The sequence below is a fragment of the Oceanidesulfovibrio marinus genome (assembly GCF_013085545.1).
GTDB lineage: Bacteria > Desulfobacterota > Desulfovibrionia > Desulfovibrionales > Desulfovibrionaceae > Oceanidesulfovibrio > Oceanidesulfovibrio marinus.
Genome location: NZ_CP039543.1, coordinates 2,979,921 through 3,095,263, shown reverse-complemented (window position 1 = coordinate 3,095,263; position 115,343 = coordinate 2,979,921). Strand labels below are relative to the sequence as shown.

At 61.4% G+C, this 115,343-nt stretch carries 101 protein-coding genes and 1 pseudogene (2 of these 102 cut by a window edge); 49 read left to right on the top strand and 53 right to left on the bottom strand.

Features of this window, described 5'->3' with window-relative positions; genetic code table 11:
* The 3 genes in view from E8L03_RS13635 to E8L03_RS13625 are tightly spaced (each overlapping or abutting the next) and all read left to right on the top strand, a layout consistent with a single transcriptional unit that may run on beyond the window.
* Window positions 1-737, top strand: the 3' portion of a protein-coding gene (locus E8L03_RS13635; RefSeq protein ID WP_235896521.1) for an ABC transporter substrate-binding protein. Its footprint begins 631 nt before the window's first position; the window shows 737 of its 1,368 coding nt (coding positions 632-1,368); its start codon lies beyond the left edge, outside the window; its stop codon occupies window positions 735-737.
* Window positions 734-2,602 (top strand): ATP-binding protein, encoded by a 1,869-nt coding sequence (locus tag E8L03_RS13630; RefSeq protein ID WP_235896522.1) that lies wholly within the window; start codon window positions 734-736, stop codon window positions 2,600-2,602. Before E8L03_RS13635 ends, E8L03_RS13630 begins: the two co-directional genes overlap by 4 nt.
* On the top strand, window positions 2,599-3,318 hold the full coding sequence (locus E8L03_RS13625; protein WP_144234316.1) for a response regulator: 720 nt from the start codon (window positions 2,599-2,601) through the stop codon (window positions 3,316-3,318). The genes E8L03_RS13630 and E8L03_RS13625 overlap by 4 nt, the downstream gene beginning before the upstream one ends.
* Before the next feature lie 185 nt (window positions 3,319-3,503).
* Here the strand turns inward: E8L03_RS13625 and fabF are convergent, their stop codons facing one another.
* Together fabF and E8L03_RS13615 are read right to left on the bottom strand one after the other, a co-directional pair.
* Window positions 3,504-4,751 carry a beta-ketoacyl-ACP synthase II gene (gene fabF / locus E8L03_RS13620; protein WP_144234317.1) on the bottom strand — a complete coding sequence of 416 codons (1,248 nt, stop codon included), beginning with the start codon at window positions 4,749-4,751 and terminating at the stop codon, window positions 3,504-3,506.
* A 130-nt stretch (window positions 4,752-4,881) separates the two neighbouring features.
* A complete protein-coding gene (locus E8L03_RS13615; RefSeq protein ID WP_235896523.1) occupies window positions 4,882-5,256 on the bottom strand; it encodes a winged helix-turn-helix domain-containing protein in 375 nt (124 codons plus the stop codon).
* A gap of 179 nt (window positions 5,257-5,435) precedes the next feature.
* On the opposite strand from E8L03_RS13615, the gene E8L03_RS13610 reads away from it, so the two are divergent.
* From E8L03_RS13610 to E8L03_RS13590, 5 genes are all read left to right on the top strand, one after another.
* Window positions 5,436-6,275 carry an ABC transporter substrate-binding protein gene (locus tag E8L03_RS13610; protein ID WP_235896524.1) on the top strand — a complete coding sequence of 280 codons (840 nt, stop codon included), beginning with the start codon at window positions 5,436-5,438 and terminating at the stop codon, window positions 6,273-6,275.
* A gap of 81 nt (window positions 6,276-6,356) precedes the next feature.
* Complete coding sequence (locus E8L03_RS13605; RefSeq protein WP_144234318.1) at window positions 6,357-7,052, top strand: ABC transporter permease; 696 nt, start codon at window positions 6,357-6,359, stop codon at window positions 7,050-7,052.
* Window position 7,053: 1 nt separating this feature from the next.
* On the top strand, window positions 7,054-7,704 hold the full coding sequence (locus E8L03_RS13600; RefSeq protein ID WP_171267643.1) for an energy-coupling factor ABC transporter ATP-binding protein: 651 nt from the start codon (window positions 7,054-7,056) through the stop codon (window positions 7,702-7,704).
* Between the two features lie 352 nt (window positions 7,705-8,056).
* Window positions 8,057-8,392, top strand: coding sequence for an STAS domain-containing protein (locus E8L03_RS13595; protein WP_144234320.1), 336 nt, complete (start codon window positions 8,057-8,059; stop codon window positions 8,390-8,392).
* A 25-nt stretch (window positions 8,393-8,417) separates the two neighbouring features.
* Entirely contained in the window at window positions 8,418-8,939 is a 522-nt protein-coding gene (locus tag E8L03_RS13590; protein WP_144234321.1) for an ATP-binding protein, read from the top strand.
* 6 nt (window positions 8,940-8,945) lie between these two features.
* Here E8L03_RS13590 and E8L03_RS13585 read toward each other — a convergent pair whose 3' ends face one another.
* From E8L03_RS13585 to E8L03_RS13575, 3 genes are read right to left on the bottom strand one after another with little or no spacing between them, the layout of a single operon-like run.
* A complete protein-coding gene (locus tag E8L03_RS13585) occupies window positions 8,946-9,281 on the bottom strand; it encodes an STAS domain-containing protein (RefSeq protein ID WP_144234322.1) in 336 nt (111 codons plus the stop codon).
* Window positions 9,282-9,311: 30 nt separating this feature from the next.
* Window positions 9,312-9,818 (bottom strand): cyclic nucleotide-binding domain-containing protein, encoded by a 507-nt coding sequence (locus E8L03_RS13580; protein ID WP_167512348.1) that lies wholly within the window; start codon window positions 9,816-9,818, stop codon window positions 9,312-9,314.
* On the bottom strand, window positions 9,787-12,312 hold the full coding sequence (locus E8L03_RS13575) for an ABC transporter ATP-binding protein/permease (protein WP_144234324.1): 2,526 nt from the start codon (window positions 12,310-12,312) through the stop codon (window positions 9,787-9,789). The genes E8L03_RS13580 and E8L03_RS13575 overlap by 32 nt, the downstream gene beginning before the upstream one ends.
* A gap of 172 nt (window positions 12,313-12,484) precedes the next feature.
* On the opposite strand from E8L03_RS13575, the gene E8L03_RS13570 reads away from it, so the two are divergent.
* A complete protein-coding gene (locus E8L03_RS13570; RefSeq protein ID WP_268966469.1) occupies window positions 12,485-13,408 on the top strand; it encodes a DMT family transporter in 924 nt (307 codons plus the stop codon).
* Between the two features lie 153 nt (window positions 13,409-13,561).
* Here the strand turns inward: E8L03_RS13570 and E8L03_RS13565 are convergent, their stop codons facing one another.
* From E8L03_RS13565 to E8L03_RS13540, 6 genes are all read right to left on the bottom strand, one after another.
* The gene (locus E8L03_RS13565) at window positions 13,562-14,299 is read right to left on the bottom strand and encodes an ABC transporter ATP-binding protein (protein ID WP_171267642.1); all 738 of its coding nucleotides are present in this window, start codon (window positions 14,297-14,299) and stop codon (window positions 13,562-13,564) included.
* 4 nt (window positions 14,300-14,303) lie between these two features.
* Entirely contained in the window at window positions 14,304-15,527 is a 1,224-nt protein-coding gene (gene livM, locus E8L03_RS13560) for a high-affinity branched-chain amino acid ABC transporter permease LivM (protein ID WP_144234327.1), read from the bottom strand.
* Window positions 15,511-16,428: a branched-chain amino acid ABC transporter permease gene (locus E8L03_RS13555; RefSeq protein ID WP_144234328.1), complete on the bottom strand. Its 918-nt coding sequence runs from the start codon at window positions 16,426-16,428 to the stop codon at window positions 15,511-15,513. Before E8L03_RS13555 ends, livM begins: the two co-directional genes overlap by 17 nt.
* A gap of 70 nt (window positions 16,429-16,498) precedes the next feature.
* The gene (locus tag E8L03_RS13550; RefSeq protein WP_412973797.1) at window positions 16,499-17,626 is read right to left on the bottom strand and encodes a branched-chain amino acid ABC transporter substrate-binding protein; all 1,128 of its coding nucleotides are present in this window, start codon (window positions 17,624-17,626) and stop codon (window positions 16,499-16,501) included.
* Between the two features lie 21 nt (window positions 17,627-17,647).
* Complete coding sequence (locus E8L03_RS13545; protein ID WP_171267641.1) at window positions 17,648-18,418, bottom strand: ABC transporter ATP-binding protein; 771 nt, start codon at window positions 18,416-18,418, stop codon at window positions 17,648-17,650.
* Between the two features lie 113 nt (window positions 18,419-18,531).
* Entirely contained in the window at window positions 18,532-19,422 is an 891-nt protein-coding gene (locus E8L03_RS13540; protein ID WP_171267640.1) for a DMT family transporter, read from the bottom strand.
* A 330-nt stretch (window positions 19,423-19,752) separates the two neighbouring features.
* On the opposite strand from E8L03_RS13540, the gene E8L03_RS13535 reads away from it, so the two are divergent.
* The 6 genes from E8L03_RS13535 (at window position 19,753) to E8L03_RS13510 (ending at window position 28,990) form a co-directional block, all read left to right on the top strand.
* A complete protein-coding gene (locus tag E8L03_RS13535) occupies window positions 19,753-19,983 on the top strand; it encodes a hypothetical protein (protein WP_144234332.1) in 231 nt (76 codons plus the stop codon).
* A 386-nt stretch (window positions 19,984-20,369) separates the two neighbouring features.
* The gene (gene hypD / locus E8L03_RS13530) at window positions 20,370-21,461 is read left to right on the top strand and encodes a hydrogenase formation protein HypD (RefSeq protein ID WP_171267639.1); all 1,092 of its coding nucleotides are present in this window, start codon (window positions 20,370-20,372) and stop codon (window positions 21,459-21,461) included.
* A gap of 3 nt (window positions 21,462-21,464) precedes the next feature.
* Entirely contained in the window at window positions 21,465-22,493 is a 1,029-nt protein-coding gene (hypE, locus tag E8L03_RS13525; protein ID WP_171267638.1) for a hydrogenase expression/formation protein HypE, read from the top strand.
* Between the two features lie 296 nt (window positions 22,494-22,789).
* Window positions 22,790-24,097, top strand: coding sequence for a cyclic di-GMP phosphodiesterase (locus tag E8L03_RS13520; RefSeq protein ID WP_171267637.1), 1,308 nt, complete (start codon window positions 22,790-22,792; stop codon window positions 24,095-24,097).
* Between the two features lie 2 nt (window positions 24,098-24,099).
* Window positions 24,100-24,933: a glycosyltransferase family 2 protein gene (locus tag E8L03_RS13515; RefSeq protein WP_171267636.1), complete on the top strand. Its 834-nt coding sequence runs from the start codon at window positions 24,100-24,102 to the stop codon at window positions 24,931-24,933.
* 154 nt (window positions 24,934-25,087) lie between these two features.
* Window positions 25,088-28,990, top strand: coding sequence for a class I adenylate cyclase (locus E8L03_RS13510; RefSeq protein ID WP_171267635.1), 3,903 nt, complete (start codon window positions 25,088-25,090; stop codon window positions 28,988-28,990).
* On the opposite strand, the gene trpA is transcribed toward E8L03_RS13510, so the two are convergent.
* From trpA to E8L03_RS13445, 13 genes are all read right to left on the bottom strand, one after another.
* A complete protein-coding gene (gene trpA, locus E8L03_RS13505; protein WP_171267634.1) occupies window positions 28,971-29,738 on the bottom strand; it encodes a tryptophan synthase subunit alpha in 768 nt (255 codons plus the stop codon). The genes E8L03_RS13510 and trpA overlap by 20 nt on opposite strands.
* 2 nt (window positions 29,739-29,740) lie before the next feature.
* Window positions 29,741-30,949, bottom strand: coding sequence for a tryptophan synthase subunit beta (trpB, locus tag E8L03_RS13500; RefSeq protein WP_171267633.1), 1,209 nt, complete (start codon window positions 30,947-30,949; stop codon window positions 29,741-29,743).
* On the bottom strand, window positions 30,949-31,617 hold the full coding sequence (locus tag E8L03_RS13495) for a phosphoribosylanthranilate isomerase (protein ID WP_144234340.1): 669 nt from the start codon (window positions 31,615-31,617) through the stop codon (window positions 30,949-30,951). Before E8L03_RS13495 ends, trpB begins: the two co-directional genes overlap by 1 nt.
* A gap of 2 nt (window positions 31,618-31,619) precedes the next feature.
* Complete coding sequence (locus tag E8L03_RS13490) at window positions 31,620-32,387, bottom strand: indole-3-glycerol-phosphate synthase (protein WP_171267632.1); 768 nt, start codon at window positions 32,385-32,387, stop codon at window positions 31,620-31,622.
* Window positions 32,388-32,396: 9 nt separating this feature from the next.
* On the bottom strand, window positions 32,397-33,416 hold the full coding sequence (gene trpD, locus E8L03_RS13485; protein WP_144234342.1) for an anthranilate phosphoribosyltransferase: 1,020 nt from the start codon (window positions 33,414-33,416) through the stop codon (window positions 32,397-32,399).
* A gap of 33 nt (window positions 33,417-33,449) precedes the next feature.
* Window positions 33,450-34,022, bottom strand: coding sequence for an anthranilate synthase component II (locus E8L03_RS13480; protein WP_144234343.1), 573 nt, complete (start codon window positions 34,020-34,022; stop codon window positions 33,450-33,452).
* Entirely contained in the window at window positions 34,003-35,421 is a 1,419-nt protein-coding gene (locus E8L03_RS13475) for an anthranilate synthase component I family protein (protein WP_144234344.1), read from the bottom strand. The genes E8L03_RS13480 and E8L03_RS13475 overlap by 20 nt, the downstream gene beginning before the upstream one ends.
* Before the next feature lie 97 nt (window positions 35,422-35,518).
* Window positions 35,519-36,298: a prephenate dehydrogenase/arogenate dehydrogenase family protein gene (locus E8L03_RS13470; RefSeq protein ID WP_235896525.1), complete on the bottom strand. Its 780-nt coding sequence runs from the start codon at window positions 36,296-36,298 to the stop codon at window positions 35,519-35,521.
* A complete protein-coding gene (gene aroA, locus E8L03_RS13465; protein WP_171267631.1) occupies window positions 36,298-37,665 on the bottom strand; it encodes a 3-phosphoshikimate 1-carboxyvinyltransferase in 1,368 nt (455 codons plus the stop codon). Before aroA ends, E8L03_RS13470 begins: the two co-directional genes overlap by 1 nt.
* Window positions 37,662-38,846, bottom strand: coding sequence for a prephenate dehydratase (gene pheA / locus E8L03_RS13460; protein ID WP_171267630.1), 1,185 nt, complete (start codon window positions 38,844-38,846; stop codon window positions 37,662-37,664). The genes aroA and pheA overlap by 4 nt, the downstream gene beginning before the upstream one ends.
* A gap of 2 nt (window positions 38,847-38,848) precedes the next feature.
* Window positions 38,849-39,823, bottom strand: a complete 975-nt coding sequence (locus E8L03_RS13455) for a 3-dehydroquinate synthase II family protein (protein WP_171267629.1) — start codon at window positions 39,821-39,823, stop codon at window positions 38,849-38,851.
* Window positions 39,820-40,626: a 2-amino-3,7-dideoxy-D-threo-hept-6-ulosonate synthase gene (locus E8L03_RS13450; protein ID WP_144234348.1), complete on the bottom strand. Its 807-nt coding sequence runs from the start codon at window positions 40,624-40,626 to the stop codon at window positions 39,820-39,822. The genes E8L03_RS13455 and E8L03_RS13450 overlap by 4 nt, the downstream gene beginning before the upstream one ends.
* 10 nt (window positions 40,627-40,636) lie before the next feature.
* On the bottom strand, window positions 40,637-41,443 hold the full coding sequence (locus E8L03_RS13445; protein WP_144234349.1) for a 2-amino-3,7-dideoxy-D-threo-hept-6-ulosonate synthase: 807 nt from the start codon (window positions 41,441-41,443) through the stop codon (window positions 40,637-40,639).
* Window positions 41,444-42,050: 607 nt separating this feature from the next.
* Here E8L03_RS13445 and E8L03_RS13440 point away from each other — a divergent pair.
* Both E8L03_RS13440 and E8L03_RS13435 read left to right on the top strand, forming a co-directional pair.
* Window positions 42,051-43,382 carry an ammonium transporter gene (locus E8L03_RS13440; protein WP_235896534.1) on the top strand — a complete coding sequence of 444 codons (1,332 nt, stop codon included), beginning with the start codon at window positions 42,051-42,053 and terminating at the stop codon, window positions 43,380-43,382.
* A 27-nt stretch (window positions 43,383-43,409) separates the two neighbouring features.
* Window positions 43,410-43,742 (top strand): P-II family nitrogen regulator, encoded by a 333-nt coding sequence (locus E8L03_RS13435; RefSeq protein ID WP_144234351.1) that lies wholly within the window; start codon window positions 43,410-43,412, stop codon window positions 43,740-43,742.
* Window positions 43,743-43,838: 96 nt separating this feature from the next.
* Here E8L03_RS13435 and E8L03_RS13430 read toward each other — a convergent pair whose 3' ends face one another.
* Both E8L03_RS13430 and E8L03_RS13425 read right to left on the bottom strand, forming a co-directional pair.
* Complete coding sequence (locus tag E8L03_RS13430) at window positions 43,839-44,057, bottom strand: hypothetical protein (protein ID WP_144234352.1); 219 nt, start codon at window positions 44,055-44,057, stop codon at window positions 43,839-43,841.
* Window positions 44,058-44,144: 87 nt separating this feature from the next.
* Window positions 44,145-44,813 carry a class I SAM-dependent methyltransferase gene (locus tag E8L03_RS13425; RefSeq protein ID WP_144234353.1) on the bottom strand — a complete coding sequence of 223 codons (669 nt, stop codon included), beginning with the start codon at window positions 44,811-44,813 and terminating at the stop codon, window positions 44,145-44,147.
* Between the two features lie 270 nt (window positions 44,814-45,083).
* On the opposite strand from E8L03_RS13425, the gene E8L03_RS13420 reads away from it, so the two are divergent.
* The 4 genes from E8L03_RS13420 (at window position 45,084) to E8L03_RS13405 (ending at window position 50,837) form a co-directional block, all read left to right on the top strand.
* Window positions 45,084-46,286, top strand: a complete 1,203-nt coding sequence (locus E8L03_RS13420) for an ammonium transporter (RefSeq protein ID WP_144234354.1) — start codon at window positions 45,084-45,086, stop codon at window positions 46,284-46,286.
* A gap of 19 nt (window positions 46,287-46,305) precedes the next feature.
* Window positions 46,306-46,644 carry a P-II family nitrogen regulator gene (locus E8L03_RS13415; RefSeq protein ID WP_144234355.1) on the top strand — a complete coding sequence of 113 codons (339 nt, stop codon included), beginning with the start codon at window positions 46,306-46,308 and terminating at the stop codon, window positions 46,642-46,644.
* 9 nt (window positions 46,645-46,653) lie between these two features.
* Window positions 46,654-49,353: a [protein-PII] uridylyltransferase family protein gene (locus E8L03_RS13410; RefSeq protein WP_171267628.1), complete on the top strand. Its 2,700-nt coding sequence runs from the start codon at window positions 46,654-46,656 to the stop codon at window positions 49,351-49,353.
* A gap of 287 nt (window positions 49,354-49,640) precedes the next feature.
* Window positions 49,641-50,837, top strand: coding sequence for an MFS transporter (locus E8L03_RS13405; protein WP_171267627.1), 1,197 nt, complete (start codon window positions 49,641-49,643; stop codon window positions 50,835-50,837).
* Between the two features lie 18 nt (window positions 50,838-50,855).
* Here the strand turns inward: E8L03_RS13405 and E8L03_RS13400 are convergent, their stop codons facing one another.
* On the bottom strand, window positions 50,856-52,073 hold the full coding sequence (locus E8L03_RS13400) for an HAD family hydrolase (RefSeq protein WP_171267626.1): 1,218 nt from the start codon (window positions 52,071-52,073) through the stop codon (window positions 50,856-50,858).
* A 140-nt stretch (window positions 52,074-52,213) separates the two neighbouring features.
* Between E8L03_RS13400 and E8L03_RS13395 the strand changes: the two genes are divergently transcribed.
* The 6 genes from E8L03_RS13395 (at window position 52,214) to E8L03_RS13370 (ending at window position 58,419) form a co-directional block, all read left to right on the top strand.
* Complete coding sequence (locus tag E8L03_RS13395) at window positions 52,214-53,641, top strand: DNA integrity scanning protein DisA nucleotide-binding domain protein (RefSeq protein ID WP_144234359.1); 1,428 nt, start codon at window positions 52,214-52,216, stop codon at window positions 53,639-53,641.
* 109 nt (window positions 53,642-53,750) lie between these two features.
* Window positions 53,751-54,212: a MarR family winged helix-turn-helix transcriptional regulator gene (locus tag E8L03_RS13390; RefSeq protein WP_144234360.1), complete on the top strand. Its 462-nt coding sequence runs from the start codon at window positions 53,751-53,753 to the stop codon at window positions 54,210-54,212.
* The gene (locus tag E8L03_RS13385; protein ID WP_171267625.1) at window positions 54,212-55,366 is read left to right on the top strand and encodes an MFS transporter; all 1,155 of its coding nucleotides are present in this window, start codon (window positions 54,212-54,214) and stop codon (window positions 55,364-55,366) included. The genes E8L03_RS13390 and E8L03_RS13385 overlap by 1 nt, the downstream gene beginning before the upstream one ends.
* A gap of 29 nt (window positions 55,367-55,395) precedes the next feature.
* The gene (locus E8L03_RS13380; protein ID WP_171267624.1) at window positions 55,396-55,695 is read left to right on the top strand and encodes a hypothetical protein; all 300 of its coding nucleotides are present in this window, start codon (window positions 55,396-55,398) and stop codon (window positions 55,693-55,695) included.
* A 215-nt stretch (window positions 55,696-55,910) separates the two neighbouring features.
* Window positions 55,911-56,825, top strand: a complete 915-nt coding sequence (locus E8L03_RS13375) for a CE1 family esterase (RefSeq protein ID WP_171267623.1) — start codon at window positions 55,911-55,913, stop codon at window positions 56,823-56,825.
* Between the two features lie 157 nt (window positions 56,826-56,982).
* Window positions 56,983-58,419 (top strand): esterase-like activity of phytase family protein, encoded by a 1,437-nt coding sequence (locus E8L03_RS13370; RefSeq protein WP_216367906.1) that lies wholly within the window; start codon window positions 56,983-56,985, stop codon window positions 58,417-58,419.
* A gap of 76 nt (window positions 58,420-58,495) precedes the next feature.
* On the opposite strand, the gene E8L03_RS13365 is transcribed toward E8L03_RS13370, so the two are convergent.
* Window positions 58,496-59,290 carry an alpha/beta fold hydrolase gene (locus tag E8L03_RS13365; protein WP_171267622.1) on the bottom strand — a complete coding sequence of 265 codons (795 nt, stop codon included), beginning with the start codon at window positions 59,288-59,290 and terminating at the stop codon, window positions 58,496-58,498.
* A gap of 112 nt (window positions 59,291-59,402) precedes the next feature.
* Here E8L03_RS13365 and E8L03_RS13360 point away from each other — a divergent pair, with 112 nt between their 5' ends.
* Window positions 59,403-59,852, top strand: coding sequence for a VOC family protein (locus tag E8L03_RS13360; protein WP_171267621.1), 450 nt, complete (start codon window positions 59,403-59,405; stop codon window positions 59,850-59,852).
* 140 nt (window positions 59,853-59,992) lie between these two features.
* Here the strand turns inward: E8L03_RS13360 and E8L03_RS13355 are convergent, their stop codons facing one another.
* Window positions 59,993-60,967, bottom strand: a complete 975-nt coding sequence (locus E8L03_RS13355) for a proline dehydrogenase family protein (RefSeq protein WP_171267620.1) — start codon at window positions 60,965-60,967, stop codon at window positions 59,993-59,995.
* A gap of 304 nt (window positions 60,968-61,271) precedes the next feature.
* Between E8L03_RS13355 and E8L03_RS13350 the strand changes: the two genes are divergently transcribed.
* The 3 genes from E8L03_RS13350 (at window position 61,272) to E8L03_RS13340 (ending at window position 65,181) form a co-directional block, all read left to right on the top strand.
* Window positions 61,272-62,111, top strand: a complete 840-nt coding sequence (locus E8L03_RS13350; RefSeq protein WP_171267619.1) for an AraC family transcriptional regulator — start codon at window positions 61,272-61,274, stop codon at window positions 62,109-62,111.
* Window positions 62,112-62,403: 292 nt separating this feature from the next.
* The gene (locus E8L03_RS13345; protein ID WP_216367905.1) at window positions 62,404-64,263 is read left to right on the top strand and encodes a glycoside hydrolase family 15 protein; all 1,860 of its coding nucleotides are present in this window, start codon (window positions 62,404-62,406) and stop codon (window positions 64,261-64,263) included.
* Window positions 64,264-64,455: 192 nt separating this feature from the next.
* Complete coding sequence (locus tag E8L03_RS13340; protein ID WP_144234368.1) at window positions 64,456-65,181, top strand: N-acyl homoserine lactonase family protein; 726 nt, start codon at window positions 64,456-64,458, stop codon at window positions 65,179-65,181.
* Window positions 65,182-65,296: 115 nt separating this feature from the next.
* Here E8L03_RS13340 and E8L03_RS13335 read toward each other — a convergent pair whose 3' ends face one another.
* From E8L03_RS13335 to xsc, 11 genes are all read right to left on the bottom strand, one after another.
* The gene (locus tag E8L03_RS13335) at window positions 65,297-65,710 is read right to left on the bottom strand and encodes a PaaI family thioesterase (protein ID WP_171267618.1); all 414 of its coding nucleotides are present in this window, start codon (window positions 65,708-65,710) and stop codon (window positions 65,297-65,299) included.
* Window positions 65,711-66,005: 295 nt separating this feature from the next.
* Complete coding sequence (gltA, locus tag E8L03_RS13330) at window positions 66,006-67,403, bottom strand: NADPH-dependent glutamate synthase (protein ID WP_171267617.1); 1,398 nt, start codon at window positions 67,401-67,403, stop codon at window positions 66,006-66,008.
* A complete protein-coding gene (locus tag E8L03_RS13325) occupies window positions 67,400-68,239 on the bottom strand; it encodes a sulfide/dihydroorotate dehydrogenase-like FAD/NAD-binding protein (protein WP_171267616.1) in 840 nt (279 codons plus the stop codon). Before E8L03_RS13325 ends, gltA begins: the two co-directional genes overlap by 4 nt.
* Window positions 68,188-69,120, bottom strand: coding sequence for a phosphonoacetaldehyde hydrolase (gene phnX, locus E8L03_RS13320; protein WP_171267615.1), 933 nt, complete (start codon window positions 69,118-69,120; stop codon window positions 68,188-68,190). Before phnX ends, E8L03_RS13325 begins: the two co-directional genes overlap by 52 nt.
* A gap of 95 nt (window positions 69,121-69,215) precedes the next feature.
* Window positions 69,216-70,181, bottom strand: a complete 966-nt coding sequence (locus tag E8L03_RS13315) for a tripartite tricarboxylate transporter substrate binding protein (protein WP_144234373.1) — start codon at window positions 70,179-70,181, stop codon at window positions 69,216-69,218.
* Between the two features lie 24 nt (window positions 70,182-70,205).
* Complete coding sequence (locus E8L03_RS13310; RefSeq protein ID WP_144234374.1) at window positions 70,206-70,703, bottom strand: tripartite tricarboxylate transporter TctB family protein; 498 nt, start codon at window positions 70,701-70,703, stop codon at window positions 70,206-70,208.
* A gap of 12 nt (window positions 70,704-70,715) precedes the next feature.
* Window positions 70,716-72,260, bottom strand: coding sequence for a tripartite tricarboxylate transporter permease (locus E8L03_RS13305; RefSeq protein ID WP_144234375.1), 1,545 nt, complete (start codon window positions 72,258-72,260; stop codon window positions 70,716-70,718).
* A gap of 76 nt (window positions 72,261-72,336) precedes the next feature.
* A complete protein-coding gene (locus E8L03_RS13300) occupies window positions 72,337-73,218 on the bottom strand; it encodes a succinate--CoA ligase subunit alpha (RefSeq protein WP_144234376.1) in 882 nt (293 codons plus the stop codon).
* Window positions 73,215-74,339 carry a succinate--CoA ligase subunit beta gene (locus E8L03_RS13295; RefSeq protein WP_144234377.1) on the bottom strand — a complete coding sequence of 375 codons (1,125 nt, stop codon included), beginning with the start codon at window positions 74,337-74,339 and terminating at the stop codon, window positions 73,215-73,217. Before E8L03_RS13295 ends, E8L03_RS13300 begins: the two co-directional genes overlap by 4 nt.
* Entirely contained in the window at window positions 74,326-75,753 is a 1,428-nt protein-coding gene (locus tag E8L03_RS13290; RefSeq protein WP_144234378.1) for an aldehyde dehydrogenase family protein, read from the bottom strand. Before E8L03_RS13290 ends, E8L03_RS13295 begins: the two co-directional genes overlap by 14 nt.
* An 89-nt stretch (window positions 75,754-75,842) precedes the next feature.
* The gene (gene xsc, locus E8L03_RS13285; protein WP_171267614.1) at window positions 75,843-77,588 is read right to left on the bottom strand and encodes a sulfoacetaldehyde acetyltransferase; all 1,746 of its coding nucleotides are present in this window, start codon (window positions 77,586-77,588) and stop codon (window positions 75,843-75,845) included.
* A gap of 364 nt (window positions 77,589-77,952) precedes the next feature.
* On the opposite strand from xsc, the gene E8L03_RS13280 reads away from it, so the two are divergent.
* From E8L03_RS13280 to E8L03_RS13215, 15 genes and pseudogenes are all read left to right on the top strand, one after another.
* Complete coding sequence (locus E8L03_RS13280; RefSeq protein WP_171267613.1) at window positions 77,953-79,386, top strand: sigma-54 interaction domain-containing protein; 1,434 nt, start codon at window positions 77,953-77,955, stop codon at window positions 79,384-79,386.
* A gap of 470 nt (window positions 79,387-79,856) precedes the next feature.
* Window positions 79,857-79,943, top strand: a pseudogene (locus E8L03_RS21205) (LacI family DNA-binding transcriptional regulator); the annotation flags it as partial.
* 36 nt (window positions 79,944-79,979) lie between these two features.
* Window positions 79,980-80,873 carry a LacI family DNA-binding transcriptional regulator gene (locus tag E8L03_RS13275; RefSeq protein WP_235896526.1) on the top strand — a complete coding sequence of 298 codons (894 nt, stop codon included), beginning with the start codon at window positions 79,980-79,982 and terminating at the stop codon, window positions 80,871-80,873.
* Window positions 80,874-81,386: 513 nt separating this feature from the next.
* On the top strand, window positions 81,387-82,406 hold the full coding sequence (locus tag E8L03_RS13270; protein ID WP_144234382.1) for a type II glyceraldehyde-3-phosphate dehydrogenase: 1,020 nt from the start codon (window positions 81,387-81,389) through the stop codon (window positions 82,404-82,406).
* Between the two features lie 26 nt (window positions 82,407-82,432).
* Window positions 82,433-83,665, top strand: a complete 1,233-nt coding sequence (locus E8L03_RS13265) for a phosphoglycerate kinase (protein WP_216367904.1) — start codon at window positions 82,433-82,435, stop codon at window positions 83,663-83,665.
* A 4-nt stretch (window positions 83,666-83,669) separates the two neighbouring features.
* Entirely contained in the window at window positions 83,670-84,347 is a 678-nt protein-coding gene (locus E8L03_RS13260; RefSeq protein WP_144234383.1) for an aspartate/glutamate racemase family protein, read from the top strand.
* A gap of 110 nt (window positions 84,348-84,457) precedes the next feature.
* Entirely contained in the window at window positions 84,458-85,708 is a 1,251-nt protein-coding gene (larAH6, locus tag E8L03_RS13255; RefSeq protein WP_171267612.1) for a nickel-dependent malate racemase, LarAH6 family, read from the top strand.
* Window positions 85,709-85,758: 50 nt separating this feature from the next.
* The gene (locus E8L03_RS13250; RefSeq protein ID WP_208738200.1) at window positions 85,759-86,562 is read left to right on the top strand and encodes an SDR family NAD(P)-dependent oxidoreductase; all 804 of its coding nucleotides are present in this window, start codon (window positions 85,759-85,761) and stop codon (window positions 86,560-86,562) included.
* Window positions 86,563-86,633: 71 nt separating this feature from the next.
* The gene (locus E8L03_RS13245; RefSeq protein ID WP_167512351.1) at window positions 86,634-87,848 is read left to right on the top strand and encodes an ABC transporter substrate-binding protein; all 1,215 of its coding nucleotides are present in this window, start codon (window positions 86,634-86,636) and stop codon (window positions 87,846-87,848) included.
* 58 nt (window positions 87,849-87,906) lie between these two features.
* Entirely contained in the window at window positions 87,907-88,770 is an 864-nt protein-coding gene (locus E8L03_RS13240; protein WP_144234386.1) for a branched-chain amino acid ABC transporter permease, read from the top strand.
* A 71-nt stretch (window positions 88,771-88,841) separates the two neighbouring features.
* A complete protein-coding gene (locus E8L03_RS13235) occupies window positions 88,842-89,858 on the top strand; it encodes a branched-chain amino acid ABC transporter permease (protein WP_167512352.1) in 1,017 nt (338 codons plus the stop codon).
* Between the two features lie 50 nt (window positions 89,859-89,908).
* Window positions 89,909-90,655, top strand: coding sequence for an ABC transporter ATP-binding protein (locus E8L03_RS13230; protein ID WP_171267611.1), 747 nt, complete (start codon window positions 89,909-89,911; stop codon window positions 90,653-90,655).
* Window positions 90,655-91,374, top strand: coding sequence for an ABC transporter ATP-binding protein (locus E8L03_RS13225; protein ID WP_208738201.1), 720 nt, complete (start codon window positions 90,655-90,657; stop codon window positions 91,372-91,374). Before E8L03_RS13230 ends, E8L03_RS13225 begins: the two co-directional genes overlap by 1 nt.
* 24 nt (window positions 91,375-91,398) lie before the next feature.
* Window positions 91,399-92,358, top strand: coding sequence for a 3-hydroxyacyl-CoA dehydrogenase family protein (locus tag E8L03_RS13220; RefSeq protein ID WP_171267610.1), 960 nt, complete (start codon window positions 91,399-91,401; stop codon window positions 92,356-92,358).
* 309 nt (window positions 92,359-92,667) lie between these two features.
* Window positions 92,668-93,978 carry a malic enzyme-like NAD(P)-binding protein gene (locus tag E8L03_RS13215; protein WP_171267609.1) on the top strand — a complete coding sequence of 437 codons (1,311 nt, stop codon included), beginning with the start codon at window positions 92,668-92,670 and terminating at the stop codon, window positions 93,976-93,978.
* Window positions 93,979-94,338: 360 nt separating this feature from the next.
* On the opposite strand, the gene E8L03_RS13210 is transcribed toward E8L03_RS13215, so the two are convergent.
* The 5 genes from E8L03_RS13210 to E8L03_RS13190 form a co-directional block, all read right to left on the bottom strand.
* A complete protein-coding gene (locus tag E8L03_RS13210; RefSeq protein WP_144234392.1) occupies window positions 94,339-95,091 on the bottom strand; it encodes an SDR family NAD(P)-dependent oxidoreductase in 753 nt (250 codons plus the stop codon).
* A 66-nt stretch (window positions 95,092-95,157) separates the two neighbouring features.
* Window positions 95,158-97,038 (bottom strand): aryl-sulfate sulfotransferase, encoded by a 1,881-nt coding sequence (locus E8L03_RS13205; RefSeq protein WP_171267608.1) that lies wholly within the window; start codon window positions 97,036-97,038, stop codon window positions 95,158-95,160.
* Between the two features lie 11 nt (window positions 97,039-97,049).
* Window positions 97,050-97,361, bottom strand: coding sequence for a thioredoxin family protein (locus E8L03_RS13200; RefSeq protein WP_144234394.1), 312 nt, complete (start codon window positions 97,359-97,361; stop codon window positions 97,050-97,052).
* Window positions 97,362-97,376: 15 nt separating this feature from the next.
* Entirely contained in the window at window positions 97,377-98,312 is a 936-nt protein-coding gene (locus E8L03_RS13195) for an NAD(P)/FAD-dependent oxidoreductase (protein WP_216367903.1), read from the bottom strand.
* Between the two features lie 14 nt (window positions 98,313-98,326).
* The gene (locus E8L03_RS13190; RefSeq protein WP_171267607.1) at window positions 98,327-99,865 is read right to left on the bottom strand and encodes an SLC13 family permease; all 1,539 of its coding nucleotides are present in this window, start codon (window positions 99,863-99,865) and stop codon (window positions 98,327-98,329) included.
* A gap of 98 nt (window positions 99,866-99,963) precedes the next feature.
* Here E8L03_RS13190 and E8L03_RS13185 point away from each other — a divergent pair, with 98 nt between their 5' ends.
* The gene (locus E8L03_RS13185) at window positions 99,964-100,686 is read left to right on the top strand and encodes a Crp/Fnr family transcriptional regulator (protein WP_171267606.1); all 723 of its coding nucleotides are present in this window, start codon (window positions 99,964-99,966) and stop codon (window positions 100,684-100,686) included.
* Between the two features lie 102 nt (window positions 100,687-100,788).
* Here the strand turns inward: E8L03_RS13185 and E8L03_RS13180 are convergent, their stop codons facing one another.
* On the bottom strand, window positions 100,789-101,832 hold the full coding sequence (locus tag E8L03_RS13180) for an IS481 family transposase (protein ID WP_171266993.1): 1,044 nt from the start codon (window positions 101,830-101,832) through the stop codon (window positions 100,789-100,791).
* Window positions 101,833-102,653: 821 nt separating this feature from the next.
* Between E8L03_RS13180 and E8L03_RS13175 the strand changes: the two genes are divergently transcribed.
* The gene (locus E8L03_RS13175) at window positions 102,654-103,697 is read left to right on the top strand and encodes an IS481 family transposase (protein WP_171266993.1); all 1,044 of its coding nucleotides are present in this window, start codon (window positions 102,654-102,656) and stop codon (window positions 103,695-103,697) included.
* A gap of 230 nt (window positions 103,698-103,927) precedes the next feature.
* Here the strand turns inward: E8L03_RS13175 and E8L03_RS13170 are convergent, their stop codons facing one another.
* Together E8L03_RS13170 and E8L03_RS13165 are read right to left on the bottom strand one after the other, a co-directional pair.
* Complete coding sequence (locus E8L03_RS13170) at window positions 103,928-104,836, bottom strand: class I SAM-dependent methyltransferase (RefSeq protein ID WP_171267605.1); 909 nt, start codon at window positions 104,834-104,836, stop codon at window positions 103,928-103,930.
* 192 nt (window positions 104,837-105,028) lie between these two features.
* The gene (locus tag E8L03_RS13165) at window positions 105,029-106,510 is read right to left on the bottom strand and encodes a radical SAM protein (protein ID WP_171267604.1); all 1,482 of its coding nucleotides are present in this window, start codon (window positions 106,508-106,510) and stop codon (window positions 105,029-105,031) included.
* Window positions 106,511-107,340: 830 nt separating this feature from the next.
* Between E8L03_RS13165 and E8L03_RS13160 the strand changes: the two genes are divergently transcribed.
* Window positions 107,341-107,676, top strand: a complete 336-nt coding sequence (locus tag E8L03_RS13160; RefSeq protein ID WP_244963528.1) for a hypothetical protein — start codon at window positions 107,341-107,343, stop codon at window positions 107,674-107,676.
* Between the two features lie 79 nt (window positions 107,677-107,755).
* On the opposite strand, the gene E8L03_RS13155 is transcribed toward E8L03_RS13160, so the two are convergent.
* The 5 genes from E8L03_RS13155 to E8L03_RS13135 form a co-directional block, all read right to left on the bottom strand.
* The gene (locus E8L03_RS13155; RefSeq protein ID WP_171267603.1) at window positions 107,756-109,372 is read right to left on the bottom strand and encodes a glycosyltransferase family 2 protein; all 1,617 of its coding nucleotides are present in this window, start codon (window positions 109,370-109,372) and stop codon (window positions 107,756-107,758) included.
* Between the two features lie 12 nt (window positions 109,373-109,384).
* The gene (locus E8L03_RS13150) at window positions 109,385-110,143 is read right to left on the bottom strand and encodes a glycosyltransferase (RefSeq protein ID WP_171267602.1); all 759 of its coding nucleotides are present in this window, start codon (window positions 110,141-110,143) and stop codon (window positions 109,385-109,387) included.
* 213 nt (window positions 110,144-110,356) lie between these two features.
* The gene (locus E8L03_RS13145; RefSeq protein ID WP_171267601.1) at window positions 110,357-113,209 is read right to left on the bottom strand and encodes a glycosyltransferase; all 2,853 of its coding nucleotides are present in this window, start codon (window positions 113,207-113,209) and stop codon (window positions 110,357-110,359) included.
* Window positions 113,210-113,523: 314 nt separating this feature from the next.
* Window positions 113,524-114,300 carry a class I SAM-dependent methyltransferase gene (locus E8L03_RS13140; RefSeq protein ID WP_171267600.1) on the bottom strand — a complete coding sequence of 259 codons (777 nt, stop codon included), beginning with the start codon at window positions 114,298-114,300 and terminating at the stop codon, window positions 113,524-113,526.
* Between the two features lie 81 nt (window positions 114,301-114,381).
* On the bottom strand, window positions 114,382-115,343 hold the 3' portion of the coding sequence (locus tag E8L03_RS13135; protein WP_171267599.1) for a glycosyltransferase. The gene runs 1,351 nt beyond the window's last position; only the last 962 of its 2,313 coding nucleotides appear in the window; its start codon lies off the right edge, out of view — the gene reads right to left on this strand; the stop codon is at window positions 114,382-114,384.

Here is a 115,343-nt window from a genome sequence, read left to right as displayed (position 1 = left end):
AGTACGACGCTTATGGCCTGGACGGCCTGCGCGGGGCGGAGATCTCGCTGCTCAAGTACGGGCTCGATCCCGTGGCCAAGGGCTCGTACATCCGCGGCACCCTGGACATAGAGCAGGCCCTTGCGCGCATCATGGCGGCAAAGCCCGAGGCCGTGGTCATGGTGGGCACGTACATGCCGTGCGCCAAGTTCATCCGCATGGCCAAGAATATCCAACCGGACCTTATCTTCTACAACGTCTCCTTCGTGGGGGCCGAGGAGCTGGTGCGCATCCTGGGCGACAAGGGCGAGCGGATTATCGTCAGCCAGGTGGTGCCGCCACCAGAGCTGCCGCAGACGCAGGACCTCTTTCCCCTGGCCAGGGAGTTCCTGGAGCAGTACGCCCAGGACCATCCGGATCAGCCGATCAGCTCCGTGAGCCTGGAGGGGTATCTCAATGCGCGCGTCCTGGTGGAGGCGTTGCGCCGCGCCGGGCCGGACCCCACCCGCGAGGGCTTCATCCGGGCCGTGCAGTCCATCCATGAGATGCCCATCGGCAAGGACGCGGTCATCCGCTTCGGCCCGCACGACCACCAGGGGCTGGACCAGGTCTATTTTACGGAGATTCGCGAAGGAAAGCTGCGGCTTCTGACCGACTGGAAGGATCTGGCCAGACGCCTGGGCAGGGCTCCGGCCCAGACTGCCCAGGCTGCGCATCCTGCAAAGCCGGGCCTGGCCGGGAAGGGTATGGTTCCATGATCCGGCAGCGGTTCCGCCCCTCCCCCATGAATCTGAAGAGCAAAATTCTTTTCAGCACGCTGGGCGTCGTACTGCTGGTGAGCGTATGCATCGCCCTTGTGGCGCGCTACATCCTGATCTCCAGCCTCACGCGGGAGCTGGAGTTCCGCGGTCTGGGCATCGCCCAGTCCATAGCCGACCGCAGCGCGCCGTTCATCCTCACCCAGGACGAGCCGGCCCTGGTGAACCTCGCCTTCGAGGCCGTGCTGGTGGGCGAGCGCCAGGACCTCATCACCTACATCTACATCCTGGATACGGAGCACAAGGTACTGGCCTCCACGTTCATCGTGCCTTTCCCCGAGTTCCTGCGCGACGCCAACCCCCTGAAGCCCGGCGACAAGCAGTCCATCCAGCCCCTGGACAACGTGCTGGGCGGATCGGTCTACGACGTGGCCGTGCCGGTGAAGGAGGGCATCTACGACGTGGGCAGCGTCCATGTGGGCTTGTCGCAGCAGCACATCGGCGCCATCGTTACCAAGCTCCGCAACATCTTCGTGGGCTTCATCGCGGGCATTATCCTGTTCATTTTCTTTTTGAGCCAGGCCCTGGCGCGGAGCATCACCAAGCCCATCCATGCGCTGATGCGCGTGGCCGAGGATATCCGCCGCGACAACCTGGAGTTTTCCATCGACTTCGACGGCCGGGCCGACGACGAGGTGGTGCAGCTTGCCGACTCCTTCGCCAACATGGTCCGGCACATCAAGGAGTACCGCGCCGAGCTCAAGCGCTCGCAGCTCAAGTACCGCTCCCTGTTCCACAGCGGGCCGGACCCCATTTTTGTCCTGGATATGGGCGGGCTGACGGTGCTGGACGCCAACCCCATGGCCACGGAGGTGTTCGGCTACTCGCGCATGGAGCTGGTGAACAAGCCCATCGTGGAGCTGGCCCCGGACGTGGTGAGCCAGCTTGCCCAGGCCTTTCCCAGCAGCGACATGGACGCCCAGGCGCGCTGCGTCTCCTTTCCCAAGAGTCTGGCCTACCGCAGCAGCAACGAGCCGTTCTACGTGAACCTCCACGTCTGCTCCACCATCTACGAGGAGCAGCCCGCGCTCATCGTCTCGGCCACGGACATCACGGACATGATCGAGAAGGACGCGCAGCTCATCCAGGCCAGCAAGATGAAGAGCCTGGGCGAGATGTCTGCGGGCATTGCGCATGAGGTGAATCAGCCCCTCAACGCCATCAAGGTGGGCAGCGAGTACCTCGAACTGCTCGCCTCCAAGGGCGAGACCATTCCGCCGGAGACCTTCGCCAAGGTGACGCGGCAGATAAGCCAGCAGGTGGACCGCGCCTCGGAGATCATCCAGGCCATGCGCCAGTTCGGGCGCAAGGCGGAGCTGCTGCGGGAGCGCATGGACCTTGCCGCGCCGGTGCGCAACGTGCTGCGCATCCTGCGCCAGCAGCTCCAGTTGGACAGCGTTAAATTGGACGTGCACCTGCCGGAAGACGTGCCGTACATCATGGGGCAGGAGAACCGGCTGCAGCAGGTTATCTTCAATCTGGTGACCAACGCCCGCGACGCCGTCTGCTCCGAAGAGGCGCAGCTTCCGCCCTCGAAACGCCGCATCGAGGTGGCGGTGTATCAGAACGACGGCATCGTCTGCCTTCGTGTTGCAGATAACGGAGTCGGCATTCCTGCATCGCGACTGGATAAAATTTTCGAACCATTTTATACCACCAAAGAAACCGGTAAAGGCATGGGCCTGGGCCTGGCCATAACCTACGGCATTGTGAAAGACTGTAACGGAGAGATCACCGTGGAGAGCGAACCCGGCAAGGGCACTGCCTTCATCCTCTCTTTCCCAGCACTGGAAGAGCCCCAATGAGAATATTGGTGATCGACGACGAACGGCCGACTCTCGAGATGATGGAACTGCTTCTCGGAGCGTTCGGCCACAGCACCTTCCGCGCCGAGACAGGCGAGGAGGGGCTCGAACTGTTTGCCAGGGAAATGCCGGACGTGGTCATCACGGACGTGAAGATGCCGGGCATGGACGGCATCGAGGTGTTGCGGCGCATCAAGGAGATCAACCCCACCACCGAGGTCATCGTGGTCACCGGCCACGGCGACCTGGACCTCGCCGTCAAGGCGCTCAATCTCAACGCCACTGACTTCATCGACAAGCCCCTGCAGCGCGACGCCCTGGAGCAGGCCCTGAAGCGCGCCGAGACGCGTCTGGAAAAAAGCCGCGGCGAGGCCAACGACATCGAGGTGGAGCACCGCGGCGACATCGTGGTCATCAAGATCCACGGCAACGTCACCTCCTCCACGGCCCCGTACCTGCGCAGCGCCATAGACGACGCCGCAGCCAAGGGTTTTTCCCAGGCCATTCTCGCCTTTGACAAGCACGCCTCCATCAACGGCGGCGGCATCAGCCTGCTGGACGGCCTGCTCAAGAACGGCACCTCCCAGCGGCTGCGCATCACCCTGGCCGGCCTGGCCGATAACTTCCGCCGCGTGCTGGACATGGTGGGCGTGTCCAAACGCACATCGATTCACGACACGGTGGACGATGCGCTGTTCGTTCTGCGCAAGGCGTAGCGCGTTTTCGTCTGGAAGCAGGGCTCCCATCTGAGACAATTCACTATTGTTTCAGATAGATGTAGAAGAGCATGGAAAGCCCTTTCACGGGTAAGATACTCCAGCCGCCGCGTTCCGCGGTCCGGCCTCCCTCTCGAAATCCGAAAAAAAGTAGCGCCTGCGGATGCAGGGTGCTCTGGACGAGTCTACCCGTTCCAGCGGGAGAAGATCACGCTGGCGTTGGTGCCGCCGAAGCCGAAGGAGTTGCAAAGCACGTTGGCCACCGTGGCCTTGCGCTTGCCTTCGGTGATGTAGTCCAGGTCGCACTCCGGGTCCGGCGTCTCCAGGTTGATGGTGGGCGGCAGCACTTCCTCCGCCAGGGACATGACGCTGAACACGGACTCGACCCCGCCGGCCCCGCCCAGCAGGTGGCCCATCATGGACTTGTTGGCGGTGATGGGGATGTCGTAGGCGCGCTTGCCAAAGACCTTCTTGATGGCGCGCGTCTCCGTGACGTCGTTGAGCGGCGTGGAGGTGGCGTGGGCGTTGATGTGCTCGACCTGGTCTGGCGACATGCCGGCGGTGCGCAGCGCTCCGTTCATGGCGCGGGCCATGCCGTCGCCGTCCTCGGCCGGGGCGGTCATGTGGTAAGCGTCGGCCGTGGAGTTGCAGCCCACGATCTCGGCCAGGATGTTGGCCCCGCGGGCCTGGGCGTGCTCCAGCGATTCGAGCAGCAGCATGCCGCAGCCCTCGCCCATGACAAAGCCGTCGCGGTTCTTGTCAAAGGGCCGGGAGGCGCGCTGCGGATCGTCGTTGCGGGTGGAGAGGGCGCGCATGGCGTTGAACCCGGCGATGCCCAGCGAGGTGATGGTCGACTCCACCCCGCCCGTGACCATCATGTCCGCGCGGCCCATGGCGATGTCGGAGTAGGCGTAGATGATGGCGTGGATTCCCGAGGCGCAGGCGGATGTGGTCACCAGATTGGGTCCTTTGGCCTGCAGCTCGATGGAGGCCAGGCCAGGAGCCATGTTCGCGATGTAGACCGGGATGCAGAACGGCGACACGCGGCGGGGGCCTTCGCGCTCCAGCTTGAGCACGGTGTCTTCGAAGATCTTCAGGCCGCCCAGGCCGCAACCGATGAGACAGCCCGTGTGTTCCTGGTCTTGCTCTGGAATCTTCTCCAGGCCGGCGTGCTGGAGCAGCATCTTGGAGCAGGCAATGGAGAAGGTGCAGAAGCGCTCCAGCCGGCGCGCCTGCTTGGCGGACATGTAGAGGGTGGGGTCGAAGCCGGTCACCTGACCGGCGAACTTGGTCAGGTGCTCGGAGGTGTCGAAAGAGGTAATGGGGGAGACCCCCGACTCGCCGGCCAGGAGCCTGCCCCAGCTTGCGGCGAGATCGTTGCCCAGAGGCGTTATTGCAGAAAGACCGGTAATGACGACTCGTCTGAGTGTCATGGAAATTTCTGGCTCCCTTGTGCTGCTCCCTCCGCCGCTTTCCGTCGGCAGGCTAGGGAGTTGTGGTGGTTCGTGTGGGTAGTAGACCCGCACTCCGAATTAAGTCAATGACCGTTCGGTTTTCTGCCGGCTATTTCTCCGGCTCTTCGAACATCCGCAGGTGCCACGGCAGCAGCTCCTCGGCGCGGTCCACGGCGAAGCGCTCCACCTCGTCGAACCACTGGGCGTAGGCCGCCATGAGCCGTTCGCCCAGGGGGGAGAGGCTGTAGCCGGCGCGGTTGCCGCCGTACTTCTCCACCAGTGGCTCGCCAAGCACCTCTTCTGTTTTTTTGAGCTTGCCCCAGGCGGCCCGGTAGGAGATGCCCATGGCCTCTGCCGCTTTTTTGAGCGAGCCGTACTCCCGGATCTTCAGCAGAAGTTGAGCCCGCCCGGAACCAAAAAGCAGCTCGCCGTCGTCCTCGATCCAGATGTTCAAGCGCAGGGTCGGTTTTTTTTTATCGCCCAATCTTTTCTCCCGGGTCTTAAAATTCTCGATGACCTTCTGAGAATATTTGCACTTTAGTCCGAAATCGATCTTCACTCAAGGATTCGGAAAAAAACTATGTATGTGGACAAAAACGGCAGGTTAAACTAATAATAATCCGGCTGGCATGGTCAACATTATAAAGCCTTTTGGAGGAGAAGATGCACAAAAAAGGAATGCGCTGGGGCTCGATCGCCCTCGGCCTGGTCATGGCACTGGCCTTTACGGTCGGCGTGGCCCAGGCGGCCGAGCAGAGCCTGATGATGGCGACGACCACGTCCACGGACAACACCGGATTACTTGATTATCTGGCGCCCAAGTTCCAGGAGGCCACCGGCATCGAACTCAAGTGGAGCGCCATGGGCACGGGCAAGGCCCTGCAGTTCGGCATCGACTGCAACGCCGACATCCTGCTGGTGCACGCGCCGCCGGCAGAGAAGAAGTATGTCGAGGAAGGACACGGCATTGACCGCCGCGAGGTAATGTACAACGACTTCGTCATCATCGGCCCGCCTTCCGACCCGGCCGGCGTCAAGGGCATGGATGTGAAGGACGCATTGACCACTATCGCCAAGAAGGGCGGCGTCTTTGTTTCCCGCGGCGACGACTCCGGTACGAACAAGAAGGAGAAGTCCCTGTGGAAGGCCGCCGGCATGGAGCTGCCGGACAAGCAGGAGTGGTACGTGCAGACCGGTCAGGGCATGCTCAAGACCATCCTGGTGGCCTCCGAGCGCGACGGCTACACCATGACCGACCGCGGCACCTTCATCAAGTACGAGGCCGAGAACAACGGCAACCCGCCGCTGGTTATTCTGGTGGAAGGCGACAAGGTCCTCTTCAACCAGTACAGCGTCATCATCGTGAACCCCGAGAAGTGCCCCAGCGTGAAGCAGGATCTGGCCAAGAAGTTCAGCGACTGGATCACTTCCGAGCAGGGCCAGAAGGACATCGCGGACTTCCGTCTGCTGGGCAAGGCGCTCTTTACTCCCAACGCGAAGTAGCATAAGCACGCCCCAGCCCTATCCCCCGCCTGGCCCGATGCTGAGGCCGGGCGGGGACTTCTGACCCACGGAACTCCGCCTATGAGCTTCATTCTCGACGGTTTTACCCAGGCTCTGCACCTGCTCGCCTCCGGCGATGCGGAGACCTTCTCCGCGGTCAAGTGCACCCTTACCGTATCATCCATGTCCATGGCCGGAACTCTGGCCCTGGGCATTCCGCTGGGCTTTTTGCTGGGGTATACGCGCTTTCCAGGCCGGCGCATCGCCAAAACGGCCGTGGACACGCTGCTTTCTCTGCCCACGGTGGTCATCGGCCTGCTTGTCTACGCGCTGGTCACCCGGCGCGGGCCCCTGGGCGATTTTGAGCTGCTCTTCACCCTGCCGGGCATTGCCGTGGGGCAGATCATCCTGGGCCTGCCCATTGTGGTGGCCTTCACGGCCACGGCCGTGGAGAGCATGGATCCCCGGCTGCGGCCCACACTGCTGACCCTGGGTGCCAACCCCAGACAGGTGCTCATGAGCACACTGTGGGAGGCGCGGTACAGCTGCCTGGTGGCCGCGGTCACGGCCTACGGGCGTATCGTCTCGGAGATTGGCATTTCCATGATGATCGGCGGCAACATCAAGTGGCACACGCGGACCATCACCACGGCCATAGCCCTGGAAACGGGCAAGGGCCGCTTCGCCATGGGCATTGCCCTGGGCCTTGTGCTCATGGTTATCGCCCTGCTGGTGAACGTCTCCGTGGTGGGCCTCAGGCGCAAGGCGGTGCAGTAAGGTGGCGCTCTACACGCTCGAAGACGTGGTCCAGCGCTACGGAAACCGCGAGGTCCTCTCGGTTCCTTCCCTGGTCATCGAAGAGGGCGAGGCCCTGGGCCTGCGCGGCCACAACGGCAGCGGCAAGTCCACGCTGCTGCGCATGCTCGCCTTTCTGGAGCAGCCGGCCGAAGGGCTCCTCTCTTTTGATGGCATGGCCAGCGGCAACGTGTTCGAGCGCCGTCGCCACGTCACCCTGCTGACCCAGGAGCCGTATCTGCTGACCACCACGGTGCGCAAGAACGTGGCCTACGGCATGAAAATCCGCGGCATGGCCGACATCGACGACGGAGTGGACAACGCGCTGGATCTGGTGGGGCTCAATCCGGATAGCTTTGCCAACCGCAGCGCGCACGAGCTTTCCGGCGGCGAGCTGCAACGCGTGGCCCTGGCCGCCAGGCTGGCTCTCCGGCCGCGGGTGCTGCTGCTGGACGAGCCCACAGCGAGCCTGGACAAGAACAGCGCCCTGCGCATCAAGGACGCGGTGACCGAGGCCCGGCGGCAACAGGGCACCACCCTGGTCATCGCCAGCCACGATATGACCTGGCTGGAATCGGTCAGCGACTCCATGCTGACCCTGTACGAGGGCCGGCCAGCCGACGACCAGGACTGATCGGGACCGACCTTGCGGTGCGGGTTCCTGCGCCTCCAGCTCCAGATGACGCGCGCAAAGACAGGCCGTATCGATGTGCAGATAAGGGCTTGTCCTAGTTGATTTTAGCGCCACATAAGCGTATCGATTTGCTACAGCCCAACGTGCTGGCGTGAGCATTCCCCACGGAAAAACGGACAGAGGTCGGTGCTCTGCGCGCCGTAATCCGGAGGGCGCATCCGTTCTGACCGCGCCGTAATTTCGGCCTGCTTGCGGCCTCGTAGGGGTTTCCTTTTTTCCGTGGAATACGTATAGGATATTATCGGGTTATTGAAGGCGTCTATTAAGCGGTATTTTCCGATGGAGAACGATCATGCTGGAATTCGTGGGCGAGAATAAGCAGGGGAGCCATGTCGTGCTCATGGTGCGGGGGCGTCTGGACAACAAGACCGCTCCAGAGTTCGCCAAGAAGGTGGAGCAGCTTGTGGGCGCGGGCGACAAGCGCATCGTGGTGGACATGTCCGGTCTGGAGTACATCTCCAGCGCGGGGCTGCGCGCGCTTCTCAACGCCGGAATGCACCTGCGCGCAGCAGACGGCGGCCTGGCGATCTGCTGCCTTATGGGGATGGTCAGGGACGTGATCGACGTGGCCGGGTTCGGCCAGATGTTCCCGGTGTACGGGACAGTGGAAGAAGCCATCTCCGGCTAGAGAACTTCAATCCCGGAAGTGTTCCATGCCGCATGAACGCATCCGTATGCCCGCGACCATGGAGTCCTTCGACCCGGTGCGACGGTTTGTGCTGGCGCGTACGCCGACCCGCGTGCACAAGAAGGTGGACCTTGTGCTCGAAGAGCTCCTGCTCAACGTCATTCATTACGCCTACGCCCCGTCGCGGACTGATTGCCGGTCCGGCAGGCGAGGCGCCTGGTTGGACTCGGCCAGGATGGACGCCGCCGAGTGCCCGGATTTGCAAAAACGCGACGATCAGTGGCTGGAGGTCGAGCTGGAGTTCCTTGCGTCTGAAGGCGCCGGGAACCCTGGGACGGCCGGGGAGTTTTTGCTGCGTATTCGCGACTGGGGCCAGCCCTTCGACCCCGTGCAGCGCGCCCGGCCCGACACAAGCTGCTCGCTGGAAAAGCGCACCCTGGGCGGCCTGGGCATCCTCCTGGTTCGCAAGATGGCCGACAGCGTGAACTACCGCCGCGACGAGGACCAGAACGTCGTGGACGTGCGCTTCATCATGGGCAGCGACTGAGCCCCGCTACTTGAAAACGGCGACGGCATCGTCCACGCAGCTGTGGATGGGGATGATGGTGTCGAAGCCGGACATGTCGAAAACTTCCCGCACATAGTCCTTCAGTCCGCAGACGGCGAACTTCCCGCTTTTGGCCTTCAGCGTTTTGGCCGCCTTGAGGAACTCGCGCAGGCCCGCGCTGGAGATGTACTCCAAACCGTTCAGGTCGAGGACCAGCTTGTCGCTGCCGGCGTCGATGAGTGCGGAGATGGCCTCGCCGAACGTGGCCGCCGTGCTGGCGTCGATGCGGCCGTCCACCTCCACGATCTGGATATCTTCAATCTTCTTGTCGCGTATTTCCATGATTTTTGCCCGTGCGTTGTAGCGTTGTTCTTACAGAAGGGAGACGCCGACGTGCTGCTCGCCGGCGGCGCCCTTTTCCAGCGCCTTGCGTTCCCAGTTTCCCACGGCTTCGGACACGGCCACCAGGAACCTGGTGCCGATGCCGGGGAACTGCTCCAGCGTTTTGAAGAACCGCTCCCGAGAGATGGTGAGGAAGATGGACTCCTCCTCGGCCGTCACGGTGAACAGGTGCGGGGACTTGCCGATCAGGGCCATGAAACCGAAGTAGTTGTCGGGGCCGAACTCGACCAGCGCGCCGCCGTCGTCGTGGAAGGCGGCCAGCCTGCCCGAGATTACGTAGACGAACTGGCCTTCCTGCTCGCCCTGTTTGAACAGGCTTTCGCCGGGTTTGAGGCGTTCCCGCGTGGCCAGGTAGGCGAACACCTTGAGGGGCTCCAGATCCAGTCCCGAGAAGAAGGTGACCTGCCGCAGAATGTCCAGGTTTTTCTGGAACTCGCTCGTTTGCTTATTGGACTCTGTTTCCGTGGACGAGTTCATAGAGCATTCCCTTCTTTTGCATGAGGTCGTCATAATGGCCGGACTCCACGATCTTGCCTGCCTTCATGACTGCCACTTTGTCAAAGTTCTTGATGATGTCCAGGCGGTGCACCACGGAGATGAGCGTGGAGCGGCCCTTCCATTTGTTCTCGATGAGGTTCTGGATGCGCGACTGGGAGCGGTTGTCCAGGGCGGAGGTGGCCTCATCCATGATCAGGACCGGGGGCTCCTTGATGAAAGAGCGTCCGATGGCGAGCTTCTGCTTCTGGCCGCCGGAGAGGCGGTCGCCCTTGGTGCCCACGCGGAACTGCATGCCGATGCCGGCGATGGTCTCCAGGAGGTCTTCCTCGATGAGCAGCATGACGATGGACTGGTTGATGCGGTCCTGCACCTGATGCTGCTCGGTCTTGGCCTTGCCGAAAAGAATGTTGTCGAGAATCGATTGGGAATCGATATAGGATGACTTCTGGTAGAAGGAGAACGCTCCAGGAATCTCCTCCTCCACCAGCCTCTTGAACTGCTCTCGCGCCTCCAGGATCATGTGCTCCAGGAACTCGGGCAGGGCGACCATCTTGTGCACACCGGACTGGAAGCGGAGGCCCAGGGCCAGGAACTTTTGTTTCTCGCTGTCGGTCAGATCGTTGAGCCGGCGTTTTTTCAGCTGACCCACCAGCTCCTTGTACTCCTCCAGCTCCTCGCTGCCGATGGGGCTCTGCTCGAAGAACACGGCGTCCGGGGGCAGGGAGCCCAAGATGTCCACAGTGCTGCGCGCCAGCTCCACGCCCAGGGTCAGGAGCGGCATCTTGAGCTGGGCCGTGTCCAGGAACCTCAGGAAGAACTCGTTGGTAGGCAGGTTCTCCAGCCGGAAGCGTTCCTCGTTGGGGTTGCCGAAGGTGATGTTTGCGGCAACGCTGGAGTAGTCCAGGTACTTGTTTTCCCGGAAGAACTCCAGGTAGTCGGCCAGGTCCGGGCCGTGGTCCCGCTGGAACGTGGTACGGATGGCGATGAGCTTTTCCTTGAGCTCGTGCTTGTCGTCGGCCAGCACGGTGTTCAGGCCGAAGCGCAGCACATCCTGGAAGATGCCCACCTGCTGCAGCACCTCGATCATGCGGTCCAGGCTGGGCAGCTTGCTCTTGTCCTCCACCTCGCCGGAATCGTCGCGGGGAATGTCGGCAGGGAAGTCGCTCTCCAGGCCGTAGAGCAGGTTCTCCTTGATGGAGCCGTCGAAGATGAAGGGCTCCTGTGCCACAATGCCGATGTTGTGGATCACATCGCTCTTGGCCATATCCTCGACCTCGAGCTCGTCCAGGGTCACGTTGCCGCCCGTGTACTTGTAGAGCTGGCCGATGCACTGGGCCAGGGTGGACTTGCCGCTGCCCGAAAAGCCGACCACGGCGAGGTGCTGGCCATGGTCCAGGTGCAGGTCAATGCCGTTGAGCAGCCGGATGCCACCTTCCACTTCGAAGACCAGGTTTTTCACATCGATGACGCCCTGAAGGTCAATGGGATCGCGAACCTCGTCCGGGTCGATCTTGAACTCGGGCTCGATGTCGAAGTAGTCCATGGTCTTGCTGTAGCGGGTGATGGCGTCCTGGTAGATCTGGTAGAAGTCCATCAGCTCGCGCCAGGGATCATAGATCTTCTCGTAGGCCGAGAGGAAGGCCACGAGGGCGCCGAGGTCGAACCGGCCCTTGATCGCCAGGTAGCCGCCCACCAGGAAGAGGATGAACGGGCCCATGTTCTGGAAGAGGTTGTTCAGGACCTTCACGCCCTGGCGATAGAGGGTCCAGATGATGCGGACCCGGAAGAGGTGCTGCACAAACTTGGCGAACTTGCGGTTTTCTATCTTGTAGGAGCCGTTGCCGTGCACCTCGTGAATGCCGGTGATGGTCTCATTGATCTTGCTGGAGAGCACGCGGGTGCCGTCCACGCGCTCCTTGTTCCAGTTGTTCGTCCGGCGCTGCAGCTTGGGCAGGATGTAGATGAGCAGCGGGTAGAGCGCGAAGGAGAGGCCGGCGAGCATGGGGTTGAGCACGAAGAGGTAGCCGCCGAAAGCGAGCAGGGTGAGCACGTTGGTGACGGGGACGGCCACGGCCTGGCCCACGAACTCGCCCGCCGAGGAGAGCTCCTGCACGATGCAGGCAATGACCGTTCCCGGCGATGACTTGCGGAAGAAGGAGAGCGGCAGGGTCATCACGTGGGCGTAGAGCTCGCGCCGCATGCGCGCCAGGGCCACCTCGCCGATGTAGGTCTGGATAACGTTGATGGCGTACTTGAGCAGGCTGGCCAGCAGCACGGAGCCGATGAAGCCGGCGCAGTACATGTACAGAAGGTCGAGTCGCTTGAGGCTGATGGCCTCGTTGACGATGCGCTTCTGCATCTCCAGCGGGAAAACGCGCGCCGCGACGGTGACGAGAATGATGACGACGAGAAGGATCTGCAGCTTGATGTTGGATTGCTTGATCCAGTAGAAAAGCGAGCGTTTCGTAACCATAGGCGTTCCTTGTCGTGGAGCTGTGCGCTCAAGTGGCATACGAAAAAATATGCCCGCCTCCAAGACAGGCCGGGGGCTGGACGCATTATTCATGCCTCGCGGGCTTTTGGCAATGGCAAGTGGTTCAAAAAAAGGATTTTCACGCCCACTCTTCTGCGGTATAGCCGCCTCCGTGCAGACAGAGGCATCGAACAACTCTTCCGGGGGCATTCTCCTCGTTATGCTGGCGGGCGTGCTGTGGGGGCTCATCGGCCCCGTCGCCAAGCTCGCCATAGCCTCCGGCATGGATGTGCTGGAGGTCGGCTTCTATCGCACCATGATCGGCTGGCTGCTCTTCGGCGGCCACGCCGTCTACCTGGGGCGGACGCGTGTTGAGCTACGCGACCTGCCGTTGATCATGGCTTTCGGCGTCCTGGGCGTGGGCGGCCTCTTCGGCGGCTACGTGGTGGCCGTGGACCAGGGCGGCGCAGCCCTGGCCGCCGTGCTGCTGTACACCGCACCGGCGTGGGTGGCCCTGCTGTCGTGGCTGTTGCTGGGCGAGACCATGAGCGTGTGCAAGCTCGCCGCTGTAGGCATGACCATTCTGGGCGTGGCGCTCATCAGCCAGCTGTTCTCGTCCAACATCTCGGTGACGGCCGCGGCCATCGGCTTCGGCCTGCTGGCCGGCTTCAGCTACGCGCTGTACTACATCTTCGGCAAGCTCTTCCTTGGCCGGTACCACACCTCCACGCTTTTCCTGTACGCCCTGCCGTGCGGCGCCGCGGTGATGCTGCCGTTCTTTTCCTTCCATGCGCCCACAATGCAGGGCATGACCTCCGTGGCCACACTGGGGTTTGTCTCCACCTACGTTGCGTACTTCGTGTACTACATGGGGCTGCAGCGGGTGGAGGCCACGCGCGCGGCCGTTGCCGCCACAGTGGAGCCTTTGACCGCCTGCCTGCTGGCCTACGCCATGTTCGGCGAGGTCTTCACGACCAGCGGCTATGCCGGGGCCGGGCTCATCCTGGGCGGGGTGCTGCTCTCCATCTGGGATGGCAGCCGCATGCGCGTGGTGGGCCGCGAGGCCGTCAAAGCCTTTGACGGTGCGGTCGACTGATCCGGACGGATCTCCCCCACAAGCCTGGGCATGGCGTTCGGACCGAACGGTCTGAACCATCCCGTTCCAATCCCTCGCCGATCACAGCAAGCGCCACGAAAAAGCGGCTCCCCCGTGCCGGAGAGAGCCGCCGTGGAATCGTAGGAGTATCCGCTACTCGCCGAGGTAGGCCTTGCGGATCTCGGCGTTGTCCAGCAGCGCCTCGGCCTTGTCCTCCAGCACCACGCTGCCCGTTTCCAGCACATAGCCTCGGGTGGACATCTTCAGCGCGATGTTCGCGTTCTGCTCCACCAGCAGGATGGTCACGCCGGCTTCCCTGTTGATGGTCTTGACGATCTCGAAAATGTGCTTGGCGATGAGCGGGGCGAGGCCCAGCGAAGGCTCGTCCAGAAGCAGCAGCTTGGGCCGGGCCATGAGCGCGCGGCCGATGGCGAGCATCTGCTGCTCGCCGCCGGAAAGGGTGCCGCCGGGCTGATGGCGGCGTTCCTTGAGCCGCGGGAAGAGCTCGAAGACGTGGTCGCGGTCCTTTTTCACGCCGGCATGGTCGCGGCGGAAGAACGCGCCCATGTCCAGGTTCTCGGCCACGGAGAGCCGCGGGAAGATACGCCGGCCTTCCGGCACCTGGCACAGGCCCATCATGGGCAGCTTGTCCGCATTGATGCCGCGAATGTCTTTTCCCTGGTAGGTCAGGGTGCCGCCGGACGCCTTGACGATGTTGCAGATGGTCATCAGCGTGGTGGACTTGCCCGCGCCGTTGGCCCCGATGATGGAGACAATCTCCCCGGCGGCCACGCTGAGAGTGATGCCCTTGAGGGCCTGGATGCGCCCGTAGTGGGCGGTCACATCCTTGAGCTCAAGCAAGGGCTGGGTGGAATCTGAAGCAGAAGTCATGCGGTCAATCCTCGTCGTCGGAGCGCTTGCCCATGCGTTTGGCGGGAATCAGGCCGGCGGGCCGGAAGAGCATCATCAGGGTCATGGCGCCGCCGAAGGCGAGCATGCGATAGAGCTCGAACTCGCGGAAGAACTCGGGCAGGGCGATGAGCGCGAAGGCGCCGAGCATGATGCCCGGGATGGAGCCCATGCCGCCGAGCACGACCATGGAAAGCACAAGGGCGGATTCGATGAAGGTGAAGCTCTCCGGCGAGACAAAACGCATGCGCGCGGAGAAGAACGCGCCGGCAAGGCCGCCGAACACCGCGCCCATGGCGTAGGCCAGCAGCTTGAAGCGAAAGGTGTTCACGCCCATGAGCTCGGCGGCGGTCTCGTCCTCGCGGATGGCCTCCCACGCGCGGCCGATGCGCGAGAAGTTCAGCCGACGCACGGCGATGATGGCGACGACGGCCAGAGCCAGAGCGATGTAGTAGAGATACTGGAGCTTCTTCATGAAAAAGAGCTCCAGCGTAAAGCCGTGGGTAAAGTTCGGCACGAGCACGGCCGGAGCGTCTATGCCCAGCAGGCCGTTGGGGCCGTTGGTCAGGCTCATCCAGTTGTTCAGCACGATGCGGATGATCTCGCCGAAGCCCAGGGTGACGATGGCCAGGTAGTCGCCACGCATGCGCAGGGTGGGGTAGCCGATGATGCAGCCGGCAATGGCCGCAAAGGTGGCGGCAACGGGCAGCGAGAGCCAGAACGAGAGCCCGTAGTGCAGGGACAGCAGCGCATACGTGTATGCGCCCACGCCGTAGAAGGCGATGTAGCCCAGGTCCAGCAGGCCGCACAGGCCCACCACCACGTTGAGTCCCAGGCCCAGCGTGATGTAGATGAGCACGCTGACCGCGATGTCCTGCGCATAGCGCGAGAAGAGCCACGGGAAGGCGAAGGCAAAGGCCGCTCCCAGAATGACGTAGATCCACAGCGGCGGCGCCAGCAGCGCCTTCTGCACCTCGCCGGCCGCCTTGGCTGCCGGATGCAGCACCGGGTCGAGCCAGCCCTGCTGCTTGGCGAAGTAGATGCACGCCAGGATGATCACGGTCACGGCCACGCGAATCCACACCGCAAAGGCCGGCGCAAAGGTCAACGTGCCGTCGTCCTTGATGCCGAGCAGCGGCCAGAGCAGAAGCAGGAACCAGACCAGACCGATGACCAGCGTCAGCCAGAACTTCCTAGACTCGCGTGTCATCGACGTTCTCTCCCATGATTCCGGTGGGCATGAAGTACAGCACGAGGATGAGGATGACAAAGGCGAAGACATCCTTGTACTCGCCGCCGTGCGGTATGTACGCCGCAGCCATGATCTCCACCATGCCGATGATCAAACCGCCGATCATCGCGCCTGTGATATTGCCGATGCCGCCGAGCACGGCGGCGGCGAACGCCTTGATGCCGGGCACGAAGCCCATGTCGTAGCGCACCGAGCCGTAGTAGAGGCCCACCATGATGCCCGCTGCCGCGGCCAGGGCGGCGCCGATGGCAAAGGTGACGGCGATGACGCGGTTCGAGTTGATGCCGACCAGGGCCGACATGACCTTGTCCTGCGCCGTGGCGCGCATGGCTTTGCCGATGCGCGTCTTGTAAACCAGGGTGTTCAGCGCGAGCAGCAGCGCGGTGGTGAGGCCCAGGATGATGACCTGCATGTAGTTGATGTGCAGGGTGCCAATATCGAACCCGCCGCTGGTGAAGCCGATGGGGTAGGCTTTGTCGTACACGCCCTGGGTGAGCATCAGGCCGTTCTGCAGAAATATGGACATGCCGAGGGCCGAGAGCAGAACAGAGAGCCGGCTGGAGTGGCGCAGGGGCTTGTAGGCGATCTTTTCCACCGCCATGGCCAGCATGGCGCAGTAGCCCATGGAGAGCACCATGGAGAGCCCGAGGCAGAGCCAGGGCGAGGTCTCCATAAGGCCGTGCGCGGCAAGAAAGCTGAGCAGGATCACGCCCATGTACCCGCCGGCGGCGAAGATCTCGCCGTGCGCGAAGTTGATGAGCTGAATGATCCCGTAGACCATGGTGTAGCCCAGGGCGACAAGCGCGTAGACGCCGCCCAGGGTCAGACCGTTGATGAACTGCTGGAGAAAGTAATCCATAGGCGAATGGTGTGCGGGCAGTAGTGTTCAGGGGGCCGCCTGAGCGACCCCCTGTTGGGTGCGTATCAGTCTAGTACAGCTCGCCGGTGTTGGGATCCCAGAAGTTCACGTACTTGCCGTCCTTGATGACCCGGATCACGTAGTTGGAGCCGGAGTCGCCATTTTCCGCGAACTTGACGTGCTTGGTGGCGCCCTCGAAGTCCATCTTCATGATCTCGTCCTTGACGGCGGCGGGATCGGTGGAGCCGGCGGCCTTGATGCCGGAGAGCAGCACGTAGGCGGCGTCATAGGCATAGCCGGAGTATGCGCCGGGGTCGCCGTACTCGGCGTAGGCATCCTTGAACTTCTTGAACGCGGGCTTCTCTTCGTCGATGAAGCCGAAGGTCAGGTAGACGCCGTCGGCGGCTTCCTTGGCGTTCTCGATAAGCTGGGGATGGTACACGGCGTCCTGGGCCACGATGGCGGCGTCGATGCCGGCACGCTTGGCCTGGATCAGCATGAGCGCGCCGGACGAGGAGTTCTGCAGGCTCATGTAGAAGACGTCGGGGTTGGCTTCCTTGATCTTGGTGAGAACGGCGGAGAAGTCCTTGTCGCCCTGGTTCACGTGGTCGTGTTCGATGACCTCGATGCCCGCCTCGTTGGCCAGCTTCTCGACGTTGTCGGCCAGGCCCTGGGAGTAGGTGGTCTTGTCGTCCACGATGAAGATGGTCTTGCCCTTCAGGTAATCAGTCATGAACTTGACCGCGGCCTTGGACTGGTCGTCGTCACGGCCGCACATGCGGAACATGTAATCAAGCCCGCGCTCCGTCACTTTCTCGTTGGTGGAAGCCGGGGTAATCATGATGATGTCCTCTTCCGCCAGGGTCTCGGAAGCAGGGATGGTGGCGCTGGAGCAGTAGGCGCCGACAACGCCGGCCACTTCTTCGTTGATGAGCTTGTTGGCTGCGGCCACGGCCTGGCGAGGATCGCAGGCGCTGTCCTGGGCCAGCAGAACGATGTCGTCGTAGCCCTCGATGCCGCCCTCGTCCTTGATGACCTTGATGGCGGCGCGTGCGCCGTTGGCGATGTCATTGCCGTCGGCGGCGTAGGGCCCCGTGAGGGGGGAAAGGCTGCCGATTTTGAGTTCCTCGGCCTGGACGCCGCCAGCAAACGCGGCGAGGAGACCGAGAGCCAGGATAATGCTGAGTATCCGTTTCATGCGCATCCCTCCTATCTGATTTTATGCTGTTGATTCTTCTGTGCCCAGATATGCCTCTATGACGCGTGGATCATTTTGAATTTCTTCGGGTTTCCCCTGGCAGATGAGCTCGCCGTGGTCCAACACGGCCACGCGGTGGCTGATGCCCATGACCACGCTCATGTCGTGCTCCACCAGGAGGATGTTCTTGCCCGTCTCGCTGATGCGCAGGATCATCTCCATGAGCGCCTTGGACTCGGCCGGGTTGAGGCCGGCGGCCGGCTCGTCCAGCAGGATGGTATGCGGGTCGGACCCCAGGGCGCGGGCGATCTCCAGCCGGCGCTGCAACCCGTAGGGCAGGTTGCGGGCAACCTCGTGCGCATAGGAGCTCATGCCCACGAAGGACAGGGCGGCCATGGCCTTGTCGCGCAGGGCTGCCTCCTCGCGCTTCTGACTGGGCAGGCGAAGCACCGAGGAAAACACGCTGGCAGCGGACCGGCAGTGCCGCGCCACCATGACGTTCTCCAGGGCAGTCATGGCCGTAAACAGCCGGATGTTCTGGAAAGTCCGCGCAATACCGCGCGAGAGGATCTGATGGGGACGCAGGCCCGCAGTGGACTGGCCGTCGTACAAGACTTCTCCGCCACTGGTTTTGTACACGCCTGTAATGACGTTGAAAACCGTGGTCTTGCCGGCGCCGTTCGGGCCGATGAGGCCAAGAATTTCTCCGGGTTTCAGCTCGAAGCCGACCCGGTTCAGGGCCTGCAGTCCTCCGAACGTCACGCTTACGTCTTTGAGCTGCAGATGTGCCATAGACCGCGGAGTATGACCAAAGAGTACCCTGCCCGACAAGTCTTTTTTTACAAAGCTGTCGGCAAAGCTGTAATAAATAGTTTACAAAATTATCAAACTTCTGTTGTTGCAATTTACCGCATTCGGCTCCAGTTCTGCACGCCAAGACCAAGCAGGATAAGGCCGAGCCCCCAGTACGTGTTCGGGTGGATCGTCTCGCCGAGAACATAGTGGATGAACACGAGCGAGATGGGCGGCGAGAGGAAAATCAGCGTGGACACGGAGCCGGCGTGTGTCGCGTGCTTCAGCGCGGCCAGCCACAGGGCGAAGCTCAGGCCCATCTCCAGCGTGCCGATATAGGCTGCGCCCAGCAGGCCGGCCGCAGGCGGCGTGAATGCCACGGCGCCCTCGATAGCCCACACGGCCGCAGCCAGGACAGGCAGGCTGAGCAGGAAGTTCTGGAACAGCCCGGCCACGGGCGATCGCGTGTCCTTGGTGTTGGCGATCCAGTAGCCGGCCCAGAGCAGGGTGGAGCCCAGGGCCAGCGCCAGGCCGAGCAGGGAGATGCCGGTCTCGGCGGAAAACCCCTGGCCGCGCAAGGAGATGATGACCACTCCGGCGTACGCCAGCGCCGTGGCCAGCACGTCCAGCCGGGTGAGCCGGTGGCCCAGGAAGACCGCGGCGAGCAGAGACAGGGTGATGGCCCAGGTGTAGTTGACCGGCTGCGCCACCTGCGCCGGCAGCAGGTCGTACGCCTTGAACAGCACCAGATAGTAGATCGCCGGGTTCACCAGACCCAGGGGCAGGGCCGTGCGCCACCCGGTGCGCAGCCCGGCCAGGGCTTCGATGAGTCGTCCTTGCACGGCAAGCAGCGCGCCCAGCGCGATGGTGGAGAACACGCTGGCCCAGAACACCAGAGCGGCAGGGTGCACGTGGCGCAGGGTGAGCTTGAACGCCGTGGCCATGGTGGACCAGAGAAGGACCGTGGCAAGGCCGTAGGCAAGGGCGCGTTTTTGATCGGGCATGGGCTCTCCAGGGATAGTGATGGCAGATACGCCAAAAGAGCGGCAAGGACCAGCAGGGGGCCAGGCTGAAGCGTTGCCAACGTCCGGCACGGATGCCGTCATGTGGCTCGGAGGCAGAAAAGTTGAGACAGAAAAAAACGGGTGGATAGTAAAGGCTTTACACGAGCCAAGCTCGTATATTATCAAATATTCGTCAATTTCGTGCCTGGTTGGAACATGCTGTTCGAAATCGACCATGCGAGTGTATGCGCCCGTGCGCATTTCGGCTTGAATCTGTTGTTAGCCACGCCGCTGACTGCTGCCAAAACCTTGAAGCCAAAGGTATTGATCATGTCTTTCGATGACAACAGCGCCACTGAAGAAGTCGTGGTGCTTTGCTTCGCCGGCCCGGAGGCCAAACGTAAGGAAGCCTTAGAGGCCATGAACACACTGGGATTCATGGAGATAGGGTCCATGCTCGGCGCATCGCCGGCCTTTGTCCTGGCGCGCGAGCTCTCGCGCAACTCCAATGGCCGGCTCACCCAGGGTGAGCTCGAAGCGCTGCTGGGCATCCGGCGCTAATCCCTTCCCCTGCGGTCCGCTTCCCCGGTCTGCGGCCGCCTCATATCCGGCGCGTTTCTCGCGTGCCTTTTGCTCGAACATGGCGCTGTACATACACACTGTCGTACAGGTCTATGCTTTTGCCTGACGCTGTCTGCAGTTCGCCTTTGCCCTTCGAGCGAGCCGCTGCAGGTGCGCAGAACGCGGACAAGAATGAAACAAAATATCGATTTTGTGCATCGATGTACATATCGATATGAATAGAAATAAATTAAATCAATAGATAATAACCATATCGATTTATATCGTTACCGTCTTCGGCTGTTGCGTAGAGCACTGCCATGCCTGTACAAATCTCCTGCTCCGGCGTATTGTGCGCATCCGATCAACTCTGAGGAGGAGGGCCTGTGGATTTTCTCCAGGAATTTTCCGATCCTGAATTGTGCAGGGCGCTTGTCGCCCAACTCGTGGAGGAGTGCACCGAACCGTTCCGGTTCATGGAAGTTTGTGGCACGCATACCGTGGCCATCTTCCGTAGCGGTCTGCGCTCGCTTCTGCCGGACACCATCATCCACGTGTCCGGTCCCGGCTGCCCGGTCTGCGTCACCCACGAGTCCGAGGTGGAGCTCTACCTCGAAATGGCCTGCCGCCGCGACACCGTCACGGCCACCTTTGGCGACCTGATGAAGGTCCCCGGAGCCGGCGGCTCCTGCCTCAAGACGGCCCAGGCCGAAGGCGCCCACGTGGAGATCGTCTACTCCCCGTTCGACGCCCTGGCCCTGGCGCGCAAGTATCCGGACAAGAAGGTCGTGTTCCTCGGCATCGGCTTCGAGACCACGGCGCCCACCATCGCCGCCACGATCAAGATGGCCCGCGAACAGAAGATCGATAACTTCCTCGTCCTCAGCTTCCACAAGCTCGTGCCCCCGGCCCTCCGGGCTTTGCTCGATGATCCCGAGATCGGCGTGGACGGCTTCCTCCTGCCCGGTCATGTCTCCACCATCATCGGTCTGGAGCCGTACCGCTTCCTGGCCGATGACTACGGCATCCCCGGCGCCGTGGCCGGTTTCGATCCCCTGGACGTGCTCAAGGGGCTGCTGGCCATCGTGCGCATGAAGAACGAGGGCAAGCCGGCCGTGACCAACGAGTACCGCCGCGCCGTGTCCGACCAGGGCAACCCCACCGCCGTGGCGATCATGGAAGAGGTCTTCGAGCCGGCCGACGCCCTGTGGCGCGGCATTGGCTCCATCCCAGGCTCCGGCCTCGTGTTCCGCGAGGATTGGAAGGACTTCGACGCCGCGGCCGTTCTGGGCCTGGAGCAAAAGCCGGCCAAGCCCCTGCCGGGCTGCAAATGCGGCGACGTGCTCAAAGGCAAGATCCGCCCCGACGAATGCCCCCTGTTCAAGAAGCGCTGCACCCCGGCCACGCCGGTGGGCCCCTGCATGGTCTCTACCGAGGGGAGCTGCGCCGCCTACTTCAAATACCATATCGAGAGCTGATCCATGGACAAGCTCCTGCTGGACGCTGGCAGCGGCGGCCTGGCCTCGCACAGGCTGGTGGCCGACCTCTTCCTCAAGTATTTCGACAACCCCGTGCTCGCGGCCATGAACGACGCCGCCTTCCTGGAGGGCGACCCTCAGGGCAGGCCCATGGCCATGTCCACCGATTCCTACACCGTCGACCCGCCCGAGTTTCCCGGCGGTAACATCGGCTCCCTGGCCATCCACGGCACGGTCAACGATGTGGCCATGCTCGGGGCCGAACCGCGCTGGCTCACCTGCGCCTTCATTCTGGAGGAGGGCCTGGACATGGCCTTTCTGGAGCGCGTGGTCCAGGCCATGGGCAAGGCCGCGGCGGACGCCGGCGTGATCATCGCGGCCGGCGACACCAAGGTGGTGCCCCGCGGCGCCGTGGACAAGATCTTCATCAACACCACGGGCGTTGGCCCGATACTGGTGGACCCCGCGCCCATGGGCCACCGCGCCGCCCCAGGCGACGCCGTGCTGCTCTCCGGCTCGGTGGGCGACCACGGCCTGACGGTTCTCGGCCGGCGCGAGGGCCTCTCGTTTGAGGCCGACGTGCAAAGCGACTCCGCAGCGCTGAACCGCGTGGTCAAGGACTTGGTCACCGAGCTGCCAGAGGTCCACGTGCTGCGCGACCCCACCCGCGGCGGCCTGGCCACCACGCTCAACGAGATCGCCGGCCAGTCCTCCACCGTTGTCCGCGTGGAGGAGAAGGACATCCCCATCTCACCGGCCGTCGTGGCCGGCTGCTCGTTCCTGGGCCTCGATCCCTTGTACCTCGCCAACGAGGGCAAGCTGCTCTGCTTCCTGCCCGAGGAGCACTGCGACAAGGCGCTGGAGATCATGCGCCGGCACGAGGTGGGCCAGGGCGCTGTGCGCATAGGCAGCGTGATCGATCCCAAGGAGGCGACCTACGGCCGCGCCGGCCAGGTGGTGCTCACCACCAATCTCGGCGGGTCGCGTCTGCTCTCCATGCTCGAAGGCGAGCAGCTGCCGCGCATCTGCTAGGGCGGTTTCCGGGGGGAGACGCCGTCATATTTGCGGATGCCGCGCGGGCGGAGCCCGGCCTCGCGCCGCCGTCCCGTGGAGTCCCGATGCGTTAGCCGGCGACGCGGCAGGCCGTGATTCCACATGGGAGCGCGCCATCGCAGACGCTTTCGTTATCCTGTGCTTGCCCGTACGCGCATTGGCGCATAGAATCGGAAAACCGTCATTGCTCTGTGACGTTGCTGGTCGCAATCCTACCTTTGTGGAAGGCTACGCGGCCTCTGCGTCTGCGCCGGTAGGAGATTCGCGAGCCGATCATGACGATGTCCCACGATAGCACGGAGTACCCCATCAGCGTCGACCAGCTGTGCGTGGGGGTGTTCATCCGCCTGGAGGATTCCGATGCCACGGCGCCGCTCCTCTGGCGGCAAGGCTTCAAGATCACGAGCGAAAAGCAGATAGAGAAGCTGAAGAACATCGGCCTGACCGAGGTCATCGCCGTACTCAACAAGAGCGACCGTTTCCCTCTGCCAGCTGATCCCGGACCGCGGCCGGAGCCCCAACCCGCAAAAAAAGAAGCCTTCAAGACCCCGGTCTCCAGGGAGCTTTTCTCCCTCAAGGAAGAGACCTTGCGGCGCAACAAGGAACGGCGCGAGCGGTTCAAGCGTTGCGAGACGCAGTACGACGCCTCTGTCTCCCGCGTGGCCCAGCTCCTGCGCCAGGTCTCGGCCAAGAGCGAGGACGCGGCCAAGGAAGCATCCGGCGTGGTCAGCGCCATGGTGGACACCTTCCTGGCCGACCGCGACGTGCTCGTGAACCTCATCAACAGCCAGCCCACCGAGGAGCTGCGGCACTACCACGCGCTCAACGTCTGCGTGCTTTCCCTGATGATGGGCAAGGAGCTGCAGCTTTCCGGAGAGCACATGCACGCCCTGGGCATGGGCGCGCTGCTGCACGACGTGGGCAAGGGCCGCATGCCCGTGTCTCAGCTCTCCCGCGGCCGCGCCACGGTGATGAAGCACGCCGTGGAGAAGTACTACCAGCAGCACCCGGCCCTTGGTGCGAAGATCGCCCAGGATCTGCCGCTTTTCCCGCCGCAGGGCGTGCCGGTCATCCTGCACCACCACGAGGCCATGGACGGCAGCGGTTTTCCGCAGGGGCTGGCCGGCGACCAGATATCCTCCCTGGCGCGCGTCGTGACCATCGCCGATATCTATGACAACCTCTGCAACATCGGCATTTCGGAAGAAGACGAGTCGCCGCTGACCCCGCACGAGGCGCTCAAGCACATCTACAACAAGCGCCGCAACGCCGTGGACAGCCGGATGCTCTCGGTCTTTGTCCGCTGCATCGGCGTCTACCCGCCGGGCACGGTGGTGCAGCTCTCCAACGGCCTGGTCGGCATGGTCGTGTCCATCAACCCGCTCAAGTCCTCGCGGCCGGCGGTCATGGTCTACCACGCGGAGATTCCCAAGAAGGAAGCGCTCATCGTGGATCTGCGCATCGAGGAAGAGCTGCTCATCGACAAGACCATCCGGCCGGAAGAGCTGCCGCGCGAGATCTTCAAGTATCTGAGCCCGAGCCGGAAGATCGGCTACTACGCCGACTCCGTGGCCGCGAGCTGACCATGTCCCGGCAGCGCGTCGCCCTCAGCGTCGTCATCCCCAACCACAACTATGCCGCCTTTCTGCCCGATATCCTGGGCGATCTCTCGCGCCAGCACGGCGGCCTGAGCGAAGTGGAGATCATCGTGGCCGACGATGCGAGCAGCGATTGCTCGGCCCAGCTTGCCGCCACCTTGCTGAAGTCCATGGACGCGGCCGTGGCCGAGGTCGTCTGTCTGCCCAGAAAAGGCAGGCCCGGCCTGGTGCGCAACGCCGGCCTGGCGCGCGCTCGGGGTGATCTGCTCCTGTGCGTGGACGCCGACGACCGGCTGGAGCCCACATTTCTGTCCGCGCTGCGAAATGCCCTGGAGGGCAATCCGGAGGCCGACCTGGCCTACTGCGACTACATCCACGAGGAGCAGGACGAGCGTTGCACGGTGCGCTTTCCCGAGTATGACGAGAACCTGCTGCGCATGCAGAACATCCTGCCGCCGGCGGCGCTGATGCGGCGCAGCCTGTGGGAGCGGCTGTCCGGGTACCGCGCGGACACGGCGTATGAGGACTGGGAGCTGTGGGTGCAGTGCGCCGAGGCCGGGTTCCGGCCCGTGCGCGTGGCCGAACCATTGCTTATCCACCGCGTGCACGGGCAGAACTACTCGAACCGGGCCGTGCTGGACGACAACGCGGCCAAGGCGGCCATCGTGCTGGCCCATCCGCAGTTCTTTCCTATGGCGACGCGAACCTGGGCGCGCGGGGTGAACAATGGCGTACCCTGGGCCCTGGCCGCGCCGCGGGGCATCATCCCCGATGCGGAGCTGGTGGATAGGCTGCGTAAGGCAGCGCGCTCCACACGGTAAGCCACGGGCTCCAATGCGATGATCCATGCGGTGGCGGCTGCCGCCGCTTCCTCCCTATAAGCTGTCGGTCGTCTCCGGTCCGCGCGTCCATACGCCAAGGTTTTGCGCCCGGCTGTGGACATATCCACGGCCCTCATCCTATCTTCGGTACATCATGCCCGAATCTCTCGCCGCGATCATAGCCACTCTGCGTCTGGCAGTGCGCGAAAGCGCCGCCACGGGCAAGCGCCTGGCCGAGCAGGTCCAGCCCCTGGTGGAGCAGGCGTTCTCCCTGCTCGACGAGACGCCGGTCGGGCCGGACCGCGTCATCCTTTCCGGCGGGCTGGCCAACGCCCTGGCGGACATCGCTCTGCGCGCGCAGACCACGCGCTTCATGGGCCAGGTCATGGCGCGGCTTCTGACTTTGGGGCCTCTGGGCGAGATCCTCTGCCTGCGGGTGCTGCGCGAGTCCTCCATGACCATGGACAAGCTCGCCGCCGTGCTGGCCGAGTGCGAGGAGCACCAGAAGCTTGCCCTGGCCAACCGCTTCTTCTGCAATCCCAGGGATATGGATCGCAAGCGGCTGGAGTGGGCCGTGTCCACGGCGCGGCGCATCCAGGCCGATGACCCGGAGGAGGCCCTTGTTTTCCTTGATCGGCTGGAAGCCCGCGGCGGCGTGCTTGCAGATCCCACCCAGCGGGAGCTGATGCGCAGCCGCTTCGGCATCTGGGTCCACGAGCTGTTGCGCATGGAGCTGGACGACGAGCAGTTGGCGTACATGGCGCGCATTGTGGGCCTGCTCGGCGTTCCCAGTCTGGCGCGGGAACTGGCCCGGAAGCTCGATACGGCGCAGGCGTTCGCAACCATGGAGGCCGTGCTGACCGGCATAGGCAGGGCTGGCGCGCCCCGCTCCGAAGAGCTTGTGCAGGCCATCCGTCCCTTCCTCACCCACATCAAGGCGCCTGTGCGCAGCGCGGCTATGGAGGCGCTGCGGAATCTGCGCGCCGGCGAGGTCCTGGCCGGGGAGGATGGCCCCCTGAGCGGGCAGGACCAGGGGGCGCGGTGCCTTGCGCTGACCCATCTTTCCGCCGACGAGTTCATGGCCGCGCTCTCCCGGCTCGACCCCGGCGACAGGCAGGAGGCGCTGCTCCGGCTCACGGCGCTGGTCCGCCGGCTGGATTCGGCGTGGCTGGATGCCACGGTGGAACAGCTGGCCGATGCAAAGGGCGAGGACGACACCGCCATGGAACTGGTGCTGCGGGCATTTCGCGACTTCACGGCGGCGCAGCCTCCTTTCCGGCCGCAGCCGGCCAACCTGGGCAAGCCCGCGGTTTTGGCCGGAGCCGAGCCTGCCGTGGTCTTGGAGAGCCCGGGCCAGCCCGGACAGCAGGGCGCGGCCACATCGGCGGCCGGGTCTCCTGGTCTGGTCTCGGACCGCAAGATCAAGGATGCCAGGATAAGCGGCGTGGATCAGTTCGGGGCCAACATCGCGGCCGCTGCGTACAAGAACGCGACCATCGAGGCGAGTGTCTTTGCCCGTGCGCGGCTGGAAACCACCCGTTTCATCGGCTGCGCCTTCAAGGATGTGGACTTCACCGGAGCCAGACTGACCACCGTGAGCTTCATGGACTGCACATTCACGGGCTGCGTGTTCGACGCTGCGGCGCTGGAGGCCGTCTCGTTCCGCAACTGCCGGCTGGCGCGGACCCGTTTCTGCGAGGCCAGAGCCAAGCGGATACGGCTCGTGCAGTGCAGCGTGGCGGGCTGCGATTTCGGCGGCGCCATCCTGGATGGTCTGGAGGCGGAGAGCACGGAGCTTGCCGGCTGCCACTTCGGCGCGGCGTCGCTCCTGGCATCGGAGCTTTCCGGCGTGGAGATGACGGAGTGCGTGTTCGAGGCCGCGCTGGTGCTGGGCCTGGGGATGCGGGACGTGCGCGTGGCGGGCTGCTCCTTTGCCGACAACCGCTTCCACAACATCCGGGGCGGGGAGCCCTCCTTCCGTGAGGAAGAGGAACGCACTCGCCGCGCCGCCGTGGAGTGGACGCTGGGGATCATCACCATGGAGCAGCCGGCCCCGGCCCTTTCCAGCACGGAAGGGCAGCAGTTCCTGACCGGGCTGCTGTGGCGCTGGTTTTACGAGAAAGACGCGCGCAGGCGCCTCCTTGCCTGCCGGTCCATGAACCGCAGGCGACGGTTGTGGGCTACGGCCATGCAGCACGGCGACGCGCCGGATCTTTTGTCGCTGATCACGGCGGCGGTGGAGTCGCCCCAGGTGCCGGGCGCAGCGCTGCCGCCGTTGGCGTGCGCCATTACCAGTCATACGCCGTGCCGGAACGATCTTACGCTGGTGGAGCGGTACGGCCTGAGCCGGCCGGACCGCGGCGCGGAATCGACCCTGCGGCTGGAGGCGCTTTACGCCATCGGCTCCACCGGCACCATTGCCCAGGGCCGCTCCTCGGACCTCGATCTCTGGGTCTGTTACGACACGCAGGCATTCTCGCCGCTGCACGCGCGGGCGCTCAAGGCCAAGCTGACGGCCATCGAGAAGTGGGCGCGGCAGACATTCGGCAAGGAGGTCCACTTCTTCCTCATGGATCTGGAAGCCATCCACGCCAACGACTTCGGCTTCTCGGACGAGGAGAGCGCGGGCTCCACCCAGGCGTTGCTGCTCAAGGAAGAGTTCTACCGCACGGCCATACTCCTGGCCGGACGGCCGCCGGCGTGGTGGGCTGCGCCGCCCAGGCTGAGCCGGCAGCAGTACGCCGGGTTCCTCGCCACGTTGCGGGAGGCCGTATCCCTGCGCGGGGTGGACTTCCTGGACCTCGGTGTGATGGAGGCCATCCCGCGGGACGAATACTTTGGCGCGGCGCTCTGGCAGATCGTCAAGGCGCTGAAAAGCCCGTTCAAGTCCATCCTCAAGATCGCGCTGCTGGACAAGTACTCCACGGGTGACGCCGGGCAGACGCTGCTCTGCGAGTCCATCAAGGAGGCGCTGTTCGAAGGCCGCCGCGACCTCTGGGACGTGGACCCCTACGCCGTGATGTTCCGCGAGGTGTTCGAGCACTTCCACGGCCTGGGCAACGAGGAGGCGTGCGACCTGCTGCGTCTCGCCTTCAACAAGAAGACCGGCCTGACCCTGGCCTCGGCCGCGTCGGACGGAGCCTTTGCCATGCGCGGTTACAGCTTTATGGAGTACTTTTTCCCGTACAGCGAGGCGCAGATCGTCGGGCAGCTGGAGCGCCGCGCCAAGGAGGCGGAGGCAGAGGATGAGGAGAGCTTTGCCGCGCTGGTGGCCGTGGGCGACCGCATCCTGCGCTTCATGCTGAGCACCTACGCCGCGGTGCAGGAGCGATTGGCCGAAGCTGGCTCCGGTGTGCGCGTGAGCCCGGAGGATCTGACCAAGATGGGCCGGCGCATTGCCGCGCGGTTGACCCCTGGCCGGAACAAGATTCTGCCGCTGCCGTTCACGCAGATGCGGCCGGGCATGCTGACCGGGCTGGAGTTTGGGTGGCAGCGATCGGGCGCGAGCGGGTCCGTGTGGAGCGTGCGCGCAGAGTTCCCCATGCGGGAAGGCGCCAAGCCCGCGCCGGAGGTCTTGCGCCGCGAGGGCAGCCCGGAGGAACTGGCCGCCTGGCTGGTGGCCAACGAGATCTATGACCCTTCGGTGCCGCTCACGGCCCAGGCCCTGGAGCCGCCCTTGTCCATCCCGGACATGCAGGCCCTGCTCAAGGCCATGCGCGAGTTCTTCCCGGTGCCGGATATCTTCGACCCGCCCGTGGGCGAGGCGCTGCAGGAAGAACGGGCCACGAGAATCTTTGTCACCGTGAACCTGACCATACCGCGGGAGGTGAAGCAGGTCTCACGCATCGCCGTGGTCTGGTCCACCTCCTGGGGGCAGATGCTCTGCAAGGCGCGGCTGCCGGCCACGGAAAAGCTGCGCAGCGATCCATACACAGAGCTGGCCCGGGCCATGGGCATGCCCATGACCTCCAGGCCAGCCATTCTGTTCCATGCGCCGCACAAGTCACACTGCCCGGCCGTGCGGCTGCTGCCGGGTGTCAGCGCCAGCGCTCCATGAAGGAGGCGGCGCTTTCGCCGCCGCGGATGTGCTGGATGAGCGCCGAGCCGAAGACCACGGCGTCCAGGTGGTCGCCGAAGGCGTCGAGCTGCTCCGGGGACTTGATGCCGAAACCGAGGGCCAGGGGCAGGTCGAAAACTTCCCGCGCCTCGGCCAGCTTGCCGCGAACCTTGTCCGGCAAGGTGTCGCGTGCGCCGGTGATGCCCAGCACGCTGACCAGGTAGACAAAGCCGGAGGACACGGCCGCGTACTGCTCCATGCGCTCGCGCGGGGTGTTCAAGCCGATGAGCGCGATGAGGTCGATGCCTACCGCGTCCAGCTCGGCGCGGAACGCCGCCGCTTCCTCCAGGGGCACGTCCGGGATGATGATGCCGGCCACGCCGGCCCTGGCCGCGTCCTGGGCAAAGCGCTTCAGCCCATACTGGTAGAAGGGGTTCATGTAGCCCATGAGCACAATCTCTGCGCCGATGGCGTCGCGGTGCCTGGTGAGCTCCTGGATGATCCATTCGAGGCAGACGCCGGACTCGATGCAGGCAAGGGACGCCTGCTCCACCACCGGGCCGTCGGCCACAGGGTCGGAGAAGGGCACGCCAATCTCGATGACGTCTGCGCCGCCTTTGTCCAGCTCGGTGATCTCTTCCCAGAACCGCTCCTGGTCGGGGTAGCCGCCGGGCAGGAAGGGAATGAGGGCCTTGCGGCCCGCGTCGTTGGCCGCCTTGATGCGTTGTTGCAGTCGTGACTGAGCCATGGCTAGGCGACCTCCCCGCGTGCTGCGATGATTTCCTCGACGATTCCGAGATCCTTGTCGCCACGGCCGGACAGGTTGACCACCACGCGGCTGCCCGCCGGGATGGAGTCCCTGTTTTCAAGCACCCAGGCCAGGGCGTGGGAGGATTCCAGCGCCGGGATGATGCCTTCCTTGAGGCACAGGGTGTTGAAGGCCTCGATGGCCTGCTCGTCGTTGACCGAGGTGTAGGTGGCCCGGCCGGAGTCGTGCAGATGGGCGTGCTCCGGTCCCACGCCGGGGTAGTCCAGGCCGGGGGCCACGGAGTGGGAGGGCAGGATCTGTCCGTCTTTGGTCTGCAGCAGCAGGGTCAGCGCGCCGTGCAGCACGCCGGGCGTGCCCTTGTTGATGCTGGCCGAGTTGTAGCAGTCGGGCTCGCCGGTGCCGGCCGCCTCTACGCCCACGAGCTTCACGGACTCATCCTCGATGAAATCGTAGAACGCGCCGATGGCGTTGGAGCCGCCGCCCACGCAGGCGACCACGTAGTCCGGCAGCACGCCGGTCTGCTCCAGAGACTGCGCTTTGATCTCCTTGCCGATGACGGCCTGCAGGTCGCGCACCAGGGTGGGGAAGGGGTGCGGCCCGACCACGGAGCCCAGGCAGTAGTGCGTGGTCTCCTGCTCGGCAATCCAGTAGCGCAGGGCCGCGTTGGTGGCGTCCTTCAGGGTCTGGGTGCCGCTTTGTACGGGAATCACCTTGGCGCCCAAGAGCTCCATGCGCATCACGTTGTGGGCCTGGCGCTTTACGTCCGTTGCACCCATGAACACGAGGCACTGCAGGCCCATCATGGCCGCGGCCGTGGCCGTGGCCACGCCGTGCTGCCCGGCGCCGGTCTCGGCCAGCAGCACGGGCTTGCCCATGTACTTGGTCAGCAGGGCCTGGCCCATGGTGTTGTTCACCTTGTGCGCGCCGGTGTGGTTCAGGTCCTCGCGCTTCAGGAAGAGGTCGAAGCCGAGCTCCTGGGAGAGGTTGGGGCAGCGGTACAGGGGCGAGGGCCGGCCCACGTAGTCGCGCAGCAGCAGAGCCAGCTCGCTTTGGAACTCCTTGCTGACCATGATGGTGCGCATGGCCTCTTCCAGCTCGGTGAGCGGTGGTATGAGCAGCTCGGGAACAAACGTGCCCCCGAAGCGCCCGAAGTAGCTGGCCTTTTCAAAGGCCGTCTTCTGAATATCCATTATAATTCTCCACAACAGGATTGATTTGGGTTGCGCATCAGGCCATCCAGGGCGCTGCGCAGCGCCGTGAGCTTGGCGTGGTCCTTGATGCCGGGCGAGGCCTCCACCCCGGAGGAGAGGTCCACTCCGCAGGGGTCGCAGTTACACACAGCCTCGCAGATGTTGTGCGGCCCCAGGCCGCCGGCAAGGAACCACGTCTTCAGCGAGCACAGGCCCTTGAGCAGGCTGGCGTCGAAGGAGCGGCCGTGGCCGCCGCCGGATGCGCCGGCATCGAACAGAAAGAACCGGCTGCAGTCCTCGTACCGATGGAGATCGGTCTCCAACGCCTCGCGCGTGGGATATCGTTCCGGCCAGAAAGCACGCATGACGCGGTTTCTGCCCACCTTTTTGCAAAAGGCGGCGTCCTGGTCGCCGTGCAGCTGCGCCAGGTGCAGGCCGGCCTTGTCCATGATCCGTAATATCTCGTCCGGCGACTGGTCCACGAAGACCCCGACGCGCATGAGACGGTGGGTCTCGATGGCGCGCACCTGCTCCGGCGTCACATTGCGCCGGCTTGCCGGGTGGAAGATGAAGCCGATGAGCGACGCGCCGATGGCGCGGACCGCGTCCGCATCTTCCTGTCTCGTTACTCCGCAGACCTTGAGCATGACATCGCCGCACGTACTCATATTCAGACCTCCGAGGTGAGCGTGGCCAGGGCGCGTCCGGGGTCGCCGCCGCGCATGAGCGAGGTGCCCACGAGCACGGCGTCGAAGCCCAGGGAGCGCATCCGGGCGAGGTGTTCAGGAGCCTCCATGCCGCTTGCGCTGATCCACGTTTCGCCCGAATCCTTGCGGGATGCAAGCCGCTCGGAAATGGCGAGGTCCGTGGTCAGGCGGTCGAGATCGCGGTTGTTGACCTGAATGATGGTAGAATTAATTTCCTTGGCCATGTCCAGGTCGTTTTCGTCAAAAACTTCCACCACGCTGTCCAGGCCGTATGCGTCGGCCTGCTCTTTCATGGCGGCCAGGGCTGCGGCGTCCGGAAACATCCGCGCGATGAGCAACAGCGCGGAGGCCGGGGTGGCCGCGGTCTGGCGCACCTGGAGCGGGTGAACGAGGAAGTCCTTGCGCAAGAGCGGCAGGCCGGCCGCGGTCATGCGCTCCAGAAAGGCGATGTCGCCCTTGAAGTACTCGGTCTCCGTGAGCACGGAGATGGCCCCGGCGCCGGCTTCGGCATAGGCGCGGGCCACATCCTCGGGCTCCAGGTTCAGCGCGATGTCGCCTTTGGAAGGCGAGGCGCGCTTGTACTCGGCGATGACCGTGAGTCCGGGCGCGGTGAGCGCGTCCAGAAAGGACGGCCGGGGGCCTTCCAGCGGCGGCGGCAGCGTGCCAGCGTCGGCCATGCGGGTCAGCAGATCGACCTCGGGCTGCTTGGCGATGCGGAACTTGTCGAGCACTGGAGCCCCCTAGTCCGCGTACCGGCTTGCAACGCCCTGGCTGACGGCGGCGCGGGCCTTGTCAAAGCTCTCGGCCAGGCCGAGGTCGTCGTCCAGGATGTGCAGGGCCACGCCCAGGTTGAGCGCGACCATGTCCTGCATGGCCTGGGGACCTTTACCCGCGAGCAGGCCCTTCACGGTATCCACGGCCTCCTCCTTGCTGTGCACGGCCACGTCCTCCGGCGCGTGCTTGGGGAAGCCGAACTCGGCCGGGTCGAGCACCGTGTGCACGAGGTTGCCTCCGCCCACCCAGACTACCTCGGCCGGGCCGAAAGTAGTGAACTCGTCGAAGCGGCCCTCGGACGATCCGCCAGAGCCGCAGACCACGGCGGCGCGGGTGACGCCGGTGAGCAGCAGCACCTCGGCCATGAGGTCCAGCACCTGCGGCCGGGGCACACCGAGCAATTGGTGCGTGGGCCGGCCGGGGTTGAGCAGCGGCCCCAGCAGGTTGAACAGGGTGCGGATGGCGAGATCCTTGCGCACGGGCATGATGTACTTGAACGCCGGGTGGAAGTGCGGCGCGAAGAGGAAGGCGAACTTCTCCTTGGCCAGGGACTCGGCCACGGCCTCCGGGCTGTCGTGCATGGGCAGACCCAGGGCCTCCACGATGTCCGCGCTGCCGGAGTAGCTGGTGAGCGAGCGGTTGCCGTGCTTGACCACGGCGTAGCCCATGGCGGCCAGGTAGAAGGCCACCGTTGTGGAGCAGTTGAAGGAGTTGGAGTGGTCGCCGCCAGTGCCGCAGGTGTCGATGCGCTTGCCTTCGAGACCCTGCACCATGCGCGCCTCGGCCAGGGCGGCGTGCACCGCGGCGGCCACCTCCCGGGCGGTCTCGCCTTTGGCGCGCAGGCCCATGAGCATGGCTCCGGCCTGGGCCGGGGTCAGCTCGCCGGACAGCAGCATGGTGAAGGCCGAGGCGGCCTGGTCGTCGTCCAGGTCCTGCCCCTGGGCGAGCTGCTCCAGAATTTCGCTGAATGGATAGAGTATTGCCATGAGATTCCTCGCAAAATGGATATGAGCAGCGCTCTACAAGAGCTTGCTCGGGAAGTTGCTCAAGAGCTCGGGACCGTCCGGGGTGAGCACCGATTCCGGGTGGAACTGGACGCCGGCCCAGGGCCGGTCCTTGTAACGGATGCCCATGACCTCGCCCTCGGACGTCTCGGCCGTAACCTCCAGGAGGTCCGGCGCTTCTTCCGCCGCTACAAGCAGGGAGTGGTAGCGGCCCACGGTCATGGGGTTGGGCATGCCGTAGAACAGGCCCTCGCCATTGTGGCGGATGTCCGAGGTCTTGCCGTGCATGATGCGCGGTCCCACGTCCACGGTGGCGCCGGCAAAGTGGCCGAGCACCTGGTGGCCCAGGCAGACGCCGAGCACCGGAATCTCGTGGGGCAGCTTTTCCAGAAACTGCAGGCACAGCCCGGCATTGCGCGGGTGGGAAGGGCCGGGGGAGATGCAGACCATCTCCAGCTTCCCGGAGTTCGCGAGCTCCAGGATCTCGGGGCGGTCGTTGCGGATCACCTCGGGGTTCAGCCCTATCTTCTGGAACGCCTGCACCAGGTTGTAGGTGAAGGAGTCAAAATTATCGATGAGCAAAAACATCACGGCCTCCCTTGGCGGTGAGAATTTCGAGCAGGACACGCGCCTTGTTCTGGCATTCCTGCCATTCCTTGTCCGGGTCGGAATCGAAAACGATGCCGGCGCCGGCCTGCCAATGGACCATGCCGTCGCGCACCCACAGGGAGCGGATGAGGATGCCGGTATCCAGATCCACACGGCCCTTGTCCAGGCCGAGCCAACCGATGACGCCGGCGTAGGGGCCGCGGGAGAGGCCTTCCAGCTCTGCGATGATCTCCATGGCCCGCACCTTGGGCGCGCCGGAGAGCGTGCCGGCCGGGAAGGCCGAGGCGAGCACGTCCAGGGCGTCCTTACCCTCGGAGAGCAGCGCCTTGACGTAGGAGGTGATGTGCATGACGTGGGAGAAGCGCTCGATCTGCATGTACTTGTCCACGCGCACGGAGCCGGGCTTGGCGATGCGGCCCAGGTCGTTGCGGCCCAGGTCCACCAGCATCACGTGCTCGGCGCGCTCCTTGGGATCGGCCAGCAGCTCTTCGGCCAGGGCGTCGTCCTCGGCGTGGTCCTTGCCGCGCGGCCGCGTGCCCGCAATGGGGCAGGTGGTCAGATCGCCGTCTTCGCAGCGCACCAGCATCTCCGGGGACGAGCCCATGAGCGTGACGCCGGGCAGGCGCATGAAGAAGAGGTAGGGCGAGGGGTTCACCCGCCGGAGCTGCCTGTAGATGGAGAAGGGCTCGCCGGTGAAGGAGGCCTGGAAGCGCGTGGACAGGACGATCTGGATGGCCTCGCCCTGGGTGATGAGCTCCTTGGCGCGCATCACGCCCCTCTTGTAGGCGATCTCCTCCGGCATGTTCTGCACCGGGCCTATCTGCGGCGGATCGGCGCTACGGTACACCAGGGATGTGTCCATCTCCGCCTTCACGCCCTCCACCAGGGAGAGCAGGCAGAGCTTGCCGAAGAGGTGATCGAAAAGGATGACGTTGCCCGGCAGAACCAGAGTTGTCTCGGCCTGCTCCGGCGGCAGCATGGGTTCGAGCTTGGGCTCGAACATGCCGGCCACGCCGTAGCCGAAGTAGCCCACCAGGCCGCGGCAGATGGGCGGCAGATCGGCGAAGTCGCCTTCCGGCTGGATGTCGAGGCGATTCATCACCTCGCGCACGCCGTCCAGGTAATCCATCCCCGAAAGCTCCTTGAGGGCTTCCAGGCGATGGTCGCGCACCGCGACCTCCAGTTTTCCATTTTTGGCCGACAGACGCAGCCGGTAGTTCCAGGCGATAATGGAGTAACGGCCAAGACGGCCGTCCACCTCGGCGCTTTCCAGCAGGATGCCCTGCTTGGAGCCGACATAGCCGAGAAAGAGGCTGATAGGCGTTTCCACATCGGCTGGGAGCCATTTGCCAGTCTGCTTCAGCGTGATGGTGCTCATACAAGAGTCCTCATGCATGCATGGTTGGTGCCGGCCACAGGTTACAGTATCGGTCCGCCGCCACGGGCGGCCGGAACCGGTGGGACGGAAAAACAGATCAGATCACGTTTTCCCGCCACCACCACTGGGCGCGTTCGACGAGCAGGTCCAGATCGCCGCCGGCGGCCACGTGGAGGAAGTTGCGGTAACGACGCACCGCGTCCTGGCTGAACGGGTTCGCCTCAAAAATAGTCTCGAACAGCGATGCGTCGTGGGTCACCATCTTGTGCGCGGCGTCGAGCCGGCGGCCCAGGGAGGGCGTGATGTAGGGGGTGAGCTCCGGATCGGCCATGGCTGCAAGGTACGCAATGGTTGTGACGAAGTTGAGACCCTGGACCATGGCCATGGCCTGGTCGTGCTTCTCCGCCGTGGTGCGGAAGGTGTCGAAGCCCAGGGCGCGCATCCACGCTTCCACGCGGGCGCAGGCCGCCTCGTCATCCACACGGCCAGACGGGATCATGGCCACGCGGGCGTCCTTGGGCGGCTTGGAGCCGAACAGGGGGTGCGTGGCCACCACCGGTCCGGCGTGGGCGCGGAGCATGGCCTTGAGCGGTTTGACCTTCACGGACACGATGTCCGCGAGCACGGTTCCGGGATCGAGCAGCGGCGCGATCTCTTCGAGCACGGTCTCTATGGCGCCTAGGGGCACGCAGAGCAGCACGAGGTCGGCCCCGGGCACGGCCTCCAGAGCGGGGCCGGCCAGGGGCTTGTCGAGCTCGTGCACAGTTGCGCCCAGGGCGCGGGCGCGCTTGGCGAAAAGCGCACCCATCTGTCCTGCGGCTCCCACCACCACAATGCTGCGAAAGGCGGGGTCCGCGCTGGTAAATGAGGGTTCCACTAGACGCCACCCCCGTTTCGGAGCTTGTCCCACTCGTCCCAGAAACCGGGGAAGGACTTGTTCACCACGGTGGGGTCGTCGAAGCGCACGGGCAGGCCCACGCGCTCGAACAGCGACAGGCTCATGGCGATGCGGTGGTCGCCGTGGGAGGAGAAGTCCACTCCTTCCTGCTTGAGCTGCTGGGAGATGGGCTTGGGCGTGATCATGATGCCGTCGTCCAGCAGCATGACCGATGCGCCGACCTTGCTGATCTCCTTGGCGCAGGCTGCCAGACGGTCGCTTTCCTTGATGCGCAGGTGGGGCACGCCGGTGATCCTGGTGGGGCCGTCGGCCATGGCGGCGAGCACGGCCACGGTGGGCACGATGTCCGGCGACTCGGACATATTCCGCTCGATGCCGTTCAGGTGCCTGGGTTCCACGGTTACGGCGTCGCGCTCCCAGGTGATCTCCGCGCCCATATCCTGCAGGATGTCGATGATTGCGGAGTCGCCCTGCAGGGACTCCATGACCAGGCCGCGGACGCGCACCAGGGCCGGGCCCACGGCGCCGGCGGCCAGGAAGTACGAGGCGTTGGACCAGTCGCCCTCCACCACGTACTTGCGCGCGCGGTAGGTGGCCGGCTCCATGCGGAAGCGGACCTTGCCGGGCACGGCGGCGCGCACCAGCCTCCAGTCGTCCACAGCCTGCCAGCCGCTGCCGGGGTTGACCTCCACCACAAAGGGGATGCCGAACTCTTCGAGCATCTGCAGGGTGAGGGAGACATAGGGCCAGGATACGGTCTTCTCGCCGGCCAGGGAGATGGTCAGCGGACCGTCGGCCAGGGGCGCGGCCAGGAGCAGGCCGGAGAGGTACTGGCTGGACTCCGAGATATCCACGGACACCTCGCGGCCGCGGAGGCCCTCGGTGGTGAGCACAAAGGGCGGGCAGCCGTGCGTGCCCTCATACTTGAAGCGCACGCCGAGGGTCTCCAGGGACTGCGCCAGCGCGCCGATGGGGCGCTCGTGCATGCGGCCCTTGCCGTGCACGCGGAAGGAGCCCTGTCCGGCGGCGAGGATGGCGGTGATCAGCCGGCAGGTGGTGCCGGACTCGGCCACGTCGATCTCGGTGGGGGTGTCCTCGTCCGGCGAGCCGTCCGGGCCCTCGGGCTGGCCCAGCACGGCAAAGGCGCCGGGCTCCAGGGCCGTGAGCGGCGCAATGGAGGAGCCGGACTCGCGCAAAGCGTCGGCGGTGCGGATGAGGTCATCGGAGTCGAGCACGTTGAAGAGGTGCGACTCGCCGTCCGCCAGTGCCGCGGCCATCATGGCGCGGTGGGACATGGACTTGGAGGCCGGCGCGGTGACCGTGGCCGGGTGGGTATGCTGGCTCATGCTGCGCTCTCCTTATCGGCGGTCTGGCCGGAAACGTCGAGGTACGGGCCGCTGGGGTAGCTGCCGAGAATGCGCAGGGAGTGACAGGCGTTCTCCAGGTCGCGCAGGGTTTCGGCGTACTCGTCCTGCTCCAGGTCGCACTCCACATCCACGAAGAAGACGTACTTCCACGTTTCGCCGCGCATGGGCCGCGATTCGAGCTTTTTCATATTGATGCCGTTGCGGGCGATGGTCCCGAGGACACTGACCAGGGAGCCTGGCTTGTCCGGCACGGTAAAGAGCATGGAGGTTTTGTCCCGCGCGGCCTTGGACAGGGAGGCGTCGGACGGCGTTCCGGCGATGAGCACGAAGCGCGTCCAGTTGTCGCCCAGGTCCTCGATGCCGGAGGCCAGGACGTCCAGACCCAGCATGGAGGCCAGTCCGCCATGGCCGATGGCCGCGGCGCCTTCCTCGTTGGTCTCGGCTACGCGGGTGGCCGCGGCGGCCGTGGACTCCATGGGCACCACGTGGGCTTGCGGCAGCATGGAGCGCAGCCAGCCGGAGCACTGGGCCAGGGGCTGGGGATGCGAGTAGACCGTGCGCACCGAGGAGAGCGGGCCGGAATGGCCCAGCAGGCTGTGGCTGATGCGGCAGAAGATCTCGGACTGGATGTAGACCTTCTGCTGGAGGAAGTGGTCCAGGCTCTGGCCCACGGTGCCCTGCAGGGAGTTCTCCAGCGGGATGATGCCCAGCTCGGCGCGGCCGGAGGCCACGGCCCTGAACACATTGGGGATGTCCGACTCGGGCAGGAAGTCCACGGCGCGTCCAAGAAACTGGACGCCGGCAAAGTAGGAGAAGGTGCCTTCCGGTCCAAGATACGAGACACGCTGGGGCCGCTGCAACGCCCGCGAGCTGGAGAAGATCTCGCGGTAGATGGAGCGCAGGTGCGTCTCCGGCAGAGGGCCGGGGTTGGCAGCTGCCAGATTGGCCAGAACCTCTTTTTCGCGGAACGGCTTGAACACGAGGTCGTGCGATCCGGCCTTGATGCGTCCCACCTCCAGGGAAAGGGCGGCACGCCTGTTGAGAATATCCAGGAGATCCTTGTCCAGCGCGTCTATGGACTCGCGCAGACCGGTCATCCGTTCCGTGGACGCATCGTCCGCCGAGGGGGTTTCGGGTTCGAAATTGTACTGGGCGGCCATGGTCACGCTTCCTTGATATCCTCGCGGATGCGCATGCCGAAATGCCGGCCGGCCGCGTCCGCCTTGACGAGCACCTGATCCCCCTCCTTCAGGGTGACCACGCTCACGGGTTCTCCCGCCGCAGTGACGAGGCGGATGGTCTCCGCGTTCTGCAGAAAAATGGCTCCCTCGGTGCCGTCCTCCAGACGCGCGCGAATGAGCAGCATGGGGCGCACTTCCACCTTGGCCCTGCCAACGGTGGCAAGGGAGGTCGAGCCGTCGGCCGAGACGATAAGCACCTCGCGACCGGCCGTGACCTCCTCCAGATAGGCAGTCTTGTCGCCGGGCATGAGCGCGTAGGCGTGCACGGCGCCGGCGTTGATGCGGAAAGGCCGCGCCGCCACATAGGGGTTGGACTCGGTTTCCGCGTGCACCAGGAAGGTGAAAGCCGAGGAGTTGCCCACGAGCATGCCCTGGCCGCGCTTGAGCACGGAGAGGGTGTCCACGCAGACGCGATGGCCCAGTCCGGCGGACTCCACGGCGGTAATAGTGGCGGATTGCAGTTGGGCCATGCCCTGAGCCAGCTTGACCTGCGAGACGATGTCCTTGAGCTCGGCCGCGGCTTCCGGCAGCACCACGAGGAAGTCCACCCCGTGCTCCAGAATGCCGGCCGCGAGCAGGGCCTGGTCCAGGGAGGCAACCTCCACGCCCAGGCCTTTGGACTGCGCCAGAATGTTCTCCACCGGGATGATCTCCCAGCCGGTGGAAAGAACGACCTTCTGGCCGTCGCGCAGGCACCCAACGGCGCGTTCCTCGTCGTCCTTGGCGTTCAGGCACACGTCGGTCAGCTCCTCGGGCGAGATCACATTGGTGCGTCCCAATGCTGCCACGTCCTTTTTCTTGGTCTTGTCGACGATGATGCCGTCCACGCCGGACTCCAGCGCCAGGGTCACCAGCTCTTTGTCAAAGGGCACGGCCTTGAACCATATCTCTTTCATCGGTCGGCTCCTCTGAGGATTTCCATCCCCTCGTCCACGGTGCGTCCGTCGTGCACAATGCCGGCCAGGGCGCGGCACAGGGCGGCGGGGTTCTCGTGTTGGAAGATGTTGCGGCCCACGGAAAGGCCGGAGCCGCCGGCGGCTATGGAGTCGTGCACGATGGTCAAGAGGTCGCGGTCGGAGTCGAGCTTGGGGCCGCCGGCGATGACCACGGGCACGCAGCAGGATTCCACCACCTTGGCGAAGGAGTCGGGGTCGCCGGTGTAGACGACCTTGATGATGTCCGCGCCGAGCTCCTGGCCCACGCGGGCGCAGTGCGCCACCACGTCCGGGGCGAAGCCGTCTTTGATCTTGGGGCCGCGGCCGTAGACCATGGCCAGGAGGGGCATGCCCCAGTCCGCGGCTTCCTCGGCCGCCTCGCCCACTTCCTTGAGCATGTGCCGCTCGGTCTCGTCGCCCAGGTTGATGTGCACGCTGATGGCGTCGGCGCCCTGCTTCAGGGCTTCGCGCACGCTGGAGACCAGGGTCTTGGCGTTGGGGTAGGGGGAGACGTCCGTGGAGGCGGAGAGGTGCAGGATCAGGCCGATGTCCTTGCCGCTGGTGCGGTGGCCGCAACGGACCAGGCCCTTGTGCATGAGCACGGCGTTGGCGCCGCCCTCGGCTACGCTGTTCACGGTTTCCCGAAGGTCCACGAGACCGTGGACTGGTCCGATGGAAATGCCGTGGTCCAGAGGAACGATGATGGTCCGCTTGGTGTCGCGATTGAAGATGCGCTCGCGGCGGATTGCTTTACCGATACGCATGGCGGGCTCCCTAGCTTCCTTCCGGTTCGAGAAGTTCCATGGCCTGCTCCACATCCCAATCCTCGTGGACCACGCCGTTGAGGGCCTGGCACAGGAGGGTCGGGTTCTCGTGCTGGAACACGTTGCGGCCCACGGAGAGACCGGCACCGCCAGCCTGGATGGAGTCGTGGACCATCTGGATGAGGTCGCGGGTGGACTCCAGCTTTTCGCCGCCGGCGATGACCACGGGCACGCAGCATGCCTCCACCACAGTATGGAAGGACTCGATGTCGCCGGTGTAGGCGACCTTGACGATGTCCGCGCCGAGCTCCACGGCCACGCGGGCGCAGTGGCGCACAAGCTTGGGATCGTACTCGTTCTCCACCTTCTTGCCGCGGGCGTACATCATGGCGAGCACAGGCATGCCCCATCCTGCGGCGGTGGAGCAGATGCGGCCCAGGTCTTCGAGCATTTTGGGCTCGGTCTCATCACCCAGGTTCACATGCAGGGAAACGGCGTCGGCGCCCAGCCGGATGGCGTCTTCAACAGTGCCGACCAGGGTCTTGGCGTTGGGGAAAGGAGAAATGTTGGTGGAAGCGGAGAGGTGGACGATGAGCCCGATGTCGCGGCCGTAGCCGCGGTGGGTGCATCGCGGCAACCCCTTGTGCATGAGTACGGCGTTTGCGCCGCCGTCGGCGACCTTGTTGACGGTGCCTTTGAAGTCGACGAGGCCGTGGACAGGTCCGACAGATACGCCGTGATCCATGGGGACGATGATGGTCCTGCCGGTGTTCCGGTTGAAGATGCGTTCCTGGCGCACCCCTTTTCCGAGAAGCATGGTCTTACTCCTTGCCTTTGCGTGCCCCGGGGAGGGCCGGCGGTGAAAAAAAAGGGCCGCCGGCTTTACTGCCCGCGGCCCTGGTTCGATTCACCTTGAGAAGACTCTTAGCTCGTACCCTTCCGACCGCGGACAGTCCAGCGCCAAAAATAAAAAAAGAAAAAGTAGGAAGCCAGCGGTTTGTGGGTATTCATAGGCGACGTACTACCCGCGGCAAGACTGGAAGTCAACAAAAAAGGCAGAAAAGATGTGCGGGGGTTGCGCCAGAAGATACTGAAAGTGTCAGTAGCCATTTTTTACAACTTTGTGTAAAATACCCCGGAAACGATGTTTCAAATTTGTACAAAATAAGGCAGGAAGCGGACCGCTTTTTGTGGAGCGCCTCGATGGCTGTCAGTAATAGTTTGTAGTTTCAGATGGTTGTATGTTTTGGACTGGTATTTGCTGTAGTGGTCCGGTCACGAGATGGGGATTCCGGTAGTCAACCCGGTGTCCCAAGCGCCGGGGTTCAACTTACTATTTTAATGCTGCTGCCGGCCAATCAAAATCAAGGAGGTCTTGTATGGTTTCTCGGATTACGGTTCACAAAAGCCGTCTCGTACTGGGGATGGCTGTCTTGGGTGTCCTTATGGCGCCCGGGCTCGCTTTGGCGCAGGATGCTCCGGAAATGTTGCTCCAGAGCAACGCGAACATCCTTTGGACGCTCATCGCTGGCGTGCTGGTCATGTTCATGCAGGCCGGTTTCGCCTGTGTCGAGTGCGGCTTCACCCGCGCGAAAAACGCCGGCAACATTCTGATGAAGAACTATCTGGACTTCGGCGCCGGCGCCATCGCCTTCTTCCTGCTGGGCTTCGGCATCATGTTCGGCACCGACGTCAGCGGCGTCTTCGGCAGCTCCGGCTTCGCCCTGGGCGGCGCCAACGGCGCAACTCCGGACGGCCAGTGGACGCTGACCTTCTGGTTCTTCCAGTCCGTGTTCGCCGCGACTTCCGCAACCATCGTTTCCGGCGCCGTGGCCGAGCGCACCAAGTTCGGTTCGTACATCGTCATATCCATCATCACCACGGCTCTCATCTACCCCGTCTCGGGACACTGGTGCTGGGGCAGCCTGTGGCTGGGCGATGCCGGCGCCGGCTGGCTGGAAGGCTTCGGCTTCATCGACTTTGCCGGCTCCACCGTCGTTCACTCCGTTGGCGGCTGGGTCGGTCTGGCCGGCGCGCTGGTCCTTGGACCGCGTATCGGCAAGTATGCCTCTGACGGCACGGCCCGCGCCATTCCGGGGCACAACATTCCGCTGGCTTCCCTCGGCGTCTTCATCCTCTGGTTCGGCTGGTTCGGGTTCAACCCCGGCTCCACCACCACTGCTGACGGCACCATCGGCTACATCGCCGTGAACACCTCCCTGGCCGCCGCCGCCGGTATGCTCGGCGCCATGATCACGGTCTGGCTGAAGCACGGCAAGCCTGATCCGTCCATGACGATGAACGGCGTGCTCGCTGGCCTGGTCGCCATCACAGCCGGCTGTTACGAGCTCTCGCCTGTCGGCTCCATCGTCATCGGCGCTGTCGCCGGTATGGTCTGCGTGTTCTCCGTCGAGTTCATCGACAAGGTCCTCAAGATCGACGACCCGGTCGGTGCGGTTTCCGTGCACGGCGTGTGCGGCGCTCTGGGTACGCTGGGCGCCGGCCTGCTGGCCGCCCCTGGCTACGGCGACGCTGTCGGCCTGTTCTATGGCGGTTCCATCGACGTGTTCTTCGTCCAGGCGCTGGGCGTTGCGGTGGTCTTTGTCTGGGCCTTCGGTGTGGGCTTCATCGCCTTCTCCGTCGTCAAGGCGGTCATGGGCCTGCGCGCCAGCAAGGAAGATGAGATCAAGGGTCTGGACCTCTCCGAGCACGGCACGGAGGGCTACAACGGCTTCCAGATCTTCACCGTCGAGTAACCCGAACGTCATGCACAGGAGGAATATATGAAGCTCGTCATCGCATATATCAGGCCCGAGAGCCTGACAGACGTCAAGCAGGCGCTGTACGCCAAGCAGTTCTACGGCATGTCCGTTACCAATATCCTCGGTTCCGGCCGCCAGAAAGGCTTCACCGAGACCTATCGCGGCGTTGTCATGGAAGTGAACCTGCTCAAGAAGGTACGCCTGGAGCTCGCTGTCTCCGAGGCCAAGGTCGACGATGCGGTTCAGGCCATCATGGGCGCCGCCAAGACCGGCCGTGAAGGCGACGGCGTTATCCTGGTCCAGGATGTGGAGCAGTCCTACCGCGTCCGCACCGGCGAGGAAAACCTGAGCTAACCCAGCCTCATTCCACAACAACAAAAGGCCGTCTGTATTGCGCAGGCGGCCTTTTTCTTTGGTTCATGGACCGGTTCGTGTCCTGAAGCAGAGCCGCTACTCGGCGTCCTCCTGCTTCCTGAACTCGGTCGACATGGCCGTGCGCACGGTGCGCAGCTGGCTCACGGCGTTTTCCGGCCCGGACTGGGGCATGCCGCTCATCAGCATCACGCCGGCCATGGCGTAGACGGCCTCGGTCAGCTCCTTGAGCTGGTGCCGAATCTTTCTCAACTCGTCGGTCGCGGGATCGACAGTGTTCTTCTCGTCAGCAGACATCGCTGTCTCCTTGGGGAATAGGTTCCAAGTTTCCCATCACTTGTACAAAAGCGCGCAGGATTGGGCAACAGAATCGCGACAATATTGTTACACCTCAAGCACGGCGGCCACGAGCAGATCCTCCAGAATGAGGGGCCGTTGCCCGGCGCAGTCCGGGCCGAGAAAGTCCAGCATCGCTTGCACCAGCTCTTCGGATTGCGGCATGTCGAAGTACTCAAACTGGTAGTCGCAGAGCTCCTGGAAGTCCGCGAACTCCCAATGCGCGGTAAAGGCCCGCTCCAGAACGACTCGCATCCCGGCGGCGGCCAGAGCCTCGCTGTCGTCCAGGGCGCGGCGGCCTCGCTCCAGTCGCCAGCCTTCGTCTTCGAAAATATGGGAGAGCAGCTGCACCGTGCCGTGCGGATGGGGCTCCACGGCGATGATCGCGCCGCCATGCCGGGTCACCCGCGCCGCCTCTGCTAAAGCTTTCGCAGATTCCGCGTGGTGCAGCGACAGGGTGAAGAGCACGGTATCGAAGGCATTGTCGGCAAAAGGCAGGTGCTCGGCCGCGGCCGCCGCGACGCATGCGCCCTCGATGCGCCCGGCGATGGCCGCCTGGTCCGCGCAGGGCTCCACGCCAGCCAGCAGGGATGGCTCCGGCGCAAGCTGTCCGGTAATGCGGCCGTCGCCGCAACCGATCTCCAGCACGCGGACGCCGCGGATGGGGACAAGGGCCTCGATGGTAGCGCGTGTGATTCCTGCAATGTCTTTGTTCATGGTATCTAATAACTATCCCAGGCCGCCGGTAAAGGCCATGAGGAGAGGGCGTTAGACAAACATGTCAAAAATGCAATGTTCAAGGCTGGGCGTGTCCGGGAAAAAGGAACATGGGTGAAACCGTTACGCTCCCATAAGAAAATGTAACAATCAGCACGGTGATACATTAACTATTTAACCATATTATGAATAACATTTCAAAAATGTAGACAACTGACATACAAAATTGTACCACCACCGGAAACTTAAACCCAAGGGAGGGAGCACGCGATGAATGCAGCCGACAATGCCTTCATCCTGGTGAGCGCGGCCCTCGTCATGTTCATGACGCCAGGCCTTGCCTTGTTCTACGCCGGACTCGTTCGCAGCAAGAACGTCCTCGGAACCATCATGCAGTCTTTCATCATGCTCGGCCTGGTCTCCGTGATCTGGGCCGTGGTGGGCTACTCGCTCGCCTTTGGCACGGACATCGGCGGCGTCATCGGAGGGTTGAACTTCTCCTTCCTCAACGGCGTCGGCATGGACGTGGTCAACTCACCGGCAAGCAATCTGCCCCACATGACCTTCATGATCTTCCAGTGCATGTTCGCGGTTATCACGCCCGCGCTCATCACCGGCGCCTTTGCCGAGCGTATGAAGTTCGGCGCGTTCATGGTCTTCGCCATCCTCTGGGTCATTCTGGTATACTGCCCCATGGCGCACTGGGTCTGGGGCGGCGGCTGGATGGGCGAGATGGGCGCGCTCGACTTTGCCGGCGGCGCCGTGGTGCACATGAGCTCCGGTGCGGCGGCCCTTGCCGCGGCTCTGTGCCTTGGACCGCGGAAAGGCTACGGCAAGGAGCCCATCATTCCCCACAACCTGCCCATGACCGTCACCGGCGCGGCTATCCTCTGGTTCGGCTGGTTCGGCTTCAACGCGGGTAGCGCTCTGGCCGCCGACGGTCTGGCCGCCAGCGCCTTCGTGGCCACGCACATGGCTGCGGCAGCCGCGGCCCTGAGCTGGATCGTGGTGGAGTGGATGCACCATGGCAAGCCCACCACCCTGGGCGCCGCATCCGGCGTGCTGGCCGGCCTGGTGGCCATCACCCCGGCCGCCGGCTTCGTAGGCCCCATGAGCGCTATCATCATCGGCCTGGCCGCGGGCGTCATCTGCTACCTGGGCGTTCTGCTCAAGTCCAAATTGGGGTATGACGATTCCCTGGACGTGGTCGGCATCCACGGCATCGGCGGAACCTGGGGCGCCTTCGCCACCGGTCTGTTCGCCTCCGTGGGGGCCGAGGGCCTGTTCTTCGGCAACCCTGCCCAGCTCTGGATTCAGGTCGTGTCCATTGTGGCCACCTGGCTCTTCTGCTTCATCATGAGCTACGCGCTCTTCAAGATCGTGGATGCGATCATCGGCCTGCGCGTCGACCCCGAGTCCGAGGAATCCGGCCTTGACGTGAGCGAGCACAGCGAGACAGGATACCAGCTGTAAGCCAAGGAGCGATTACGCCATGAAAAAGATTGAGATCATCACGAGGCCGCACAAGCTCGACGAGGTGAAGGACGCGCTGACCAAGCTGGGCATCAAGGGCCTTTCGGTCAGCGAGATCAAGGGATTCGGCCGCCAGCGCGGCCACAAGGAGGTCTACCGCGGTGCCGAGTACCAGGTGGACTTCGTTCCCAAGGTGCGCATCGAGGTCGTTGTTGAGGACGATCTGGTGCGCGGCGTGCTGGAAGAAGTACAGAAGGTGGCGCGCACGGGCAAGGTCGGCGACGGCAAGATCTTTGTCTCGCCCATCGAAGAGGTGGTGCGCATCCGCACCGGCGAGACGGGCGAGTCCGCCATCTAGCAACCATCCATGACCATGGATGCGAGCCACGCCCTGGAGGCGGTGCGCCGGGAAGCCGCAGACGAACCGGGGCAAGCGGGAACCCCCTGGCTGGCGGCGGCTCGCGCCATGGATCTCTATCTTGCGCTGCGTCTTGGCGAGGCGGTCTCAGAACCGTCCGCCAAGGCGCAGCGTTCTGTTTCCGGCGGGGACGATTCCACAGAGAAGTCCAATTTTCTGGACGTTGAAGGGCCTCCGGCGCACGTGGCGGTGGTCGCCCTGGGCGGCTACGGTCGCAAAGAGCTCTGCCCGCACTCGGACGTGGACATCCTGCTGCTTGTGGATGACGAGCTCTACCGCGAGGCCGAAGAGGTGGAGCGCATCGCCGGCTACATTCTGCTGCCGCTGTGGGACGCCGGGTTCGATGTCGGCCACGGCGTGCGCACCGTGCGGCAGTGCGTGGATCTCGCACAGGAGGACCTGCCCGCGGCCATGGCCCACATGGATGCGCGGTTTATCGCCGGCGGCAGGGCGCTTTTCGACAGATTGAAGAAGGAGCTCGGCGCGGACATGGCGCGCCGCCGCGGCGGTCTGGCCGCCGCCTTGCGGGAAGCCGCGGCCATTCGTGCGGACGAGTACGGCGATGTGGCGGCGCTGCTGGAGCCGGAGCTCAAGCACGGCCGGGGCGGACTGCGCGACCTCCAGACCATGGTTTGGCTCGATTCGCTGCATGCCTGGGCCAATGGCGACTCGGTCGGAGCCGCCGTCGCGGGCACTGTCGCGGTCTCGCTGTTCAGCGACGCCGACCTGGCCGAGCTGGACGAGGCGCGAAAGGCATTGCTCCGGGCGCGCTGCGCCGTGCAGCGCCGCACCCGCGGCAAGCGCAACCGGATCATTCTGGAGGAAGCGCCCGACTATGCACGAAGCTGCGGCATCGAAACCGAAGACCAGGCCGTGGCCGGGGAAGAATTCATCCACATGGTCCATGCGGCGGCGTACGTGGTTCGGGCCGGCTGGGCGCAGTTCTGGCGCGCCTGGGATGGTGATCCACTGCCTGCGCTGCCGTCGTGCGATTCGGCCTGGGACATGCTGTCCGAGGTGGTGCGCAGCGGCGTACCCCTGGGGCTGGCGGGCCGCCGGGCAGTCCGGCGCGCGCTGGCCGCCATGCAGCCTAAAAACGCCCAGCTCTGGGATGCGGCCGAGCGGATTCCGCGCATGCTGCTGGAAAAGCACGGCCTGCTCTTTGCCCAGGAGTGTCTGGAAACCGGCTTCCTTACGGCGGTTTATCCGGAGTTCGGGTGCATGCAGAACCTCGTGCAGTACGACGGTTTTCATGTGCACACACAGGGACGCCACGCCCTGGAGACGGTGCGGACCATGCGCGATCTGCTGCGGGTCGAGGCTGATGATGAGCCTCCGGTTGAGGGCGCTTCCGGCCGGTGGCTGGCGGAGCTGTCGGCCAGGGCGCTGGAGATGTGCAGCGCCGAGGAGCTGGTCTCCGCCTCGTTGTTCCACGACGTGGGCAAGCCGCAGGCCGACCACGAGGCTGCCGGGGAACACATCGTGGCCAGGGTGCTGACGCGCCAGGGTGCGCCCTACGGCGAGATCGAACGCGTGGGCTTTCTGGTGGCCAACCATCTGCTGCTCTCGCTCACGGCGCTCAAGGAGGACCTCTCCGAAGAGTCGGTCATCGCCAAGGTCGCCGGCATCGTGGAGAGCCGCGAACGGCTCGCCGCTCTGACCCTGCTGACCATTGCCGACGCCCGGGCCACGGGCCCCACCGCCTGGAACGCCTGGCTGGCGCGCCTTTTGTGCGAGCTGGTGGAAAAGGTGGACCACATGCTGGCCGTAGGGCCGCTGGCAGCGCCGCATGCCGCCCAGGCACTGATGAACGCGCGCGACAGGGTCCGCCGGCAGGCGCGGGGCCGCTTCGAAGCGGCGGAGGTGGAGCGCTGGCTGGACAAACTGCCGCCGCGATATCTGCTCACGCGGGATGCGTCCGAGATCGTTACGCACATGGAGGAGATCGGCAGGCTCATAGCCGACCAGGAGGAAGACATCCGGCGCAAGCCCTCCGGACGCGGCGGCCTGGGCGTGAACCGCATCCTGACGCGAGCCATGGGCGCCGGGCTCTACGAGGTGACATTGTTTGCGCGGGACGCGCCCGGCCTCTTCGCCACGTTCACCGGAGCCATGGCCCTGCAGCAGCTCAGCCTGCACGCCGCAGACGTCTTCACCCTGGGAGACGGCACGGCCGTGGACATCTTCACCGTGGGGGGCCTGCCGGACGCGCTGTACCCCGAAGAGGTCTTCAAGCGTTTGTCCATGCACATCCGTGAAGCCTCGGCCGGCCGGCTTGACCTGGCCTACCGCATAGCGGAGCGCCGGGCCTCGCCCCTGGCTCCGGCCGAGCCGTCGCACATTGCGTGCTCGGCCAGGCCGCGGCGCGATCTGTCCGCAGTGTACACGGTCATCGAGGCCACGGCGCCGGCGCGGTACGGCGTGGTCTACGATATGGCCTGCGCCCTGCGCGACGCCGGGCTGGACGTATGCCAAGCCAAGATAGCCCTGCGCGGGCCGGAGCTGACCGTGACGTTCCAGGTGCGGGAGCAGGCCGGCGGGCTGCTCGGCGATGACCGGGCCGAGGCCGCGGCAGCAGCGGTGTGCGAGGCGTCCGGCGATGGGGAGGAGGACGAGGAGTCGGCCGCGAAAAGCGGCGGAACGTCCTGAGCCTCCACGAACCTGCCGCAGCAACGCACATGCCGGGAGCTGCACAGCACTCGATCCCTGCTTCATTCCTTCGACCACCTTCCCCCGGAAGCTTTGTGCCCGGCGTCGTCCCGGTTGTGACGATGTCGGTATGAAAAGGCTTTTTGCACAGGGGAGATTGCAGGTGTTGCCGACTGGGAGTAGGGTCAATCGGCACTCCGGAAAATGCCGCCCCGTTACCAAACCCAGATCTAAACCGGATGCGCGACAGGCCCCGGCCCGCCCGGCTCGGGTGTCGAGGGAATGCTATGCGGCGCAGCAGACTGCTCATCATCATTTTCGTCACGATTTCCACCTTCTCCGCCATCTACGCTCCGCAACCGCTACTGGCGCACTTGGCCAAGGCGTTCCAGGTAGACGCGGCGCACGCCTCGCTCATTACCACAGCCACGCTGCTCCCCCTGGGTGTGGCGCCGCTCTTCTACGGCCTGCTGCTGGAGTCCGTGCCGGCGGAGCGCGTGCTGGTGGTGGCCGTGGGGCTGCTCGGGTTTTCGTCGCTGGGCCTTGCGGCCGCGGAGTCCTACAGAGTGTTCATGGTCTTCCGGCTGGTGCAGGGGCTTTGCGCTCCGGCCGTGCTCACCTGCTGCATGACTCTGGTGGCCAGCGCCGGCGACACGTCGGCCGAGACGCTCCGGCGATCCATGTCCATCTACATTGCGGCGACCATTTTCGGCGGCTTCTTCGGCCGGTTCATGGCCGGAGCGGTGTCTACATTGTTGGACTGGAGGGTGGCCTTCCTGGGGCTCGGGGCTACCCTGCTGTGCGGCGCGCTGCTGGTAACGGGCCTGCGCGCCGATACAAGCGCGGCCTACACGCGCATCAAGCCGGGAACGCTGCTCCAGGTGTTGCGTTTGCCCGGTTTCCTGCGGATCTACGCCATCGTGTTCTGCGTGTTCTTCGTCTTTGCCTCGCTGCTCAACTTCCTGCCGTTCCGGCTCAGTCAGCTTGGCGGCGGCGTGTCCGAGCTGCGCATCGGCGCCATGTACGCGGGCTACCTGGTGGGCATCGTGGTCTCGCTGATGGCTCCGCGCACGGTGCGAGCCCTGGGCAACGAGATGCGCGCGGTGTTGCTGGGCCTCGCGGTCTTCCTGTGCGTCACGCCCGTGTTCGCCGTGGCCGGGGCCGGGCTCTCCTTTGCGGCCATGTTCGTGTTCTGCGGCGGCATGTTCCAGGTGCACTCCACGGCGCCGGGCCTGCTGCAGCGCATGGCCGGCAGCCACCGCGGGGTGGTGAACGGGCTGTACCTCTCCTTCTACTACGTGGGCGGCGCGCTGGGCACCTCGGCGCCGGGCCTTGTGTACGAGCACTTCGGCTGGGAGACGTTCGTGCTGATGCTGGCGGGCGTGCTGGCGTTCGCGCTGATTCTGGCCGTCAGTTTGCTGGGGCTCGGAAAAACGGCAAAGACGGCGCTGCCGGTCGCGGAGCAGGCGTCGCCGCCAGTCTAAGAAGCTGGACAGGGGCCGCTACGCCAGGTCGTGCTTTCTGACGAAGTTGAGCAGGTCGCCACCTTCGAAGCGCAGCGCTGGGATATCCCGCGCCGCCGCGGCCTCCAGGTCACGGTCGGAGTCCCCGATCAACGTACTTTTATTCAAGGCGATGGACCACTGGGCCACGGCCTGGTCGATGAGACCGGGCAACGGCTTGCGGCAATCGCACGTGGCGCGATAGGGCGGTTCGCCGTGCTCCGGGTGGTGCGGGCAGTGATAGGTGGCGTCCACGTGGGCCCCGTGCTCGGCGAGCTGTGCGTCGATCCAGCCGGTGAACTCGCGGAACTCGTCCTCGGTGAAGTAGCCGCGGGCGACGCCGGACTGGTTGGTGAGCACGATGACCAGGACGCCGCTGTCGTTGAGCGCCTTCACGGCCAGGGGCGCGTTGGTGATCCAGGCAAAATCTTCGGGAGTGTGCACGTAGCCGTGGTCCTCGTTGAGCACGCCATCGCGATCCAGGAAAACGGCTGGTTTGACGCGCCATTGCGCCAGCTGTTTTTCGGCCGTGGCCAGGTCGCCGGGCAGGCGCATGTCCAGGTGGAAGCCCTGCAGGACGACGCCCTGCAGCCTGCCGGTGGAAGAAAGCTTTCTGAGCAGCGCCGTCACGGTCTCCGGTGCATCGTCCACAACGGCGTCGCGCTCCAGCACGCAGAGGCCGGAGTCCATGGCGACCGGGCCTGGCGCGCCTTCGCCGAATATGGAAGGAATGCCGCCATCGCCCAGCAGGACCGGGTGGGACGGTGTGCTCGTGGGCAGGGCAACGACGGCGGCCGCGCAGTGCTCTTTGCGCAGGAGCTCGAGGCCGAGGTAGTTGCAGTCGAAGAGCGCGCGGCCGTCCGCAAGCACAAAGGACTTGGTGATGCGCCCCTTTGTCGCGTCCAGGGCGGCGGAAAGGCCGTCCACGGCCAGATCCACGAAATTCACATCCGGAAAGAGGTTGCCAAGATGGGCGGTAAGGTCCGCTCCCCCGCTGCCGGCCGCCAGAAAGAGCCGGCGGATGCCGTGCCTCGAAAGGTTCCAGACCGTGTCCTCCAGAAGGGTGCGGCCCTGTATGGGCGTCAGCCAGGGAGGCGAGGTCTCGTCTTCGGCCGGACCGGGAAGCAGGATGAGGGCGTCCAGGTGCATGGTTTCCTCGAACAGTGATTGCCGCCACGCTCCGGGCAGCGGGCGCGGTTGGTCTATGGTCCTATTCATACGCGGCGGCGGGGCCGCTGTCATCCCCCGGCGCTGCGGATCACGTTCGCCATGGCACGGCGCGGAAGTGGACAGGGCCGCCAAAGCTGCATACCGTGCCGGTGTCTTTGGCGATAACATCCAGACCTGGGGGTAAGGGCGTGCCCCACTCTTCCTTCGAGAACCTCATCCTCTACCACATCCTGGACGGGCTGGCGGATGGACTTTCCCACTACTCCGGCCCCAGCCGCGCCGCCGTGGTCTTCCGTGTGCGCGAGGACGATCCGCTGCGGGTGTGCGATCCCCAGTTTCTGCTCGACGGGCATGAGCCCAAGCTGGGCCAGTACTTCCTGGGCTCCGAAAAATGGCGCGGCGTGGGCAGGCCGCTGCAGCCCGGCTTTGTGGAAGAGATCAACGATCCGGACTTCGATCCCGTGGGACTCATCACCTACGCGGGCCGGTCTGAGTCCTGCGCCTTTCAGATGTGGTTTACGGAGCACCACCCGGATCTGTGTTGCGCCGGCCCCACCCGCCGCTGGCTGGAGCACGCGGTAGGGCTGGTCTCGCAGCACTTTGCCACGCGCGGCATCATGTGTCCGGACACCTCCGGCTACCTGGTGCGCGAGTACTCGGCCCACGCCGTGCGCGATTTCATCGTGGACGAACGCAACCGTATCATGGGCTGGGACACGCGGCTGCGCATCTACCCCGCGCTCGATGCGGTCCTTGGCATCTCCAAAACAATGGAGGAAGGGCAATGGCCACGCGGCCGGCTGGTGTTCGTGGAGCCCTCCCTGGTGCGCACCACGCACTTCATGGCGCGCTTTCCCAGCATGGAGCAGCCGCGGATGTCCAACTTCAAGCACGTGCGCAAGCTGCTGCAGGTGACGGAAGACCTCTCCTGCCACCTGGTCTCGGACGGGGTCAACGTGGTGGGCGTCTCCAACGGACGCATCCCACGCGCTGCCCTGGTGGCGGACTACCACGGCGGGTACGGCTATCTGCACATGGACGGCACGCTGGTCTGCAGCTTTGCCGACGGCCGGTTCTCCTCCTCCACGCGGCGGGCCAAGCTGGTGCATCTGGAGGAAATTCTGCTGGAGTCCCGCCTGGACCAGAGCTCGCGCTACATGCTGTTCCAGATCGTGCAGAGCATCGTGCACGACGCGCAGGACACCAAGCACGGCTGCACCATCGTCATCGATCTGGGGGTGGAGCCCCTGACCCTGGCCGGGCAGCACATGGATGTGCCCCTGGACCTGGTGAAGGACTACAACCTGGACCTTGCCAAGTCCCTGGCGCGGGTGGACGGCGCGTTGCACATCGGCGCGGACCTCAAGCTGCACGGCTTCGGCTGCCTGCTGGATGGTCACACCGTGCCTGGCGAGAACCGTGCACGGGGAGCGCGGTTCAACTCCTCCCTGCGCTTCACGGCCGAGAACCCGGACATGGTGGCCGTGGTGGTCTCCTCGGACCGGCCGACCTCCATCATGCAGCACGGGGTGGAGCTCACCGCCGTGTGCGAGTGGCGTCCCTTGGCCGGGCAGCTTATGAAGCCCCCGCTGCTGGAAGACTGGGTGGCAGGGTAGGCCCGCAACAATGCTGACAAAATCGCAGTACACAAAAAATTGAGCCAGATGGTTGCGTGCGCAACGATCGTGTCTTATAGTTGCGACAGCAACCAATAGGGTGAGAACCATGACCACGCATCGACCACGCGAGCAATCTTTCGGCCGGTGGATATCCTTGCTGCACCGCGACTTCATTACCTACGTGACCAGGGAGTACGAGCACCTGGGCATCGGCCCGGGCCAGTTCCTGCTGCTGGCCGAGCTCTACATCGAGGATGGCCTGAGCCAGGAGGAGCTGACCGAGCGCGCGCGCATCGACAAGGCCAACACGGCCCGCGGCCTGGGACGGCTGGAGCGCGAGGGCTACGTGCGCCGGGAACGCGACCAGGCCGACAGGCGGGTGAACCGCGTCTTCCTTACGCCCAAGGCCATGACTGTGCAGGACGAGTTTTCGGCCGTGCTGAACCGCTGGACCGAGATTCTGACAGCAGGTTTTTCCGATGACGAGAGGGTCGCGATGCTTGACGGGTTGCAACGGCTGGCGCGCAATGCCGACGCCAACGTGCGTGGAGCAAGGGAGGAGTCGTAATGTCGCGGGGGCTCAAACCAACCATTCTGTCCATCTCGCTGATCACGGTGATGTCCGGCGCGGCCGTGGCCCCGGCCCTGGGGGAGATCGGCCGGGCCTTTCCCCAGGCGGACGAGACGCTGATCAAGCTCGTGCTCACCCTGGCCTCGGTCATGATCATTCCGTTCAACTTCATCTCCGGCCGCATCTGCGACCGCTGGGGCAAGCGGCGGACCCTGCTCCTGGGGCTGGCGGTCTACCTGGTGGGTGGCATGGGCGGTGGTCTGGCCTCCTCCATATGGACGCTGCTCGGCACGCGGGTGGTACTCGGCATGGGCGTGGGCCTGATCATGCCCATCTCCACGGCCCTGGTGGGCGACTTCTATGAGGGCGAGGAGCGCATCCGCACCATGGGCCAGCTCTCGGCCTCGTCCAACCTGGGCGGCATCGTCGCCATGGTCCTGTCCGGCTGGCTGGCTTCGCTCTCCTGGCGCTACTCCTTTGGTGTCTACGGCTTCGCCCTGGGCACGGGGCTGCTCGTCTTCTTCCTCCTGCCGGAGCCCAAGAGCGACGGCCGGCCCGGCGGCGGCTTCAAGAACCTGCCCCTGGCCGTGTACCTGAACGGCGCGGCCGTGTTGCTGCTGATGCTCGTGTTCTACAGCATCCCCACCAACATGGCGCTTTTCCTCCAGGCCAACCACATCGGCGAGGCCAGGCTTTCCGGCATGGTCATCGCCCTGATCACGGCGTCCGGCTTCGTGGCGGGCCTCGTGCTCTCTCGGGTCCATGGCCTTGTCGGCAGGTGGATGGTCACGGCCATGCTCGCGTGCATGGCCGGCGGCTTCTGGCTGCTCAGCGCAGCGGCGAGCCTGGCGCCCGTGGTGGCCGGCGTGGTCTTGATCGGCTTCAGCTACGGCTCGCTCTTCCCGCTCATCCTGGTGTCCATCACCGGCGCTGTGCCGCGCCATCGCACCGTGCTGGCCATGGCCGTGGCGAGCAGCTGCCTGTTCCTTGGGCAGTTCATCTCGCCCCTGGTGCTGGATGGCCTGGGCGCGATCATGGGGACGGCGTCGCCCCGACAGTCCTTCCACCTGTGCGCTCTGGGAATTACCGCGGCAATGGTCGCGGCCTTTGTCATATCGTTTCGCACACCTGCACAGTCCAACCCGGAGTGACGCCGGAGCGGCGTCGCAAGGAGGTAGCCATGTCTGAGAGTCCCCATGTGCCCGACATCACGCGCCTGTTCATCGGCGCAGGCAACGAGTTCGAGGTGGAAGTGGTCCTTGCCGGCAGCGAGGATATGTCGCCCAAGGAACCGCACGACTACCTGGAGTACATCGTGGTCGTGACCGGCGCCATCATCCTGGAGCGCAGCGACGAGGAAACGCCGCAGAAGCACGTTGCCCCGGCGCTCATCGAGCTGCCCCCCGGCACGGTGCACCAGCTCGACATCCTGGAGGACGACACCAAGTTGGTGATCATCCATCCGGATCGGACCGTGTAGCTATCCCGATTCTGGCGTCTAAATTGTTAGACATAGAGTCGGCCGTGTCCCAGACGCGGCCGGCTTTTTGCGTCTGCACGGATATGTTGGAGAATGTGCAAAGTTTTTGAATCGGCGGACACGAACCACGGAGACGCGTATATGTGAAGAATCGCAGGCCCAAGGGAAGACCAAAGGGGTCTGCGCGCCCACCACACGAGACACGGAGATGCACCATGACAATGCCTCGCGTTCTTCTGGTTTTCCTGATGCTGACGGTGCTGTCCGCTACCAGCGCCATGGCCGGTGAAGGGACCCTCATCCACAACGGAGTCGAGCGCCGGTACATCATCCGGGAGCCGCAGATTGCCGCCCTGGATCTGAAGGTCCCGGCCATCATCGTGCTGCACGGTGGGGGCGGCAATGCCGAGAGCGCCGAGCGCATGACCGGCTTTACGGAGCTGGCCGTGCCGCACGGCTGCATCGTGGTCTACCCGGAGGGCACCAGCCGTTTTTCCCGGATGCGGGGGCTGAAGACGTGGAACGCCCGCCACTGCTGCGGTTACGCCATGAAGCAGGATGTGGACGACGTGGGCTTCATCAGCGCGCTCATCGACAGGCTCGTGGCCGAGAACCATGCCGATCCCAGGCGCATCTACGTCACCGGCATGTCCAACGGCGCGATGATGACCCACCGCCTGGGTATCGAGCTTTCAGGCAAGATTGCGGCCATCGGGCCGGTGGTGGGCGGGCTGTTCGGGGATGAACCCATACCGCCGCACCCGGTGAGTGCCATGATCGTCAACGGCGCTCGGGACAAATCCATCCCGCTCCATGGCGGTCAGACCGGCGGCCGCTTCCCCGACGCCTGGGACGGGACGCCGCTCAAGCCGGCAGCCTACCAGGGCGAGTTCTGGGCCCGGGCCAACGGCTGCGGCCAGGCCACGGACAGCGCCACGGCGGGCGGCGCGGTACTGGTCCGCACCTATGCCTGCCCGCAGGGCCGCGACGTTGTCCAGTACCTCGTGCAGAAAGGCGGGCACGCCTGGCCGGGCGGGCAGAAGGGCTCGCGCCGGGGGGATACGCCGTCCAAGGCCCTCAACGCTACCGAGGTGCTGTTCACCTTCTTCATGGAGCACGGCCGGAGCTGAGCTTTCCCCAATCCATACCTTTGCTGCGCCTGTGTCGTGATGGTTTTTTCACAGTATCGGCACACGATTGTGTTCGTGGTGACGGAAGTATTCAGGATTCTCACTTTCTGAATAGGAAGTGCCGACCGTCGCCAAACACGCAACGAAGGAGTCGAATGTGGACTGGGGAAGGAAGCTGTCGATCTGTGCAATTGCCGGCGTATCGTGCCTGTGCGCGCTATCTATCGCCTGCATGCCGGCCTTTGCCGGCGGCAAGCAGAACACGGACGTTCTCGAAAAAGCGCTGAAAAACGTGCCCAAGGAAGGTGTTCTGCTGCCGTATACCGTACTGCGGGACGACCTGCCCGATACGCAGAAGCCGGGCCAGACCTTCGAGATCCGCAACGGCGGGTTCGGCTCCTCCATGACGGCGCATCCCACCGTGGCCAACCAGTTCTACGCCCTCACGGACCGCGGCCCCAACGCCTCGTACAAGGGCAAGTACGGCAACGGCAAGGTCTTTCCCACGCCCGAGTACACCCCGCGCATCGGTCGGTTCGAGCTCCGCGAGGACGGCTCCGTGTCGCTGATCAAGACCATCCTGCTGCGCCGGCCGGACGGCACACCCATCAGCGGCCTGCCCAACTCCTCGGACCTGGGCGGTACCGGCGAGACGCCATACGACGCCGAAGGCAATCCGATCCTGGCGGACAGCTCCAAGCCCTTCAACGACGACGCTGCCAGTACGGACTACAACCCGCTGCGGCTGGATGATTTTGGCCTGGACGGCGAGGGTCTCGTGGCCTTGTCCGACGGCACCTTCTGGGTCAGCGACGAGTATGGCCCGCACATTGTCCACTTCGACGCCGAGGGCAGGGAGATAGGCCGCATCAATCCGTTCTCCAACGACACACGCACCAGGATCAACCTTCCGGCCGAGTTTGCCAACCGCCGGCCCAACCGCGGCATGGAAGGCCTCGCAGTCACTCCGGATGAGACGACGTTGGTGGGCATCATGCAGTCCACCATGCGCAACCCCAGCAAGGACCTGCAGAAGCAGGACGTCACGCGCATCGTTACCGTGAACCTGAAAAGCGGGGCTATCGCGCAGTACCTCTACAAGCAGGAGAAGCCGGCCAACTCCAACTCCGAGATTGTGGCCCTGTCCGACACCGTATTCATCGTGGACGAGCGCGACGGCGGTTTCGCCCTGCAGAAGCCCGATGCGCAGAAGCACATCTACAGAATCGACCTGAGCACGGGCACGAACCTCGAAGCCGTTACCGCGGCGGGGACCATCCAGGACGAGACGCTGGGCCTGCTCATTGACGGCAAGACCGTGGAGCAGGCGGTGAAGGACGGCGGCTGGGACGCTCTGGCCGCCAAAGGCATCGAGCCGGTGCAGAAGTCCCTGGTTGTGGATATGGTCAAGACCGTAGGCTATCCGCACGACAAGATGGAAGGGCTCTGGGTCATCAACGACCACACCCTGGGCGTGCTCAACGATGACGACTTTGCTCTCTGGGCCACGGATGGCAAGCTGCACCAGAAGTACCTCGACGCCGGCACCATCGACGGCAATACCCTCTACATCGTGGACCTGAGCGCCGAGTAGCGCAATTGCTTTGAAAAGAAAGGAAGCCGGTCCTCCACGCGAGGACCGGCATTTTGTTTGGGATGGGGCCGGCGGTCTAGCTGGTTGCGGCGATGAACGCGTCCACCTCGCTGTGGAAGCGCTCCGGCTGCTCCCAGTTGCAGCTGTGGCCGCCGTCCTCCAGCAGCACCAGCCGTGCGTCCGGTATGCCGTCCGCCAGCTCCTGAGCCAGATACGGCCGCACCAGCAGATCGGCCGCGCCGTGCGTCACCAGGGTCGGGCAGGCGATCCGGCCCAGCCGGTCCATCGCATCGTGGGTCAGGCAGGCGTCCAGCTGGTACTCGAACACGGCGTAGTCGATGGGATCGGCCACGTACTCGTCCACGGCCGCGTCCAGAGCAGGCAGGTTCTTGTCGTAAAACGTGGCGCCGAACCCGACCCAGTAGAACATGCGGATGGCGGTTCGAAGGTCGCCGCACTCCATGAGCTTTACCAGGGTGGAGATGGCGCGCTTGGAGCGGGTATCCAGCCGGGCGAATGCGCTGGTGAGCACCAGTCTGCCCACGAGATCCGGATGGCGCAGGGCCAGCTCTTGGGCCACGGCTCCGCCCAGGGACATGCCCAGCACCGTGGCGGACTCCACATCCAGGGCGCGCAGGCCGGCGGCGATGCGGTCGGCCATCTCCATCGCGCCGCAGGGTTCTGTGGGTAAAGGCGTTCCGCCGATGCCGGGATGCTCCAGCGAGAGGCAGCGCATGGAGCTGGCAAAGTGCAGCATGTCGGCCTGCCACTCCTCGGCAAGGCCGCCCAGGCCGGAGATGAAAACAAAGGGTGGGCCTTCGCCGACCTCCTTGTACAGAATCGTTTCCCCATCCACAGTCATCGAGTTCATGGCGCGGCTCCTTGGTGTGCAAGAGGGTTGCCGGAGTCTGTGGCCATGGCGTACTCCAAAAAACGTTGTTTTGCACGACCCTGCCGCGAACTTTCAATGCTTCGGAGCTGTCATGCCCACACGCTTTGCCCATACCAATATTGTCAGCAAGGATTGGCGCGCCTTGTCCGCCTTCTATCAGAACGTTTTCGGCTGCGTGCCCGTGCCGCCGCAGCGCTCATTGTCCGGCGACTGGCTGGACCAGGGCACCGGCCTGACCAACGCCGTGCTGGAAGGCGAGCATCTGCGCCTGCCCGGCCACGGCGATACCGGCCCGACCCTGGAGATTTTCTCGTACAAGGAGATGCTGGACCGGCCGGAACCGGCCGCCAACCGCATCGGCCTGGGCCACATCGCCTTTGCCGTGGACGACGTGCGGGCGACATTTCAGAGTCTGCTGGAGCACGGCGGCACGGCCGTGGGCGAGGTGGTGGAGCGTGAGGTGCCCGGCGTGGGCCTGCTCACCATGGTTTACGCCGCAGACCCGGAAGGCAACATCATCGAGCTGCAAAACTGGTCCTAGAGACTACCTGGAAACTTTTTTGAAAATATCTTGAAGAAATCTTGGGCGGTAGCAGGCGTGCCGCCGCCCAGGATCGAGCAGACGCAGAGCGCTGGGCCGCGGGGGAACGGCCACCATGTTCACCGTGGAGTGGACCCTCCCTATCGGCCCGCGCCCACGGCCGCGCGCAGCACAAAGGCGAGGTTGCGCGGCGTCTCCCCGATGCGGCGGATGGAGTACGGCCACCAGGATCTGCCGAATGGCAGGTAGAGCCGCAGGCAAAAGCCTTCGTCCACCAGCCGGCGCTGATACGCGGGCCGCACGCCGTAGAGCATCTCGATTTCCCACTGGTCGCGTCGCCAGCCGTTTTTCGCAGCCACCTCCGCCGCGTAGGCGATCATGGCGTGGTCGTGCGTGCCCAGGGCCGGGTAGACGCCGTTCTCGCGCGATTCTGGAGCAAAGAGCAGGTTCACCGCCGTCTTGTACGAAGCATCGCGGGCGCTGCGCACCGTGTGGGCGATGGCCGGGGACTCGGCGAATGCGCCTTTCACCAGCCGGACAAAGGCGCCGCCTGCCGCAAGCTCCTTGAGGTCATCCATTGAGCGGTGCAGGTAGGACTGGATGGTCACGGCCGCCGGCAGGCCTTCCTGACGCAGATCATGGTACAGGGCCAGAGTCTCGCGGTTTACACTCGCGTCCTCCATGTCCAGCATGAGCGCCGGCCCCGGCGTGCGCGCCTGTGCCAATGGATGCGCAGCCGCCGCGTCGGCCACGGCCCGCGCAATGCAGAACGCGTTCTCCCGGCACAGGGACCAGGAGAGCATGGAGCCGATCTGCGTGGGGTCCACGGACACGTGCAAAGGCAGCCCGGCCTTTGCCATGGCCGGTACAGCCTGCAGCAGCGCCTCTACGTTCTCGCGCACGAGCTCCTCGGAATCCACGTACTCGCCCAGAAAAAAGAGCGAGGTGGCGATGCTCCTTTGCGCCAGCTCCTGCGCTGTCTCTATTGCCTCGGCGGCGTTGCCGCCGCCCACTAACCGCCGTGAAAAGGGCCGCACGACCCGCGAGCCGTGCATGAATTCGGTCACCGCCCGGCTGCGCGCCAGGGCGATCATCGATCGTTGCCATAACCGCATGATTCTCCTCCAGGGTTTTCCAGACCAGCTACCCCGGCGGCGTGGCCGCGTCTTGTACGTTCTTGCGCTTTGGACTATTCGGGCTTGGAGGGACGCTGCCCCTCCAGCTCCCTGCACGGGGCCATTGGCCCCTTACTGGGAGGCGTTTGCCGAGGGGCGCTGCCCCTCGGGCACCCTGCCAGGGAGCAAGACTCCCTGGACCCAAGTCTGGGGTCCAGGGGAACAGTGTTCCTCTGGCCGCCGGGGGCAAAGCCGTAAACGGCCGCCAGATGCGTACCAGTTTATAGTTGCCGGAGTCATACATATGAGCACGCGTTATCCAACAGTGAGCGGGGAGATTGAGTTCCTGCGCGATCCGGATCTGCCCGGTCTGGAGGTCCGCGCTTCCAGCTATCACACCGTGGCCTATCCCAAGCACACCCACGCCGGGTACTCGGTGGGGTATGTTGAATCGGGCGCGAGCACGGTGTTTCTGCGCGGCCGCACGGACTGGCTGGAGCAGGGCGAGATCGTGCTCATCCATCCGGAGGAGGTGCACGCCTGCAATCCGGCCCGCGACGGCGCCTGGTCCAACCGCATGTTCTATTTGGACGGCGGCCTGATCGCCGAGGCTGCAGCGTCGGTCCTGGAGTCCGTGGTCGGCGAGCTGGTTTTTGCCAGGCCTGTTGTGCGCGACGCGCGGCTGCTGGCGATGTTACGCGCGCTCCACAAGTCGATCCGGAGGGGAGATGCGGCGCTGGCCAAGGAGTCGCTGCTGCTCGACTGCGTGGCCAGACTGCTGGAAAGGCACGCGGACCCGCGGAGGGGCGAGGAAGCGGAGGCGGCCCCGGAGCCACGCACGGTGCGGCTGGCGCGGGAGTGGTTGCACGAGCACTGGGCAGAGCCGGTGCGCCTGGCCGATCTGGCAGCGGCCACGGGGCGTAGCGAGTTCGCCGTGCTGCGGGCGTTCAAACGCGCCACAGGCTTGCCGCCGCACGCCTACCAGGTGCAGCTGCGCATGGCCAAGGCGCGCGTCCTGCTCGCGGCAGGCATGCCCATCGCCGAGGTGGCCGTGGAGACCGGCCACACGGACCAGAGCCACTTCACCAACGTCTTCCGCGCCCATACAGCCGCCACCCCGGGCCAGTACCAGCGCGGCCGCTGAGGAAGCGGGGCCCTTCCTTTCCAATGAAGCCGAAGTGCAGAGCGCCGTCGTCGCTATTGAAAAGGCCGGCGGACGCGCCAAGGCAATCGCTGCCGACGTCGCTGACGCATCGGCCGTGAGGCTGCTTTTCGATCGCGCCGCCCCGGCTCCCTAACCGGCGCGGTCGCGTTAGGCTGCCGCCGGCGTCTTCCGAAAACCTTCCTTTGGCTCACGCGAGACTTCAAACTCCGGTTATGGCAATATCTTGCATAAGGATTGCGGACTGGCGAGCACATTTGATCTCTACGGACTCATGGGAAGCGAGGCAGGCATGTGGGCGTTGCAGAAGGAGTACCTGGACCTGGAGGAGTACGGCATAGTCGGGAACCTGGAGACGTGCGCGCTCATTGGCCGCAACGGCTCAGTGGACTGGATGTGCCTGCCATGGTTCGAGTCCCCCTCGGTCTTCGGCGCTCTGCTGGACCCCGGCCGCGGCGGCCGCTTCCTGGTCACGCCGGAGGAGAAGTTCCACTCCTTCCACGGCTACATCAGCCACACCAATATCCTGGAAACCACCTTCCGCACCATCCAGGGCCAGATGGTCATCCAGGACTTCATGCCCGTGGTAGGGCAGAGCAAGCAGGCCGTGCTCTATCGCAAGTTGCACTGCACCTGGGGCAGCATCCGCATGTACGGCTTGTTCGCGCCCGCCCCGGCGTATGGCTCCGAGACCCCGGAGTACGAAAAAACAGAGCACGGCATCCGCGCCAGCCACGGCGATCTTGCGCTCCAACTCGTCACCTCGCTCGACTTCCAGATTGGCGAGGAGGGCGCGGCAAGCCGGTTCGTGCTCCAGGAAGGGCAGAGCGCCTGGCTTGTACTGGCGCACGGCGATATGGACTTCGATACCTCCAACGCAGCCAACGAGGCCGCCATGGAGCGCACCAGGCGGTGGTGGAACAACTGGCTGGAGCAGTGCGGGGGCAAGCGCGCCTGCGCTTTCGAGGATGACGTCTGGGGCCATGTGGTCACGCGCTCCGAGTTGGCTCTGAAGCTTTTGACCAACCCGCGCACCGGCGCCGTGGCGGCCGCGGCCACGACATCCCTGCCCGAGGCCCTGGGCGGCGAGCGCAACTGGGACTATCGCTTCTCCTGGGTGCGGGACTCCTCCTTCCTGCTGCAGGCTCTCTTCCACCTGGGCCACCACCAGGAGGCCATGAACTATATCCGGTGGATCGATGAGAAGATCGCCAAGGAGGACAGCGCCCGCACGCTGCAGGTGCTCTACAGCCTGCACGGCGAAGACGGCGCGGAGGAGAGGACCCTTTCCGAGCTCCGCGGCTACAGGGACGCAAAGCCCGTGCGCATCGGCAACGGCGCCAGCGAGCAGTTTCAGCTCGACATCTTCGGCGAGCTGACCAACATGATCTACCAGACCACGCGCTACGGCAGGAACCTCTCCGGCGCGCAGTGGCGCTACACCAGGGACATCGTGAACATGGCCGCCGAGGTCTGGCAGGAGAAGGACCAGGGCATCTGGGAGATGCGCGGCGAGCCGCGCCACAACGTGTACTCCAAGGTGATGTGCTGGGTGGCCCTGGATCGTGGCGTGCGCATGGCCGAGTCCAATGGTTTTGACGCGCCCCTGGAGGCTTGGCGCGCCACCCGTGATGCAATACACAACGCCGTGCTGGAGCGCGGGTTCAACAAGCAGCGCAACTCCTTTGTGGACGTGTTCGACGGCGAGGAGCTGGACGCGGCCAATCTGCTCATCCCGGTGCTGGGCTTTCTGCCCGGGGACGACCCCCGCGTGCTGGGCACCATCGACGCCGCCCTGGAGCACCTCTCGGCCGGAGACGGGCTGCTCTTTCGCTACACCATAGACGACGGCCTGCGCGGCAAGGAGGGGGCCTTTGCGGTCTGCTCCTTCTGGATGGTCAAGGCGCTGGTGCTGGCCGGCCGCAACGACGAAGCCGAGCAGTTCTTCCTCCACACCCTGGACTACATCTCGCCCCTGGGCCTGCTGTCCGAGGAGGTGAACCCGGCCAGCAGCGCCATGCTGGGCAACTTCCCCCAGGCCTTCAGCCACATCGGACTCATCAACTGCGCCCTGTACCTGGGCCTGATGCGCGGCAAGGACTCCGGACAGCCGCGGCCCATGGGCATGGAGTAGGGGGGAGCGGCCGGGCAAAGCCGGCAGGATTCGCTCTTCCTCTCCGACCGGCGGCTTGCCGCGCGCCGCCTCGTGCTTACTTTCTGTTGATGGGACTTGGTAATAGCGCCGCGGCCGCCGTATCGACACGGCCGCGCACTCTGGGGTATCTTCCCCCGGTTTGCAGTCCACATCAAACAACGAGGAGCAGCAATGTCATATACAATTACGCCCTTGCTTGTGGGCGTGCGCAATGTGGATCAGGGCATCATGACCTACCAGCAGGGCTACGGGAAGCGCATCTGGCTGCCCATGTGGGCCTTCCTTCTGCAGGAAAAAGGGGGCGAGGGCCGCACAATCATCGTGGACACCGGCCTGGATGACTTCATCAACCCGCCGGAGTTCACCGAGGACACCGGCCTGGAAGCCCTGTACATGGACGATGCGCTGGCGCAGCATGGGCTGACCGTGGACGACATCGACGCGGTCATCAACACCCACCTGCACGACGACCACTGCGGCAACAACCCCATGTTCGAGGGCAAGCCCGTCTACGTGCAGCGCACGGAGCTGGAGTGCTGCCAGCACCCGCACCCGCTGGACTACCGCTATGAGCCGTCGTTCATCGAGGATCTGGACATACATCCCGTGGACGGCGACGCCGAGCTCTTTCCGGGAATCAGCGTCATGGCCACGCCCGGCCACACCCCCGGTGTCCAGGCCGTGAAGGTGGAGACGGACGACGGTCCGGTGGTCATCACCGGCATGTGCTGCAACTTCAGCAACTTCCCGAACAACGGCCCGGCCGTGTGCCCGGGCGTCCACTTCAACGCCTTCAACGCCTACGACGAGATTCAGAAGCTCAAGGCGTTGCGCGACGAGGGCGTGACCATCCTGCCCTTGCACGAGCTGAGCCTGGCCGGCAAGGTCTACGGCTAGCGACAAGCATAAAAGCCAATAGAGATGACGGGCCTGCGGTGGACGCCGCGGGTCCGTTTTTATCTGGAAGAGGAATCCCCGGCGCTCCACTTCCATGTTCTACGTGGATGCGCGTCTACTTGGTGCGCCTGATGTTGTAGACGCCGCGTCCTTCCGCAACGTGTACGGTCGGATTCTCCGCCGTCCAGACCACGACGTGGGCGTTGCCCACGCGATTGCCCAGCATGCGCACCTTGGCCTCCGCATACAGATCAGACGCCATGGCTGAATGCAGGTAATCGACGTTCAGCGTGATGGTGACCAGCCTGTCCTGGGGCTTGCATCGCGTCCAGACAGCAAAGCCGCCACAGATATCCATCAGGGAGGATATAACGCCGCCATGGATTCTCTTGCTGTCCTTGTCTCCAAGGAGCGCTTCCTTGTACGGGATGTGCAGTTGGACACGCCCCTCTTCGACAAGATCTGCTTTGATTCCAAGGAGCTGATGGAACGGAAAACGTTCCTCGATTATTCGCGCGAATTGATCCACACCATTTCTCCGTGTTGATTGCGAGCAGAGAGTATTCAATGATCAGGGGTGGATATACAAGAATATTGCTGCAGATAAAAGAGGCGGCGCGGCCGGCCAACCGCTGGAAGAGCCCGTGCCGCCCAGGAAAAAGGGGCCCGCTCCCGAAAGAGCGAGCCCTTGAAGTATCTGGTCGGGATGAGAGGGTTGAAACCTCCGGCGTCCTGAATCCATTCCTCCCCAGAAGATGAGGCGCCAGGCGTATCCGACGCCTTGGGGATTTTCGCGAATCCTCTGCGTTTGTCTCAGGAAGAGGCTACCATCCCCAGGTGAGGTACTCGTGAATGGAGTCGGCTGCCTTTCGGCCGGCGCCCATGGCCAGGATGACCGTAGCCGCCCCGGTGACGATGTCGCCACCGCTCCAGACTCCTTTCTTGCCTGTTTTGCCCGTATTGCTATCGGCGATGACGTACCCCCATTTGTTGAGCGGCAGGTCCGGCGTGGAGCCGGGCAGCAACGGATTGGCTCCGGAGCCGATAGCGACGATGGCCAGGTCGCATTCGACCGTGAACTCTGACCCAGGCACCGCCACCGGCCGTCTGCGTCCCGAAGCGTCGACCTCGCCCAGCTCCATGCGCACGCATTCGATAGCCCTCAAGCGGCCCTGATCATCGCCCACGTAACGCACCGGGTTGGTCAGCAGCTCAAAGTGCAGGCCCTCCTCTTCAGCGTGATGGATTTCGGCCTTGCGGGCCGGCATTTCGTCGCGGGAACGGCGGTAAATGAGGCTGACAGCTTCCGCGCCCATGCGCATGGCCGTACGGGCCGAGTCCATGGCCACATTGCCGCCGCCGAGCACGGCCACTCGCCGACCGCGCGGGATGGGCGTGTCCACTTCGGGGAAGAGATAGGCCTTCATCAGGTTGGCGCGGGTCAGGTACTCATTGGCCGAGAGCACGCCCACGAGGTTCTCGCCCGGAATCTTCATGAACTTGGGCAGGCCGGCGCCCACGCCGAGGTACACGGCGTCGAAGCCCTGCTCGAAGAGCTCGTCCACGGTCACGGTGCGGCCAACAACCACGTCGGACTCCAGTTTGACACCTTGGCTCTCCAGGCAAGCCACCTCGGCCGCTACGATATCCTTGGGCAGGCGGAACTCCGGAATGCCGTAAACGAGCACGCCGCCAGGCTTGTGGAAAGCCTCGAAGAGGGTGACGCCGTGTCCTTTGAGCACCAGGTCGCTGGCCACGGTCAGGCTGGACGGGCCAGAGCCGATCACGGCAACCTTTTTTCCTGTGGCATCGTCGCTTGAGGGGAGTACGCAGGCGTGGTGCTCCCGTTCCCAGTCGGCGGCAAAACGCTCCAGGTTGCCGATGGCCACTGGTTCGCCTTTACGGCCGAGCAGGCAGTTGCCCTCGCACTGGCTCTCCTGAGGACAGACCCGGCCGCAGATAGCAGGCAGCAGATTGCGCTCCCAGATTTTGCCGATGGCCTTGTCGAGCTCGCCCTCGGCGATATGTTTGATAAAACCGGGGATGTCGATGTTTACGGGACACCCCTGGACGCACGCCGGTTTTTTGCACTGCAGACAGCGGCCGGCCTCGGCCATGGCCATCTCCGGGGTGTAGCCCAACGGCACCTCCTCGAAGTTGCGGGCCCGGACCGCGGGCTCCTGCTCGGGCATGGCCTGTCGCGGCGTTTGGGTCGCGCTCATTGTGCACCTCTCTCTTCGCACGCGCAGCGCTCGTGGCTGCATCGTTCCTCGGCTGCATAGGCCTTGAGGCGCAGCATCAGCTCATCAAAGTCCACCTGATGCCCATCGAACTCGGGGCCATCCACGCAGCCGAACTTGATCTCGCCGCCAACCGTAACGCGGCAGCCGCCGCACATGCCCGTGCCGTCGATCATGATGGGGTTGAGGCTGACCATGGTCGGTACGCCGAACTCTCTGGTCATCTGGGACACGAACTTCATCATGGGCACGGGGCCGATAGCCACGACCTGGTCCACGCCGCCGTCCTTGAGCTTCTCCTTGAGAACCTCGGTCACGAAGCCCGCGTGGCCATAGGAGCCGTCGTCCGTGCAGACGTGCAGCTCATGGGAGGCCAGGCGCATCTTGTCCTCAAGGATGATCAGGTCCTTGTTGCGCGCGCCGATGATGGAGGTGACGTTGCAACCGGCCTGCTTCATGCCGCGGGCGATGGGGTGCAGCACAGCCACGCCGGTGCCGCCGCCCACGCAGATTACGTTCTTGCCGGGTTCGATATGGGTGGGCTGGCCCAGAGGACCGATGACATCCTGGTAGGTCTCGCCGACCTTGAGGCGTTTAAAAAGTTCGGTGCTTTTACCCACCACCATGTAAATGACGGTGACGGTACCTTTTTCAGGATCGGTCTCGGCCATGGTCAGGGGGATACGCTCCCCTTTTTCGTTCGCCTTGAGAATCAGAAATTGCCCTGGCCGGGCCTTGGCCGCGATGGACGGTGCTAGAATCTCGTTCAGGATGACCGTGCCTGCGGCCATTTCCTCGCGCGCAACGATGGTGAACATACATTGGTCTCCGTGGTGTTGTTGTGTTCCGCACGAACGGCTTGCAGCCATGCGAGGTAGTCGTCCGGGCTGATTCCCTCGTTCAAGAGCTGGTTGATTTTTTCCAGGACAGGCACCAGCTCCTGAATATCCGTAATGACGAAATGCGCTCCGATGGATTCCATGCGCCTGCGTATAGAGCGCTGGCGGCGGGTGACTTCGGCAGAGTCCATGGCCTGGATTTCGTCCAGTGACAGGCCCATTTCGTTGCCGGAGGTCGTCACAGCCACAGCCCACATGCCCGCATTGAGCCCTTCCAGCACATCAAAGGCCGTATCTCCGACCTTGACCATGGCCGACATCGGATATGTCCCGAGCTCCATGGCGTTGCGGAAGCACATCCACGGATTGGGCCGCCCCGAGGGCACATCGGAGGAGCTGACCAGGCAATCGGGCCAGTAGCCGTGTCGGGCGGCCTCGGATCGTATGAGGTCGGCGACCCGGGCGTTGTAGCCTGTGGTGGACCCGATGCGCAGGCCCATGCCGCGCAGGGCGGAGACGGTATCGATCAGTCCGGGAACCAGCTGGGAGTGCTCGTGGAGGGTGTTTGTCCTGACCTCTTCGAAATGCCTGTTCATGGCGTCAAAGTCGGCCTCTGCCGGCTCCTTCCCGAAAATGGCAGCCCACAGCTTCCGGATGCGGGGCATGGCGCTGATGGCCTTGAAGTGTTCGAGCTTGTCCATACCCATATGGACGCGGACTTCCTCGACGGTCGGCTCGATGAAGCGCGAACGGAAAACCTCTTGAAATGCCATGACCGGCCCAAGGCAACCGTAGTCCACGGAAGTGCCGGCCCAGTCCAGAACCACGGCCTTCAACGGGCTGCAACTGCAGTTATTCATGGCATTTCCCCAAAATAATATGTTCGGAACAGTGTGCCGGAACCGGCGGATGCGCCGGCGGGCTGTGGTTCGCGCCGGCGCATCCTTAGGGGTGCCTATTGCTTGATGTCCTTCAGAAGCTCCTGAAGGTTCTTCTTCACCTTGGCAAACAGCTCGATCGTTTGCTGGCGATTGAGAACAAGCAACGGGCTACCGCTCTGGGCCATGAGATCCTTGACCTTGGGGGTGTTGAACATGGCGACGAGCGCCTTCTCGCAAGCGTCGATGGTCTCCTGGTCGACACCCTTGGGCAGAATGATGCCGCGATAGTTCACACTCGAGTTGTCTACTTCGATTCCTTCCTCGATGAACGTGGGTACGTCCTCGATATAGGGATGGCGCTGCAGGTCGGCGATCGCCAGGATGTTCACGTTTTCGCGGTTGCGGAAGGCGTCGGCGAGATTGTTGAAACCGGCCATGACCTTGCCGCTCATGACGCTCTGCAGAGCCGGGGTGCCTCCCTGCTCAGGAACGTAGGTCAGCTCGATGCCTGCGGCCTTGGCCAGCTGCAACATGGCGATGTGGTGACCGACATAGAGACCGGCGCCGTTCACGGTGACCTTGCCAGGGTTGGCCTTGGCGAAATCGACAAGGTCCTTCACGGTCTTGAAGGGGCTGTCCTTGGGTACGATCAACACGGCCGGATCAGCCCCCCAGGTGGCCACGGGCTCGAAGCTTTCCATGGAAAACCGCGAGGCCTTGTAGACAAGACTCTGGGCGATGAAGTGCGGGGCGTTGTAGGTGCTCAGCCAGTAACCGTCGGTGGGCGCTTTTTCGGCGAACCAGTTCCAGCCGACTCGGCCGCCCGCACCGGGCTTGTTGATCACCACGATTGGCTGACCAAAGAACTTCTCGTCCGAGGCCAGGGTTGTCACGATACGGGCCTGGAAGTCTGTGGCGCCTCCGGGCGGGTAGGTCACGACCATGGAGAGGGGCTTGTCCGGGTATGCGCCGAAGGCAGGGCCAGAGAAGCCGCAGAGTGCCAGAACCAGAAGGCATAGCGAGAATAATAACTTTTTCATCAAATCCTCCAGAATACAGTTAAGTTACAGTGCTATTCCACTCGGGATGACCACACCGAGCATTTCACTGAAGAGAAGGTAGATCACCGCCATGAAAATAAGCGCGTAGAGTGCTTTTTTCCCTGTGCTGGCCAGTGACGGCTTCGCCGGATCAAGGGCGAGCAGGATCAGCAGGAAGTACAGGAACCCGGCGAGGTAGAATCCGATCGTCTCCATGGTGAATATGTAGGCGGTCATAAGGACCAGGGAGATGACAACGCGCCGTGTCGGGAAGGGAATGGGACCGCCCTTGAAAGGCGACGACCAGCGCAGGGAGGTGGGCCATTGTATGGGTCTGATCTTGTTCAGGTAGACCACAAGCTGGATGACGTTGATGACGGCCAGGAACAGCATCCCGTAGCAAATGTACTTCGGGAAGGTCTTGACATCATTTATGGAAATGTCATCCAGCATATGGAGGGCAACCACCGGTATGACGAACATGACGGTTGTTTCGAGAATGCGTTTGCGTGCGTTTATCATGCTGAAAACTCCTTATGCTTCGGACAGGGTGGCGGCGGCGTGCTGCTCTTCTTCACGGAGACGGGTCGCCTTGTTTCGCGCCAGCTTGTACTCGCTGTAGATGCTCCAGCCGATGGAGAGGGCGCACAAGCCAATGACGATCATGTTGACGCCGCCCGACAGGAAGTAGCTGGCCAGGCCGTCGCCGGTCTGCGCGATGATCTTGCCCCGGCTGAAGTTGTCCTCGGCCAGGGGGCCGAGGATGAGCCCGAGAACAATCGGGGCTGGTGAGAAGGAGTTGCGGCTGCTCAGGTACATGAAGAGGCCCAGGCAGAACATGATGATGACGTCGTCCATGCTGTTCTGGACGCTGTAGGAACCGTAGACGCAGAGTACTGTCACAGCCGCCACCATGAAGATGTTGGGGATGTTCATGACGATGTGCGAGTAACGGGAAATCATGATTCCGAAGACCACCATGGCCACCTGGGCGACGATCATGCTGGCGATGAAGGTGTAGGCAACATCGGCGTGCTTGGTGAACAGGTCCGGGCCGGGGAAGAGGCCGTGGATGAGCAGTCCGCCCAGAAGAACCGCGGCCGTGGGGCTGCCAGGGATACCCATGGTCAGCAGGGGGATCATGGCGGGCCCGACGGTGGCGTTGTTGGAGGACTCTACCGAGATGACTCCTTCGGAAATGCCCGTGCCGTAGCGTTCGGGCGTCTTGGACATCTTCTTGGACTGGTCATAGGCGATGAGCCCGGCCACCTGGCCGCCGGCCCCCGGGATGGCGCCAATGAAGGAGCCGACCACAGAGCCCATGATCCACTCGCGGGGATGGCGCAGGAGCTCGCCTATAGCCTCCCGGAGCACGCCTTTCTGGGCCTTGAAGGATTCGCGCTGCAGGCTCTGGCCGATAGTCTCCACCAGCGTGAATATCTGCGGGATGGCGAACAGCCCGATGAGCGCCGGGATAATGGCGATGCCGCCGGTCAGCTTGTCGGAGAAGACGAAGCGTTCAACGCCGTAGACCGGGTTCTCGCCGATGCAGCTCAGAAGAAGCCCGAACGCACCGGCGTAGAGCCCCTTGACGACCGTGCCCGAGGACAGGCCGGCGATGACCGTGACGCCGAAGATGGCCAGCCAGAACAGCTCGGCCGGGCCGAACTCCATGGCCATGCGGGCGATGGGCGGGGTGAAGAGGATCAGCACAACCACGCCGAAGATGCCGCCCAGACCCGAGCTCATGCAGGACAGGTAGAGAGCCTTCTCCGCCTTGCCCTTCTTCGCCATGGTGTGGCCGTCAAACATCGTGGCGATGTTGGCCGGTGCACCCGGGATGTTGATGAGGATTGCGGTGATGGACCCGCCGGCCACAGCAGCCGTGTACACGGCGCCGAGGAGGATAAGTCCTTCGGCCGGGTCCATGTGAAAGGTGAAGGGAACCAGGAGGGCCACCGCCATGGTCGGACTCAGGCCCGGCGCGGCTCCCAGAAGGATGCCGCCGATGGCGCCGCCGACCATGAGGGCGATTTTCATCGGCGTCAGGCATGCAAATAAATAGGGAATAAAGTCCATAGCGTCGCCTCCAGGCGGGCCGCCTTGGCGGCAGTCCGCTGGGGGCGGGGTCAGAGACCCCGCCCTGTTATTCATGTCATGTAATGAGCTCGCGGAGTACGGGGCCGAGCATGCTGGGCTTCTTGGCGACTCGCCCACCCGCGGAGGTCAGAGCCTCAACCTTTGCCTCGACAGTCCCTTTGCTGCCGGTAACGATGGCTCCAGCGTGGCCCATGCGTTTACCCTTGGGCGCCGTGCGGCCTCCGATGAAGGCCACCAGCGGCTTGGTGAAGGCGCCGCTCTCCATGGCCTGGGCCACCTCTTCCTCCATGGTTCCGCCAAGCTCGCCGATGATGACGACGGCGTCTGTGTCGGGGTCAGCCTGGTAGAGGGGCAGGATCTCGGCGAACCGGGTCAGCGGCACCGAGTCTCCGCCCACGCCCATGAGGGTCGAGACGCCGAACCCGGCCTTGACCACTTCGGCCGTGACCTCGTTGGTCAGGGAGCCGCTGCGCGTCATGACGCCGATGCGGCCGGGCTTGTAGACCCGTTCGATCCAGTAGGGCAGCACGCCCATCATGGCCTTGCCGGGAGAGATGACGCCCGAGGTGTTGCCGCCGACCACCATGGCCCCGCAGGACTTGGCCGCGCTACGGATCTGAAGCAGCTCATGCAGCGGAATGCCGTCGGCGATGGTCACGATCTTGCGGATACCCGCATCCAGGGCCTCGAAGATGGCGTCCTTGGTGTAGGCCGGGGGCACGAAAAGCATGGCCGTGTCCACGTCGTGGTCGCGCAGGCCCCTGCGGATGGTGTGGTAGACCGGGATGCCTTCGACCTGCTGTCCTTCCTTGCCGGGAGTGCTGCCGAAGACAACGTTGGTCCCCATGTCCTGCATGTGCTTGGTCCAGTAACTGCCTTCCTTGCCGGTCATGCCCTGGACCACGACCTTGTTGCTTTGATCGATGAAGATGCTCATGAAATCCTCCCTGCGGCGATATCCACGGCCTGCTGCACCGCCTCCTCGGTCTCGGACAGGGGCGTCAGGCCCAGGTCCCGGAGTATCTGGAACGCCTCCTCCTCGTTGGTCCCGCGGATGCAGGTCACGATGGGAATGGATGGCTTGAACTTGGCCACGGCGTCGGCCAGGCCCTTGGCGATGACGTCGGCCCTGGCCACGGTGCCGAAGGTTACGATGAGGATGACCTTGGCCTGCTCGTTCTTGAGGCACAGCTCCATGGCGTCCACAGCCCGCGTGTAGTTGGGGCCGCCGAATTCGAGGTAGTTGGCCACGGAGCCGCCGGCGTAGTTGATGAGATCGAAGACCGTGGTGGTCAGTCCCGCTCCGGCGCACATGAGGCTGATGTCGCCGTCAAACTGCAGATAGGGGATACCGGCCAGCGCAGCTTCGTACTCGATCTCATGGTCGAAGTGGTCGCGGGTGATCTCGTAGCCTGGCTGGCGCGCGATGGAGTTGTCATCGATGGAGAGCTTGCCGTCGCCGGCTATGAAGGTCCCTTCCTTGGTCATGAAGAGGGGGTTGATCTCGATCAGCTCGGCGTCGAACTTGCGGAATGCCTGATACAGCGCCGAGAGGACCTTGTTGAAGGCCTTGATCCTGTCACCGGTCAAGCCGAGCCCGAAGGCGATGTTGCGCATGTGGAAGCCCGAGAGGCCTCGGTCCAGATCCACCATCTGGGTGACGATCTTTTCCGGTGCGGTGGCGGCGAGCTCTTCAATGTCCACGCCGCCCTCGGCGCAGGCCAGGATGGTCGCCTTGGCTGCGGCGGCATCCACGGTAATGGCCAGGTAGAGCTCGTTTTCGAACTCCACGGCCCCTTCAAGCAGCACCCTGCGCACGCCGCGTTCCTCAAAGAGGGAGCGGGCGTACTCACGGGCGGCGTCCGCGTTATCAACGACCCGGACCAGTCCGGCTTTGCCGCGCCCGCCATGGAGCACCTGGGACTTGACCACGCACGGCATGGTGAACTCGTCGAGAGCTGTCGAAACCTCGTCGATACTGCCGGCAAGCACACCCGCAGGGACGGGGATGCCGCATTGTCGGAAGGCGTCCTTGGCTTGGTACTCAAACAGTTTCATAGCTATCTCCTTCTCGCACGCTGTGGCCGATGCGTTCGAAAAAGTCGCCCCAGATCGCGTCCTCAGAGAACTCCCTGGCCGGCCGTGGCTCGTTGACCCACGTGACGTTCAGGAAGTGCTTGTAATGGATGTTCTCCGTGGTGCTGTTTTTGCCCCAGGTGCCGCAGCCCAGGGTCGCAGTGGGCGGCATATAGTTCATGGCGTGCCCGCCGTTGGCTGCGGCCATGGGCTGGCGGACAGTGATGCGGCTGGTCAGCATGGTCTGGCCCATGCGTTCGATGTAGTCGGTCCGGTAGGTGTGGATGCCCATGGAATGGCCGCGGCCGTAGCGGTCCGTGATGGACGCGATCTTTGCCAGGGCTTCGTCGAAGCCGTCATAGGTGAAGACCGTCAGGACGGGGCTCAGCTTCTCGTCGGCGAACTTGTCCTCCACCGCGGGCTCGTCGCCCATGACGACCAGCATGCTGGTGTCGGCCGGAACCTTGATGCCTGCGTCGGCCGCGATGCGGGTGGCGGACTGGGCCACGACCTTTCCGTTGATCTTCAGCTTGCCCTTGTCGTTGACCTGCCACATCCATTTGCGCAGCTTCGCCTTCTCCTCGGGTGAGCAGATGTACCCCTTGTTGGCTCTGATCTCGTCCAGCACCTCATCCAGGATGCCCCGCTGCACGATGATGGAGTTTTCCGAGGAGCACGACGTGGCGTAGTCGAAGGTCTTGCTGCTCGCGATCATTGCCACGGCTTCCTTCACGTCCGCGTCATCGGCGATGATGCAAACGGCGTTGCCAACGCCCACGCCGTAGGAGGGCGTACCGCTGGAGTAGGCCGCACGGACCATGGGGCCGCCGCCAGTGGCCACAACCAGGTCGCATTTCTGCATGAGCTCGCCCGTGGTGGGGATGTCGGCGTCGCTGTAGATTTGCACCAGATCCGCAGGAGCCCCGATGCGGCGCAGGGCCTCGCGCATGTACTCCACGGCCATGCTGCTGGCTTTGCGGGCCCGGCTGCTTGGGCGGAAGATGACCGCGTTACGGCCTTTGAGAATGGCCACGGCCTTGGTGCCTGCCGTGGCAGTGGGGTTGGTGGCTGGCAGGATCGCGCAAACCAGGCCTACAGGCTTGGCATACTTGGAAATGCCGGTCTCTTCGTTGCGCTCGATCAGCCCGACGGAGGTCTTGCCAATGATGTCTTCAACAGCTCCGCCGACCTTGCGCTTGTGCTTGGTGACCTTGCTTTCGTAGTTGCCGTAGCCGGTCTCCTCGACAGCCAGCTTGGCAAGCGCGTGGACGTTGTCGTCGTTGTACAGGGCCCAGCCCACAGCGAGGCAGACGTCGTCGATCTGTTTCTGGGTATATCCGGCTACCTGTTGTTGCGCTTTGCGACCGGCCTGAATGAGTTCGTCTACTCTGCTCATTGTATTTCTCTCTTTTGGCGTTCGACTGCTCCGCCGGGCCGGGTCGTCAGTGGCCCGGACCCGGCAGGAGCAAGTCTGTGGTTCTGCTTCTAGGCGTCCGGAAAGTGCTTCTTGTCCAGATGCTCATACTTGGGCAGGAAACGCGTCGGCAGCGCCAGGGCGTCGCGCCGGAAGGGCGGAGCCAGGCGGGTGCCGTCGGTCATGACCTCGATGACGGCAGGGCGCCGGTTCTTCCTGGCCGCATCCAGGGCCTCGGCCAGATCTTTCTGGGTGTTGACCCTGTAGCCGTCGGCGCCCATGGCCTCGGCGATCTTCGCGTATGACTTGGACCAGATGTCCGCGCCCACGAAACGGTTGTTGTAGAAGTCGACCTGATTCTTCTTCTCCGCGCACCAGGCGCCGTTGTTGTAGACGGTGGCGATGACCGGGAGGTTGAACTGGACGGCGGTGGGCACCTCGAAAAGGCTCATTCCCCAGGCGCCGTCGCCAACGATGGCGAGCACGGTGTCGTCCGGGCAGGCCAGTTGCGCGCCCAGGCCGGCCTGGTAGGCGAACCCGGTGTTGCCAAAGGTCAGGGTGGCGATGTGGCGCTTGGTCTGCTTGAAGCGCAGGTAGCTGTTGGCTGTGGAGGACGTGTTGCCGATATCCGTGGTGGCGATGGCGTTCGACTCGGTCACGAACTTGCCGACCACCTCCAGGGCCTTGCGCGGATGCATGCGGCCTTCCTCCACGGGCTCGTCGGCTATGGCCGCGATTTCGTGGTACCAGGTGTCGAGCTCGGCCTTGACTCGGGCATACACGGCCTCGATGTTCTTCTTGGCCGGTACGGCCGCGCGCAGACTGGTGAAGAGCTCTTCCGAGGCGTCCTTGGCGTCGGCGCAGAGCCCCACCGTGACCGGGTGCGTCTTGGCGATGTGGCGCGGATTGATATCGATCTGCACGATCTTGGCGGTCTTGGGGAAGTAGTTGATGTCGTACTGCGGCAGGGTGCCGAAGTAGGACAGGCGGGTGCCCACGGCCAGGATGACGTCGGCCTGCTGCAGGATGCGCATGGCCGCCTTGGAGCCCATGTAACCGATGGGCCCTGTCCACAGCGGGTGGTCGCAGGGGAAGGCGTCGTTGTGCAGATACGTGGTGGCCACAGGCGCGCCGAGGTGCTCGGCCATGGCCTGGATGGTTTGGACGCAGCCCGAGTCCACCACGCCGCGTCCTGAGACGATGACCGGGTTCTTGGCGTTCTTGAGCACCTCCACGGCGGCGTCGAAGTGCTTGGGATTGCCGATGCCGCCCGGGGCCACGCGGTACTGCGAGGGCTCCAGGATCTCCTCGTCGATCACGCCGTAGAAGTAGTCACGCGGGATATCGACCAGTACCGGCCCGCGCTCGGCATAGGCGATACGGAAAGCCGTGCGCAGGATGTCGGCAGCGCGATTGGGGTGGGGCACACGCAGGGACGCCTTGGTAATGGGCTTGAAAAGGTTCCAGGTGTCGCACTCCTGGAAGCCGTCCCAGCCGACGGAGATCGAGCCCGCGCTGGGTGACAGCACAACCATGGGGGTGTGGGCCATGTTGGCCGTGGCAACCGCCGTGACGTAGTTCGTCACGCCGGGGCCGTTTTGTCCGATCACGACACCTGCCTTGCCGGTCATACGGCAGTAGGCGTCTTCCATGTGTCCGGCAGTCTGCTCATGGCGCACTGAAATGAAGTCGATTCCAGCAGCCGGGAACAAGTCGAGCAGGTCCATGAAGGCGGAACCGAGGATTCCGCTGACATGTCCTACTCCTTCCTGAACCAGAACTTCCGCCATTGCTTCGCTTGGAGTCATTTTGGGCATGAGTGTATTTCTCCTTTGAGGGTGATATCTGAGCTTTTTTTCACAAGAATGGATTTACATCAGCAATGGGCGGGCCAACTGGAAGCGTCTTAACAAGGTGAAAATGCGGGAAACAAGGCAGGGTGCGGGCTAGGTTATTTTTTTCACAAGTGTGTGGCGGCGTGTTAGTGTCTCTCCGGGTGAGAAAAGTGTCTGACAGGTGTCCGGCCTGCCTGACACCAGCCAGACAGTAATGTCTTGAGTTCCGGACACGGTTGTCTAGACAGCTCTCGCTTTGCTAGGCATGAATGGGGAAGGTTCGTGCAGGAGCAATGTCCTGACGAACAGAACATGTGAGGATGGGATGAAAAGATTTGGCAATAATATGCCGGACGATCTGTTCAGGAAGATTCTCGACGGACTTCCCCTCGGCATCTATCTCTGTGATACACAAGGCGAAATTCTCTACATGAACGATGTGTACGCCGAGATCATCGGGGCCGCGAAGGATGATCTGGTGAACAGGAACATCGTCAACGTCCTGCCCAAGACACGCGCGCTCAGCGTCATGCAGTCCGGGAACGAGGAGATTGGTGATCTGTGCGTTATCGGGGAAGGGGAGGGGAAAAAGACGACCATCGTCAACCGCCTGCCCCTGCGCGACGATGACGGCATGATCGTCGGCATGGTCTCCCTGTGCCTGTTTCGCAATCCCACCGAGCTCAAGGCCCTGACAGAGCGGGTCGAGCAGCTGGACAGCAGGGTCAGTTTCTACAGGCGCCGCATGCAGAGCGCGTTGTCGGTCCGGTACACGCTGGATAATATCCTGGGCGAGAGCAAACCGCTTCTCTTTGCCAAGAACAGGCTGCGCAACTACGCCCAGACGAGCTTTCCCGTCCTCATCCAGGGGCCGACCGGCACGGGCAAGGAGCTTTTCGCCAACGCCTTGCACGCCACGAGTCCCCGCGAGGACGGTCCCTTTGTGAGTATCAACTGCGCTGCGGTGCCCATCGAGCTCTTTGAGTCCGAGCTCTTTGGCTATGCGGGGGGTGCGTTCTCCGGGGCCAGCAAGGATGGCAAGGTGGGCCTCATAGAGCTGGCTGACAAGGGCACCCTGTTCCTTGACGAGATCGGCGACATGCCTCTGGCGGCCCAGGCCAAGCTGCTGCGCGTGCTGGAGGAAAAGACGGTGTACCGGGTCGGGTCATCCAAGGCGCGGCCTGTGGACTTCCGCCTTGTCGCGGCGACAAACCGGGACCTGCTTCAGATCGTCCAGCAGGGAACGTTCCGCGAAGACCTCTACTACCGTATCAGCGCGTTGCCCTTGCAGGTTCCTTCGCTTGCCGAGCGTGCTTCGGACATACCCATCATTGCCGATGCCTTGCTCGCGCGCATGGGCAAGGCGTCCGTGCAGATCTCCGAGGACGCCATGCACCTGCTGGTGGCCTACGAGTGGCCGGGCAACATCCGCGAGCTGCGTAACGCCCTGGTGCGGGCCACGAGCGTGTCCGAAGGGCAGACCATCCGGGTCCAGGACCTGCCCCCAACGTTGCAGACCTTTTGCAAGCCACAGCCCGATGGCGGCGCAGGCGACGCGGGAAGGCTCCAGGCCGATCGCGACCAGGCGCCTGGCGTTCAGCAAGCTTCCGGCAGGCCGGTATCGCTGTACGAGGCAGGTGTCGAGACGGAGGTGGCCTGCATCCTCAAGGCTCTGGAGATTAACTCCGGAAACATGGTCCGCACTGCGAAGTATTTGAATATCTCCCGCGCCACGCTCTACGAGAAGTGCAAGAAGTACGGGGTGCGGCGTTCCAAGTGAGCCGGGCAAACTGAATCCGCCCCCACATGTCCTGGTCCAGCCAGACCCGTACGAGGCCAGAGCTTGAGCGTGTCCTACCGAGCGCAGGAGAAGAGTTGTCCTGCACGAGAAATGGCGGCGGGTCAGAGGGCAATCCAAAAGACGATCTGCAAGGAAGCAGTCTGCGACCAAATAGTCCTGCGTGCATTACGCGCTGCTTCCAAGGTGGACTCGCGGTTCTCCTGCGTTGAGTGGGAGTTGCTTGCCTTTCAACGTAGATCCGGATATTCATTTACAAATTTAGCAAAGCCGTAGACGGAAGCATACGTGGGAACAGCTTGTTCGGCCCCTGCGCCTTGCCCGTCCTTTGCGGGTGTAGGAACAGCTGGCGTCCGCGGCCGGGAAGCAGCGTATGGGAATCAATCAGGGGCGGCCGACCCATTCGCGGTGCCGCATGAAACCGTGAGTGAACGAGGCAGCGAGATCCGTCAGTGCCAAAACTAACCATTCAGGATGTAGCCAGACTGGCGGGAGTTTCCACCGCCACTGTTTCACGCGCTATCCATCAGCCGCATTTACTGCGCCAGAAAACGCTTGAGCGTGTTCTGCAGGTCATGAGCGAGCATGATTACGTCTACAACGCCACCGCCGGGGATCTTTCCCGGCGCAAATCATCAGTGCTCGGCGTGTTCATACCCACCACGGAATCGGCCAAGCTGTCATCCACGGTCATTGCCGCGCAGGATGTGATCAACAGTCAGGGCTATCCTCTGATCATCAACAATACCCTTTTCGATGTACACAGGGAGCGCCTGCAGCTTCGATACTGCAGGGAGCGCTCCCTCTCGGGCCTGCTGTTCCTCGGGTACATGGCCCAGAATGAAGAGATCATCATGAATATTGCCAGGAACGACATGCCGTGCGTGTTCCTGTGGGACACAATGCCGGGTACCTCCCTGCATTATGTCGGCTTCGACAACTTCGAAGCCTCGTACAAGATGACCGAGCATCTCATACAGCTGGGGCACAAGCGCATCGCTTTTGTCGGCGCCATGTACTCCCTTGTCCAGCGCGTTCAGAAGCGGTTGGACGGTTACCTGGCCGCATTGCAGGAGCACGATATCCCCTGCCGCGAGGAGTACGTTCTGGAGTATCAGCCGACCTTGAACAAAGGCTGTGAAGCCATGCGGCGTTTTCTGGCCTTGCAGGAGCCACCTACGGCCGTGTTCTGCGCCAGTGACATGCTGGCCATAGGCGCGCTCACCGCGTGTCGCGAAGCAGGGGTGATGGTGCCGGAGCAGATATCCGTGGCCGGCTTTGACGATATTGAGTTTGCCGAGCACGTCTTTCCCGCTTTGACCACGATCAGGGTTCCCAGCGACATGATGGGCAGCATCGCCGGGAAAGCGTTGCTGGATCTGGTTCGTAATGGCGGCCACCAGCTGTACCAACACACCCTGGAAACGACCCTGGTCCGCCGGGCGTCATGCGCACCTCCATTAAAATAGCTGTTGTTGCAGGGCGTTGTCGGCAAAATACATTTTTTTTATTTTTCAGCTTGACAATGCCGTAATAGCGGACATAAAGAGAAAGAAAATTCACGAGGCATGCGGCAGCTTTTTTTCTGGCAAAATGTAACCGCATACATTTTTACTCAGGACAATGTGGCAAGAAGAATGAACGCGGAAATTGTTTTGGCCCCCAAAATGGGGGAGAAATTTTGTGGATTCGATTTGTGTAGCTATTTAAGTGTGTTGCTGATTGTTGTCAGTAGCAGGGGATAAAGGTTTTTTTTATGCGAAAATGTAACCGCTTTCATTTTGTCCGTGAACTGCTCTGTTTTCTTGCAGGTTTTGCGATGGACTTTGTGGCCGGCTTTTTTTGCGGCTTGCAATGTAAGCGGTTACATCAGGCGTTGCCGCCTCGCATGGCCGACGGCGTGAGGCCCGGCTCCGTTTCCGCACATACCTGGGATTAACGCGGGGCTTTTCTCGAACCCTTTGTCAATTCGGGAGGATTTCATGGTCAAAGTAGGTGTGGTTGGATACGGCGTGATCGGACAGAGGCTCGCTGACGGCGTCAGTCGGCAAGAGGATATGGAACTTGTCGGCGTGTGCGATGTCGGGCCAACCCTTTCCGTGCGCGCCCTGAAGGAAAGCGGCATGCCGTACCCCTTTTTCTCGGGCAGCATGGATAACAGCGCCTTCGAGGCTCTGGACATTCCCGTTACCGGGTCCTTTGAAGAGCTGGTGGAAGCCAGTGATATTATTCTGGATGCAGCGCCGGGCGGCATAGGCGCCAAGAACAAGGCGACCTATGAAAAGCACGGCAAGAAAGCCGTGTTCCAGGGCGGCGAAGCCGACAGCGTCGCAGATGTCTTTTTCCATGGCTACGCCAACTATGAGAAGGGGCTAGGCGCGAAATGGCTCAAGCTGACCTCCTGCAACACCACCGGCCTGATCCGCGCCGTTGACAGCATGGACCGCAGCGTCGGCGTTGAAAAGGTCGCCATCACCATCATCCGGCGCGTGGCCGACCCTGGCGATTACCACCGCGGCCTGACCAACGCCCTGATGGTGGACGAAGCGCCGTCGCATCAATGCCTGGATCTGATGCACATCATGCCCCACATCCATGCCACGGGCATCCTCGTCCATACCCCCGTGACCCATGGCCACATCATCACGCTGTGCGTGACCCCCAAGAAGTCCGTCTCCCTGGAAGCCGTTGAAGAGGAGTTCCGCAAGCACGACAGAATCAGGGTCGTGAGCAGGGCCGAAGGGTTCCTCGGCAACGCCTCCCTGTTCCGCTACGCGCGCGATCTCGGCAACTATCGCAGCGATATGTACGAGATCGCCCTGTGGAAGGACACGCTGGTCAAGTCCGGCGAAGACATCATGTTCGCCATCAACATCCCGCAGGAATCCATCACCATTCCGGAAACCATGGATGCGGTCCGGGCGGCCATGGAGATGCAGACCGACAGGCTCGAAGGCGTCGGCAAGACCAACGATTATCTTGGTTTGGGGAAATGGAAGTGAGCAAGGACATGCGCATCCACTCCTTTGTGGATTTCGACTACCGGGGCAAAACCGTAATCTTGCGGTTGGATATCAATTGCCCGGTGGATGCAGACACCGGAAAGCTGCGCAACACAAACCGCATCGACAAGAGTGTTGGAACTCTTGTGTGGCTGTTGCGCCAGGGCGCGAAGATCGCAATCATCGCCCACCAGGGAGATTCCCAGGACTACAAGGGCCTGATTCCCATGGCGCAGCATGCGCAGCGCCTTTCCGAGCTCGCGGGCTGCACGGTCGACTATATTGACGACGTTTGCGGACCGGCCGCGCAAGCCGCAGTGAAATCCCTGAATCCTGGGCAGGCAGTCCTGCTGGGCAACCTGCGCTATCTGGCGGAGGAAATCTCCGCATTCGAGTTCGCGCTCAAGGTCTCGCCCGGGGAGTACCTGAACTGCTATCTTGTCAGGTCTCTTGCTCCGCTGGCGGACGCCTATGTCAACGATGCGTTCTCGGCGGCGCACCGCAACTCCCCTTCCCAGGTCGCCTTTCAGGAGCTGCTGCCTGCAGCGGCGGGCGAGCTGTTGTTCTCGGAAGTGGATGCGCTTTCCCATGTGCTCGAAACACCTGCGCAACCAGCTGTCTATCTCTTGGGCGGCAACCGCATCTCCGATGCCTATGGAATGATGGGCGAAGTGCTGTCGCGCAGTGCGGCCCAGACCATTCTGACCTGCGGCGTCACCGGTCTGGTGATGATGCAGGCCAAAGGCGTGCGCCTGGGCGCCAATGCCGAGAAGTATATCCTCGATCGTGGCTACGACTCATTCCTTCCCCAGTCTCTGGAGTTGTTGGAAAAGTACGGGGACTACATCCATCTTCCGCTGGACGTGGCGTACGAGAAAGACGGCGCCAGGCATGAAATCGCAGTGGGAGACCTGCCCCTGGACGCCGATCTGCTCGACATCGGCGAGCAGACCATAGCCGCCTACGAGGAAAAAATCGTCAAAGCGGGAACCGTTTTCGTGAACGGCCCTCCCGGAGTGTATGAGAATCCGCTTTTTGAACGGGGCTCGCGCGCTCTGTTCACAGCCATCCAAAATGCCCCCGGATACACGGTCATTGGTGGCGGGGACAGCGTGAGCTGCGCCGCGTCCTTCATCGACATGTCGAAAATAGGACATGTCTGCACCGCCGGGGGCGCAATGGTGCAGTACCTTTCCGGCAAAACCATGCCGCTGCTGGCCGCAATGGAAAAGGCATACGCGAAAAACAGTAAAGGATAGGACCATGTCGAAACGTAAAGTCGGAGTTATCCACACCTTCTTGTATTCGGTTGAAGATCTGAAGGCGCTGTTCGCTGAAATGCTGCCCGAGGTCGAGATGGTCAACATCATCGACGACAGCCTGCTCAAGGAAGTGCTGGCCAACACGGGCACCACGCCCGGAGTTGTCAAGCGAATCTGCCAGTACGCCGTGCTCCTGGAGTCTCTAGGCTGCGAATGCATTCTGAACCAGTGCTCCTCGGTGGGCGAGGCCGCAGACGTGGCCGCGAAGCTCATCTCCATCCCCTACGTGAAGGTGGACAAGCCCATGGGCGCCATCGCCATCCAGGAGGCGCTCAAGGGCGGCGGCAAGGTGGGCGTGGTCGCCACTGCCATTTCCACGGTCGCCCCCTCCACGCGCCTTGTGGAAACCACGGCCAGGGAAATGGGCGCGGACGTCACCGTGAGCTCCTGTTTCGCAAAGGGTGCGTACGAAGCCTTGCTGGAAGAAGGCGACAAGCCCAAGCACGACAGAATCCTCATGGAAACCATCCAGAAGGCTGTTGATGAAAACGACGCCGTCGTACTGGCGCAGGGCAGCATGATGTCGCTTCTGGAGAAGACCAAAGACATGGGCAAGCCCGTGGTGTGCAGCTTCCGCACGGGCGTGAAGCAGATCAGAGACGTTCTCGGGCTCGACTAGCAGCCATGTGCAACGCCGCGGGTTCTTGTCTTCTCGGCAGGAACCCGCGGCCAGCGCGCGATCCTGCAATGGGGGAGCGCGACAAGGAAACGCTCATGGGAGGTGGGGACATGGACTTGGTGTTGGCGAAAGGCAAGGAGAAACTTTCCCTCGCGCTGGAAGATGGGCGCATCATGGCGGTGCTGATGCCTGCCGTGGCGCAAGGCGATTGCGACGAGGAAAAGGAGATGCGCCGCAGTCTGGAGCAGCCGATCGGCTCGCCGCGTCTGCGCGAGCTGGTCGCTCCCGGCAAGACCGTCGCCATTGTGACCAGCGATATCACCCGGCCGTGCCCCTCCCGGAAGATGCTGCCCCCGGTGTTGGATGAGCTGGCGGCAGGCGGAGTGCGCAAGGAAGATATCTGCATCGTGTTCGCCCTAGGGTCGCACCGCAAACACACCTGGGAAGAAATGGAATCCCTGGTGGGGCCGGATATCCTGCGCGAGTATCGTTGCATCGATTCAGATGCGGACGATTGCGTGGAAGTGGGCGTCACCTCACGTGGCACGCCGGTGGAGATCCACCGTCCTGTGGTGGAAGCGGACATCAGGGTCTGCCTGGGCAACATCGAGTACCACTACTTCGCTGGATACTCCGGAGGGGCCAAAGCGTTGTTCCCCGGCGTCTCCACGCCCCGCAGCATTCAGGCCAACCACCGGATGATGGTGGAGGACGGCGCGGTCACCGGGAAGATCGAAGGCAATCCCGTGCGTGCGGATATTGAGGAAGTGCATGGCTTTTTGCCCATCGATTTCATCTTCAACGTAGTGCTCGGCCCGGGCAAGCAAATCCTCAAGGCAGTGGCGGGACATTATGTAGAGGCCCACCGCGCCGGCTGCGCGTTCCTCGACTCTCTGTACAAGTTTCCTTTGGAGCGGCCTGCCGACATCGTGGTGGTCAGCGCCGGCGGCTACCCCAAAGACATCAACATGTACCAGGCGCAAAAAGCCCTGGACAACGCGCGCTTCGCCGTGCGCGAGGGCGGATGCATCATCCTGGTGGCGTCCTGCCCCGAGCATTACGGCTCGGCAACTTTCGAGCGCTGGATATGCAACGCCGTCTCTCCCGAAAAAATCATTGAAGATATCGCAAGGAAATTTGAGCTTGGCGGCCACAAGGCAGCAGCCATAGCCCTGGCCTTGCGCAAGGCGCGGGTGTTTGTCGTGAGCGATATGGACGAGGACGTTGCCAGGAGCTTGTTTTTCGAACCCATGGACAGCATCGAAGGAGCTTTGCAGGAAGCCGTGGCGCAATGTGGCGAAGATGCACGCATTCTTGTGATGCCCATGGGCGGCTCGACCTTGCCTGTGATCACTGCGTAGGGTGTGCGGCGCCGACGGAGCATATGAAAATACAATAATGGAGGTAAGCGATGGGGTCCACGGGCAACATGGCGCAGAACGACAAACCGCGCGGCTATGAGTTCGATCTTGACGGCAAGGTGGCCATGGTCACGGGCGCTGCAGGGGGCATTGGTCTCGCAGTCGCACAAACTCTGGCCCGCTACGGCGCGGATGTGGCCTTGTGCGACATCCAGGCCGAAGCGGTGGAACGCGCTGCCGAGGATATCGCCTCCACCTGGGGGGGGCGGGCCTTGTCCAGCAGGCTGGACGTTACCGACACGGCGTCCATCAACGCATGCGTCTCCGAGGTGAACGAGGCGTATGGCCGCATCGACATCCTCGTCAACAGCGCGGGGATCAACATTCCTCAGATCGCGGAAGAAGTGACCGAAGAGGCCTGGGACAAGGTGCTCGACATCAACCTCAAGGGCAGCTTCTTCTGCTGCCAGGCTGTGGGGCGGATCATGATTGCCCAGCAGGGCGGCAAGATCATCAACATCTCGTCGCAAGCAGGAAGCGTAGGGCTCATTCGTCGCAGCGCCTACTGTTCCAGCAAGGGGGCCATGGACCAGATGACCCGCGTGCTTGCGGTGGAGTGGGCCAAACACAACATCAACGTCAACTCCCTCGCCCCCACCTTTCTGCTGACGCCCTTGACGCAGGCGATGTTCGAAGAGCCTGAGTTCAAGGCCTACGTGGACGAGAACATCCTGTTTTCAAGAATGGCCACAACCGATGACCTTGTCGGAGCCGCGGTATTCCTGGCGTCCCGGGCCTCGGACATGGTCACAGGAACCGTGCTGTACGTCGATGGCGGATGGACAGCGCATTAACCCGAACAAGAAGGGGAATTGTTTGTCGGAGACTTTGGAACACTAACCCTCAACAAAAACGAGGTAGCTCCATGAAACGCATTTGGATCGTCGGTCTGATGTTGCTTGGCGTACTGTTAGTCGCACCCCAGGCAATGGCTGAAGAGCCGTTTAAAATCGGCGTGGTGAGCCCGGTCTCGGGTAACTACGGCGACCATGGCGCCCTGGAGCGTGCAGGCATGGAAATGGCGCTCAAGGATCTGGGAGGCAAGATTCTTGGCAGGACCGTGGAGCTGGAAGTGCTTGATTCCGAAAGCAACCCTGATGCCGCGGCAAGACGCGCCCGCAGCCTTATCGAAAAGGACCAGGTCAAGGTCCTCGTGGGCGGCGTGAGCTCCTCGGTCGGCATGGCCGTCGGCGCCGTGGCTGAAGAGCGCAAGGTGCTGTACGTCTGCACCAACGGCAACTCCGATGAGCTGACTTCAGCCAAAGCCAACCACTATCAATTCCGCGTGGGCGCCAGCATGGCCGCCTTGGGCCGGGCCGCTGCAACCTACGCCACGAACAATCTGGGCAAAAAGTGGTTCTACCTGACCCACGATTACTCCTGGGGCCACTCCGGAACCCGCTGGGCTCGCGACGTGATGGAAAAAACCGGTGCCACCGAAGTGGGCGAGGTCAAAGTGCCTCTGGGAACTCGTGATTTCAGCTCCCAGCTTTTGCAGATCCGCAACTCCGGCGCCGAAGTATTGATGATCACCTGTGCCGGCTTCGACAACGTGGCGCTGCTGAAGCAACTCGCCGAGTATAAGATCTATGACAAGATGAAGGTGGTGTATACGCTCATGGAATATGTGGACATGTATCCACTCGATCCGGATGAGCGTCAGGCGTATGCCGCCGTGGAAGTGTCCTGGAACGAGAATCCCAAGATGGAAGCCGCATCCAAGAAGTTCGAGAAGATGTTCCCTGACGCAGCCGCGCCTGTCATGGATAACGGGAATTACAACGGCTACATCGCAATCATGATGATTAACGAGGCAGCGAATAAAGCCGGCAGTCTTGATGATGTGGAAAAGCTGATTTGCGCAATGGAGGGTCTTGAGATTACCAACAACCTGCGTGCTCAACCCAGCTACGTTTCCCCCAAGACGCATCAGGTGCTCAGCACCGTGGACATCGTGAAGGCCAATCCTGAAGGCAAGGGTCTCAATATTTGGGATGTGCAGAAGGCCTACCACGCATCTGAATATGACATGACCGAGGAGGAAAATCCTGTCGACGTAAGTTGTGGCGCCCAGAAATAACTCGCAATGACGGCCCGGCCGCTGCAAGGGCGGCCGGGCCCCTCTGAGGGAGGCCTGCATGCTTATCTTGTCGCTTATTCTGAACGGCGTGGTCCTCGGACTGGTCTACACCGCCGTTGCCCTGGGATTCAGCTTGGTGCTGGGTGTCTCGGGAGTGATCAACTTCAGCCACGGTATCATCTTCACTTTCGGCGCCTACTTTTTCTGGGCCATGTACCAATCCATCGGCTATCTGCCGGCCATGGTCCTGGCGCCGATCTTTGTAGCCGGCATCGGCTATCTTGTTGAGCGGGTGATTATCCGCAGGGTCTACGGACAAGACCCCCTTTTCGGACTCCTCATCACACTGGGCTTCGCCATCGCCATGGAAGAGCTCATCCGCATGATCTTCGGTCCTGCCGCGCACAACGTCGATCCGCCGAGCTTTGCAAGCGGCCTCCTGATCATCGGCGACTTTGTCTACTCCTACTACCGGCTGTTCATCGCAGGCGTCGCCATCCTGATGATCGGCGGAACCTGGATTCTCACGGAAAAAAGCAACTTCGGCGCCGTGGTCAAAGCCGGCATGTTCAACAGCGAGATGGTCGGTGCGTTGGGTCACAACCTCTACAAGCTTCGGTTGTACGTGATGGTTCTGGGCTCGGCTGCGGCGGGTCTCGCCGGCATCCTGGCAGCGCCTATCTGGAGCGTGAAATCGGGCATGGGCAATGCCATCCTCATGCCGTCCTTCCTCATCGTGCTCATGGGCGGCCTGGGCAGCATCCCCGGTACGCTTATCGGCGGGCTGCTTGTGGGCTTGTCCATCTCCCTCGGCACACTTGTCGTGCCGCGCTACGTAGACATCATTCCTTACCTGCTGATGGGCGTCATCGTTTACTTCTGGCCTCGCGGGCTCATGGGGCAGCAGAACATCATCGAGTAAGGCGACAGCGGTGCTGATTCTGCAATCGTGAAGCGCACAGACACAAGCTCGCCAGGTGCATGGAGAATGTCATGGACAAAGTACGCAAGGATCCTCTCTTTTGGATTTTTCTCGTCTTTCTTTGTTATCCGTTTCTGCCGTATCTGGGGAACTTCGTTTCCCTGGGAACAGAACTGCTACTGTGGTTCATCTTTACCCTGAGCTTCAACCTCTGCCTGGGACAGACAGGCTTGCCCTCCTTCGGCCACGGCGCGTTCTACGGTCTTGGCTCCTATGCGGCGGCCATCAGTTTTCTGAGGTTCTACGGTGAGGACTCCTTCTTTCTGCCGCTGATCACCGCGATCGCCATCGGGGCGTTGTTCGGCGCCATGCTGGGCTGGATGATCCGCGAAAAACGGGGCGTGTATTTCGCCATGCTGACCGTTGTCTTCACCCAGGTGGTGTTCGGCATCTGCTGGCGGTGGGATGCCGTGACCGGCGGCGAAGCCGGGCTTTCCGGCATTGACCGCGTGAGCATTCTGGGCCTGAACATGAAGGACCCGCATACCTACTACTACTTCTGCTTCGTGGTGTTCCTGCTGTGCGCGATATTGATCCGGACCCTGGCGAAATCCTGCTTCGGCATGTCGCTGCAGGCGGTGCGCCAGAATTACATCCGCGCGCAGTACCTGGGATACAACACAGGGAAGTACAAGTTCGCCGTCTTCACCATTTCCAGCGCCTTTGCCGGGTTGGCCGGCGGCATGTACTGCATGCTGACCCAGTCGGCCTTTGCCGACATCCTCGACTGGAGCAAGTCAGGCGACGTGGTCATGGCCACGCTGCTTGGCGGCGGCACAGTCAGCTTCTACGGCCCGATCGTCGGTTCCATCATCTTCATTCTTTTTAAAGAGCTTCTCAGTGCGCTCTGGGACCACTGGGCGCTGATCTACGGGCTGCTGTTCGTCGTGGTGCTGAGTCTTTTCCCCACGGGGCTGATGGGCATCATTATAAACCGCTCCCGCGGCAAAAAGAGCAAGAAAGGTTTGCTGCCCACACCTGCCAAGCAAGGCGGCGGTGCAGAGGAGCAGGTGGAGCAGACAAATTAGCGCAATTTCCATGCGCCTTCCGCCATAAGACCTTAATAAGGAACATTACTATGGCTTTTCTTGAGATACGTAATCTTGTCAAGCGGTTCGGGGCGTTCGTAGCCACCAACGACGTGAGCTGCGACATCGACGAGACAGGCATCCTGTCAATCATCGGGCCCAACGGCGCAGGGAAGACCACGTTCTTTAACCTACTGACAGGGTTGCTGAAACCGGACTCGGGCTCCATCCACTACAGGGGCAAGGACATCACCGGCCTCAAGCCGTACCAAGTGGTGGGGCAGGGCATAGCCCGTTCATTCCAGGTGGTCAGCCTGTTTGAAGAAATGACGGTGCTGGAAAACGTGTGCATCGGCGTGCAGCACCGCCTGGGGCAGATGAGACACCCCTTCAGAAGCTTCAAGAAAAACAAGCAGGTCCAGGAGAAGGCCATGGAAATCCTGGAGCGTGTGAATATTGCGGATAAGGCCAACAACGGCGCCGCCTATATTCCCCATGGCGACCGCAAGATTCTGGATCTGGCGGTAGCCATCACCTCGGAGCCGCAGACCCTGCTACTCGACGAACCCATGGCCGGCTTGTCCAAGGCCGAGCGGTTGCGCATCACCGATCTGATCAAGGAGCTGAACAAAACCACGAAGATAATCATCGTTGAGCATGACATGGACCTCGTATTCGGCATTTCCGACGAGATCATCGTACTCCACCACGGGACCATCCTGGCTACGGGCACGCCCAAGGAAATTGCAAATAATAATGAAGTCCAGGCCGCTTATCTGGGGCACGAGGTGCAATGATGCTGCAAGCGAAAAATCTCAACGTGTACTATGGCGGCGCGCATGTCATCTTCGATATCGATATCGATATTGTCGAAGGGCAGTTCGTAGGGCTCTTTGGCCGCAACGGCTCCGGCAAATCCAGTCTGTTCCGGGCGTTCATGGGACTGACGCCGCCGCGTGTCACTGGTGAAATTGTCTTCAAGAAGCAGAATATCGTGGGCTTGCCACCGCATAAGATCGCGAATCTCGGATTGGGATGGGTTCCCGAAGACCGCAAGATCTTTCCCAACCTTACTGTGCGTCGCAATCTCAGGCTGGGCATCAAATCAGCCAGGCATACCCCGAATAAGGACAAGCTCTTCGGGCTCGATGAAGCATACAAGTACTTTCCCAAGCTGCATATCCTGCGCAAGAAACTGGGCGCCCAGATGAGCGGTGGCGAGCAGCAGATGCTCACCGTGGCCCGCACCATGATGGGCAACCCCGACCTGGTGCTGCTGGACGAGCCCACGGAAGGGCTGGCCCCGAACATCGCGAAGGACATGCTGGATATGATTCTCGAGATCCGGAAGGACTTCAAGCTGACCGCCGTCGTGGTCGAGCAGTTCTCGGCAAAGCTGCTGCCGTATCTGGACCATTGTTACGTCATGGAAATGGGCGAAGTGATCTTTTCCGGCTCGCCCGATGTCCTGGCCAAGGATGAGGCTCTGCAGCAACGCTTGATGGGCGTTGGCTAATCACGCGCGGTACGAGGAGATATAATGGATACGTCATGGAAGATTATGGTTGTCGGTGCTGGCACCATGGGCCACGGCATTGCGCAGTGCGTCGCCATGGCCGGCTTCAACGTGCGCATTGTGGATCAGTTTCCCGGAGTTCTGGACAAGGCCAAGGTGCTTGTCAAAGAGCATCTGGAAGGCATGGTCAGAGAAGGGCGCATCGACGCCGAGCTGGCCGAAGCCTCTTTTGGGCGCATGGAGTTTCATGATGACCTGGAGGCGTCAGCCGCCTGGGCGGACTTCGTGTTCGAAGCCGTGTTCGAGGATCTTCAGGTCAAACGCGAGCTGTTCCACCGTCTCGGCGCCCTGACCAGGCCGGATGTGGTTCTGACCAGCAACACATCCTCTTTTGACATCGCCAAGCTCTGTGATGTGACGCAGCACCCGGAGCGGGTCATCGGCATGCACTGGTTCCACCCCCCGCAGATCACGCCCTGCATCGAGGTCATCCCGGCCGGCGCGACCAGCGCGGAAACCGTGGAGACGGCCAAAGTCATTGCCGAGGCCGTACGCAAGTATCCGACCGCGTGTGCCAACTCCCCGGGGTTCGTGGCCAACCGCATCCAGTTCGCCATGGCGGCCGAAGCCCTGGCCATCGTGGAAGAGGGGCTGGCGACGCCTGAGGAAGTGGACCGCATCGTGACCTCATCCTTCGGCTTCAGGCTGAGCGCTTTTGGTCCCTTTGAAATTGCGGATCAGGCAGGCATCGATGTGTATCTCTCTATCTTCAAATACCTGCACGAAATGCTGGGGCGAGGACAGTTCGCCCCGCCGCCCTTGCTGGAAAAAATGGTCCAGGACGGCAAGTTGGGCCTGAAGAGCGGCGCTGGATTCTACGACTACGGTGACGACGCCGCAGATGCGTTGCGCCGGACGCGCGACAAGCGCCTTTTCGATCGGTTGGCGCTGTTCAGGGCGGAACGCATGGATGGCTCGGACTGATTTCGGCACGGAGTGAGATTCGCGGCATCGCGGTCGCCCTCCAGCCGGGCAGGGCTGGACGCGAAGCGTGCGCCGCTCACTTCCGGCTGCAACGGATTGCAACTTGATATGAAGGATACGTCGACCTCCTTGTTTTCTGGTTTCCCTGGTCGTTCCAACGGGCAACCAGCGCAGCGGCTCTCTGGCCGTTAGCACGCTTAACCAACGAATAAAGAAGAAAAACGCCGGGTTGCTCCGCTCTGTTCATGCGTGGCGGCGTGATACGGCGCGCTCTGTGCCAGCACATTTACAACGACAGGAGGAATCCAAATGGCCTTGTATACCCGAGAAGAAGCGCTGCAGTATCGCCGTAGCCCCCGTCCGGGAATTATCGAAGTGGTCCCCACCAAACCGTGCGGCAACCAGAAAGAGCTGTCCATGGCCTACTCGCCAGGGGTGGCCGAGGCGTGCAACGCCATTGTCGAAGATCCTTCCGCAGCGGCGCTCTATACCGGCAGGGCGAACCTGGTCGCCGTGGTCTCCGACGGCTCGGCCGTGCTGGGACTGGGCAATATCGGACCCCTGGCCGGCAAGCCGGTGATGGAAGGCAAGGGCGTGCTGTTCAAGAACTTTGCCGACATCGACGTCTTCGACCTCAACCTGGACGTGCGCAATGCGGATCAGCTTATCGACGTGGTCAAGGCCCTGGAGCCGACGTTCGGGGGCATCAACCTGGAGGACATAAAGGCGCCTGGATGTTTTTACATCGAGGAGGTCCTCAAGGACGAGATGAACATCCCGGTGTTCCACGACGACCAGCATGGCACGGCCGTCATATCCGGAGCAGGGTTGCTGAACGCCGCCGAGATTTCCGGCAAGAAAATGGAAAATATGAAGGTGGTGATTGTCGGCGCCGGCGCGGCAGGCATCGCCTGCGCCAAGTTCTACGTCTCTCTGGGAATCGCCAATGAGAATATTTATATGTTCGATTCCAAGGGGTTGATTTACCAGGGCAGGGGCGGGCTGAACCCGTACAAGGTCCTCTTTGCCCAGAACAAGGAAGCCAGCCTGGCGGAGTGCATGAAAGGCGCGGACGTATTCCTGGGATTATCGAGAAAGGATCTCGTGACGCAGGACATGGTGCGCAGCATGGCGCACAACCCCATCATCTTCGCCATGGCCAACCCGGACCCGGAGATCAGCTACGCCGACGCCAAGGGCGCCAACCCCGAGTGCATCATGGGCACCGGCCGCACGGATTTCCCCAACCAGGTCAACAACGTCTCCGGATTCCCGTACATCTTCCGCGGTGCGCTCGACGTACAGGCCACTGAAATCAATGAGGAGATGAAGGTGGCTGCCGCCAGGGCCCTGGCCGATCTGGCCAAGGAGCCGGTGCCGAGTGAAATTTGCGATGCCTACAGCGTGAAGGAAATGTCCTTTGGCCTGGATTACGTTATTCCAAAGCCCCTTGATCCCCGCGTGCTGGAGTGGGAGACGCCTGCGGTTGCCGAAGCGGCCATGCGTTCGGGGGTGGCCAAAGCGCCCATTGACGATCTCAAGGGCTACGCCGTGAGCCTGCGTGAGCGTATGGAGGCTTCCGGAAAACGGATCAAGAGCTTTGTCGAGAGCTATCGCTAGCCTCGCTGGTTGCACTCTCCTGCCGATTGCTCCGTAAACGGCCTGCCGGCCCGCGTGTCTGACTGCGGGCGCGGTCCGTCGCAACGGCGGCAGTACAATGTGGAACAGCAGCACCCATCAGAGCCCCTCCGTCCTGCCATGGAAACGGGTGCATATGCTGGATGCGGCCGGGAAGCCCCCCTTCCCGGCCGCACTACCATACTACCATACATGGCGTGCTCACTGGTCCTGCCGCGACAGGCCCCTGGAATCCGCCTCAACAAAGGTGAGCAGAAAATAAAACCACCGCCACCACGCGCCGGGCACCGCCAGGACTGTCTTTGAAGCGCCCGGGCGGTGTGGTTCGAGCGGTGTGGGGTGTCAGCTTGTAACAAAGAAGTTCTGGCCGGAGATGTTCTGCGTGAGGTCGGAGGAAAGATAGCAGACCATGTTTGCGATATCTTCGATCTTCTGCGCCCGGCCCAGCGAGAACCGCTGTTCGATGTCGGCTTTGAAGTTGATGATGTCCGTGCCGCCTTTGACCTGCAGGTTGTCCTTTGACCACAGGCGGGTGTCCACGCCGCCGGGGCAGACGCAGTTGATGTTCAGGTCGTACTCGGCGTGCTCCATGGCAACGGCTTTGGTAAAGGCGATGACCGCAGCTTTGGACGCGCTGTAGTGGGAGAAGGTCTGCATGGGTGAAGCGCCGACCATGGCCGCAATGTTCACGATTTTGCCGTGCTTCCGCTCGATCATTTGCGGAATGACAGCCCGCGTGACCAGGAACGTGCCATACGTGTTGACCTTGAACACGTAATCGAAGTCGTCATAGGTCATGTTCGCAAGGCTGATACGCGTGCTGACGCCTGCGTTGTTGACCAGGATATCGATCTGGCCGTACGCGTCGGTCACCGTATCCACGGCGTCCTGCACGCTTTGTTCGTTGGTGACGTCCATCCTGACGAACATGCTCTGCGGGCCGAGATGCTCCAGTGTGCGTTGGGCGCGTATTTCATCCACATCTGCGACGGCGACTTTGGCGCCTTCTGCAATAAAGCGCGATGCGATGCCTTCGCCAATCCCTCGTGCGGCTCCGGTAACCAGCGCCACCTTGCCTGACAGATTCAGATCCATTTGATGCCTCCAGAGACAAACGTGGCGCGGCGTCTACGCAATGCCGCGCCACGTTTTGCTGTTCAACTAGCAGTAGATGGTAACACCGGTCTGGTACATTGCGTCATCAACAATGACTTTGATGTCGTACTTGCCGGCAAGGCCGTTTTTGCTGATGTTGATCTTGAGCATGCGGTCGTCATCTTCCAGGAAGGCACCGGAGCACATGGCCAGATGATGCGTCGCGGCGGTGTTCAGGAAGTAGCCGCGGGTCTCTTCTTCACCCTGCAGCACCACCATGGCCAGGGAGCCGCGCTCGAACAGGCCGTGGAACACGAAGCGGTCTTCGTCTTCCTCGATGACGATCTGGCGCTCCACAGGCGTAAGCTCGTCCACCTCTTTCACGTCCGGGATGGTGTCAAAGGTGGGCGTTACATCCAGCTGACCCACGAGCTTTCCTTCGCCAAAGGCGATGTTCTCGCCGTCATGGTAGGGGGGCAGCTTCTCGGCGCGGTAGAAGTTGCCTTCCACCTCCATCTCGTACAGCACAACGCCGTCTTTTTCTTCCACCGTGATGGAACGGAGCTCCACGCCGGGGGCCTTCATGTCCAGGAAGGCGCCGAGGCTGTCCGAGGCATAGCCATTTTCGCGGCCGATGCCGCCGGAGTGGACCATGTAATGGCCCTCGTCGTAGTACTCCACGTTGCAAATGTACGGGGAGAAGAACTCCTGGCCGAGCTCCTTGCCGTACTGCCAGACCTGCTCGATCTCCATCTTCTCGGTGTCGATGCGGTAGCGCACGCCGCGGGAGAAGTTGTCCTGGTTCTTGATGTACTTCTCCTTGGACTTGGCGCGGTACTGGCCGTTGTCGAACATCATGATGTCGCCGTCCGGGCACACCACGCAGGCGTGCTGCTCGTACTGCCAGTCGAAGTTCTCCACATCGCCCACAGGGGTGAAAAAGTACTTGTCCACCATTTCCTGGGGCCAGCCTTCCGGATCGCCGAGGATCCAGTTCAGCTTGCTGGTATCGTAGTCGAAGTTGACCACGGCGTCCTGGTGGCGGCCGGAAATGGTGATGGTGTTGTTGCGCTTGTCGTACCACAGGGCATTGTTGTGGAACCAGTCGTGGGCGTCCTGGGAGCCGGAACCGGCCACGTCCTGGGGCAGGAAATCCTTGTAGTCCCAGGTGCGGAGCACTTCGCCAGTCTCACGATCCAGCAGGGCGATCATGTCTTCCACGGTGTCGGTGGTGAAGTCCTGGGTCAGCGCCAGGATGTTGCCGTCCTCCATCTCGAAGTGGTCGTGGTGGTAGTTGCCGGGCATGCGAAACTCTTTGTAAATCTTGCCCAGCAGGCTGAGCTCCACAAGGCCGGTGGCGTTGTACGGCATGCGGCAGAAGCGATGCGAGCCGGTCATTATGTTGCCGTTGGCCAACCGCTTGATATCAAACATGGTGTTGATGGTGAGCAGCCAGCGGATGTTGCCGCGGTAGTCATAGGCCGTTGGCAGGTTCTTGCCCGCCGGGGTGAGGAACATGAAGTCGTTGCCGAAGTAGTCCATGGATGTCTGGATGTTAAGGCAGCGGCAGACATCTTCCGGCAGCGGCTCGCTCGTTATCGTGAAGATCCTGCTCTGTCCGTTGGAAAGTGCCACCGTCACCCTGGTGTCGTGGTTCTCGTACAGGCCTAGTACAGGGATGATGTGGGTCGTGGCCTTTGTGAAGGTGTGGGTGATGTCTTCCCGGGCGTAACGCTTGCCGTGCACCGTCAGGGTAACTTCGGTCTCCGCTTCGGTATTGAACAGGATCAGGGCGCTCAACGGGTTGATCAGGTACGGGTTCACGATGACGTGCGCATCGTCCAGCCCAGGTCTGGCTTCCTCAAACGCTTTGAGAAATGTCGCTTCCGCCCGGTTCTGCTGTGTAATCAGGTGCTCTTCGCAGGTGTATGTGACTTTATTGCTCATGATCTCTCCCGTTAAGCGTTCAGTTTCTCAATTTCCTTGATGATTGCGGGCTTTTGTTTCAGGCCTTCCAGGCGACTCACTTCCTCGCCGTCTTTCATGAAAAGCATGGTGGGGAAGCCTTTGACGCCACACCGCTCCTTGAGCTCCTGGTTCTCATCGAAATCGACTGTATATATGGGAAAGTCCGACATATTCTTGTCGATGTCCTTGAGCACAAAAGCGAGCATCTTACAGGGGCCGCATGTCTTGGAGTAAAACTCGACAAGCATGACGCCGGACTTGTCCAGCGCGTCGTATTCCTGGGTGTTGACTTCTTTGATCATAGTGAACCTCCAATATTAACCGCGCAAAGACTCAACGTATTTTGCTGCGGAGTTGGCTGCGATGGCTCCGTCGGAGCAGGCGGTGATAACCTGGCGCAGTTTCTTTGCTGTGATGTCGCCAGCGCCGAATACACCGGGAACGGATGTCTTCATCTCATCGTCGACGATGATGCATCCGAACTTGTCCAGAATGCCAAGACTGGCGAAGAACTTCGACGTCGGTTGCAGGCCGATGTATTCAAAAACACCATCACACGTGACGTACCGCTCGGTGGCGTCTTCCTTGGTGGACTTGAACCGGACACCCGTGAGCTTGTCTTCGCCTGTGAACTCCAGGACATCTTGGTATGGATAGATCGTGACGTTCTCCATTGCGCAAAGGCGGTCGCAGGCCTTGGGATCGGCTGTCAGGTCGAACAGGGTGACGATGGTGAGCGCGTTGGTTATCCCGGCGAGATAAATGGACTCTTCCACGGCGGAGTTACCACCGCCGATGACGACGACGTCCTTGCCCCTGTACTGTGCGCCGTCGCAGATGGCGCACCAGCTGATGCCGCCGCCGGCGAACTTCTCTTCGCCCGGAATGCCGAGCCGGCGGGGCACGGTGCCGGTAGCCAGGATTACGGCCGTGGCGTGGTAGACGGCGTCGTCCTCTTCGCAGGTAATGACTTTAGTCTCGCCTTTATCTTCAATGGAAAGGACCGTCTTGTAATCGAACTCGACCCCAAGTGATTGGGTGTGGTCGAACATCTTTATGCTGAGCTCTGCACCGTTGATTGCGCCATACCCGGTGTAGTTTTCGATCTCGTTGGTGTTGATCATCTGGCCGCCGGGAGCGAGCTTGTCCAGAAGCAAGACCTTCATGTTGGCTCGGGCTGCATAGATGGATGCAGTCAATCCTGCGGGGCCTGAGCCAATAATAATGACGTCATAATGGGATATAGGACTCATAAGTACCTCCAGAATCAGAACAGGAATCGAGCTAATGGGATTCCTGCTACAATGAGAACACATACGACAATGGCGGAAGCCAAAGCGGCATGGAATGCGACATCCTTTTTGGCCACCCATTGCGTGTTGTCATAGAGAATAGCGGCAAATGGCGATGCGGCTGGTGTGGCTGCAGCGACCAGTACAATGTAGAAAAAGCAGACGATGACCGGTGAGGCGTCCAGCTGGAAGGCCTGGCAGATGGCCAACAGAACCGGAGTGAGCACAAGGCCAGCCACAACGGAGTTGAAGAAGTTGGTAACCAGAATGCCAATGACGATCACCGCAACGGTGAGCATTACGCCATTCAGGCCGGACAGATAGTCGCGGAGCAGGTATTCCATGAATAGCGTGACGTTGGTTCCCTGGCCCGTCATGGAGCCGCCCAGAAGGAACGCCGTGGCGATGAGGAAGAGTGTCCGCCATGGATACGCCGAGTTTGTCTCCACAATGTCCGCGATCGGCTTCTTGCCAATGTGAACGAACGACAGGATAAAGGTGACGAGCAGGGTGCCGCCCAGCGCATTCTTTGCCAGGAAGTCACCTATGATATTGTCGCGGCCTATTATGCCGGGGAGCAGCAGCCAGGCTGCATAGAACACGAACAAAAGAATGATGATCTTTTGTTGAATCGACATGGGCGGCAGTTCGTCTTTTTCAATCTCCGCCATATTGATGTTCTTGATGGGAGAAACATCGATCCTGAATATGAAGCGCATGGCAAAGAGCATGGCCGCAATACATACCAATGAGACGCACACGCCAAAGAAGAGGTACTTGGCGTAGTTGATCGGTACAATGGCGATGTCCGACGACGAGGCGGCCAGGTTGTCCATGTTGGACAACAAGTAAAATGCACCGCCTTTTACAGGGTCAGTGGCAAAGCACAGCAGCGCCATGACCATTGTATAGACGATCATCACGCTGACGTACTTGTCCCCCTTCTTGAAGCCCGCATGGTCGAAGATGATGTACAGCGCGGGCCACATCAGGAAGCAGGCCGATGTCTGCTCAAAGAAGGCGACGCAATACGTTGCAAGCAGTATGGTTCCGGTAAACGCCCAGGGCTTGCCTTGCACTATCTTGCGCGTCATGAACCAGTGCGCCAGGTACGCGGACAGGTTGCTCTTGATCAGAACAGCGGCGAAGATGAACAGGAAAAAGATCATGACAACCATGGGGTTGCCCATGAACTTTCCCAAGACCTGGGGCATGGACATATAGCCGCTCATCCCCAGCAGCAAGACGCCCAAGAAGCTGGGCCACAGGGTGTCTACCGCGGTCCAGAGGTAAACGACCCCGACGAACAGCGAGATCATGGCCATGCCCATGGGCGTGATGGACAGCAGGACGCCGCCATCGACCTGGGGCAAGCCAAGGTTGAGCAGTTTTTCCGATGCCGGCACCACTATCGACGGCGGTGGCGCGAAGCGCCCGAACAGCATGATACTGATGCCAACAAGGGTGTTGAGCAGCCCTATGCTATTAAATTCCCACCTGCCAAATACTTTCATAACTCGACCTACGCTTTATTTTGGAGTAGGCGCCTTTGTAGCTAGCAATTTGTGTTTCCCAGATTCCCGGAAGGAAAAAAGTAGCCCAGACTAACTTTGTGAAAAAAATATCGTGGGGGAGCAGGGGGCGTCGCGAAGTGTCCAGCAGGCAATTCGAAATATACGAAAAGCATCTGAAAAAAATTGGAAAAGAGGTGGTGATTCCAAAGGGGACGAGGCTTCCTTCGGAGAATATTTATTATTTGATCGAGGGGGTGTCGGCGCTGACATATTTAACGCCTTCAGGGGAGGAGAGTTCGTATATATTCTTCAAGCAGGGAATGCTTTTAAATTTCCTCCCTATATTGATTCATACAACAGGATTGGAGATAGACATCACACGGAGGCGGTTCTCTAAGATAAACCATACAATATACACCAAGACACGATGCAGATTTATTTGTATTCCGGGTGAAGTGTTTCTGGACTATCTCGAGAAGAACCCTGCATTGTATATGATTCTTGTGCGGTCCCTCACAGAAAATATGGTCAACTTGCTTGCTTTATCGACCGAGATTGTTTCGAAGTCGGCATCGGCGCGTGTGTGTCAGGTTATTCTGGACTTTATGTCTGACGATGAGGAGCCTGTGATTCCACGGTTTCTCACATATACAGAAATAGCGTTCTATCTATCAATGCATGAAATAACTGTTGCGAAGATATTCAAAGCACTCCGCAGAGACAATATTATCAAGAAATCAGGCCGATCATCTGTCGTCGTAGACGTGGATACATTGACTCAAATTGCAGACGGCGCAATAGATCTGCACTATAAGAATTAGGTACTTGATCAGCGAATCAAACCTGTGAGAGGGGGTTGTTCAGAGATAATATTTGTACAGAGATAGTATTCACCTGACACTCCGCCCCTGGCGGGGTGATGGCTACGCTGCTTCTTCTTTTTCTACCTCTGCTTCGTCGATTACGATGCCGTCCAGGAACGCTTGGTAGGGCACTCGGCCGTCCATGCCGCGGCCCTGATGGGTGCGTTCCCGGTTGTAGTGGTTCAGGTAACTGTCCAGATCCTCTTGCATTTCCTCCACCGATTCGTACCACTTCTCGCGGCCCTTGATGCGGAAATGCTCGTCGAGCAATGTCCGATGCAACCGCTCCACAAAGCCGTTGCTCTGCGGCCGGCGAACCTGCGTTGTCCGGTGCTCAATCCCTTCTAATTGCAAGAACAATTCGTACGGATGCTTGTCCGGGCGACCGCAGAACTCGCGACCGTTGTCCGAGAGAATCGTCGAAATGCGCGCGATGTGCTCCTCGAAGAACGGCAGCACGTCCTCATTGAGCACGTGAACCGCGGTAACCGGCAACTTGGTGGTGTAGAGTCGGCCCCAGGCATAGCGGCTGTGGCAGTCGATAACCGACTGCAAATACACGCGTCCAACGCCCTTGAGCGTGCCCACGAAGAAGGTGTCCACGGCCACGAGGTCGCCGGTGTGACGCGTCTCGATGTGCCGGTCGCGAAACTCGGGACTGAAGCGCTCCAGGACGCGGATTTGTTCGTCCGAGAGCTCCAAACGCTGCTCTCGCACGCTCTTCTCCAGCCGCAGCAACCGCTCGTGGCGTGTGAGCAAGCCGTGCCGGCTCCAGACGCCGCGGACACCGCCGGAGCTGACCTGGACGCCTTGCAGGACAAGCTGTTGGGCGACGCGGAGCGGCCCGTGCGTGGGGTGAGCCAAGCAGTAGTCGAGGATGGCCTGCTCGACAGCCTCGTCGACGCGGTTGGGGTGCGGGCCTCGCGGCCCGGGCAGGCGGTCCAATAGACCTTCGGCGCCGAAGGTCTGGTAGTTGCGCCGGATCTCGTAGAACTGCTGCCTGGAATAGCCCATGATTTTGCACGCTTTGCTGACGTTGCCCAATTCAGTGGCCAGCTCTAGCAGACTCATCTTCCTTCGTGCTACTTTGCGTTTCGTGGTCATGGCGTTCTCCTCGAAAGGGTTCGTGAAGCTTCGCAACTCCATCGATACCCAGCCAGGGACGGCATGACCACAACCTTTTGGTGGCCCAGGTGTCAGGTTATATCCATCTCAGTTCAAACAGTCTGACCCTTCCTTATTAAAAGTAGAAGACTGGCATGAGTTCCCGTGCGAGCAAATCCGCCTCCTGGCGTACTTGAGCCCCAAAAGTTCCTCGGACCGGCGCACATTGAGACACGCCACACCGGCGTGATGCCCTTGGGCACCTTCTTCGCGGACACGCCCAAGGGCGTTGGATGTGTATCTACAGTTCCACAACCGCTATGCCTGAGCCGGCTCTACACCACCCAAGCTGCCCGTGACCACGGTCCACGTGTTCGATGAAGACGTGCTGCTGTTCGTGTGCATCTCCACGATCCTTTTGGGCAACGATCGCGAACTCCGAGGTCGGCTGGACCAACATCTGTATGTATTGTCCTTGCAATTAGAGTGTATTGCGCACCGGACAATGCAGATCGCAGAGCAGCGGTTTTGCGGAATGGTGCCCCGGAGGTTGCTCGATGAGCATTTCCGCATCAAGGACCACGGCATGACCCAGTGTGCCCTATCAAGCATTCCTGGATGACATCGTAATCGACGTCGACGAGACAGGGGCAGAAACAATTGAGAAGCAGCGTAGCCATCTCCCACCAGGAGCATGAAATATTATGAACTGAGATGGATATAACCTGACACCTGGGCCACCAAAAGGTTGTGGTCATGCCGTCCCTGGCTGGGTATCGATGGAGTTGCGAAGCTTCACGAACCCTTTCGAGGAGAACGCCATGACCACGAAACGCAAAGTAGCACGAAGGAAGATGAGTCTGCTAGAGCTGGCCACTGAATTGGGCAACGTCAGCAAAGCGTGCAAAATCATGGGCTATTCCAGGCAGCAGTTCTACGAGATCCGGCGCAACTACCAGACCTTCGGCGCCGAAGGTCTATTGGACCGCCTGCCCGGGCCGCGAGGCCCGCACCCCAACCGCGTCGACGAGGCTGTCGAGCAGGCCATCCTCGACTACTGCTTGGCTCACCCCACGCACGGGCCGCTCCGCGTCGCCCAACAGCTTGTCCTGCAAGGCGTCCAGGTCAGCTCCGGCGGTGTCCGCGGCGTCTGGAGCCGGCACGGCTTGCTCACACGCCACGAGCGGTTGCTGCGGCTGGAGAAGAGCGTGCGAGAGCAGCGTTTGGAGCTCTCGGACGAACAAATCCGCGTCCTGGAGCGCTTCAGTCCCGAGTTTCGCGACCGGCACATCGAGACGCGTCACACCGGCGACCTCGTGGCCGTGGACACCTTCTTCGTGGGCACGCTCAAGGGCGTTGGACGCGTGTATTTGCAGTCGGTTATCGACTGCCACAGCCGCTATGCCTGGGGCCGACTCTACACCACCAAGTTGCCGGTTACCGCGGTTCACGTGCTCAATGAGGACGTGCTGCCGTTCTTCGAGGAGCACATCGCGCGCATTTCGACGATTCTCTCGGACAACGGTCGCGAGTTCTGCGGTCGCCCGGACAAGCATCCGTACGAATTGTTCTTGCAATTAGAAGGGATTGAGCACCGGACAACGCAGGTTCGCCGGCCGCAGAGCAACGGCTTTGTGGAGCGGTTGCATCGGACATTGCTCGACGAGCATTTCCGCATCAAGGGCCGCGAGAAGTGGTACGAATCGGTGGAGGAAATGCAAGAGGATCTGGACAGTTACCTGAACCACTACAACCGGGAACGCACCCATCAGGGCCGCGGCATGGACGGCCGAGTGCCCTACCAAGCGTTCCTGGACGGCATCGTAATCGACGAAGCAGAGGTAGAAAAAGAAGAAGCAGCGTAGCCATCACCCCGCCAGGGGCGGAGTGTCAGGTGAATACTATCTCTGTACAGACTGTTATGCCGTGCAGGGGCCCTCTGTGGCAGAGAGCACAAGAAGGTCAGCACATAGCACTATGCTGCTTAGATAATGGAGATTAGGCATCAGGGACAGCCATTTCTGGGCAATTTGCATGCATATCTACCCAAACTCCAAGAGTAATGCAGGAGCGTATATATTTGCGGTTCCGTTGTTTATCGATGCGTCAAAAGGTATGCGCTTTGATAACCATATGCTTCATTTGTAATAGAACAAATACGAAACATTTTTTCAAGGTGCTCAATGAAAGGTTTGCGGAAATATACGACATGTTCGTATTTTGGGGAAGCACCAAATACAAATTTAAATACATTTTCGTTGGCAAGAACATTGCCATGTTTTGCGTTTTGTTCATCAAGAAAATGTTTGTACGGATGGTTTGGCCAGCGCCTGTTGATACTTTCAATAGAGGCCTCATCAAAAATGGTAATATATAATCTACCATGTGGTGACAACAATCTCCGCAGTTCCAACAACCATGCGTCGGCTAGGTCCCCTATATGGGTGAAAACTGATCCAGCATAGATAAGATCGAAATATCCGTCAGTAAACGGTAAGTGATAAGCGGTAGTTGATAAAAAGAAGTTAAAGAATGGTTTCAAGTTTTGTTGTGCCCAGGATATGGACTCAGCATCTACGTCGCATCCCCAGAGCTCGCAAGTAGCGGTATGGTCTTTGAACCACCGAATGATTCTTCCAGAACTGCACCCAAACTCAAGGATACGAGTGCCAGAACTCAGTTCAAAATTATCCTGAGAGATAATTTTCAGAAGTGAATTGTAGTCTAACCTGCCACTCTCCAGGTATTGGTGGTCATCATAGGTGCCATCATCAAGAATACCATATAATTGTCGTAAAGAGTCTGGAGGCAGTGGCAGGCATTCTGTATTGTTGCTAGTATTGTCGTAAATTGTATAACCAGACATCTCCCGCGTGTGTTTATAATATACGCCATCTATGCCCTTGGCATAGAGTAACGCATTTTCGATGGTGTCAATATACTCCTTGGAATAGCTCTCCACGTCACTATTGAATGCGTCGTAATATATTTCAGCCTTGTTCATGGTATAATCTCCTCCATCCTCGCTGTATGTAGTATTTGACTTCGAACCGCTCTCGCCGGTTACAATTCATCCTCTTGGGTTCTGACCGTATTCAGTTGCTGGTGCAGTTGTTTTTTTATGCTATTCATACCTACAGATACCATACCAGGAGCCCTATGGAGCGGCTTGGCGCGAGAGGGATAAGCGTCATAGTTAGACTTTGGAACCTGACCACCCACCGGCCTTGCCGTTGGAGGCGTCTTCCATCTCGCCCTTGCCGCCTTCGGTGGAAGGCATGAGGCCCACCCAGGAGCAGCCGGCACCGGCGCATTCGTGCGGAACAATACCATGCTTGATCATATCGCGGACAGCCTTGCCGCGCGGGTGATCCTTGGGTTCGACGATTCCGGAGTCTCGCCAGTTATACATGGAGCTGGTCTGCCAGACGCAGTACTGCACGCGACCGTCGGCCAACAGCATTCGTGTGTTGTCCACGGCGCCGCATTGCTCCACGGGGAACCTACCGCCGCAATACCCGTACTCATCGGGCTCCTGCGTAAGCATGGATCTCCACATGGAGCCGCTTACAGTGAACTCCACCCCCAGTTCTTTGGCCGTAGCCATGGCGGACTCGACTTCTTCAACTGCCTGGCGAGCAAAGTACTTGGGCTTCTGCTCTTCGTAGTTGAAAGTCCAGTCCTCCACGTCTGCGCTGACTGAGTCATTCAGGTGGGCGGCGTCATACAGGAAATTCAGCTCGAAATAGCCGTCCAGGCTGGCAGCCATGCGAACAAAGTCTGCCAGCTCACCTGCGTTTTCCTTCATGTACGTCAGGTTGATGCCTACACGGGGGGATTTCTGACCCCGTTCTTCGCGCAGTGCTATCAACTGTCGGGTGTTGTCCAATGCTCGATCAAGCTCACCCCCTGCGCGAAGCTTCCTGTATTTGCCTGTATCCAGCGTATCCAGCGAAATGATGATTTTGCGAATCGGGGGGGAGTGGTCGAGAATCAGGTTTGCGCGCTGTTTATCCAAAAGCTGGGCGTTAGTGTGAAAGAGAAAGTTTTTGGACCAGTGGATAGCGCTGAGAAAGTGTTCCGCATGGCGGGACATGAAGATCTCGCCAAAACCGTCGAGGCATCCATGGGTCACCATGTCGAGCACGGGCTGGATTAACTTCAGGTCCTGAGGCTCAAGCTCCTGGTTGTGCGCAGAACTGAAAGAGTTGTTCGGGCACTGGGGACATTTGAGGTTACAGCGACCGGTTACCTCAAGCTGTACCCACTCGCTACGGCGGGGCCCCACCATCCAGTACTCGCCCTCGCTGGACTCCGCAATAATGGAAATCATCTGGAGCCCACCAGTCGCGATTGACAGGGGTACAGCTACCCTGAAGCCGCACACAACTTTTGGATCAAATCCGAACTCTTCGGCCCTGTCGGGACGCAGATCCGTCAACTCAATCTGTCCGATAATTTTTTGATCGTGGACGACGAGTACTCGTTCAGGCAAGGTGAACCCGCTGCGGTCAGGGATCATGGTCCAACCCTGAATGTATAGAACTCCGTCGGTTTCTTCGCGACGTTCGAGTTGTCCGCCGTTTTCAGGGTGCAGGAGCGAAATGTCCAAGGAGCCCCCGGCGAAAGGCCGCATGGATTCGTATGGCTCAAAGGTGTGATGACTTTCGACAGGCATAAGATAACTCCGTATAAATGAACCAACTCAATATTTGAAGGCTTTGTTTGTGTCAATACGGGTAAGCGCCTAGCGCCTCATTCGCCGAACAAAAAGCTGTGTAATCCTGTCGATAATGTAAATTTTTCGCGTGAGATGGTCCATACGTCGCTGTTGGAAGTTCAGGCAACAGGTAGTGATTGTTTGCAAGAGCGTTTTTAAATTTTAAAGCGCGCGTATTTATACTACGCCACTATGCATATTTTGCAAAGACTATTGTGGCTATCCGTAGGTATGATTCTAGTTGCATGTACGGCTAGTGGGATGCGAGTGTTTTATGCGGAAATCAAGGATTATTGTCGAGAGTGTTTTATGACGATAAATAACCATAAGCGATTATAAATGGCTAGGCTGCAAGAAAAACACTCTGCCTTTCATGACGGTTACCGTTCCTTGGCGTTGACCAGTATCAGCGAGGTGGCCCGCATGTATGTGGGTTACCCGGAACTCCTGGATGTCCATCGTACAATCTTCAAAAACGCCGGTAAAGATTACACGAAGGCCGACCTTAAAATGGCGCAAGATTTATGCATCTGTGACTTTTTCCATAGGTACGTTACTAAAGGTGCCAAAGTATTAGAGATAGGTGGTGGGTTTCCCGTTTGTTGGAATACTTGAAAGAAGATGTGGAAGCCTCGAACTTGGATAAGTTCGAGGGCTAGGGGAACGGTCCGACAGACATCCCCCAAGACACGTCTTATACGATTATTCCAAATTACATCGGAGCCTTTGACGAGAAACTTCCCAATAGCTATTTCGGCGTCGTTTTCTCGATCTCGGTGCTCGAGCATGTGAATCTTGAGGATGACGCTTTGGACGAAGTGGTACGGGACATGGAGCGCGTGCTGAAACCTGGTGGGCTCAGTGCCCACTGCATTGATTGCAGGTTCCCGCCAGGCTCACATCCGGATATCAGCAATCGCAGGATGTTGAAGCGTTTATTGGAGCACTACGGGTTTTCCGAAGAATTCATCTATGCAAATCATGATCATGAAAATGTATATCACATGTCAGAGTATGCGTATGATGTTTTCTGGAAGCCGTATTGCAATAACAGACCACATGAGCTGGATGGGCTGCCTTTTAATATTTTTGTTGTGGTGCAGAAAGCATGGTTTGCGGAGTAAGATACTGTTTTATGAGTTCACAATGAGGTTGCTGCGATGTTGTGATCTCGACAGCTTTTGGATTGGCCCCTTGCACCGATTACCTGGCATCAGGTAGCCTGAACCCCGGAGGCTCCAGGGCAAGATTCGGGTTGTACTCAGGGTCGGATTCGATCCATTTTGCCCAACGCGATTTGAAGAAGGCGATGGACTTCATGGTTTGCGCACGTTTTTCCGGAGACCCATCGTCGCCGCGGCTGACGGATTCGTGATGGATGAGACGCGCATGCGGTGTCCAGATGACCAGTTTGCCCATCTCGCGTAGGCGCAGACAGTAGTCGATATCGTTGTACGACACGGGCAGTTTCTCTTCCAATCCGCCTGCTTTCTCGTAGAGTTCCCGCCGTGTGAGCATGCACCCTCCGGTGACAGCGCTCATTCGTTGTGCGCAACGAAGCCGTCCCAGGTAACCGGGCGAGTCGTGTGGTTCAAAAAGATCGGCATGGCGCGCCGTGCCGCACATCCCGAGGACCACGCCAGCGTGTTGGATGCGCATGTCGGGGTAGAGGAGCATAGCGCCTACGGCCCCGACCTCGGGTCGGAGCGCATGCCCCGCCATCTCCTTCAGCCAACCCGGTTCCATCACCTCCACATCGTTGTTGATCAACCCCAGGATTTCACCGCTGGCCTGGCGCGCGGCGACATTGTTGATGTGCGGGAAGCTGAAGGGGGCGTCATGCTCGATAATCCGAACATTCGAGTGACGGGAGTACATCTCGAATAGCCTGAATGTCGCCGGCTCGACACTACGGTTGTTGACCAGCAGAATTTCGAAATCAGGGTAGTCCGTCCTCCCCAGCAGGCTGCGTAGACATGCCCCAAGCAGCGCCGCTTGGTCGCGGGTGGGGATAATCAGCGAGATCCTGGGCCATTCGGCAGGTAGCCAAACAATATGGCGATAACCGGGTGAGGTCTCAGCGACCTCTGTGTTCTCTGAGCCTTTGCGCACAAACGCAGAGACGGCGCTATTTTCGGCACCGTGATCCACAGGCGTGTCGGCAAGTCGATGGAACAGCATGACTGGTATGTGCCGCGTTTGTTTTTGGCACAGCATGGTGCTGGCGCGCAAAAGCAAATCATAGACAGCAGCTCGGCCGTATTCGGGGCGTAGCCCGCCCAACTGTCGCACCAGGTCTACGTCCAGAAGAGCAGCCCCTTGAATATAATCATGGGCTAGCAGCAAATCCGGGTCCCAGGGCTTGATGAATCTGGGGCGAACGCGGCAGCCCTGTTCCAGGGTGTCACTGTCCACGGTGAACAGTTGTACAGCGAGGGCGGATGCCATGTGGGATGCGATTTGGGTGACCATACAACCGTTGAAGACGAGAGGAGAACGGGCGAATAGCACGAAGCCGCTGATGGTCTCGAGGAAGGTGTTGAAAGACGATTCAATGGATTCCCCGGGGGCATGCGTCAGCCCGAGGCGTTTATGGTCAGGAACAGTGTTCTCGCCTGCACAGCTTTCTACGACGTACTCGACGTGCCACTGCAGGCAGTCATCGTCTGGTATGCTGTTGAGGAGGAGTTGAAGGGGCTCGTGGGATACTTCGGCCTCGTGGGCCAAGATATTCAAAGGCGGCGTGGGGCAACCGATAGTCGTATCTGGCTTTTCTTTGTCTGCCAACCAACGTTGATAATCTGTATTGCTGATGTGCATGGATGGGTGCTGCTAGAAAGGAAGTTTTTTTAGTCGGGGGTAGCGGTATTTTATAAATCTCCAATACCTCGGGATGTTCTGTATGTTCTGGGAAGTGCCAAAGCGTCGCTGCACCAGAAGTATCCATTCACGCAGATTGCTCCAGAATCGCTTATAGCCCAAGCCTCCGAGAGCGTACAGAACCAGAGGTGCGTCTATGTGTTTGGCATAAATGCCTGGGTGCTGCTGGACGATGTCGATGTACCAGTTCAACTCTCCCTTGATCTTGTATATATCAGAAAACATCGGCGCCATTTCGCGTCTGATAAAGAATGCTTGATGGTTACAAGTGGCAGTGCCCCGGCAGCGCAGTTGTTTCAGAGAGAATTCTGAATATGTAACATGGTGCAGAGTATTGAAGTGCTCGTCGGTGAGGTAGATATCACCAAACATGATGTCCGGATCATCGTTCGCGAGGGCAAAGACATTGCTCAGCACTTCAGAAGTGGTGTACTTGTCGCCCGCGTTCATGAATTGAAGGTAACGGCCATGAGCTTTGCTGATTCCTTTATTCATGGCTGAGTATACACCGTCGTCAGGTTCACTAATCCATCTGACCCTGTTGCCGAGCTTTCCATCAATGCTCTTTATCGTGTCGAGGGTGCCATCGGTAGAACCCCCGTCGATGATGAGGACCTCATACTCATTAAAGTCCTGCTCAAGAAGTGATCCTAACGTCTCCTCGAGCTGTTCTTTGCAATTAAATGTAGCGATAATTATGGAAAGATGCATGGTGTTATCTCAGTTCAGTACAATACAGATGGATTTGTTCGAAGTTCATGCAGAATTGTTTGGATTTTGTGATGGAGCACGGTATACGCAAGGTTAGCAGTCGCAGTGAATTTGCACATTGCGGATGATGGAAGATGGGAAAGTATCTCCATGTGAGCACAAAATTTTCCGTGGTTCGTGTTGAAATATGTACAAGAACTACAGGATATCACGTCACGAAGCATCGGGTAGCAAGCGTTTGAGCCGCATCTGGTCGAGAAAACGATTCAAATCGCAATAACCTTGAACACCAGCAAGGCCATCCCTGAAGCCCAATTCGATAACATTCTTGGCGCGTTCGATATCCTGCGGCCCTAGTTGCTCATACTTTTTCAACCACGAAGCCGCAAGCGTCTTTCGATGATGCTGAACGCAACGATCCAACTTATCCGGGTTCCAGATCCGACACATCAATAGCAGATTGCGGGTATAATAGTACAGATAGTGGAAAGTTGGAACGCCTTTCTGCACGGAGCGTCGCTTATGGCGTAAAATCAGTTCGGGGAGCATGACGAGGTTCTTGCCGTGAGCGCGAGCCTGCATACACCAATCCGTTTCCTCGAAGTACAGAAAATATCGCTCAGGCAGTAAGCCAATGTCATCCAACAGGTGTGATCTGAAAAAGAGGCTGGCCCCTGTGACATAGTCCACGGAATACGGTCCCTCTGGCAAGGCCCCTGGGCTTTCACCGTAATGAAGGTGCTTGGCCTGCAAGCCGTGCTCAAACGAGATACAGGCGCCGCCGTACCAGACAAAATCCGGATCGTCATCCATGACGATGGTCGTGCCGAAGATATCGGATTCGGGGAGTGCGTCGGCGTTTTGGACCAGCCGTGTCAAGTGGTTGGATGGTGCGATGGTGTCTGGATTGACCAGCCATATGTAGTCATACCCGGCGTCTTTGATGTCGCGCAAGGCAAGGTTACAGCCGGCGGCGAAGCCGATATTCCCCGGAGACTGGATGCAAGTCCAGTGCGTGGCGACTCGCCGAACGTACTGATAGGCCGTGAGGTCGTCGTCGTTGCTGACAAGGTACCCGTGGAAAGGTTCGCTCTTGTCCGCGTCGAGACTGCGAAGGCAACTCATGGTGTCTTCTAAGTTGCCATAATGGCAGACGACAATCGCCACGCGCGCCGGAGGCCTGTAGGAGGAAGCCGGAGATTGGTAAGTGGGGCGACCCGACGGGTCGACGCGCTCGTTTCCTTTGAAAAACAGCTCCTTGATCAAGCCGTTTATGATTTGGGTGGAAGCGCTCCACGGCATGTCGAGCACCAGCTCGTACGCTTTCTCCATGAATGTGCGGACTTGTTTTTTGTCAAAAGCTGCCGCGGCAAGCATGCGTTTGACCAAGGCCTCTTCGCGGTCCTCGGGATCGTAGGTGAGTTCTTCCATTCCCTGGAGTAGGCTGCGCAGCACGCCTAAACGAGGGGCAATGACGGGCCTGGCAAAGGAAAGCGATAGCAGCGCAGAGCCGGAATTGAGAATCTGTCTGAATGGTAGAACAGCGAAGTCGCTGGCCAGAAAGTAGCGTTGCACGTCCTGATCGTGGATGAATTCAAGTTCGGTGATAATGCGGGGAGCCTCGGTGCAGAGTGCGGTGATTTCACGCCGGAAGTCGTCCGGGAGCACTCGTCCGACGATAATGAGCCAGATGTTGGGATTGCTTTGCGATATCGTTTTGAAAGCGCGTATGAGATGGCGAACGCCTTTATATCGGCGTACCTGCCCGAAAAAAAGGAAGACCGTCGCATCTTCGGGGATCTTCAGACTTTTTCGGGCCTCCAGGGGAGAACAATCCACGGGGTAGCTGTGAATATAGTTGCCGTGGGGGGCAATTGTGACCTTTTGCGCCGGAAGGTGAAAATAGCGCGCCAGAATCTCCTGGGAGTCTGTTGTGTGCAGAATGACCCTGGTGGCTAGCTCGGCGAGCCGGGCCGAGAATTGTTCCTCGAGTTCCTTGTGCAGGCTTTCGTGTGTGATGACGTTGTGGATGGTCCAGACCAGATCTCCGCCGGCCTGAATAAATGCCTCCACCTTCTCGATGAACTCGTCCATGAGGCGCTGCACCATCTGAGAATCGTTGCCTGCGTGTTCAAATATGGGAGCGGTCCAATGCAGATGGAAGATGGTCGCAATGTCGGAGTTTTTACGCTGTTGAAGCTGCAGGGCCTTGTCGATATCACCGGGGCCGGCCAGGAGAATGTTGCCGTACAGTAGAGTCTGGTATGGATTAGCCGCGCTGTAATCAGGGAAAAAAACAAGACGTTTCTCGCGCGTAATTGGCTCAGGCAGGCCGGATTCGTCACGGTCCGGAAGGGAGAAGTCGTAGAGCTCGCAAAGCGAATGCGGGTAGAGAAGCGGCAGGCCAAGCAGTTGATGGTCATTGCCTGCCACGTAGTAGTTCTCCTGCACGAACGTGAAGCCTTCGTCCCGGCCCTCAATCCTGGCGACGAAACGTACATCCAGCGCTTCAGCGATTCGAGCTGGCAGGTCGCGGCCGTAGCGACGAAAACGGCCAAAGGATTTTTCGTCATCGGGGTCAAGATCAATAGTATGTGCAAGCTTGAGGTCGTCGAGTTCGTTGATCAGGACAATGGAGTCCCCTGTCATGACTCCTTTGACCTGCTTTAAAGCATACCGATCATCGCGAAGTCGGCTGAGCATCTTATAGACGCACACAAGCTTATGGGGAGGCGAGTTGTCTGGATCGTAACGTACGCGCCCTACTCTTTGCCCGTCCATGAAGCGCTGCCATTGCGACATGTGAACGAACAGCTCACGTTTGTTGTCGGTATCCCAGCAGCATGCTCTCCACACTTTTTTGATTATTTGTATATCGATTACATGATTTGGGTCGATTATGAGAGCATCGACATGGCCAAAATCTAATAACACGCCCAAAGTGGCCTGGACGGTGCGAGCGATGCGTTGACGAGAATTGGCGCCACATGCCGGGCAGATATAATCACTAACGGATTGTGGCGTCCTCAGTGGACTAATGGACTGACAGATTGGGCATTGTTTCATAGATTATTCTTGGTGTAATTAGCAGTCTAGTGCAGATCTTAACATTATATGCACATGCGTGAAACCTATGCTATGGGAAGGTTGATTTTAAATTTTTTGGTTTGCCAAATGGTCTACGTTGAAATATCAATATTGTTCAAGCTCAATCGATCACGGTGTTATGTTTGAAGTCATTATTTGTACAATCGGAGAACACTTCCCCGACTAGTCCCCACTACAAAAATAGAACAATGATTTCAAACACAGCCTTTCAGGTGCCATGCCATAGGTGCAGAGCAATGTAGACATTCCAGGCGTGAATAGTTGTGATACCTTTATTCAGGCTTCTGCACAGCAACGAAGATGTTGAACGGCAAGCCGTCTAACTCATAAGGACGATTGCCACAGCTGGACTTCCAGTACGCATTGTACGCATATGCTGACATATGATAGACGTTTTCGTGGTCATGGTTTGCATAGATAAAGTTCTCGGAAAGACCATAGTGCTTCATCAAATGCTTCAACATTCTGCGATTTGAGATATCAGGAGCTAAATTCGGTGGGAATCTACAGTCAATGCAATGGACGCTGAACCCACCAGGTTTCAAGACACGCTCCATATCTTGTATCACATCATCCAAAGCTTCATCCTCGAGATTTATATGTTCGAGTACTGAAATGGAGTAGACGATGTCGAAATAGTTGTCTGGAATATTTTTGTCGTATGCACCAATGTAATTGGGGACGATTTTAAAGCCGGTATCTTTTGGGATATCGGTTGGACCGTTTCCCCATCCTTCGAACTTGTCCAGATTCCAGCCTTCCACGTCGTCTTGCAGATACTCCAACAAACGGGAAAATCCTCCGCCTATTTCAAGTACTTTGGCGCCTTTTGTGACATGATAGTGGAAAAAATCACAGATACATAAGTCCTGGGCCAACTTGAGACGCGCCTTAGTGTAGTCGTCGTCGGATTCACCGTAGAACTTGCGACGTACGGCGAGGAACTCCGGATAAGCCTCGCACATGCGGGCCACTTCGGTCGCACTGGTCAACTTCAGAAATCGATACCCACTGTGAAAGAAGGCGCCTTTCTCCTGCAGATGCGTCATGGAATCATCACTTTGTTAAGAATATTAGAGAGTAGGGCAACGTTTAACAACATGAACGTCCTTTTTGAACAATCACCCGAATCATGCTTTGTCGCTCTCGCGCGCAAGCGCCGCCTCGGCGGCGTCGAACACAACAGAGCCGTCGGCCATGGCGTACAGCGTTTCGGCTCGAGCAACCCCTTCCTGTTTCAGTGTTTCCAGGCGTGAAGCGTCATTCAAAAGCTCGCCAAGGGCGGTTGCCGCCGCGGCTGGATCATCCGGTAGGATCATCCCCGCGCCGTCCAGGACCTCCTCCACGGCGGGTTGAGAAGTTGCTACCACAGGTAGACCGGCGCCCATGGCTTCCATGAGCGGCAGGCCAAAACCTTCATGAGCGCTCGTTGCGAGCAACACTGTCGCACGCGAGTATAAAAACGCCAGCTTGGAGTCGCTCACGCCCTCCATCAACGCACAACGCGCCCGCACCTTTTTCGGCAATTGGGCCAGGGCCTCCTCGATCTGGGCGGCCTGGCTGGGGAAATCATTTCTGCCGCCACCGACCATGACCAGCCCGATGTTGTCATCTTTGGCTGCAAGTTCAGCGAAGATGTCGATGGCCAGCGTGGGACGCTTGTGCGGCGCCATACGGCTGATCCAGAACAGGAAGCGGTTGGTGTCCGGCATCTTGACAGGTTCCGGAGTTACCGAGGTGAGGCGGGCAGGATTGAGCGTGGGAGGGCAGTGGGACGCATAGATGTCTGTATCCAAGTACGGACGAATGTTTTCCAAGCTGTATTCCGAGTTGGCAAGAACGGCGTCGAAAAGCTTGAAGTATTCATATTGCTCGGTAGAGCGATCTAGAACAGCAGCGAATGTTTTGTCGTACGCCTCAAAAAAAGCCCCCGGGGTCACGTTGTGGTAATAAAGGAGCTTTTTGCATGGCACAGAGGTAATTGTGGACAAAAACTCGTCCTCAATGGACCAGTTGTAAATGAGGAGATCGTGTTCCTTGGCGTCGTTTTCAAGGTCGCTGATGGATTGCACGAAGCCGGAAAGCGCCGGAT

Bases quoted from the DNA above. Each gene is read 5' to 3' on its own strand.
- E8L03_RS13630 (WP_235896522.1), top strand. From the start codon at position 734: ATGATCCGGCAGCGGTTCCGCCCCTCCCCCATGAATCTGAAGAGCAAA.
- E8L03_RS13625 (WP_144234316.1), top strand. From the start codon at position 2,599: ATGAGAATATTGGTGATCGACGACGAACGGCCGACTCTCGAGATGATG.
- fabF (WP_144234317.1), bottom strand. From the start codon at position 4,751: ATGACACTCAGACGAGTCGTCATTACCGGTCTTTCTGCAATAACGCCT.
- E8L03_RS13610 (WP_235896524.1), top strand. From the start codon at position 5,436: ATGCACAAAAAAGGAATGCGCTGGGGCTCGATCGCCCTCGGCCTGGTC.
- E8L03_RS13605 (WP_144234318.1), top strand. From the start codon at position 6,357: ATGAGCTTCATTCTCGACGGTTTTACCCAGGCTCTGCACCTGCTCGCC.
- E8L03_RS13595 (WP_144234320.1), top strand. From the start codon at position 8,057: ATGCTGGAATTCGTGGGCGAGAATAAGCAGGGGAGCCATGTCGTGCTC.
- E8L03_RS13590 (WP_144234321.1), top strand. From the start codon at position 8,418: ATGCCGCATGAACGCATCCGTATGCCCGCGACCATGGAGTCCTTCGAC.
- E8L03_RS13585 (WP_144234322.1), bottom strand. From the start codon at position 9,281: ATGGAAATACGCGACAAGAAGATTGAAGATATCCAGATCGTGGAGGTG.
- E8L03_RS13580 (WP_167512348.1), bottom strand. From the start codon at position 9,818: ATGAACTCGTCCACGGAAACAGAGTCCAATAAGCAAACGAGCGAGTTC.
- E8L03_RS13575 (WP_144234324.1), bottom strand. From the start codon at position 12,312: ATGGTTACGAAACGCTCGCTTTTCTACTGGATCAAGCAATCCAACATC.
- E8L03_RS13565 (WP_171267642.1), bottom strand. From the start codon at position 14,299: ATGACTTCTGCTTCAGATTCCACCCAGCCCTTGCTTGAGCTCAAGGAT.
- livM (WP_144234327.1), bottom strand. From the start codon at position 15,527: ATGACACGCGAGTCTAGGAAGTTCTGGCTGACGCTGGTCATCGGTCTG.
- E8L03_RS13555 (WP_144234328.1), bottom strand. From the start codon at position 16,428: ATGGATTACTTTCTCCAGCAGTTCATCAACGGTCTGACCCTGGGCGGC.
- E8L03_RS13550 (WP_412973797.1), bottom strand. From the start codon at position 17,626: ATGAAACGGATACTCAGCATTATCCTGGCTCTCGGTCTCCTCGCCGCG.
- E8L03_RS13545 (WP_171267641.1), bottom strand. From the start codon at position 18,418: ATGGCACATCTGCAGCTCAAAGACGTAAGCGTGACGTTCGGAGGACTG.
- E8L03_RS13540 (WP_171267640.1), bottom strand. From the start codon at position 19,422: ATGCCCGATCAAAAACGCGCCCTTGCCTACGGCCTTGCCACGGTCCTT.
- E8L03_RS13535 (WP_144234332.1), top strand. From the start codon at position 19,753: ATGTCTTTCGATGACAACAGCGCCACTGAAGAAGTCGTGGTGCTTTGC.
- hypE (WP_171267638.1), top strand. From the start codon at position 21,465: ATGGACAAGCTCCTGCTGGACGCTGGCAGCGGCGGCCTGGCCTCGCAC.
- E8L03_RS13520 (WP_171267637.1), top strand. From the start codon at position 22,790: ATGACGATGTCCCACGATAGCACGGAGTACCCCATCAGCGTCGACCAG.
- E8L03_RS13515 (WP_171267636.1), top strand. From the start codon at position 24,100: ATGTCCCGGCAGCGCGTCGCCCTCAGCGTCGTCATCCCCAACCACAAC.
- E8L03_RS13510 (WP_171267635.1), top strand. From the start codon at position 25,088: ATGCCCGAATCTCTCGCCGCGATCATAGCCACTCTGCGTCTGGCAGTG.
- trpA (WP_171267634.1), bottom strand. From the start codon at position 29,738: ATGGCTCAGTCACGACTGCAACAACGCATCAAGGCGGCCAACGACGCG.
- trpB (WP_171267633.1), bottom strand. From the start codon at position 30,949: ATGGATATTCAGAAGACGGCCTTTGAAAAGGCCAGCTACTTCGGGCGC.
- E8L03_RS13495 (WP_144234340.1), bottom strand. From the start codon at position 31,617: ATGAGTACGTGCGGCGATGTCATGCTCAAGGTCTGCGGAGTAACGAGA.
- trpD (WP_144234342.1), bottom strand. From the start codon at position 33,416: ATGGCAATACTCTATCCATTCAGCGAAATTCTGGAGCAGCTCGCCCAG.
- E8L03_RS13480 (WP_144234343.1), bottom strand. From the start codon at position 34,022: ATGTTTTTGCTCATCGATAATTTTGACTCCTTCACCTACAACCTGGTG.
- E8L03_RS13475 (WP_144234344.1), bottom strand. From the start codon at position 35,421: ATGAGCACCATCACGCTGAAGCAGACTGGCAAATGGCTCCCAGCCGAT.
- aroA (WP_171267631.1), bottom strand. From the start codon at position 37,665: ATGAGCCAGCATACCCACCCGGCCACGGTCACCGCGCCGGCCTCCAAG.
- pheA (WP_171267630.1), bottom strand. From the start codon at position 38,846: ATGGCCGCCCAGTACAATTTCGAACCCGAAACCCCCTCGGCGGACGAT.
- E8L03_RS13455 (WP_171267629.1), bottom strand. From the start codon at position 39,823: ATGAAAGAGATATGGTTCAAGGCCGTGCCCTTTGACAAAGAGCTGGTG.
- E8L03_RS13450 (WP_144234348.1), bottom strand. From the start codon at position 40,626: ATGCGTATCGGTAAAGCAATCCGCCGCGAGCGCATCTTCAATCGCGAC.
- E8L03_RS13445 (WP_144234349.1), bottom strand. From the start codon at position 41,443: ATGCTTCTCGGAAAAGGGGTGCGCCAGGAACGCATCTTCAACCGGAAC.
- E8L03_RS13440 (WP_235896534.1), top strand. From the start codon at position 42,051: ATGGCTGTCTTGGGTGTCCTTATGGCGCCCGGGCTCGCTTTGGCGCAG.
- E8L03_RS13435 (WP_144234351.1), top strand. From the start codon at position 43,410: ATGAAGCTCGTCATCGCATATATCAGGCCCGAGAGCCTGACAGACGTC.
- E8L03_RS13430 (WP_144234352.1), bottom strand. From the start codon at position 44,057: ATGTCTGCTGACGAGAAGAACACTGTCGATCCCGCGACCGACGAGTTG.
- E8L03_RS13425 (WP_144234353.1), bottom strand. From the start codon at position 44,813: ATGAACAAAGACATTGCAGGAATCACACGCGCTACCATCGAGGCCCTT.
- E8L03_RS13420 (WP_144234354.1), top strand. From the start codon at position 45,084: ATGAATGCAGCCGACAATGCCTTCATCCTGGTGAGCGCGGCCCTCGTC.
- E8L03_RS13415 (WP_144234355.1), top strand. From the start codon at position 46,306: ATGAAAAAGATTGAGATCATCACGAGGCCGCACAAGCTCGACGAGGTG.
- E8L03_RS13410 (WP_171267628.1), top strand. From the start codon at position 46,654: ATGACCATGGATGCGAGCCACGCCCTGGAGGCGGTGCGCCGGGAAGCC.
- E8L03_RS13405 (WP_171267627.1), top strand. From the start codon at position 49,641: ATGCGGCGCAGCAGACTGCTCATCATCATTTTCGTCACGATTTCCACC.
- E8L03_RS13400 (WP_171267626.1), bottom strand. From the start codon at position 52,073: ATGAATAGGACCATAGACCAACCGCGCCCGCTGCCCGGAGCGTGGCGG.
- E8L03_RS13390 (WP_144234360.1), top strand. From the start codon at position 53,751: ATGACCACGCATCGACCACGCGAGCAATCTTTCGGCCGGTGGATATCC.
- E8L03_RS13385 (WP_171267625.1), top strand. From the start codon at position 54,212: ATGTCGCGGGGGCTCAAACCAACCATTCTGTCCATCTCGCTGATCACG.
- E8L03_RS13380 (WP_171267624.1), top strand. From the start codon at position 55,396: ATGTCTGAGAGTCCCCATGTGCCCGACATCACGCGCCTGTTCATCGGC.
- E8L03_RS13375 (WP_171267623.1), top strand. From the start codon at position 55,911: ATGACAATGCCTCGCGTTCTTCTGGTTTTCCTGATGCTGACGGTGCTG.
- E8L03_RS13365 (WP_171267622.1), bottom strand. From the start codon at position 59,290: ATGAACTCGATGACTGTGGATGGGGAAACGATTCTGTACAAGGAGGTC.
- E8L03_RS13360 (WP_171267621.1), top strand. From the start codon at position 59,403: ATGCCCACACGCTTTGCCCATACCAATATTGTCAGCAAGGATTGGCGC.
- E8L03_RS13355 (WP_171267620.1), bottom strand. From the start codon at position 60,967: ATGCGGTTATGGCAACGATCGATGATCGCCCTGGCGCGCAGCCGGGCG.
- E8L03_RS13350 (WP_171267619.1), top strand. From the start codon at position 61,272: ATGAGCACGCGTTATCCAACAGTGAGCGGGGAGATTGAGTTCCTGCGC.
- E8L03_RS13345 (WP_216367905.1), top strand. From the start codon at position 62,404: ATGGGAAGCGAGGCAGGCATGTGGGCGTTGCAGAAGGAGTACCTGGAC.
- E8L03_RS13340 (WP_144234368.1), top strand. From the start codon at position 64,456: ATGTCATATACAATTACGCCCTTGCTTGTGGGCGTGCGCAATGTGGAT.
- gltA (WP_171267617.1), bottom strand. From the start codon at position 67,403: ATGAGCGCGACCCAAACGCCGCGACAGGCCATGCCCGAGCAGGAGCCC.
- E8L03_RS13325 (WP_171267616.1), bottom strand. From the start codon at position 68,239: ATGTTCACCATCGTTGCGCGCGAGGAAATGGCCGCAGGCACGGTCATC.
- phnX (WP_171267615.1), bottom strand. From the start codon at position 69,120: ATGAATAACTGCAGTTGCAGCCCGTTGAAGGCCGTGGTTCTGGACTGG.
- E8L03_RS13315 (WP_144234373.1), bottom strand. From the start codon at position 70,181: ATGAAAAAGTTATTATTCTCGCTATGCCTTCTGGTTCTGGCACTCTGC.
- E8L03_RS13310 (WP_144234374.1), bottom strand. From the start codon at position 70,703: ATGATAAACGCACGCAAACGCATTCTCGAAACAACCGTCATGTTCGTC.
- E8L03_RS13305 (WP_144234375.1), bottom strand. From the start codon at position 72,260: ATGGACTTTATTCCCTATTTATTTGCATGCCTGACGCCGATGAAAATC.
- E8L03_RS13300 (WP_144234376.1), bottom strand. From the start codon at position 73,218: ATGAGCATCTTCATCGATCAAAGCAACAAGGTCGTGGTCCAGGGCATG.
- E8L03_RS13295 (WP_144234377.1), bottom strand. From the start codon at position 74,339: ATGAAACTGTTTGAGTACCAAGCCAAGGACGCCTTCCGACAATGCGGC.
- E8L03_RS13290 (WP_144234378.1), bottom strand. From the start codon at position 75,753: ATGAGCAGAGTAGACGAACTCATTCAGGCCGGTCGCAAAGCGCAACAA.
- xsc (WP_171267614.1), bottom strand. From the start codon at position 77,588: ATGCCCAAAATGACTCCAAGCGAAGCAATGGCGGAAGTTCTGGTTCAG.
- E8L03_RS13280 (WP_171267613.1), top strand. From the start codon at position 77,953: ATGCCGGACGATCTGTTCAGGAAGATTCTCGACGGACTTCCCCTCGGC.
- E8L03_RS13275 (WP_235896526.1), top strand. From the start codon at position 79,980: ATGAGCGAGCATGATTACGTCTACAACGCCACCGCCGGGGATCTTTCC.
- E8L03_RS13270 (WP_144234382.1), top strand. From the start codon at position 81,387: ATGGTCAAAGTAGGTGTGGTTGGATACGGCGTGATCGGACAGAGGCTC.
- E8L03_RS13260 (WP_144234383.1), top strand. From the start codon at position 83,670: ATGTCGAAACGTAAAGTCGGAGTTATCCACACCTTCTTGTATTCGGTT.
- larAH6 (WP_171267612.1), top strand. From the start codon at position 84,458: ATGGACTTGGTGTTGGCGAAAGGCAAGGAGAAACTTTCCCTCGCGCTG.
- E8L03_RS13250 (WP_208738200.1), top strand. From the start codon at position 85,759: ATGGGGTCCACGGGCAACATGGCGCAGAACGACAAACCGCGCGGCTAT.
- E8L03_RS13245 (WP_167512351.1), top strand. From the start codon at position 86,634: ATGAAACGCATTTGGATCGTCGGTCTGATGTTGCTTGGCGTACTGTTA.
- E8L03_RS13240 (WP_144234386.1), top strand. From the start codon at position 87,907: ATGCTTATCTTGTCGCTTATTCTGAACGGCGTGGTCCTCGGACTGGTC.
- E8L03_RS13235 (WP_167512352.1), top strand. From the start codon at position 88,842: ATGGACAAAGTACGCAAGGATCCTCTCTTTTGGATTTTTCTCGTCTTT.
- E8L03_RS13230 (WP_171267611.1), top strand. From the start codon at position 89,909: ATGGCTTTTCTTGAGATACGTAATCTTGTCAAGCGGTTCGGGGCGTTC.
- E8L03_RS13225 (WP_208738201.1), top strand. From the start codon at position 90,655: ATGCTGCAAGCGAAAAATCTCAACGTGTACTATGGCGGCGCGCATGTC.
- E8L03_RS13220 (WP_171267610.1), top strand. From the start codon at position 91,399: ATGGATACGTCATGGAAGATTATGGTTGTCGGTGCTGGCACCATGGGC.
- E8L03_RS13215 (WP_171267609.1), top strand. From the start codon at position 92,668: ATGGCCTTGTATACCCGAGAAGAAGCGCTGCAGTATCGCCGTAGCCCC.
- E8L03_RS13210 (WP_144234392.1), bottom strand. From the start codon at position 95,091: ATGGATCTGAATCTGTCAGGCAAGGTGGCGCTGGTTACCGGAGCCGCA.
- E8L03_RS13205 (WP_171267608.1), bottom strand. From the start codon at position 97,038: ATGAGCAATAAAGTCACATACACCTGCGAAGAGCACCTGATTACACAG.
- E8L03_RS13200 (WP_144234394.1), bottom strand. From the start codon at position 97,361: ATGATCAAAGAAGTCAACACCCAGGAATACGACGCGCTGGACAAGTCC.
- E8L03_RS13195 (WP_216367903.1), bottom strand. From the start codon at position 98,312: ATGAGTCCTATATCCCATTATGACGTCATTATTATTGGCTCAGGCCCC.
- E8L03_RS13190 (WP_171267607.1), bottom strand. From the start codon at position 99,865: ATGAAAGTATTTGGCAGGTGGGAATTTAATAGCATAGGGCTGCTCAAC.
- E8L03_RS13180 (WP_171266993.1), bottom strand. From the start codon at position 101,832: ATGACCACGAAACGCAAAGTAGCACGAAGGAAGATGAGTCTGCTAGAG.
- E8L03_RS13175 (WP_171266993.1), top strand. From the start codon at position 102,654: ATGACCACGAAACGCAAAGTAGCACGAAGGAAGATGAGTCTGCTAGAG.
- E8L03_RS13170 (WP_171267605.1), bottom strand. From the start codon at position 104,836: ATGAACAAGGCTGAAATATATTACGACGCATTCAATAGTGACGTGGAG.
- E8L03_RS13165 (WP_171267604.1), bottom strand. From the start codon at position 106,510: ATGCCTGTCGAAAGTCATCACACCTTTGAGCCATACGAATCCATGCGG.
- E8L03_RS13155 (WP_171267603.1), bottom strand. From the start codon at position 109,372: ATGCACATCAGCAATACAGATTATCAACGTTGGTTGGCAGACAAAGAA.
- E8L03_RS13150 (WP_171267602.1), bottom strand. From the start codon at position 110,143: ATGCATCTTTCCATAATTATCGCTACATTTAATTGCAAAGAACAGCTC.
- E8L03_RS13145 (WP_171267601.1), bottom strand. From the start codon at position 113,209: ATGAAACAATGCCCAATCTGTCAGTCCATTAGTCCACTGAGGACGCCA.
- E8L03_RS13140 (WP_171267600.1), bottom strand. From the start codon at position 114,300: ATGACGCATCTGCAGGAGAAAGGCGCCTTCTTTCACAGTGGGTATCGA.